Origin of the sequence: Phytobacter diazotrophicus (assembly GCF_052061655.1) — a bacterium.
GTDB lineage: Bacteria > Pseudomonadota > Gammaproteobacteria > Enterobacterales > Enterobacteriaceae > Phytobacter > Phytobacter diazotrophicus.
The window spans coordinates 2,228,265-2,342,759 of the sequence record NZ_CM125428.1 but is presented as its reverse complement, the minus strand read 5'-3'; the positions used below and the strand labels follow the sequence as shown (position 1 = coordinate 2,342,759).

Here is a 114,495-nt window from a genome sequence, read left to right as displayed (position 1 = left end):
GGTTACGTCCCGGACGTTGATTCTTATCACGCAGATCGAAATTGCCAAAGCCGGAGAGTTTTACCTGCTCACCATTTTCCAAAGCACGACGGATCTCTTCGAAAAACAGCTCTACCAGCTCTTTAGCATCTCGCTTGCTAAGCCCAAGCTTATCAAACAGATATTCGGACATTTCAGCTTTTGTAAGCGCCATAGGTTCAATCCCTCAATGATGCCTGGAATCGCTCTTTTAATGCCTCTACACATTTGGCGACGGTAGCGGCAATCTCCTCTTCTTCGAGTGTACGGCTGGTATCCTGAAGGATCAGGCTAATGGCGAGGCTTTTATACCCCTCCGCAACACCCTTACCGCGGTACACGTCAAATAAGTTTACGCCAACTACCTGATTTACGCCAACTTTCTTACATTCGGCTAAAATATCTGCCGCAGCCACGTTTTCAGCGACGACGACAGCGATGTCGCGACGGTTCGCCGGGAAGCGTGAAATCTCCTGCGCCTGAGGAACCACGCGGTCTGCGACCTTGTTCCACTCCAGTTCAAACACCAGCGTACGACCATTCAGATCGAGCTTACGTTCCAGCTCCGGATGCACGACGCCAATGAAACCAACGTATTCATCTTTCAGATAAATCGCTGCGGATTGCCCAGGATGCAGCGCCGGATTCGCCTCTGCGCGGAACTCAATCGCGGACAACTTGCCGGTCAGGTCGAGTAAAGATTCCAGATCGCCTTTCAGGTCGAAGAAATCTACGCTGCCTTTGGCCAGATCCCAGTGCTCTTCATAGCGGTTACCGCAGATAGCGCCCGCCAGCATCAGATCCTGACGAATACCTAAAGGCGCCTGGGTATCCGGTACGAAGCGCAGACCGGTTTCGAAGATACGCACACGGCTCTGCTGACGGTTCTGGTTATAGACGATAGTTCCGAGCAGGCCGGTCAGCAGTGACAGGCGCATCGCTGACATTTCGCTGGAGATCGGGCTTGGCAGAATCAGCGCTTCTTCACCCGGATGGATCAACTGCTGTACTTTCGGATCAACGAAACTGTAGGTGATCACTTCCTGATAGCCTTTGTCATTGAGCAGCGTTTTCACGCGCTTGAGCGACAGATTGGCTTCGCGGTGTGAACCCATCACCAGCCCGGCTTGTACCGGTGCGTTCGGGATATTGTTATAACCGTACAGGCGCGCAACCTCTTCCACCAGGTCTTCTTCGATTTCCATATCGAAACGCCAGCTCGGCGCAACGGCCAGCCACTCATCCTGCCCTTCGGTGACTTCGCACCCGAGGCGTTTAAGGATGTCGGTAACCTGTTCATCCGCAATGTGATGACCAATCAAACGATCCAGCTTGCTGCGGCGCAGACGGATGGTCGCCCGTTTCGGCAGCGTGGCTTCATTGGTGATATCAACAACCGGACCGGCTTCACCACCGCAGATATCAATCAGCAGACGGGTCGCACGCTCCATGGCTTTGTACTGCAACGCCGGATCAACACCACGCTCATAGCGATGGGAAGCATCCGTGTGCAGACCATGACGACGCGCGCGGCCAGTGATGGACAGCGGGCTAAAGAACGCGGATTCCAGCAGAACGTTCTGTGTTTCGCCGTTCACGCCAGAATGTTCACCACCAAAAATGCCGCCCATAGCCAGCGCTTTATTGTGGTCAGCAATCACCAGCGTGTCGGTTGCCAGTTTGGCTTCGCTACCGTCGAGCAGTACCAGCGTTTCGTTCTCTTTCGCCATACGTACGACGATACCGCCGTCGATACGATCTAAATCGAAAGCATGCATCGGCTGACCCAGTTCCAGCAGAACATAGTTGGTCACGTCCACAACCGCATCGATAGAACGCACACCGCAGCGACGCAGTTTTTCTTTCATCCACAGCGGGGTCGGCGCTTTTACGTTAATACCTTTAACCACACGCCCCAGATAACGCGGACAGGCATCAGCGGCGTCAACGGTGATTGGCAGCGTATCGTTAATGGTGGCAGCAACCGGGGCGATTTCCGGTTCAACCAGCGGTGCTTTGTTCAGTGCGGCGACATCGCGCGCGACACCAATGATCCCTAAGCAATCCGCACGGTTCGGCGTCACACTGATTTCAATGGTGTTGTCATCAAGTTTAAGGTAGTCGCGAATATCGGTACCAATCGTGGCGTCCAGCGGCAGTTCGATAATGCCGCTGTGGTCATCGGAAATACCCAGCTCAGAGAACGAACACAGCATGCCTTCTGACGGTTCGCCACGCAGTTTGGCCGCTTTAATTTTGAAGTCACCCGGCAGTACTGCGCCGATGGTGGCAACAGCCACTTTCAGCCCCTGGCGGCAGTTCGGCGCGCCACAGACAATATCCAGCAGGCGTTCACCGCCCACATTCACTTTTGTAACGCGCAGTTTGTCTGCATTCGGGTGCTGACCGCACTCCACAACTTCCCCCACAACCACGCCGTTAAATGCGCCCGCCACAGGCTCGACGCCGTCGACTTCCAGGCCAGCCATGGTGATTTGATCGGAAAGCGCTTCACTGTCGACTGCCGGGTTAACCCACTCGCGTAACCACAGTTCACTGAATTTCATTATTTGTCCTGCCCTTATTTAAACTGTTTGAGGAAACGCAAATCGTTTTCGAAGAATGCTCGCAGATCCGTCACACCGTAACGCAGCATGGTCAGGCGCTCCATCCCCATCCCAAACGCGAAGCCAGAATAGATTTCCGGGTCAATGCCGACATTGCGCAGTACGTTCGGATGCACCATGCCGCAACCCAACACTTCCAGCCATTTGCCGTTTTTACCCATCACATCCACCTCTGCAGACGGTTCAGTGAACGGGAAGTAGGACGGACGGAAACGTACCTGCAGATCTTCCTCAAAGAAATTGTTCAGAAAATCGTGCAGCGTGCCTTTCAGGTTGGTAAAGCTGATGTTGGTATCAACAATCAGACCTTCCATCTGATGGAACATGGGGGTATGCGTCTGGTCGTAGTCGTTACGATACACGCGGCCCGGCGCGATGATACGAATCGGCGGCTGCTGTTCTTTCATGGTGCGAATCTGCACGCCAGATGTCTGCGTACGCAGCAGGCGGGTGGCATCAAACCAGAAAGTGTCGTGGTCAGCGCGTGCCGGATGATGGCCTGGAATATTCAATGCATCGAAGTTGTGATAATCGTCTTCGATTTCCGGGCCCGTCGCCACGGTAAAGCCAAGCTCACCGAAGAAACTCTCAATGCGGTCGATAGTACGGGTGACCGGATGCAGGCCGCCGTTTTCGATACGGCGCCCCGGCAGGGAAACGTCGATGGTTTCAGCCGCCAGGCGCGCGTTCAGTGCAGCATTTTCCAGATCGAATTTACGCGCGTTCAGCGCCTGCTGGACCTGTTCTTTTGCTTCGTTAATCACCGCCCCGGCAGCCGGGCGCTCTTCTGGCGGCAGCTCACGCAGGGTGGTCATCTGAAGGGTCAGATGCCCTTTCTTACCCAGATATTCAACGCGTACGTTATCTAACGCGGCAACATCTGAGGCATCATTAATGGCTGCCCGTGCACTGGCAACCAGCTCTGCGAGATGTGACATAATTTTCCTCGTTATGTCCTTGTTGTTGGACTTTTTACTTAAAATTCAGACACAAAAAAAGCCTCCTGATGGAGGCTTTTGGCGTTAATTTTCCGTTTCTTCTTTCACGCGCTAGCCTCCCGGAGTCAGGTGCTAAAGTAAAAAAAGAAGCGGAAAATAGCAGCATTCATGCTTGCGTTACCTTGTGTGGTAAAAAGCGGATTACCTTATTGAAAGGGCTCACCGGAAAAAAGTCAATCTTCTGATGGTGTTATACCCTAAATAATTCGCGTTGCAAAACAGCGGCGAGAGAGTGAAACCACAGGAGCTTACTTAAGTAAGTGACCTGGCGAAGACCTCAGCCTACGCGCATGCAATGCGAGACATGATGGGTATAAACGAAAAGAGGGAGCATCGCTCCCTCTTCCACTGACTTATTAAGCCAGAGCTGCTTTCGCTTTTTCGACCAGAGCGGTAAACGCTACTTTGTCGAATACTGCGATATCAGCCAGGATCTTACGGTCGATTTCAACAGAGGCTTTTTTCAGGCCGTTGATGAATTTGCTGTAAGAAATACCGTTCTGACGTGCTGCTGCGTTGATACGCGCAATCCACAGTTGACGGAACTGACGCTTTTTCTGACGACGGTCACGATAAGCGTACTGACCTGCTTTGATAACAGCCTGGAAGGCAACGCGGTAAACGCGTGAACGCGCACCGTAGTAGCCTTTAGCTTGTTTCAAAATTTTCTTGTGACGTGCGCGTGCAATTACACCACGTTTTACGCGAGCCATATTGCTCTCCTGTATCTATATTCTGAGTGCCCTTCTCCCGTCGCATTTATCATGCAAACGGACAGGGGACATAAAAAAGTTAATAAAAAGGTTAACGACTTATGCGTACGGCAGGCACGCGATTACCAGGCCCAGATCGCCTTTGGAAACCATGGCTTTCGGACGCAGGTGACGTTTACGCTTGGTAGCTTTTTTGGTCAGAATATGACGCAGGTTAGCGTGCTTGTGCTTAAAACCACCTTTACCGGTTTTTTTGAAGCGCTTAGCAGCACCGCGTACGGTCTTGATTTTTGGCATTTTAATAACTTCCACTTCGCATTGTTAATAAACGAAACCCAGGCGAACAAAACCTGTGAAGCCCAAAGGCGCCACAGGAATTGCTACTTGAAGGCCTTACTGTTTCTTCTTAGGAGCGAGCACCATGATCATCTGACGGCCTTCGATCTTCGTAGGGAAGGATTCGACTACTGCCAGTTCACTCAGATCGTCACGGACGCGGTTAAGCACTTCCATACCGATCTGTTGGTGGGCCATCTCACGACCGCGGAAACGCAGTGTGATCTTGGCCTTATCGCCATCTTCCAGAAAGCGAACCAGGCTGCGGAGTTTTACCTGGTAGTCGCCATCATCGGTGCCAGGTCGGAATTTGATTTCCTTGACCTGAATAACTTTTTGCTTTTTCTTCTGTTCCTTAGAAGACTTACTCTTTTCATAAAGGAACTTGCCGTAGTCCATGATACGACAAACTGGCGGTTCGGCGTTAGGGCTGATCTCAACTAAATCTACTCCAGCTTCTTCAGCCTTTTCGATAGCTTCTCTCAGACTCACAATACCCAGCTGCTCACCTTCCAGACCAGTTAAGCGAACTTCCTGGGCGCGAATCTCGCCATTGATACGATTCGGACGTGCCGTTTGAACTCGTTTTCCGCCTTTAATACCTTATTCCTCCAGTTGTTGAAGACTGCGGCTGCGAATCTCTTGTTGCAGCTTCTCAATCACTTCACTTACGTCCAGGCTGCCCAGGTCTTTACCGCGGCGGGTGCGAACGGCCACTTTGCCTGCTTCCACCTCTTTATCACCACAGACCAACATATAAGGGACACGACGTAAAGTGTGCTCGCGGATTTTAAAGCCAATCTTCTCGTTTCTCAAGTCCGCTTTTACACGAATGCCCGCATTTTGCAATTTACGGGTCAATTCGTTGACATATTCAGCTTGAGAATCAGTGATATTCATCACCACAACCTGAACAGGGGCCAGCCAGGTCGGGAAGAAACCGGCAAATTCTTCGGTCAGGATGCCGATAAAGCGCTCCAGTGACCCCAGAATTGCGCGGTGAATCATCACCGGAACCTGACGCTCGTTGTTTTCGCCAACATAAGAGGCGCTTAAACGAGCCGGTAACGAGAAGTCCAGCTGGACTGTACCGCACTGCCATGCACGATCGAGGCAGTCATATAATGTAAATTCAATTTTCGGACCGTAGAATGCGCCCTCACCCAGTTGATATTCAAACGGGATGTTGTTTTCTTCCAGCGCAACTGCCAGATCCGCCTCAGCACGATCCCACATCTCATCGCTACCGATACGTTTTTCCGGGCGAGTAGACAGTTTGACAACGATTTTCTCGAAGCCAAAGGTGCTGTACATATCATAGACCAGTCGAATACAGGCGTTGACTTCATCACGCACTTGTTCTTCGGTACAGAAGATATGCGCGTCATCCTGCGTAAAGCCGCGAACACGCATCAGGCCATGCAGCGCGCCTGACGGCTCGTTACGATGACAGCTACCGAACTCTGCCATACGCAACGGCAGATCGCGGTAGGATTTCAGACCCTGGTTAAAGATCTGCACGTGGCCCGGGCAGTTCATCGGCTTGATGCAATATTCACGGTTCTCGGAAGAGGTAGTGAACATCGCATCTTTGTAGTTGTCCCAGTGGCCAGTTTTTTCCCACAGCACACGGTCCATCATAAATGGGCCTTTTACTTCCTGATACTGATACTCTTTCAGTTTAGAACGTACAAAGGTTTCCAGTTCACGGAAGATAGTCCAGCCGTCATTATGCCAGAACACCATGCCAGGCGCTTCTTCCTGCATGTGGTACAAGTCGAGTTGTTTACCGATTTTACGGTGATCGCGTTTCGCGGCCTCTTCCAGACGCTGCAGGTAGGCGTTGAGCGCTTTTTTATCTGCCCACGCAGTACCGTAAATACGCTGCAACATCTTGTTGTTGCTGTCGCCACGCCAGTAAGCGCCGGCGATTTTCATCAATTTGAAATGATGACAGAAACGCATGTTCGGCACGTGCGGACCACGGCACATATCGACATATTCTTCATGATGGTACAGGCCAGGCTTGTCATCATGAGCAATGTTTTCATCAAGAATGGAGACTTTGTAGCTCTCGCCACGCTTCACGAAGGTTTCACGCGCTTCGTGCCAGCTCACTTTTTTCTTAATGACGTCATAGTTGGTTTCGGCGAGCTCGTGCATACGTTTTTCGAGCGCGTCGATATCTTCCTGGGTCAGGGTATGGTCAAGATCAACGTCGTAATAGAAGCCGTTATCGATAACCGGGCCAATCGCCATTTTGGTGTTCGGCCACAGTTGCTTGATAGCGTGACCTAACAGGTGCGCACAGGAGTGGCGGATGATTTCCAGACCGTCTTCGTCTTTGGCGGTGATGATAGACAGCGTTGCGTCATTTTCAATCAGATCGGACGCATCAACCAGCTCACCGTTCACACGACCGGCAATGGTCGCTTTCGCAAGACCCGGACCAATGTCCAGAGCCACATCCATTGGACTCACAGCACGATCGAAATGGCGTTGACTGCCATCAGGAAGAGTAATTACAGGCATTTCATATCCTTAATTCGCAGTGGTGACCCACACGAAAGATCACATACGAAGTAAATATTTGTTGAGTCGAAATAAATTACGCCGCCATCTAACCAACAATCGCTAAATTGGCGCGTAATCTGTTACGTCAATGAAGGCCACCATGGCTCACACTTTTCATTGCGTCAGAGGATGGTAACACTAAAAAAAGGGGGAATGTACCTCTTGTTTGATATTGGTTCCTTTGACTATTTTCTGTGTCCTACTGCTGGCTCACAAAAATAGAATATCAGGAAGCCTCAAAACCCAGCGCGCGGATTACCTCCGCCATGGCCTGTTTAGTCAATTCTGTACGCGGCACACGTTGATTCGCCAGCATCGTGCGCACCATCCCGGCAATCACCACATGTTTTGGCTCCTGGCCAAGGTCTCGCATCTCAAGCACCACTTTCCCAACGACCCGGCACATTTCTTCATATAACTCGGCATCTTTTGTCCTGCCCATTCACTCCCCCATGAGGTGATCACGACTTTTCGTGGTTTGTTGTTCTTCTGTTACTCATTAATAATACTGAATATCCACAGCAAGGTGATAATCGCAATAAGGAAATGTTGATGTCATTTACCGCACAAGAACGCACCACCCTGCTCGCCTGCAAAGGTGTCGGCCCGAAAGTCATTGAACGACTGGAGCAAATGGGATTTAGCTCACTCGATCAACTCAGTGAAGCTTCCGTTGACGATATCGTCGCCCAGGGGGCGGCGCTCGTCGGATCAACGTGCTGGAAAAACAGTCCACAGGCAAAAGCTGCTATTAGCAATGCTATCGCGCTGGCAAAAACAGTATCTGAGGGAAAATAAAGGGCCGGAGAACCCGGCCCAGTGCGGTTACATCTTGTAGCCGAGGGAGACTGTGGTTCGACGATCGGTATGCTCTGGCGCCGATGATGGCGGCTGAGAGTTCCAGGTCACGTTGTATGCCACTTTCAGACCAAAGTGGTCATTAATAGCGACATTTAACGCAGTCTCAGAGTTCAGTGTCGTGTCATCTGAACCAAACACAGATACACCCTGTGTGAATTTGGCGTTGTCGGTCATCTGCCAGGTATAGGTACCAGAGGCATAGCCCAGGCCTTGCGTTTTGGTGTCCCCGTCAGTGTATTCGTCGTAACGAACACCGGGACCAAATTCAAAGCGGAAGCTGTGCACCGGACCATTGAGGAACTGACGACCGTAACCAGCGGTCAGAACATCACGTTCACGATAGCCGTTGTATCGGTCAGTCAGCCAGCTTGCCTGGCCAAACAGATAATCGTAATCCGTCATGTTGTAACGGCTACGTCCACCTACGGAATATTTCTCTGAGGAACGCTCATCATTTGATGAGGTGTTGCTCGCAGTTCCCCATAAAGACCATGCGGTAGATGTGCCATACCAGGTCAGGGTGGAGTCAGCAGTCAGAGAAGAACTTGTGGTATTGCCAGACTGGGCCAGGTAACCACCGTTAACGCTACCTTCAAATGGTTTCTTCGCGGTGGAGGGGTCATCCATAACAGTAAAAACGGTGTCATCTGCGGCAGCATTCAACGACGCAAGCACGCCTCCCGCGAGAACAATCAGCACGGGTACTGTCTTAAAAAGCTTCATTTATTAGGAGTCCGAACAACAAAAAAAGAGACCATAACGGTCCCGGAAACTTTCAGGTGGATCAACGACCGACGGTCCATTGAAAGGTAACAAATTATAAAAAGGCCCGTTTAACATAGCAATGAATTCTTATTTCATTTTTTGAATAAGACAGATCTCAAATAGACATTAAATGTATAAAAGTCTCACATCGACTTATCGAAAATTCATATTCTAAATCATCGATTTATTTACATTGCCTTCTGAGTATCAGATGCCAGAATAAATATACTCACCGTAAAAGGAGATCATTATGGTATCGGTTTATACCCTAACGCTGGCCCCTTCCCTCGATAGCGCGACGCTCACGCCGCAGATTTACCCGGAAGGGAAACTCCGCTGTAGCGCCCCCGTCTTTGAACCCGGCGGCGGCGGCATTAATGTCGCACGCGCCATCGCCCATCTGGGGGGAAAAGCCACGGCAATTTTTCCGGCAGGTGGTGCGACAGGCGAGCATTTAACGGCGCTGCTTGCCGATGAAAATGTTCCCACGCAATGTGTCGAAACGCATGACTGGACCCGGCAAAATCTGCATGTGCATGTTGAGGCCAGTGGCGAGCAATACCGTTTTGTGATGCCAGGCGCCACGCTAACCGCTGATGAGTTCCGCCGACTGGAAGAGAAAGTGCTCGCCATTGAGAGTGGCGCGATCCTTGTGATTAGCGGCAGCCTGCCGCCGGGTATTGATGTGACGAAGCTGACGCAACTGGTTAAGGCCGCGCAACAGCAAGGGATCCGCTGCATCGTCGACAGTTCGGGTGATGCCCTCTCCGCAGCACTTGATATCGGTAATATAGAACTGGTCAAACCGAATCAGAAAGAGCTCAGCGCACTGGTAGGCCGGGAATTAACGCAGCCGGATGACGTTCAGAATGCGGCAAAAGAGATTGTTCGCCAGGGCAAAGCGCGACGGGTCGTGGTTTCTCTCGGCCCGCAGGGCGCGCTGGCCGTTGATGAAAGCCAGTGTGTCCAGGTTGTGCCGCCGCCGATGAAAAGCCAGAGTACCGTGGGCGCAGGTGACAGCATGGTCGGCGCGATGACGCTGAAACTTGCCGAAGGCGCGTCGCTTGAAGACATGGTGAAATTCGGTGTTGCCGCAGGGAGTGCTGCGACCATTAATCAGGGTACGAAATTGTGTTCGCGCGCCGACACACAAAAAATCTACGAATACCTGCGCAATCTCTGAAAATACGCCCTCGTCTTACGGCGAGGGCCTTCCCTCCTCTGGCGGCAGTCGACAAATCCTCTTCGCCGACTATGCTAAAAAAATTCAGGATAACAACGAGGTGAATTATGAGCAGCGACGGTATTACCCGCTACGTGGTTACAGTGAAATTTCACGAGCAGAGCCTGGCGGAAATCAACGAGCTGAATAATCAGTTTACGCGCGCCGGATTCCTGCTCACGCTCACGGATGAAGAAGGCAAAGTGCACGACCTTGGGACAAATACCTTTGGCCTTATCAGCCCGTTGAACGAACAAGAGGTGACTGAGCTGGCCAGTGGCCTTGCTGATAGCGTCGTCAGCGCAAAGCCTGATATTAGCGTGACAACCTGGGAAGCATGGCAAAAACAGACACAATAAGTGCCATTGTCCGTCCCAGGATGCGCAGGTGTGCGTTGGTTCGTATTTTTTCATAATAGTAGTGCGCTAACCTTATGATCTGGCTGATAACATGGGAGACATATCATGTGGCAAGCAATAAGTCGTCTGTTAAGCGAACAACTAGGCGTTGGTGAGATCGAACAGCGTGACGAGTTGCCAGGTGGAGAAATCCATGCTGCATGGCACCTGCGTTATGGTGGTCAGGATTTGTTTGTAAAATGCGATGAACGGGAATTACTGCCCATCTTCACCGCAGAAGCTGACCAGCTAGAACTGCTCTCCCGTAGTAATACGGTGCGCGTACCCAAAGTCCTGGCGGTCGGCAGTGACCGCGACTACAGCTTCCTGGTGATGGAGTATCTCCCGGCACGCCCTCTCGATGCCCACAGCGCTTTTTTACTCGGCCAGCAACTGGCACGGCTGCATGAGTGGAGCGACCAACCGCAGTTCGGTCTTGATTTTGATAATGACCTGTCGACAACACCGCAGCCCAATGCCTGGCAACGTCGCTGGTCAACCTTCTTTGCCGAGCAACGTATCGGCTGGCAACTGGAGCTGGCGGCAGAAAAAGGGCTGGAGTTTGGCAATATCGATGCCATCGTCGAACATGTTCAGCAGCGCCTTGCTTCGCATCAACCTCAGGCATCTCTGCTACATGGCGATCTGTGGTCAGCTAACTGTGCGCTTGGTCCGGACGGTCCGTTTATTTACGACCCGGCATGTTACTGGGGAGACAGAGAGTGTGACCTGGCAATGCTCCCGTTACACCCGGACCAACCGCCGCAAATTTATGATGGCTACCAGTCCGTGAGTCCCTTACCGGGCGATTTCCTTGACCGTCAGCCCGTGTACCAGCTTTATACACTCTTTAACCGGGCGATTTTGTTCGGAGGGCAGCATCTGGTAACGGCGCAAAAAGCGCTGGAGCGGGTACTTGCTGCATGACGGAACGATAAGGCCACCCAGAGGTGGCCTTAGTTCAAAGGAAGCCGAGCAGAGAGAAAAAGAAGTAACCTGCGACGATACAGATAACAGGCAGGACATAGAGCGGGAAAATCTGCCGGAAGATGGAGTGATTCGGTACCACGATACGCGCTGCTATTTGTTCGCGTGACAGCCCTTCGGCCCCTTTTGCCTTTTCCAGAATCAGTTGATCTTCAAGGTTTTCACGCAGAAACCGCGTCTGACGGCTCATCCTTGCCCCGGAAGCCTGCAGCGCCAGCCCTACAAAGATCAGCGCAAAAATAATCCAGAAACCGATATTAAGCTGGTGATGGAAATCCGGCGTGGGTGAGTTGTACCAGAAAAAATTGAGGAATGGCGTGTTAAACCGCATCATCTCAATCATCACATGGGCGAAATCCAGCATAACGGCATTGATGCCCGGCTGTTTTTCACTGTGGTCGTACATAAACTTAAGTACTGAAATAATTGTCGAAATCACCGATGGGATAAAGATAACCCACCCCAGGACGCGTTTTAGTATGGCAATGCGTCCAGCTTGTTGATACGTCATGGGTTCCCCTTGTGAGACGTTCCGTTTTCCGCCTAAGTCTACCCTCTCATATTCATTTTCGCCCGATCTTTAAAGACGGTATGATGACCTCCTGACCAGAAAAAGTGTTTCTCCCTGTGTTCTAACGTAAGAAAGAGAGGTGTGAATGTCTGCCCCGCGACAAATACTCGCTGCCATTTTCGATATGGATGGATTAATTATGGACTCAGAGCCACTCTGGGATCGTGCTGAACTGGATGTCATGGCAAGCCTGGGGGTTGATATTACCCGCCGCGATGAGCTACCGGATACCCTCGGCCTGCGCATTGATATGGTTGTTGGCCTGTGGTTCGCCCGCCAGCCGTGGACCGGTCCGGACTGCGAAGAGATCACCCAACGCATCATCAGTCGCGCCATCGCCCTGGTGGAAGAAACGCGCCCGTTGCTGCCAGGCGCGCGTGAAGCGATTGCTCTGTGCAAAGCCAGCGGTCTGAAAGTGGGTCTGGCCTCGGCATCGCCGCTGCATATGCTGGAAAAAACGCTCTCTCTGTTCGGCCTGCGCGATAATTTCGATGCGCTGGCGTCCGCCGAAAAACTACCGTACAGCAAACCGCATCCGCAGGTTTATCTGGACTGTGCCGCAAAGCTTGGCGTTGACCCGCTTACCTGTGTGGCGCTGGAAGATTCTGTCAATGGCATGATCGCCAGTAAAGCCGCCCGGATGCGCTCCATTGTGGTGCCTGCCGAAGAGAACCGTGCCGATCCGCGCTACGCGTTAGCCGATGTGAAGTTAACCAGCCTTGAAGAGCTCACCCTGACACATTTGTGCGGCTAACTCCTGACACCAGAGATGGGTAACACTGTCTCTGGTTTTTTATTTTTAAAACATCGTTTCATTTTATTTGTAATTCTCCCTTTCTGCCCCTATCCTCATCTCAGGCGCGATGACAATAACCAGGACCAGGGGGAACTATGATTCTTGATGCCTTTTCACTTGCAAACAAAGTCGCCATCGTTACCGGCTGCGATACCGGCCTGGGGCAAGGGATGGCGCTGGGGCTTGCCGAAGCAGGATGCCATATCGTCGGCGTTGGCCGTAAAAAACCACAGGAGACCGCCGAGCGAGTCACCGCGCTGGGCCGCAAATTCCTCGCAATTCAGGCTGACCTCAGCAAGCAAGACAGCATTAATGACATCGTCAGCCAGGCCGTTTCACAGATGGGTCGCATTGATATTTTGCTCAATAACGCCGGGACGATTCGTCGTTGCGATGCGCTGGAATTTAGCGAGAAAGACTGGGACGATGTGATGAGCCTTAACATCAAGACGGTTTTCTTTCTGTCCCAGGCTGTCGCTCGTCAGTTTATTGCCCAGGGTGGTGGCGGAAAAATCATCAATATTGCTTCTATGCTCTCGTTTCAGGGGGGCATCCGCGTACCGTCATATACCGCGTCTAAAAGCGGTGTTCTGGGGCTGACCCGTCTGCTCGCCAATGAATGGGCATCACACAATATCAATGTTAATGCCATTGCCCCTGGCTACATGGCGACCAACAACACCCAGGCGTTACGGGAAGATGCAGAGCGTAATCAGGAGATTGTCGATCGTATTCCGGCAGGCCGCTGGGGAAAACCAGATGATCTCAAAGGCCCAGCGGTATTTCTTGCCTCTGCGGCTTCTGACTATATCAATGGCTATACTCTCGCCGTGGACGGTGGCTGGCTGGCGCGTTAAATGTCATTCTTGTGACAAAGAGTTACACCGTCACCTCTTCCGCCTACTGTATAAAAACCCTATACTGTATGCATCGGCAGTTTAGCGAGTTTTATCATGACGGCGGAAGGACACCTGCTTTTTTCCATTGCCTGCGCGGTGTTTGCCAAAAATGCCGAGTTGACGCCCGTGCTGGCACACGGGGATTGGTGGCATATTGTTCCGTCAGCCATTCTGACCTGTCTTCTGCCCGATATTGACCACCCGAAGTCGTTTCTTGGGCAGCGGTTAAAATGGATCTCAAAGCCCGTGGCCCGCATGTTCGGTCACCGGGGTTTTACTCATAGCCTGTTGGCCGTTTTTATTGGCTTAACGCTGTTCTATCTCAAAGTGCCCGATAGCTGGATTATCCCGGCAGACGCACTGCAGGGGTTGGTTCTGGGTTATTTGAGCCATATCCTTGCCGATATGATCACCCCGGCAGGCGTCCCTCTTCTCTGGCCCTGCCGCTGGCGATTCCGTCTACCTTTGCTCTCGCCGCAACGCGGTAACCAACTGGAGCGTGTGTTATGCATGGCGCTGTTCACCTGGGCGCTGTGGATGCCACAAACATTGCCCGATAACAGTGCAGTGCGCTGGTCATCGCAGATGATTAATGTGCTGCAAAACCAGTTCAATCGCTTTATTCATCACCAGACCGACCATTAAATCGCCACTTTTCGCTCTTACGGCATAATTCATTCCATTTGGATATAAGGCCTGCGGACCTCTTCTGCTAACCTTCCGCCATTGGCTGACCTTTGGATGCCAGCCTTATAATGAGATCAGGAGAACGGGGATGAACTTTCCTTTAATCGCAAACGTTGTGGTGTTTGTCGCACTGCTGCTGTTGCTGGCGCAAACGCGTCACAAACAGTGGAGTCTGGCAAAAAAAGTACTGGCCGGTTTAGGGCTGGGCGTAGTGTTTGGCCTTGCATTGCAGGCTATCTACGGCTCGGATAACCCGGTACTGAAGAATTCTATCCAGTGGTTCAACGTGGTCGGTAATGGCTACGTGCAACTGCTGCAGATGATTGTTATGCCGCTGGTTTTTGCTTCTATTCTGAGCGCCGTTGCACGCCTGCACAACGCGTCTTCGCTGGGAAAAATTAGCTTTTTAACTATCGGCACTCTGCTGTTTACGACGATGATTTCAGCGCTGGTTGGCGTCATGATGACCAACCTCTTCGGTCTGACCGCCGAAGGTCTGGTTCAGGGGACCGCCGAAACAGCCCGTTTAACGGCCATTCAAACCAACTATGTAGGCAAAGTGGCCGATCTGAGCGTACCGCAGTTGCTGCTGTCGTTTGTACCGAAGAATCCGTTTGCCGATCTGACGGGTGCAAGCCCGACCTCCATTATCAGCGTTGTGATTTTCGCTGCGTTTCTGGGTGTCGCCGCCCTGAAACTGCTCAAAGACGATGCGCCGAAAGGCGAGCGCGTTCTCATCGCCATTGATACGCTGCAAAGCTGGGTGATGAAGCTGGTGCGTCTGGTGATGCAACTGACGCCGTATGGCGTTCTGGCGCTGATGACCAAAGTGGTGGCTGGCTCGAACATCCAGGACATTATTAAGCTCGGCAGCTTTGTTATCGCCTCCTACATTGGTCTTGGCATTATGTTTGTGGTGCATGGCCTGCTGCTGGGTGTGAATGGCATCAGCCCGCTGAAATACTTCCGCAAAGTATGGCCGGTACTGACCTTTGCATTTACCAGCCGTTCCAGCGCCGCGTCTATTCCGCTGAATGTGGAAGCGCAAACTCGTCGTCTGGGCGTACCTGAGTCTATCGCCAGCTTCTCCGCCTCGTTCGGTGCGACCATCGGTCAGAACGGCTGTGCGGGTCTCTACCCGGCAATGCTGGCGGTAATGGTTGCTCCGACAGTGGGCATTAATCCGTTGGATCCGATGTGGATTGCCACCCTGGTCGGTATTGTGACGGTCAGCTCCGCAGGTGTTGCGGGTGTAGGTGGTGGTGCGACCTTCGCCGCACTGATTGTGCTGCCGGCTATGGGTTTACCCGTCACACTGGTTGCGCTGCTGATTTCGGTGGAACCGCTGATCGACATGGGGCGTACTGCGCTTAATGTCAGCGGCTCAATGACCGCAGGTACGTTGACCAGCCAGTGGCTTAAGCAGACGGACAAAACCATTCTGAACAGCGAAGAGGACGCCGAACTGGCACATCGCTAATTTAGACGTCATTCGAAACGAAAACCGCCTGACAAGTCATTGCAGGCGTTTTTTTTTACTCGTCGATTTCGCCTTCCTGACGAATCTGAGTTGCCCAGCGCTGAGCAGCTTCAGGCACGCTAAAAACAGGTGAACGCGTAAAACGCTCGCCCTGTAACACGAAGGCCACATATTTCCCGTGCAATAACCAGACGTCACGAAACCCATCAACCTTCAAAGCATGTTCAGGCGGTGCAGGTTCGATACGGGGTACATAGCTGATAACACGACGGTTTTGATGGCGCAAAGGTTTCATAAGCGAAGAGTTCACTAAAACGATTTCCACTAACACGAAAGTCCTATCATAGCCGATCGTCACCCCGCGCGTCGCCTCCGGGCTGACTTTCTGCGTATTTTTGCCGCTCTCTCAGTGCGCTGATAGCCGTTACGCCTGAGCACTGTCCTGAGTTGTTCTATAGTTAGAAGGGTTTTGCCAAAGCAACGACCATTTTTCAGCAATGAAAACAGGAGACGTGTTCAATGTCGGATAAAGAACAAAACCCTACAAATCATCAATCACCGGTGCATGATGCCAGTGAGTCAAAACCCGGTCTGGATTCTCTGGCGCCGGCAGACGGTTCCCATCGCCCTTCCCCGCATCTCTCCGCGCCCGGCGAGCAACCCACGGCCCCAGGCAGTTTAAAGGCCCCCAACACGGCCAATGAGAAACTCACCGCGCTGGAAGCCTTTCGTAAGGGCAGCGAAAATTTTCCACTGACGACAAATCAGGGCGTACGCATCGCAGACGATCAAAATTCACTGCGGGCGGGCACGCGGGGACCGACGCTGCTGGAAGACTTTATTCTGCGCGAAAAGATCACCCATTTTGACCATGAGCGCATTCCTGAACGCATCGTCCACGCACGCGGTTCTGCCGCCCACGGCTATTTCCAGCCTTACGAAAGTTTATCGGCCATCACCAAAGCAGATTTTCTCTCCGACCCGGAGAAAATCACGCCGGTATTTGTGCGTTTTTCCACGGTTCAGGGAGGAGCAGGCTCCGCCGATACCGTGCGGGATATTCGTGGATTTGCCACCAAGTTTTACACCGAAGAGGGTATCTTCGATTTGGTGGGGAACAACACGCCCGTATTTTTTATTCAGGACGCGCATAAATTCCCGGATTTCGTTCATGCGGTAAAACCCGAGCCTCACTGGGCAATTCCCCAGGGGCAGAGCGCTCATGACACCTTCTGGGATTATGTCTCGCTGCAACCGGAGACACTGCATAATGTCATCTGGGCAATGTCTGACCGCGGGATCCCACGCAGTTATCGCACCATGGAAGGCTTTGGTATTCATACTTTTCGCATGATCAATGCCGAAGGCAAAGCCACGTTTGTGCGTTTTCACTGGAAACCCGTGGCAGGAAAAGCCTCACTGGTCTGGGATGAGTCGCAGAAATTGACCGGTCGTGACCCCGATTTTCATCGTCGCGATCTCTGGGAAGCGATTGAAGCGGGTGATTACCCGGAATATGAGCTTGGATTACAGCTCATTCCTGAAGAAGATGAATTTAAATTTGATTTTGATCTCCTCGACCCGACGAAACTGATCCCGGAAGAGCTGGTGCCAGTAAAGCGAGTGGGCAAAATGGTGCTCAACCGTAATCCGGATAATTTCTTTGCCGAAAACGAGCAGGCCGCCTTCCACCCCGGTCATATTGTCCCCGGGCTCGATTTCTCTAACGATCCCCTGCTGCAGGGGCGTCTGTTCTCCTATACGGATACGCAGATTAGCCGTCTTGGTGGGCCAAACTTTCATGAGATCCCCATAAACCGCCCCACCTGCCCGTACCATAATTTGCAGCGCGACGGCATGCATCGAATGGATATTGATACTAACCCGGCAAACTATGAACCCAACTCGATTAATGACAACTGGCCGCGCGAGACACCGCCGGGCCCCAAACGGGGTGGGTTTGAGTCGTACCAGGAGCGGATTGAAGGCGGCAAAATTCGCGAACGTAGCCCCTCATTTGCCGAATATTATGCGCATCCACGCCTGTTCTGGCTCAGCCAGACGCCATTTGAGCAGCTGCATATCATCGATGCTTTCAGCTTCGAGCTGAGTAAGGTCGTGCGCGAATATATTCGTGAACGGGTGGTTGACCAACTGGCGCATATTGACGTCCATCTGGCAAATGCCGTCGCTGCGAACCTCGGCATTACGCTGAGTGAAGCACAACGCAACATCGCGCCACCGAAGGAGGTAAACGGCCTGAAAAAAGATCCGTCGCTCAGCCTGTATGCCATCCCGGATGGTGCCATCAAAGGGCGTATCGTCGCCGTGTTGCTAAATGATAAAACGCGTGCCGATGATGTGCTCACTATTCTGCAAGCACTTAAAGCACAAGGGGTGCATGCGAAACTGCTCTATTCCCGAATGGGCACTGTTGTGACCGATGATGGCTCCGTCTTACCTGTCGCGGGGACTTTTGCGGGCGCGCCGTCACTGACGGTTGATGGCGTCATTGTGCCTGGCGGTGATCTCAGCCAGTTACTGAATAATGGCGATGCGCTTTACTACCTGCTGGAAGCCTACAAACATCTAAAACCCATTACGCTGCTGGGCGATGCCCGTCAGTTCAGCGCCGCTTTACAGGTTGGCGCGCAGGGGGAAGAAGGTGTGATCCAGGCCGAGGATGCCTCAGGCAGCACCCTGGATGATTTCCTGGGGTTATTGCGCGCGCACCGTATTTGGTCACGCATGAGTAAAATCGCCAGCATTCCTGCCTGATAAGCACGCACCGCGGCCTGTGCCTCGGTGCGTGACTTACAGATCCCGAAAAGTGCCCGGTCTGAAGCCGCGTTCGGCAATGACCTGTTGCAATGAAGGCTGGGTCAGCACTTCCAGCTCTGTTAAACGTGGGTAACAGTACTGACTTGCCATAAGCTGATTATCCACAAACGCCGGATGGCTCATGATCTCCAGTGAACTGTCGCCACGTTGCGCGGCGGCATCCAGAATGGCGGTGAACAGCGATACCGTGATCTCATCGCCATAAAAGGCGCTGGAAAAACCGCTCGTGCTGGATACCCCGTTTGCGTCAATTCCCTGACGCCGGGCCTCATCGCGATCGACACGCAGCGGAATGCCTTTCTGCCGGGCAAACGCCGCAACCAGCGGGAAAATGGCGCCAATCATATGCACATGATGATGACTGTCGATGTGTGACGGCGGCTTGCCAAACAGTGCGATAAAACGCGCATACTGGCAGGCCAGCTCATCGGCAATCTCCTGGAGCGGCAGGGAACCTTGTGCAGCCAGATCCCAGATCCATTTCCCAAGTTGCCCCTCTCGCGTCAGTGATGGCGTATTTCCCACGGGTTTTCCCAACGTCAGCGTGAAATGCAGCCCCACCGCCAGTTCCGGAACCTGCTCGCACAGCGCAACCGCATGTTCAATAGCGGCACCGTTCACCAGCGCAGTCGTGGACGTTACGACGCCGTTACGGCAGGCGTCGACGATGCCGTAGTTCTGCCCACGGCTTAAGCCAAAGTCATCCGCATTGACGATTAACAGTCTTTGCATAACCCCTCACTGTTTGAAGGATGCTATTGTCGTAGCAAAACGCGGTAACCACTGCTGATTGGCCAGCAGCATATCGCGAGCCAGTTTTTCCGCGTCTTTATCAGAATGGATCAACGGATTAAGGTTGAGCGCCAGCAAAATATCATTCAGCTCACCGCTCAGTGCCGCGTTGCTGGCAGCAATCTCAAAGCCCTTAATGGTGTAAATCAGCCCAAGAACCTTGTCGTCAAAGTGTGTGATCCGTGGATGCGGCGTCGCCCCCTCGCGCCCCAGAAGACAGGTCATTTCTACTGCCCATTGCGCAGGGATATTCTCTACACAGCCCCTGTGCGGCACATTCACGTAATGCTCCGTCTGCTTATCATTAAAAATCGCATTGATCACTTCACAAGCGGCATCGGAATAATAAGCCCCGCCGCGCATCTCCAGTGCCTTCGGTTTCACATTGAGTGTCGGATCTTTGTACATCTCAAAGAGGTTCTTTTCGACCTCCTGAACCACCTGCGCACGCGTCCCCCCTTTGTAATATTCCCCCATTTCGATACCCAGCATCTCTTTGGATTTGAAATAGTATTGCAGGTAGGAACATGGCAGCAGGTTGAGCGAACGCAGTAAGCCTTCCGAGAAGGGTAAATCAAAAATATTCTTCACCGAAGATTTCGCCAGACGCCCGGAAGCGACCCCATCCATTAATTCGGCAAAGCGCGACTCGCCATTCACCAGCACATCTTTGATAAAGACCAGATGGTTCAGACCAAATAAATCGATCGATAACGTATCAGTCGTGGCGAGTTGCAGAACATCACGGACGAACATTTTCATACCGATGGGGACATTACAGACGCCAATAAAGCGACGGAAGTTGGTATGGCGATAAACCGCTTCTGTGACCATGCCAGCCGGGTTAGTGAAATTGATCACCCATGCCTGCGGGCACAGCTCTTCCACATCACGAAGAATATCGAAAATCACCGGGATAGTGCGTAGCCCTTTAAACAAACCACCGGCACCATTGGTTTCCTGACCAAGATAACCATGGCTTAGCGGAATGCGCTCGTCGAGTTCACGTGCTTTGAGCTGGCCGATACGGAATTGTGTGGTAACGAAATCAGCATCGCGCAGCGCTTCACGTCGATCAAGGGTTTTAAATATCTTTAATGGCACCCCCGCTTTGTCCACCATGCGGCAGCAAAGATCATAAATGATATCCAGCTTATGTTTCCCCTCCTCCACATCTACCAGCCATAATTCACTGACGGGTAATTCATGGTAGCGAAGAATAAATCCTTCCAGTAACTCCGGGGTATAACTGCTGCCGCCACCGATAGTGACAATTTTCAGTTTCGTCGTCATATTTTCTCCCTCAGGCCTGATGTTAAGACAAGCCGTGTCATTACCGCAGTGCGATAATTATAGAATGGTGATGTTTGTTAGCGGGGACAAACCCCGCAAATCAGGAAATATTCGTCAGTTGTTTACGGTAACTACCTGGTGTAAATGAGGTCAGTCGTTTAAATGTTTTAATAAATAAGCTGGGGCTGCTGTACCCTGCCTCCCATGCAATATCGTTGATTGAGAAATTCGAAATTTCGAGCTGCTTGCGGGCAAAATTAATCCGAATTTCATTAATAATTTGCAGCGGTGTTTTATGATAATAACGCTGCGTTGCCCTGGTTAAATATTCCTGAGATTTCCCCGACAAGGCGACCATATTTTCCAGCGCATTTTCACCAAAACGGTGTTTGTCATGCATACCCTCTACGGTCATTTTTAACCATTGCGGAATGCAATCTTCCTCCTGCTGCTCACGGTAGTGGCGCAGGCGATTGATAACATGGAAGGTGACATTTTCAATAAACTCATCGAGTTCACTATCACGAAAATTGAGCGATGCTATGACCGATTCAATGTACGCCAGAAAGTTGGCCTTGATGCGATAACTCTGCGAGGCCACGAAACAAAACGGTACCAGCGAAAGATAATGCGTATCAAAAAATTGCCGACTGATCCCCACATTAAGGATCCGCGTTGCGCCAAACTCATAAAAGCTCTGGTGGGTTGAACCGACGGGTATAAAGACAAAGTCACCTCGCTCCAGCAACACCCGTTTCCCGTTAATCACCTGATAGTAACGCCCGGTCAGGACGAGCGTAAATTCATAGTAATCATGCTGATGCAGCCCACTGATGCTCTCAACTTTATTGTAGATAAACACGTGAAAAGGCCGGCCATTAAAAAGCTGTTGCTCTCTGACTATTCTCGCGTCCGTCGCATTTATCTCTGGCTGCATCTGCGGGCTTCTCCTTTATCGTCACATTTTCTCGTGCAGTTCAATCAACTCGGTAATAAGCTCTCGCGCCAGCATGGCTGTCATCAGGTGATCCTGCGCGTGGACCAGTACCAGGCTTACCTTTATCTTACCCTGCCCCTCATCACTTTCAATGAGCTGAGTCTGTACGCGATGTGCCTCATGCAGGGCGGCATGGGATTGCGCCATCAACGTTTTTGCCGTCTCAAAATCCCCCTGCTTGGCTTGTTTTAATGCGCTGTACGCCAGGCTTCGCGCCTGACCCGCGTTGATGATAAGCCCCATGACGACCTCTTCCAGGGCGTCCGCGTCGGTGTCTGTTTCCGGCAGGTTATCTAAATCCAACATGATGACTCCTCGTCTGTAGCCGCGGCCATACACAGGCCGCGGCGAAGTTCCTTAAAATTTCAACGCCTGGGCGATATCTTCCTCGCTCTCTTCGGCTTCGATAGTGTTCTGTGCTTTATTCGATATCACGACGAACGGTAGGTAGAGCAGTGTCGCCACACCGAGGTTGAACAGCGCCAGCAACAGGGCAGCGATACTGCCGTTGGTGTTAAAGAAAGCCCCAAGCCCGGTGGGCATGGTCCAGGGTGCGATATTGGTGACAGGCGGGATGATTCCCATGTAATAAGCCGCCATGGTGATGGCTGCCAGTAACGGCTGAACCAGAATGAACGGAATAAACATCACCGGGTTCATGATAATCGGCAGGCCAAACATCATGGGTTCGTTAATCTGGAAGATCCCGGAAGGCAATGCCAGCTTCGCCACCTGGCGGTGATCGGCACGGCGGGACGCAATAAAGATGGCGATAATTAACCCCAGCGTCGCCCCGGTGCCGCCCAGGAAGATATAGGAGTCAAGAACCGGTTTCGCCCAGGCATGGAAGGTTTTCCCCGCGGCCAGCGCCGCATCGACTGAACCGTATTCGGTATACAGCGCCACGTTTTCCAGCGCCCACGGCGTCATGATGCCGCTATCCAGTGCGGCCAGAGCCAGTGAACCATGGACGCCAAAGAACCACAGCAGCGAGGTAAAGATGACATACGCCCAACCAACCACCCCGCCCATTGCCGCCAGTGGCTTAGAGATGGAGTCCATAATGATCTGGTGAAAGGTCGTTCCGGCACCGGCCAGTCCCCATGCGATAATCCCCATGACAGAGAGGATCACAAAGCCCGGAATCAGCGCCGAAAAGGAGCGAGAGACCGACGCAGGAACGCTATCAGGTAACTTAATCACCCAGTTGCGCCGGACAACAAAGGCGAACATTTCCGCGACCACCAGCCCAATCAACATACCGGAGATAATGTTCGAGCCGCCGAGCCAGTTAGCATCTACCGCATACGCCTCCCCAACGCTATAGGGGGTCACCGTCATAAACGCCGCCACGGCCAGCAATCCGGCAGCAAGGGGATCAACTTTGCGTTCCTCCGCCAGCGCCATGCCAATAAAAAAAGGCGCCATCAGCGACATAATGCCCAATGTACCGTTATAGACATTACCGCCTATGGCTTTAAGGCCGTTCAGGGAAGTAATTGTTGACGCATCCAGTCGAATACCAAGAGAGTAGAAAAAAGACCCTTCGCCAAAACTAAGAAAGACATTATTAATTAAAACAAACATGGCCCCGGCGAGCGTTAATGGCATTAATTTAATAAAGCCATTTTTAATCGCATTGACATGCGGTTGCTTGCCTATTTTTACCGCGAACGGCAACAGCACCTTCTCCAGAGAATTGATCGCTTTATTCATACAAATAAGCCCTTAAGTGCCGCAACGTTAATTGCGGCATGAATGTGTGAAATTACTCTTTGACGGGAAAAATAAAAATTTAAAGCGCTGCTTTTTTAATGGCAGCAATGGCACTTTTAAGAACTGCTAAACCATCGATTTTGCCATAGAGCAAAGAATCAATAACTTCTACTGGCTTATCGGGCAGAATGCGCTGGATTTCAGGCAACATATACGCAATTTGCGGACCTAATAAGACGACATCCGCCTGTGGACCTTTCTCTGCCGCCAGCGTTTCCGGAAAGGCATCGATAATAACCGGCACATTATACTTTTCTGCCTGCGCACGCATTTTCGACACCAGCAACGAGGTAGACATGCCCGCTGAGCAGAACAAATAGATGATTTTCTTATCCATAAAACCTCCCTTGAACAGCATTTATCATCGAAGAATCCAATGATTAAGCCGTGTGGCGAGACGCCGCGTTATCTGTTTTTTGATGTTGTATTGAGTATACGTGGGCGCGCTGCAAGGGGATAATTCGCTACAAACCATAATTGTCTCTCATTGACCTGGTATCATGATTCCCTTCACATTACGGCCAAATAATTCGCTTCGTTAAAAAAGATCCTGACGTAAAAAAACCGGCCCAGGGACCGGTTTTAGATCTGCTCAGGCAAAGAGAATCAAAGGTTACTGCTTAGGCGCTTGCGGATCGGTGTCATACTCGGCACAGGTCTGGTAGCCTGAGTTCATCACGTGACCCGTCTCATCCAGCGCGACGAAATAGGTTTCAGTTTTACCATTACGTTGACCCAGGATATAGGTCTGGCAAGTACCACGCGCGTGGATCATGGTCACTTCGGAAGAAGGACGACCGGCAACCTGCATAACCTGCTGGCGGGTCATCCCTTTTTTGACATCTTTCACTACGGGCTGGCTCACCTGATCTTTAGCGCGATCATAAGCCGTACACCCTGCCAGCATAGTCAGTACCGCCGCTGCACCCAGAATTCCTGCGATGTTCTTGTTCATATTCCATCCTCTTGTTTATCCGCTTGTGTATCAGCGTGTTATCTAAGCCTGGAATATAAAATTGCATTTTTCAACTATACGACGTGACTGGCATAACTTTCAGAAAAATCTAATAAAACGATGATAACCTGCTAAAACGGCGTAATATGCGACACTCAAATTCGTGATCCTTGTCGTTTTACCGTCAAAGGGTTAATTTGGCTGCATCACCTATTTGCTACCTGCATAGCAGGCCACATGACGGAGGGGTTAAATGACTCTGCAACAAGAGATTATTCAGGCACTGGGCGTCAAGCCGACCATCAACGCCGAAGAAGAAGTTCGCCGTAGCGTTGATTTTCTCAAATCCTATCTACAAACCTATCCCTTTTTACGCTCACTGGTACTGGGTATCAGCGGCGGTCAGGACTCAACCCTGGCCGGTAAGCTTTGCCAGACCGCCATCTCCGAATTGCGCCAGGAAACCGGCGACACCAGCTATCAGTTTATTGCGGTACGTTTACCCTACGGCGTACAGGCAGATGAGCAAGATTGCCAGGATGCCATTGAGTTTATCAAACCGGATCGCGTGCTGACGGTAAACATCAAAGGTGCAGTGCTGGCCAGCGAACAGGCGCTGCGCGAGGCAGGCATCGAGCTGAGCGATTTTATTCGCGGCAACGAAAAAGCCCGTGAGCGTATGAAAGCCCAGTACAGCATCGCCGGGATGACGAAAGGTGTCGTCGTAGGTACTGACCATGCGGCAGAAGCGGTCACCGGTTTCTTCACCAAATACGGTGATGGCGGTACAGATATCAACCCGATTTTCCGTCTTAATAAACGTCAGGGTAAACAACTGCTGGCATCCCTGGGTTGCCCGGAACACCTGTATAAGAAAGCCCCTACCGCTGACCTGGAAGACGATCGCCCTTCTCTGCCGGACGAAGCAGCACTCGGCGTTACCTACGAGAACATTGATGATTACCTGGAAGGCAAAACGCTCGACGCCGGTACAGCGCAGATCATCGAAGGCTGGTATGTGAAGACGGAACATAAACGTCGCCCGCCGATCACCGTTTTCGACGATTTCTGGAAAAAGCAATAAATCTCAGGGGCGGCGCAAGCCGCCTCTTTTTTCACCTGCCGCAGCCTGCTACACTGGATATCTAAACAGTATCAGGAGTCCGCAGTGAACAGGCGTCAATCCGCCCCGCGTCTTGAATTTGAAGCGGCGGCTATTTATGAATATCCCGAGCATTTACGTCCATGGCTGGAAGCACTACCAAAGCAGCCAGGCGTCTATTTTTTTCATGGCGAAAGCGACGCGATGCCCCTGTACATCGGCAAAAGCGTGAATATACGTAGCCGGGTACTTTCTCATTTGCGTACCCCCGACGAAGCGGCGATGCTCCGCCAGTCCCGACGCATCACCTGGATATGTACCGCAGGTGAGCTTGGAGCCCTGCTGCTTGAAGCTCGCCTGATTAAAGAGCAACAACCGCTTTTTAATAAACGTCTGCGCCGCAATCGACAGCTTTGTTCATTATCAGTCAACGGCGATAAACCACAGGTAGTCTACGCCCGTGAAGTGGATTTTTCCTCAGAGGTCGGCCTGTACGGCCTGTTCGCCAACCGCCGCGCCGCCCTGCAAACCTTGCAGTCCATCGCCGATGACGAAAAGCTCTGCTACGGCCTGCTGGGTCTGGAGTCATTAACTCGCGGTCGCGGCTGTTTTCGTTCGGCGTTGCGCCGGTGCGCAGGCGCGTGTTGCGGTAAAGAAACCGTGGCCGAGCATGATGGCCGTTTTCTGGCCGCAATGGAGCGTATGCGTCTGGTGTGTTGGCCCTGGAACGGGCCAATTAGCTTACAGGAAGTGGGTGAACAGATGACGCAATACCATATCATTCATAACTGGCTGTGGCTTGGCGCAGTAAACCATCTGGATGAGGCGGCAGAGTTACTCCGCACGCCCGCCGGGTTTGATCATGATGGTTATAAAATACTCTGCAAGCCGTTACTGTCAGGGGAGTATCTGATTAGTGAGTTCCCTCAGTGACCGGGAAGCCAGGTAATTTCGCTAAAAAGTAACTGACCTTCTGATTTTAACAAACGTAGCGTCTGGCGGCCTTCGCTCCAAAAGGCCCCCTGATCGGCGGTAAGCAGCTTATCGCCAAGTTGCCATGCCCCGCTCAGTACGAAGATCACGCCCCCACGGGTGCCAAATGTGGTAAAAGTCCGGTCCGCAATGCGTACTTTTGCACGGCAGTGATCGCGGCGAGTCATGATATTGAAATCCATCGACATCTGCCCTTCATGAAGCTGGACTTTCACCGGCTGTTCTCCGGGAAATGTAAAAGGCTGGAATTTTTTTAACGTGTGACAGAATTCATGGCCGGCATCCAGCGTAACTTCACCGCCTTCAATAAGGGTAATGACACGATCGACGCCGGGAAATTGCGGAAACTCACCGTTACTGGCCAGCGATGCGATACTTGCCCGCCAACTGAAATCTCGCGTCGCCTCCGGAAAACAACAAATTTCTCGGGTTTCCCCTGCACCATTACGCCAGAGATTTACCGGCATTTTGCGGATATCAAAGAATTCCATCATCACTCCTGAATGGCGCAGCATGGAAGCGCCGCGCCGCTGCTTCTAAAGGCAGCGTGTCATTATCATCCATCCTGCCATTAAAAGATTATCGGCAGCAAAGCAGGATGCCTTAGCGATGCTGTGGTCAGCATGTAAAAAATTAACGTAATGATACACGGAAATTTTTTGTCAAAAACGAGCAGGTTGAGAATACCGTGATACAGGCGGCAGACAAGGGGGCGGGAAAGAAAAAACCGCCAGTCCTGCCCACAACGTAAACACGTGCTATGAGCAAGACCGGCGGTCTTGATAGGAGTTGCTGAATCAATTATTCAGCAGGTTGAGGCATTCTACCTTCTGGCGCCGGACGTTCTGTCAGACGCTTCTCAAAATTGGCATTAAACTGTTTTTTCTGTTCCGGCGTCAGGACATTGTAGATTTTGTTCTGTGTTTCAAGATGTGCCAGCATGTGCGCTTTACGCTGCTCATCCATCTTCGCGATTTGCGCTTCTGCTTTCGCTTTATCGAAGGTGTCACTGGCAATAATGTTGTGCATATCGCGGCGTTCTTGCAGCATCTGCTCATACTCGCCTTTCCTGATGTCGCGGATCTGCTGTTTCTGCGCATCCGTCAGGTTCAGGCCTTTGAACATCATGTCATGATGAGGTCCGCGTGGGCCTTTATGATGCATTGTCGGGCCGCCATCAGCCGGAGCGGTCGTGGTATCGGCAGCATGCGCCAGATTAGCAGCGCCAAGAGCAAGGGTAGAGGCAACAAACAGAGCGGTGAGTTTACGCATAATATAATTCCTTACTATTCATGTTTTCTTGCGGCGTATGCCGTGTTGACGATATTCACTTTAGCGTTTTATTCGTCAAAAAATCAGAGCATCGGTAAAACAATGAAAGTGTAAAAAACATTTTTACAGCAATTGTGGAGGAAATATGGATAAACGAAGGAGAGTAGCAAACCAAATATAACGACAGACAGTTTTACAGCTAATAATGGAGATTATATAACGCTGGTAGATAATAACAAGTTAATGCAACAGGAATAATCTGCATATGGATTAAAAATATATGCAAACTGGTGAACTATGCCTGATATATCACCATCTGTAGTCGACTGATACGAATCCGCGACGCGGATCCGTTGATCACTTCCCGGCTTTAGCTGAGCAAATAAAGCCTCATATCGTTAAGATGATGAGGCCAGCTCAGATTCTTAAGCGTCCGCTGGTGTCGGGAAATAGGCTATATGCACGCTATCGCTAAAGCTAAACACGTCCATTCCAACTTTCGCAAAAAGAATTGAAAGCGACTTTTTAGTATGGATCGTTACATGACCATTTCGTGGCGCGACATACCAGCTATGGGTGCTTTCATTGGTCATAGAATCGCTTACTAATGTAGAAAAGAAAATTGCCCCTTTCTCTTCCAGGAAATTGAAAGCCTCAAAGAGAGTAGCAACTGGGGTAGGCGTATGTTCGAAAACTTCAAAAGAGGTAATTAATTCAAACTTGCCTTGTGGTAACTCAAGGTTTAAATGGAACGGATCCCAACCAACCGCTTTAACGCCCTGTTCACAGAGCAAGTTTGCAAGCTGGCCATCACCGCCGCCATAGTCGAGAACATTCCATTTCAGTATTGGTTTAAAATTAGACATTACCAATTCTGCATTATTTCTTGGGCGAACACCAAGAAAATCAGGATCGTGATTTATATAATCATCATTATAAATGTATTTTTTAAAATCATCGAAATCCCAATCATCAAATGCATGAGTATATAGCAGTCCGCAATTCTCGCAGCGATGATAATAAATCGGTATTCCCGTCAATGGTAAGACTGCATGATCAGGTAACTTACTATCACATGAAGTATTAAAGTCAACGACTCCACATAAATAGGCATCGCTTTCACAGACTTTGCATTTTGATGAATGTACAAGGCTTTTAATAATCATGCATCCTCACAAAACCAGATTTTAATCGTTCAATATCCGTGTAGTCATATGAGACATGGTATTTAGCTCAAAATTAAACCCGACCACACCCTACCTCCCAGAGCAATAGCCTAAGATAACAGTTACAGCAGCAATTGACGTCATGATAAGACACTACTTTCGTGCTCAGTTTAAAGTATAGAACTGCCTGAACGCTGACGGCTGATGTGATAAACCAGAAAATACACCTGGCTGTAGATGGCTTTAGCCCCCACGGATAAAGGATTTCCCTATCCATACACAGTGCTCAGTTCATGGCCCTTCAAGCGTAGTGGTTCATCGCAACAGTCCCGGATGAAAAATCAGGATTAAAAATCATAAAAACATTATTTTTCATATGGATAAAACGTAATCTCATGTTGAAAACGTCAGGTGCAATTGCCCTAATAAGATAGAAAAAACAGGTCTAATCCTCAGTTAGAACAAGGTCAGGCGTGTTACCCTTAAATTTTAATAAGATAGATAATAGATCAGTTAGGCTATGGATAGCTCATTGAGGAATTGAGAAGATGAAGTTCCATTTTTACATCGAAACTAGCCCATCTGCATTTAGCATGCAGGCGACCGATCTTGCCGAAAAAATTAGCGATACCAGTTCGCATACTTTTATATTACGACAAGCATTAGATTACAAGGACGAATTTAAAGAAAAAAGCAATGTCACCATTATCAATATCACTTACGCGAACTTTTCTGATGTTGTAAAAGATATCTTATATAGTATTAGTCAAAAATTAGTTCCTTCTATCTATCTTCATTTTGGCACCAGGCATGCGGAAGATATTAGTACAATCCTGAGCAAATCGCGTCACCCGAGGAATAAAACACACTTACGAATTTATGAGGATGATCCACTATCTATTATAACGCGTAATACGTTACTTGCATTGCCTGCTGCACAGCGTCAGAATGCCATCGGCACCTATGCTCAACATTTGCAAGATAAAATATTCACTAAGAAAGAGAATTTGATTTCAAGCCGAGGGTGGAACTCTGTTGTCACTTACTCTTTTGGTAAAATTTACGACACCAAATACTACTCATGCGACAAGACCCAGGTCACTGAAAATGGGTTATCCATATCTCCATTAGAAGCCAACCCAAATTTAAAAACTGTACTATTTACTTTCCCTGAAGTCGAAACGGCACGCGAATTTGTTGATAGCAATACCTTACTCATTGTCTTCAAAAATGATTATTCCGTTCGCGATTGCCAGGCAAATATAGATAACATCATCAGCGAATTCAGTGCAAACCCACTCAATAACAATATTAATAAACTCCTCGTGTGGGGTGGCAGGAAAGGCGTAACGTATCCGCACAATTTTCAGGTTTTAAATCTGCCAAATACGATTCCCCTTGTCTTTCTCGATAGATGCAATGTTCTTCCGGAGAAGATGGCGGGTGAATTATGTACTGAGATGTTTTTGATGAACGGGAATGAGGTTATTTTGACATTGCCGCGCATGGAAGAGACGCCTTTAGAACAACTTACTGGCAAATTCGCCTGTTTTGCCAATACCAAAAACCTTGAACTCGTTGACAACGATGCACTTTTATCCCCTGATAACTTGCGAATTTTTCGTTGTGCAGCCTCAATGGGCGACGTCGTTTTTGCTCTGGGTGCATTAACTGCGCTCAAAACACAGACTACAGATAAATTTGTACTTATTGCCAATAAGTTATTTGAGGATATGGCTTCCGCCTGTCCGGCAGTCGATTACTTCTGGCCAATGAATTCCGTTACAGAAGGGAAAAGCAAGCTCATTGAAAAAGTCGGTATGCGAGATAAGATTCACATTCTCGATAAATGGGATCAGATTCTGGCCCCCAAACATATGTCTTTAGCCTTTCTGGATGAATTTGGGAGTCAGTGGCGAGAAAGCGATTTACAGCCGAAGATCGATTTAAGCCATCTTGATACATCCCGCGTCGATGCATTCATAAAACAACATAACCTTGATGCGAGCAAAACCGTGCTGGTGCATCCAAACGTCGGCGCGCCAAATCGAACCTGGACCGAAGAAGGCTGGAATGCCGTAACCGATCATATGGTCGCTACAGGATGGCAGGTGGTTATTATTGGTAGCGATAAGAATAATAGTCACAAGCGCGACCTGATGACCATTACCAACCCGCACGCTATTACCGCCGTCAATGCGTTTTCAATTATGGAAACGATCTATTTTATGCGCCATTGCGCGCTATTAATCGCCTGTGATTCGGGTCCGGTTGCCCTTGCGGGCATGACCTCGATCGGCATCATTTCTATTTACTCGCAAATTGAGGCGAAAAACCGTTTACCGTTCAGAAATGGCGCACAAGGCTGGAATGCATTAGGTATTGATGTTGCCTGCCCGGCTTACGGTCCATGCGGCAGACTGGTGAGTACAGATCCCAAAGAAACAAACGGAGTGTCCTTTGCTGAGTGGTGTCCAAAAGACAAAACTTATGAGTGCATGCGTGGGCTTTCAGGAGAGACCATGATCTACTTGATTAACCACTTCCTGCAATCTGATGACTATATTCCGCAAGCAGCTAACGCCTGACGGATCATTGCAAAGCACTTCGCAATAAAAAAACGCGCCCGACGTGATGCCCGGGCGCGTTTTTCTTAATATTTACAGCACTAACTGATGCGTTCCAGCATCAACCCCGCCCGTAACCCCACGGCGACGTTAGGATTAGGAAAGAGCACATATTCCTGATCGCGCTGAACAACGTAACGCTCTCCGCGATCTTCTGCCAGAAGCGTACCCGCCGCAAATGGGGTAAAATTCAGCGTATCATCCGACATATAAAGCACGAATTCCTCACTGCGCCGGGTTAACTGCTGCACCACGCGATAGCGCAACGGTGCGGTTTCCGCTTCGGGCACCACGTCACCAGCAAGCAACGCCGCCAGCGCCCAGCGGGTACGCTCGAACTGGCTCATATCATTTTCCCCAAAGGGTAATGCTTTACCGAGCTCCAGTGTACAGGAATGAGCCTGGAACTGTTCGCAGGTGTAGTGAGTAAAGGTTCCTGCCGGTGACTGATGGAAGACCAGCGCTTCCAGCCCGGCATCGCCCAGCCATTTGAGAAAAATTTCATCCCAGGGTTCTGCACGCGCAGGCAGTACACCAAAACGTACATGATACGAACCACGGATCGCCGTGTGCAGGTCAAGGTGCCAGCGATCTTCATCGTCTTCAGCGTAAAAATGGGTGACGGCCCGTTCCAGTTGTGCGGCGCGAATCGTCTCATCACTGGCCGGAAAACCTTGCCAGCGCGCGCCAAACATGCGGTTAAGGTCGCTGCGCAAAAAACGTTTATTCTGTCCCAGCGCCTGCGGGTTACCGATAATGATCAGCAAGCGCCAGCTTAACGTCAGCGTCCCGTTCAGGAGCTGTTTTAACAGTCCATCCAGCATCTCCACTGGCGCGGTTTCATTGCCGTGAATCGCGCAGGAAAGCACCAGAGAGCGCTTTACTGGCTTTGGGGGCACTAACTCCAGAACGCCCTGTTCATGCCATAACCAGTGGATCGCACCAGCCTCCCCCACCGTCCTGCGGGGCATTTCACCTGACAGCGTCATTGCGAGAAAATTGTCCATACGGCCTCCTATCACTGCTGGAAGGGATAAACGGAACCTAATCTCAACATTTGCGTCAACGTATCCAGTGCTTCCCGGCTCTCCCGTAATAGCATCGGATCAGCCAGATCGGCCTGCGTTAACCTGTCACGATAATAACGCTCAATCCACTCATTTAGTGCGCGGAACAGCACATCATTCATCATCACTGCCGGATTTACCGCACACGCCTCTTCGTCCGTCAGGACGACACGCAGGCGCAAACAGGCCGGGCCACCGCCATTAGACATACTTTCGCGCAGATCAAACACCTTGATGTCGCTGATGGGATTGTCTTGCTCCAGCAGCGTTGTCAAATAGCGCCAGACGCCCGGATGCTCACGGGATTCCTGAGGCAATATGAGCACCATGCTACCATCTTCGCGGCTCAACAACTGACTGTTAAACAGATACGTTTGTACCGCATCGCTGACGGATACCTCAGCATCGGGCACCTCCAGCGCCATAAAACCTGGCACCCGCGCACGCAACTGGCTAAACAACGCCTGCTGATGCAAGAACGCCTGCTCATGGCAGAAAAGCACCTGTCGGTTTGATACTGCGATGACATCATTATGGAACACGCCCTGATCGATAACAGCAGGATTTTGCTGGGCAAAAATAACCTGTCGTGGGCAGACCTGATTAAGCCGCGCGACCGCCTGGCTGGCTTCCAGCGTCTGGCGGGCGGGATAGCGCCCTGGTGCGGCGTTGCTGCCCTCTTCACGGCCATAAACAAACAACTGAACACCCTGCTCGCCGTAGTCGCCCCCAAGACGATTATGGTTAGCTGCCCCTTCATCGCCAAACATGGCCACCTGCGGCAATGCGGGATGCACGGCAAACATACGCTCATCGCGGAAGATGGCTTTTAGCACCGCTTCGGTGGTCGGCGCTTCGGTGGCCCGATGAAATTTGTTATTGAGGTTAGCCACCGTCAGATGCACCCGCCCATCGAGCGCATCGGCAGAGGGGCAGACCGTTGCCGCATTCGCCACCCACATGGATGATGCAGAGCTGACGGCAGAAAGCAGATGCGGTGAATGCGCAGCAGCTCTTTCCACCACCTGCTCATCACTTCCGCTAAAACCCAACTGACGCAGGACCGGAATGTTCGGCCTCTCCTGCGGTGGGATCACGGCCTGCACAAAACCGGCATCCGCCAGCGCTTTCATCTTTAACAACCCCTGCTTTGCCGCAAGCTTCGGGTTAGAAACCTGGTGACGGTGTTTCGTCGACGCCTCATTACCGAACGACAGTCCGGCATAATGGTGCGTCAGGCCCACCAGACCATCAAAATTGACTTCCCGCGCTTTCATCGACTCTCCTCCCGGCTAAAATCAAGCCCCGGACTGAGCGATTGCGGCAACGCCAGCTCTGCCGATTCAAGGCTCGCCATAGGCCAGGCGCAGTAATCGGCGGCATACCAGGCGCTGGGGCGATGGTTGCCCGAGGCGCCCACTCCACCGAATGGCGCGGTGCTCGCGGCGCCGGTGAGCGGTTTGTTCCAGTTGACGATCCCGGCCCGCGCCTCCAGCAGCAACTGTTCGAACTGTTCACGGTCCGGCGAAATCAAACCACAGGCCAGCCCGTAACGCGTGTTGTTTGCCAGCGTGATGGCCTCGTTAAAATCGTCATACCGCCAGATACAGAGCAACGGTCCAAAGACCTCTTCATCCGGCACATTCTTCGCCTCCGACATCTCAACAATGCCAGGACTCAGCAGTGAGGTGCCGGGCTGCAGCAGACGAGGCTCAAGCAAGGTTTTACCGCCACGTTCGACGTGGCCCTGCCAGGCCTGCCAGACATGCTGTGCCGCTTGTTCCGAAATCAGCCCGCCAAAGAAGGGCTGTGGATCCGCATCCCAGGTCGCAGGTGTCAGCCGGGAGGAGACCTCCACCAGACGGCGCAAAAACGCATCCCCCGCTTCACCCCGTTTAACCAGCAGACGGCGCGCGCAGGTACAGCGCTGTCCTGCGGTGATAAACGCCGATTGGATGGTCAGATGGACGGCTGCGTCAAGATCCGCCGGGTCTTCAACAATCAGCGGATTGTTGCCGCCCATCTCAAGGGCCAGAATCTTCTCCGGCTGCCCGGCAAGCTGGCGGTGCAACTGGAAACCAGTATTGGCGCTGCCAGTAAAGAGCAGACCGTCAATGCCTTCCAGGGCACTTAGCGCCTGGCCGGTCTCCCGTCCCCCCTGCACCAGGTTCAGCACGCCCGGCGGCAGCCCCGCCTCTTCCCACAGTTTTACCACCGCCTCGCCGGTCCACGGCGTCAGCTCGCTGGGTTTGAAAATCAGGGTATTGCCCGCCAGCAGGGCCGGAATAATATGCCCGTTGGGGAGATGGCCCGGGAAATTGTAGGGGCCAAACACCGCCAGAACGCCATGTGGGCGGTGGCGCAGCGTTGCTGCACCGTCCGGCATCTCTGTGTGCTGAGTGCCGGTCCGCGCGTGATACGCTTTTACCGAAATGGCGGCTTTATTGATCATCGCCGTGATCTCCGTGGTCGCTTCCCAGCGCGGCTTCCCCGTTTCACGGGCGATAATCTCAGTTAATATGGCTTTGTTGGCTTCCAGCAACCCGGCGAATTTTTCAACAATCGCCTGACGCTGGCTAAACGCCAGTTTTGCCCAGCCCGGAAACGCGGCGCGTGCCGCCTCGCAGGCTAAACCGACCTGAGAAGCATCGGCATCATTACCCTGCCACAGCGTTTCGTTACTGACCGGGTTCGTTTTGCTACGTCGGGCACCCAGCCCGGCAATCCACTCACCGTTAATCCATTGCGTCATGATTTTTTATCCTCTGCGCACAGGCGTACCAGGCGCACTTTGTCGCCCGGGTGACATTTAAGAGCGTCGAGTTGTGCAGCGCTCAGCACCAGCCGTTCCGTCGCCGGATCGGCATAGATAAGCATGGATCTGAATTGATGATATTGCTCGTTGGCTACCATACAGGCAGGCCATTCCCCGGGCACAGGCTCTCCTTGTACCACCTCCACCAGTCGGCTTTTACGGATTGCGCGAACGCGGTCAATGTCGCACTCAAGGGTTGGCCCGCCGTCGAAAATGTCGACATAGTTGCAGTAGCGAAAACCTTCTTTCTCCAGTACCGCGCGGGCTGGCGCGGTTTGCGGGTGTACCTGACCAATCACCGCTTGCGCCTCGGGCGAGAGAAAATCGGTGTAGATGGGGTGCTTCGGCATCAATTCGGCGATAAACGCCTTCTGCCCGGTGCCGCACAGGTAATCCGCACGGGCAAATTCCATTGAAAAGAAGCGCTTGCCAAGACTCTCCCAGAACGGTGAATAACCGGTCTCGTCGATGACCCCGCGCATCTCGGCCACCACTTTTTCGTTAAAGCGATCGCGGAACGCGGCCATAAACATAAAACGCGATTTAGAAAGCAGATAACCATTGCCCTCTTTGCGCCAGGCCGGGTCGAGAAATAAGGTGCAAAGTTCGCTACTGCCCGTATGGTCATTGCTGAGGAACAGCGTGGGGAGCGCGTTATAAACGTTAAGCTCTTTTGAGGCATGGACCAGCGTGCCGACGCGGTAGTTATACCAGGGATCGTTGAGGCCCACGGCGACCTCAATGGCGCAGATCCCGGCCACTTCGCCGGTCTCTACGACTTCAAGGACAAACACATACCCCTGTTCGCTTTTCGCCAGCTCCCCGCGCCAGGTTTTCAGGGCGCGCTCGATGCGCGCAGAGAGCGTGGCCTCGTCCGCAGGCAGCGAGGTCAACCCGCCGCCTGTTTTTCCAGCCAGCGCCATCAACGCCGGAAGATCGTCGTGCTCAACAGGACGAATCACCATCATGATGGACACCCCGCAAGGAATTTATCGCAGGCGATACCAAAGCGTGCCAGCCCGCGAGAGACTTCATCTTCGCTAATATTGAGCGCAGGCGCGAAACGCAACACATTTGCCCCGGCAATCAGCACCATGACGCCCTCAGTGGCGGCCAGTTGCGAAATCTGTTTCGCTTTTCCGGCGTATTCAGCGTTGAGTTCGCAGCCAATCAATAGCCCCAGACCGCGAATTTCACGGAACAGGCCGCAGCGCGCATTAATGGCCTGCAACTGCTCGTTAAACCACTGGTGGCGCTGTTTGACGCCATCGAGCGTCTGGCGGGTGTTCACAATATCCAGTACCGCACCGGCAACCGCAGAGGCAAGCGGGTTACCGCCGTAGGTCGTACCATGGGTGCCAACGGTCATCACGCGGGCATATTTCTCACGAGCCAGCATCGCCGCTACCGGGAAACCGCCGCCCAGCGCTTTGGCGGTGGTCAGCACGTCAGGCGTTACGCCATAGTGCATATAGGCATAAAGTTCGCCGGTACGCCCGACGCCCGTTTGTACCTCATCAAAAATCAGCAGCGCATTATGGCGGTCGCACAGCTCGCGCAGCCCCTGTAAGAACGCGGTGCTGGCCGGCACCACGCCGCCCTCACCCTGCATCGGCTCGACAATCACCGCACAGGTATCGTCATTGATAAGCGCACTGGCCGCCGCCAGGTCGTTGTACGGGGCATGGGCGATATCCGGGGGTAAAGGGGCAAAATCCTGCGAGTAGGCAGGCTGACCGCCTGCACTTACGGTAAACAGCGTGCGGCCATGGAAAGCGTTTTTAAACGCCACAATGCCGGTTTTCTTGCCGCCAAAGGTGTCGTGAGCATATTTGCGCGCCAGTTTCAGCGCCGCTTCATTGGCTTCTGCCCCGGAGTTACAGAAAAAGACTTTCTCAGCAAACGTGGCGTCGATTAAGCGTTTTGCCAGACGTAATACCGGCTCATTGGTATAGCCGTTTCCGGTATGCCAGAAGCGCGAAGCCTGCTCACTCAACGCTTTGCATAACGCGGGATGGGCATGGCCCAGCGCATTAACGGCAATGCCACCTGCAAAGTCGATGTACTCTTTATCGTTCTGATCCCAAAGGCGCGAACCCTCGCCACGGACCGGAATGAAAGGCGCTGGCGCGTACACAGGCATCATCCATTCATCAAAGTTCTCACGCGTAATTGACTGTGACATAGCGACCTCACCCGGTAAATAATTGGTTGAATATATGTTAAAAAATATGAGTATTTACGCTGTAAATGTATATTGCACAGGGCGTGCCAGCCAGCTATGAAAATGCATAAACGCGGCCTGACAACGAAATATCAATAAGTTAAAACCTGTCGCTATTCACTTAAATTGCATAAAAAGTGAATAATATTAGATGAAGTCTGGATGGCGGAGGGAAAATCAGAAAGATTATGCAGCGATAAAATATAATTCTGAATCTGTGATCGTCTGCGAAATTTATCGGTAAATTCTGCGACAATTTGGGGCATCACGCACTGCCATGGGGCAGTCATCCTGTTCAACAGAACAAAAAAAGCTGGCTTCGTTGCCAGCTTTTTGAGTGCTATGACGTAACAGGTTCTTGAATCAGACTTGCTCTGCCATCGCTTCGACGCGCGCAATCGCCTGGTAGAGCGCCTGTGCGGTAACGTTATCCGGCATATTTTTCATATCCGGGGCATGCAATGACATTTGCACAATTTGCTCAAGCTCACCGGTATCAAGCGCGGCAATATCACTCAGGCGCAGCGGTACCGCGCAGGCATACGCCAGACGTACCGCCTCCAGCAATTCGTCATCGCTGCGGTTTTCCAGCGCCAGCAGGCACAGGTTGCCAAAGCCCACCAGGAGCCCATGACCAAATTCGCGGGTTTTATCACAGACCGTAAAGCCTTCATAAATTGCATGGGCGGCGGCGGCATGCGCACCGCTGCTCATCAGCGATGTCAGTCCGGCAAACATAAATATGGCATCCAGCACCTGTTCCAGCGCGGCGTTAGGTTTACCTGCCCGCACGGCGTCACAGGCGGCAGGTCCGTGGGCCTTAATAAGGTCATAACAGATACGACTATTGGCGCTGGAAGCCTGCGCAACGCCGCTGTGGTTCTGATGCCGCACGCTAATAGCACGGAATTCGTACCATTTTGCCAGCGTGTCGCCAAGGCCCGCCGCCAGCCAGCGCAGCGGTGCGATGGCCAGAATTTCGCTGTCGATAATAACCGCAGCGGGTGCCTGCGCTAAGGGGAAAAGATCGCGAAAATGACCATTGGCGTGATTACGAATGGTCAATGGCGTCACAGCCGCACAGGTCGCTGCGATGGTGGGAATGGTAACAATCGGCACATGCGCCTGTACCGCAACGGCTTTACTGGTATCAAGTGCTTTGCCACCGCCGACGCCTATCACCAGATCCGCCCCAGTCACCTCGACCTGGTGGGCCAGGCGCTGGATATTCTCTTCGCTGCATACGCCGCCAAACCATTCCAGGCCCACCAGTTCAATCGCAGAGGCCGCCAGTTGATGGCGAATCTGTGTGTCCACCGCCGCCAGCCCGGCATGCCCGCCAATGACAAGTGCGCGTTTGCCTAACGCGGCGCACACCTCGCCGAGGCGGTTGATAACGCCTGCGCCACGTACAATTTGCGCCGGGAAGATGATATTCAGTGCCTGCATAATTGACTCTCCGTGATAAACAAACCAGCCCCCTTCTCTGTCAGGATTGAGGACGCAGCAAATGTGGCCCTAAGCGGGCAATAGACGTGCATCCTAACTGTGCCAGGGTGCGGTCAACCTCCTGCAAAATCAACGCCAGCGCCTGCTTCGCCCCGGCCTCACCGTCAGCGGCCACGCCATAGAGCATTGGCCGCCCGAGTAACACCCCGTTTGCCCCCAGCGCCAGTGCTTTCACCACATCGGTACCACGGCGAAAACCGCTGTCGATAAGGATTGTGGCCTCCGTCCCGCAGCGGCGACGAATCTCGGGTAGCATCTCCATGGCGCTCACTGAACCATCCAGTTGCCGCCCGCCGTGATTAGACAACACAATGCCATCGGCGCCTGTGGCAAAAGCACGGGTTGCGTCATCCGGCGCGAGAATACCTTTCACCAGCAGCGGCCCCGACCACTGGCTGCGGATCCACGCCAGCGTCTCCCAGGTCAGGCGCGTATCCATTTGCCCGGCAAAATAACTGGCGCCCCCGGCGCCCCGCTGTTTATCCGCCGGGACATAGAGCGCTAAGTTACCAAAACCCGGTACCCCCGCAGGCCGGATGGTGCGCCACACCCAGGCAGGATGTAACGCGATATCAAACAGACTGGAGAAGGAGAGCTTCATCGGGCGGCGGTAATTGCGTTTATCTTTTTCACGATTGCCGAAATGTACCGCATCAACGGAGACCACCAGCGTGGTGCAACCAGCCGCTTTTGCACGCGCAAGTAGCCCCAGGGTGACCGTGCGGTCTTTGAGTACATAAAGCTGAAACCAGTGTTGGGGCAGATTTTCAGCGGCGATCTCCTCAATCGCTGCGGTCGAGACGGTGCTCTGGATATAGCCAATCCCGGCATCTCTGGCGACACGCGCGAGCATCGCATCGGCACCATAACGTAACATGCCGTTGTAACCGGTAGGGGCAATCAGCAGCGGCGCCGCCAGTTTCTGCCCACAGAGAGTGACCGAAAGATCGCGTTCGCTCGCATCGTTGAGTACCGGAGGAATAAAACGCCAGCGGGCAAAGACACTGCGGTTATCGCGTAACGTTTGCTCGTCATCCGCGCCCCCTTCCAGATAACTAAAAGCAAAACGCGGTAGCGCCCGTCTGGCGCGATGGCGCAGTTCTTCAATATTCAGTGCAGGCCGTTTCACGCCGCCCCCTGCGCGAGGATCGCTTTCAGGGCGTCGATAAACTGCTGATTATCCTCTTCGTTGCCAATCGACACCCGGATCCACTGCTCATAACCTGGCTCACGCCACGGCTTAATGATGACGCCATAGCGCAACAACTGCTGCGCCATCTCGCCGCTGGGCCGTCCACAATTAAAGAAGAGGAAATTGGCATGAGAGGGCGCCACGTAAAACCCCAGCCGTGTAAGCTCTGCGGCCATGCGCTCCCGCTGCACGCGCACCAGAGCAACGCTCGCTTTCACATGCGCCTGATCGCCTATCGCCGCCACCGCTGCCGCCTGCGCCGCGCGGTTAATATTAAAGGGCGTACGCACGCGGTTGAGCAGATTGACCAGTTCAGGGTGACTGGCTAAGCCATAGCCCACACGCAGCCCCGCCAGACCATAAGCCTTCGAAAAGGTCCGCAGCACGATCCACGGGCGCGACTGCGCCGCCAGCACCGCCAGACTGTCGGGATAATCCGGGTCGTCCTGGCAATATTCGAAATAGGCTTCATCAATGACCAGCACACACTCCTGTGGCGCGGCGGCAATGATGCGGGCAAAACCGTCTTTGTCGAGCATGCACCCCACGGGGTTTGACGGATTGCTGAAAATAACCATTTTCGCGGGCGTGGAGAGCGCCTGTTCCCAGGCCACAACATCAAACTGCTGACGTTGATCCACCCCGACCAGGGTTACATCTGCCCCCATCATGCGCGGGAAAATCTCGTGCAGGCCAAAGGAAGGTATCAGCGTAACAACGCGGTCGCCAGGGTTAAGAAAAGCCAGCGCCAACATATGCAGGATATCTTCTGAACCATTGCCGGTGACAATCTTGTCGGCGCTCACACCGGTATAGTTCGCCAGCGCATCACGCAATTGGGCGCTGGCGGCATCGGAATAGACCGCGCTAAAACCGGCATCCTTCTGTAAGGCAGATACCACCTGCGGGCTGGCGCCTGACGGGTTTTCATTACTGGCCAGTTTGGCAATATGCGTTACGCCATATTGCTGTCGTACCGCTTCTGCCGATAGCCCGGCGTTATACAGACCCAGGCTGCGTGCCGTAGGGCGGGCAAGGTTGTTGAGCGTCTGGTGTTGTAAAGCAAAAAGCGGGTCGGAAACTGCAACATCTGAAGCCATTACTCCCCCTTCGGGAAAAGCCGGATAACCGTGAACGGTCTGTCCGGCATTCATCATCAGATCATGGGTAAATTCAGGTGGTTACGCTGCGCGCAGGCTTTTGCCTGTTCATAGCCCGCGTCCGCGTGGCGCATAACACCGGTGGCCGGGTCATTCCACAGCACACGCGCCAGCCGCTCATCCGCCTCTTCGCTGCCATCACAGACGATGACCATCCCGGCGTGCTGAGAGAAGCCCATCCCCACACCGCCGCCATGGTGCAGGCTGACCCAGGTCGCGCCACCGGCGGTATTGAGCAGCGCATTGAGTAGCGGCCAGTCGGAAACTGCATCCGAACCGTCTTTCATCGCTTCCGTTTCACGGTTTGGCGACGCCACAGAGCCGGTATCAAGGTGGTCACGGCCAATGACAATCGGCGCTTTTAACTCACCATTGCGCACCATTTCGTTAAAGGCCAGACCAGCGAGATGGCGTTCCCCCAGGCCAAGCCAGCAGATACGTGCAGGCAGCCCCTGGAATGCAATGCGCTCGCGCGCCATATCCAGCCAGTTAATGAGATTGGCGTTATCCGGGAAGAGCTCTTTCAGTTTGGCGTCGGTCTTGTAGATATCCTCCGGGTCGCCGGAGAGCGCAACCCAACGGAAGGGGCCTTTACCCTCGCAGAAGAGCGGGCGAATATAAGCAGGAACGAATCCGGGGAAATCAAAGGCATTGGTCACCCCTTCCTCTTTGGCAACCTGGCGAATATTGTTGCCGTAATCGACGGTCGGGATCCCCATCGCGTGGAAATCGAGCATTGCCTGTACGTGTTTCGCCATGGACGCGCGGGCCGCTTTCACCACCGACTGCGGGTCGGACTGGCGCGCCTGCTGCCATTTTTCCAGGCTCCACCCCTCCGGCAGATAACCGTTGAGCGGGTCGTGCGCCGAGGTCTGATCGGTGACGATATCCGGGCGCAAACCGCCTGCTTTCGCCCGCGCCGCCAGTTGGGGCATCAGTTCGGCGGCGTTACCCAGCAGGCCAACGGAGATGGCTTTATTCTCGGCGCAGGCTTTTTCAATCATCGTAAGAGCCTCGTCGAGGCTGTTGGTTTTGTAGTCGAGATAGCGCGTACGCAGACGGAAATCGATGCGCGATTCCTGGCACTCAATCGCCAGCACGCACGCGCCCGCCAGCACCCCCGCCAGCGGCTGTGCGCCGCCCATACCGCCCAGCCCGGCGGTTAAAATCCACTTACCGCGCAGGCTGCCGTTGTAATGCTGGCGACCCGCTTCGGCGAAGGTTTCGTAGGTGCCCTGCACGATACCCTGCGCACCGATGTATATCCATGACCCGGCGGTCATCTGGCCGTACATCATCAGACCGGCTTTATCCAGTTCATGAAAATGTTCCCAGTGCGCCCAGTGGGGAACGATATTGGAGTTGGCAATCAATACGCGCGGGGCGTTGGTATGGGTACGAAAAACACCGACCGGTTTCCCCGACTGTACCAGCAGCGTTTCGTCTTCCCGCAGCTTGCGCAGGCTCTCAAGGATCGCCTCAAAGGCGGGCCAGTTGCGGGCCGCTTTGCCGATACCGCCATAAACCACCAGATCTTCCGGGCGCTCGGCGACATCCGGATCGAGGTTGTTCTGAATCATGCGGTAGGCCGCTTCGATCAGCCAGTTCTGGCAGCTCAGTTCGCTCCCCTGGGGAGCACGGACAACGCGGGCTTCGGCATTTTTGTGTGGCGTATTCATGTTCATTTCCTTCTCTAAATTTGAATTTTTTGCACAGCGTTATCAGGCGAAGCTTGGCAACAGCGCTTCGATTTCTGCGGGCCAGTGTTCGCGGGAGGCCCACAGACGCATCATCTCGACGTCCGGTGACATCAGGCGGTCCTTTTCAAGGAACGCAACGTTCTGGCGGATCGCCTGCATTTCGTTTTCCAGGGTATTTGAGCTTTGCAACGGACGATGGAAATCCACCCCTTGCGCGGCGGCCATGGCTTCAATACCAACCACAACGCTGGTGTTGAAACACATATCCCCCAGGCGACGCGCGGCGTAGGTCGCCATTGAGACATGGTCTTCCTGATTGGCTGAGGTAGGCAGGCTATCGACGCTGCCCGGATGGGCCAGCGATTTGTTTTCTGAGGCCAGCGCAGCGGCGGTGACCTGGGCAATCATAAAGCCGGAGTTCACGCCACCGTCGCGCACCAGGAACGGCGGCAAACCGGATAATCCCGTATCCAGCAACAGCGCCATACGGCGCTCCGATATCGCCCCGATCTCCGCCACTGCCAGCGCGATAATGTCAGCGGCGAAGGCAACCGGTTCGGCGTGGAAATTGCCGCCGGAAATCACGTCGCCGTTTTCCGCAAACACCAGTGGATTATCGGACGCAGCATTGGCTTCAATGCGTAATATACGGGCGGCGTGGTGTAAGTTATCAAGGCACGCCCCCATCACCTGAGGCACACAGCGGATGGAGTACGGGTCCTGCACGCGGCCACAGGCCGCATGGGAAGTCACAATCTCGCTCCCGGCAAGAATGTTGCTCAGCGCTGCCGCCACGGCAATCTGCCCTTGCTGTCCGCGGGCTTCATGGATACGCGGGTCCAGCGGTTTAACGGAACCTTTAATGGCTTCAAGCGACAGTGCGCCAGCCACCAGTCCGGCGGAAAAGACGCGTTCTGCTTCAAACAGTCCCGACAGCGCGAGGGAGGTCGACACCTGGGTACCGTTAAGCAGCGCCAGCCCCTCTTTCGGCCCGAGTTCGAACGGGCGTATCCCGGCGCTTGCCAGACCTTCCACCGCCGACAGGGTGTTGCCCTGCACCGTCACCGTGCCTTCGCCAATCAGCATCAGAGACAGATGCGCCAGCGGGGCTAAATCGCCGGAGGCGCCCACAGAGCCTTTTTCGGGAATGCAGGGATAGACCCCGGCATTGAAGAGGGTTATCAGGGCATCAATGACTTCAATGCGAATGCCGGAATGGCCGCGTGACAGGCTGAGGATTTTGGTTGCCATCACCAGGCGCACGATGTTATCCGCCAGATATTTACCCGTCCCCACGCTGTGCGACAGCACCAGATTGCGCTGTAATTCCGCCAGGCGCTCGGCCGGAATGCGGGTTTGCGCCAGCTTGCCGAACCCGGTATTGATGCCGTACACCACTTCCCCCGATGCCACAATGCGGGTGACCGTCTCCTGAGAGGCCAGTACATCGGCACGGGCCTCTTCCGCCAGCGCGAGATGAACATTGCCCTGATAAATCTGGCGCAGCATCGGCAGATCAACATGACCAGGCTGCAGGCGGCAAAGGGTGAAACCGGTGGATGAAGGAGCCATAATCTATTCCTGTATATACAAGTAGAGCTGAAAATATACCCGGTCAGGACTCGGCCCACCGGGTGCTTACGCACAACCTGACAAAAAAGTGGCAACACGACGCAAAAAATAGCGATCAATGATCCAGGGTTTGCAGCGTTTCGGTGCGGATCTCTTCCGTTATCCGCGCTTTGAGCGTCATAAACTCCGGCGATGTCTTTAAGGTGTAATCACGCGGATGCGGGAAGTTGACCGCCACTTCGGTTTTGATTCTGCCCGGCCGCGCGCTGAAAATTGCCACTTTATTGGCCATAAAAATGGCTTCATCAATATCGTGCGTCACAAACAGCACCGTCTTGCGCGATGACTCCCATATTGACAGCAGTAACTCCTGCATCATCACGCGCGTCTGGTTATCGAGCGCGCCGAAGGGTTCATCCATCAGCAAAACTTTCGGGTCATTCGCCAGCGCACGGGCAATAGCCGTACGTTGTTGCATACCACCTGACAGTTGCCGTGGGAAGTGATGCTCAAAACCGCGCAAACCGACCTTATTAATAAAGTAGTCGCTGCGCTCTTTTTGCGCCGCTTTACTCACGCCTCGCTCCTGTAAGCCGAAGCGGATATTTTGCTCAACGGTCAGCCAGGGGAAGAGCGTATAGCTCTGGAACACCATGCCGCGATCCGCACCGGGGCCATCGACCAGTTCCCCATCCAGCCAGACTTCACCGCGTGTCGGCTGATCCAGCCCGGCGACAATACGCAGCAGCGTCGATTTGCCGCAGCCGGAAGGGCCGAGAATGGTAATAAAATCGTTCTCATTGACCTGATAATCCACCGGCAACAGTGCCTGGTTTTTTTCACCTTTCGGGCCAGTGAAGACACGCTCTACCTGGCGAACGCTCAGCTTCGGATAGTTCATTACAGAGAGCTCCATACAAACAGGCGGCGGTTGACCGCTTTAAACAACAGGTCGGAGAGCAAGCCGATACAGCCAATGACGATAATGCCGAAGATCATCTGCCCGGTGTTGAGTAACGCCTGGCTGTTGACAATCATATGGCCTATCCCGCTGGATGAACCGATAAGCTCCGCCACGATGACATAGGTCCAGGCCCAGCCGAGCACCAGACGCAAAAGTTCGGCGATTTCCGGTGCCGCACCGGGAATAATCACCCGCCGCACCACGCTTTTATTGGTTGCCCCCAGCGTGTAGGCCGCTTCGACCAGATCGCGACGCGCGGCACCTACGGCGACAGCGACCATCAGGGTTATCTGGAAGAAAGAGCCAATAAAAATCACCAGGATCTTCTGCATTTCACCAATGCCGGCCCACAGGATCAAAAGAGGCACAAACGCGGAGGCTGGCAGATAGCGGCAAAACGAGACAAACGGCTCGAAGAAGGCTTCGATAAGCTTGTACGAGCCCATCCAGATGCCCAGCGGCACGGCGATAACGCAGGCCAGGACAAATCCACCCAGTACGCGCATTACCGTCATGCCGATATCGGTGGTGAAATCGAAATCGGTAAACAGTAATACCCCTTCCTGCACCATGCTGGCGGGGCTTGCGAGGAAGGTCGGCGCCACCAGGCCGGTAAAGGTCACCAGCGCCCACAAGGCGAAAAACAGCACAAAGAAGCAGAAGCCCAGAAACCAGCGATGACGGGGCGCAACGGGGCGTAATGGCACCATCATCGGGTTATGCCAGACCTTTTTGCTTGCCGGCAGGGGAGCCGGCTCGCGTAAGTCTGTCGTGGTCTTGCTGGCGTAGTCCGCGGCCTGACTGACAGGACTGTTCATATCGTGGTCCTTCATGGCTGAGTAACGTACTTCGCGTCGTACAACGTATTGATATCCGGCGTTTTACGCAGAATTTTCATCTCTGTGAGCAGCCGTGCCGCCTCATTGGTGAAGCTTACGATTTCGCCGCTAAAGAATTTTTTGTTGGCATCGCGATCCTGCCAGCGCAGATAGCTGGACTCTTCGGCAAACTGTTTGCCGGTCTCTTTCACCGCCGCGCCCATGATTTCATTGGCTTTATCCGGGTCGGCTTTGATCATGTCCAGCGCTTCGAAATAACTGTTGACCAGGGCCTGGGCCGCTTTCGGGTTTTTATCCAGCCAGGACGGCGTGCAGCCAAGGGTATCCATCACCATCGGGTAGTCGAGCGTGGTGGTCAGGATTTTGCCCTTATCCGGGCTCTGGCGGATGTTGGAGAGATACGGTTCGTAGGTTACGGCAGCGTCGTTCTGCCCGGCAATGAACGCATGCGCGGCGGCATCCGGCCCTAAGGTCGCGAGCTTGACGTCTTTCATCGTCATGCCGTTTTTATCGAGGATCCACGCCAGCAGGAAATACGATGACGTACCGGGCGCATCGACGCTGATCGTTTTGCCTTTCAGGTCCGCCACGCTATTGATACCGCTGCGTACCGCAATCCCATCCGCACCGTAGGATTTATCCAGTTGGACAATTTGCTTAACAGGCACGCCGCTGGCATTCCAGGTGAGATAGGTTTCAACCGTAGTCCCGGCGCATTGCAGCGAACCGGAGGCAATCGCCAGATGACGGGATTGCTGCGGGACCATTTTCAGGGTGACATCAAGACCATTCTTTTTGAAAATGCCCGCTTTATCGGCAAGGGTCAGCGGCGCGAAGCCGGTCCAGCCGGAAATCCCAATCGCCACCGGCGTATCCGCCGCCAGTGCTGTATTAGCCGCACCGCCTAACGCGACTGCCAGCCCTAACAGAGATAACGAACGCTTTAGTACAGTCCTGGAAATCATGTTGCTCATCTGCCACTCCTGCCAAATTACCTGTCTCGGGAATGCCTGCGCAGCAATATGCCACCGGCGAATGACGCTACTGTATATTCTTGTCTATACAATTAAGCCGAGAAAGATAAAGCAAGCTTTGTGCCAGTCCGGAAGAGCGCCCCTATCGTTGCTTTCGCCCACTGACCGTGGGCCTGACGAATCAAAGTAGTGCACCCGGCGCGCTATTTCAGTGCACTCTGCTCCGGGTTAGTCCGTGACCGCGGCCCACAAGAGCAGCCCCTGCCCGGGATGGGTTTGCGCACACGACGAAATAGCCCACTGCGCCTGCGCTTGTCTGTCGCTCGTCGACCACCAGAAACCGTCGCCCTTGCCAAAGCGGGTCCCGTCCGGCAGTTGCCACTCACCCTCAATGGCGTAGAGCACACCGCCTTTCTCTGCGGTGACTGTCCCGCTTTCACGCAGGACGACCACGCGAGGGGCGCAAACATGGCGGCGGGTCATCAGATTGAAATCCATTGTCATACCGCCCAGCAGATGCGCGCTGAGTGAGAGGTCGCCGCTGAAAGCAAACGGTGCGCCGACCGTGCTCAGACGGTGGCTAAGCTGCCCGCCATCGGACAGATGTACCCCCTCTCCGCTCAGTAAAGTTATCGAGCGATCAATACCGGGGAAGGCGGAAAACGGGCCATCGGCGGCAATAGTGGCAATGCTGGCGCGCCAGTCAAATTCCGCCGCACCCTGCGGCCAACTGATGATCTCGCGGGTTTCTCCCCCGCCATTGCGCCAGCGACTTACCGGCAACGCCCCCAGGGAAAACGGATGCCAGTTGTTCATGCGTTCTCCTGAGAAAGCTGTTGCAACAGATGCAGAAAATCAGCCGCGGCGGCCTGTTGCTGAGGATGAACCCCGTCAATAACCCGCGCCACGCCGCCAACATAGACATCGCGAATTTGCCCGGCGTGACCGGCAAACAACCAGCGGTTAAGCAGCTCGTTGTCCCTTGCCGCAGCCAGGTAAGGGTCCTGATGGTCAAGCACCAGCCAGTCGGCGCGATAACCGACCGAAAGTTGCCCCAACGGGACACCGCAGGCCTGCGCACCACCGGACAACGCCTGCGTGTAAAGCACATCCCCTACCCGCGTTTGCCCCGCAGCGACCAGCCGGTTACGCCGCTGGTCGCGCAGCCGCTGGCCATATTCCAACCAGCGCAACTCTTCCACCACGTTGAGCGAGACATGGCTGTCCGAGCCGATGCCCCAGCGTCCTTCCTGCGCCAGATAGTCAACGCCGGGGAAAATACCGTCGCCAAGGTTCGCTTCGGTGGTTGGGCACAATCCGGCCACCGCACCGCTGTGGGCCATTTTTGTCACTTCGGTGGCATCCGCATGGGTCGCGTGGATCAGGCACCAGCGGGCATCCACGTCCAGATGATCATACAGCCAACTGATCGGGCGCTGGCCGCTCCAGTTCAGGCAGTCGTTGACCTCTTTTTGCTGTTCGGCGATATGAATATGGACCGGGAGCGTCGGGTCACTGGCGCGTAACACCTGCTCCATTTGTTCAGGCGTAACCGCACGCAGGGAGTGAAAGCACAGCCCCTGGTTTTGCAGCGGTTTTCCGTTGATCTGTCGCCCAATGATCGCCTGCTGCTCCAGATAGCTGTCGACATCCTGAATAAAGCGTTTTTGCCCGTCCTGAGCGGGTTGGCCGCCAAACCCGGCATAACTGTAAAGCACCGGCAATAACGTCAGGCCAATGCCCACATCCCCGGCGGCGGCGCTCAGGTGTGCGGTCATCTCACCACGATCGGCATAGGGTTTGCCGCTGATGTCATTGTGCAGATAGTGGAATTCGGCGACCTGGGTGTAGCCGCCTTTGAGCATTTCGATATAGAGCTGGCGGGCAATCACGCCGACCTGTTGCGGGGTCAGGCGCTGCACCATGCGGTACATCAGATCCCGCCAGGTCCAGAAGCTGTCCTGCGGGTCGCCCGCCACCTCCGCAAGCCCGGCCATCACGCGCTGAAAGGCATGAGAGTGCAGGTTTGGCATCCCCGGCACCACCGGGCCGGAAAGCGGGATACTGCCATCGGAAGTAGCATCAGGCGTGATGGCGGTCAGCATGCCGACATCATCAACCTCCAGTCGGACATTGTGTGCCCAACCTGTAGCGAGCAAGACACGTGGAGCAAAATATGCAGGCATAACAACGTTCCTGAACGGGGAAAAGCAATGTCTGAGCACCGTTGCGCAGACCACTGCCAAACCTTTGACCAATTTGTCTATACATATACATATGCCTGAATTGGCTGTAAACTTGCAGCGTGTTTTTTTTACTATTTTCGTTTTTTCATCAATGTGCGCTTTTCCCCTGCACGGTGGACATGGCCGGACGTTGGGGAAACGTTCCTGATACCTGTGGATTTTTTGAGAGGTAAGAAAATGTCGGAGCCTTCACCGAACGGTGTAGCACAACACGGCGTGACCCGGCAGGCATTGTCTGAGCTTGCCGCTGCCATGAGTGATACCCCTGCCCCGATTTATCAGCGCGTGAAGCAGGCTATCATCGGCCAGATTCGCTCCGGTGCCTGGAAGCCCCATCAACGTATTCCGTCGGAAAGTGAACTGGTCAACGAGATTGGCGTGAGCCGGATGACAATTAACCGTGCGCTGCGTGAACTGACCAGCGAAGGTTTTCTTATCCGCATGCAGGGTGTCGGCACCTTCGTTGCCGAAGCGAAGGCCTACACGCCGATGCTCGAAGTGCATAATATCGCCGATGAAATCGCCCAGCGCGGCCATCGCCACGACAGCAGGATTCTGGTGTGTGAAGCCCGCGAGGCCGATGCCGATCAGGCCATGCAATTGGGTATCGCGCCCGGCGACACACTGTTTTATTCGCAGATCGTCCATTACGAAAACAATGTCCCCGTACAAATCGAAGACCGCTACGTTAACCCGGTCGCCGCACCGGATTATCTGCGTCAGGTCTTCAATAAGCAGATGCCCTACACCTATCTGATGGAAATATCGCCGCTCACAGCCGGTGAACATCGGGTTGAAGCGGTCAGCGCCAGCGACGAGCAGCGTGAATTGCTGCAACTGGAGGAGCACGAACCCTGTCTGCTGATCCACCGCCGTACCTGGAGCGGTAGCCGCATCGTCACCTCTGCCCGTCTGGTTTACCCCGGTTCGCGCTATCAGCTATTTGGCCGCTTCACCAGCCACGGCTAACCCCGCTTTACCCATAGCGGCTTTTCTGGCCGCTGTGTCTCCTGATATGTAATCTCACCAGCAATAAGAAAAAACTCTTTCTGCTCGCCTTGCCGCGTTTACGGTTATGCGTTAGGTTGACTTTAATTGTCTATACAAGATAAATCCAACCCGGAGTTTGTCATGTCGTTAGCCGAATCTTTGTCGTTTTCCGCCACGCCACCCGCCCGTTGCGATAGCGTCTGGCGTGGCGCCACGCTGGTCACGATGCAAAATGGACACTACAACCAGATAGAAAACGGTGCGATTGCTGTCACTGACGGAAAAATCGTCTGGCTCGGCCCGGCCGCCGATTGCCCTCCCTTCCCCGACGCCGAACAGCACGATTTTGCAGGCGGGATCATTACGCCTGGTTTTGTCGATTGCCATACCCATCTGGTCTTTGGCGGTAACCGCAGCGGTGAGTTCGAGCAACGGCTGAACGGGGTGAGTTATGCGCAGATTGCCGCTGCCGGCGGTGGGATCATCTCCACGGTTAACGCCACCCGTCAGGCGACAGAAGAGGAGCTGATCGAATCGGCGTTATTCCGCCTGCGCCCGCTGTTAGCAGAAGGCGTCACCAGCGTTGAGATAAAATCGGGCTATGGGCTGTCCATCGACAGCGAACTGAAAATGCTGCGGGTGATTCGCGCATTAGCGACCCGCTTGCCGGTTGACATTGTATCGACCTGCCTTGCCGCCCATGCGCTCCCACCCGAATACAAAGACCGGGCTGATGCGTATATCAGCCTTGTCTGTGACACCCTTTTACCGATTGTCGCAAGGGAAAAGCTGGCCGATGCAGTCGATGCATTTTGCGAACATCTGGCGTTCTCTCCGGCCCAGGTTGAGAAGGTATTCACCACCGCAAAAGCCCTGGGCTTGCCGGTGAAATTGCATGCAGAGCAGCTCTCCTCACTGCACGGCAGCGCACTCGCGGCCCGCCATGGCGCCCTGTCGGCCGATCACCTGGAATATGCCACCGAAGAAGATGCCATCGCCATGGCGGCCAGCGGGACCGTCGCCGTGTTGTTACCCGGCGCGTTCTATTTATTGCGCGAAAAGCAGCAGCCGCCGGTGGCCTTATTCCGCCAGCACCGGGTGCCGATGGCGCTGGCCAGCGATGCCAACCCCGGCACGTCCCCTGTGCTCTCACTGCGTCTGATGTTGAGTATGGGCTGCACGCTGTTCGGCCTGACGCCGGAAGAGGCGCTGGCCGGGATCACCTGTCACGGCGCCCGCGCGCTCGGTTTACAGGATTCTCACGGTACGCTGGCGCCAGGCAAAGTCGCCGATTTTATCCACTGGCCGCTCTCGCGACCGGCTGAGCTGGTCTACTGGCTGGGCGGTGAGCTGCCCTGCACGGTGGTCTATCGCGGAAATGTACGAGGAAAACATGACCTATGAGTCTTTCAGCTATCACCGCACCCTATGATTTCACGGCGGGCTCATCGCCGCTGCTGATCAGTATTCCCCACACCGGAACACGCCTGACGCCGGAGGTCGCCGAGGGTCTTAGCGAGGCGGCACAGCCACTGGGCGATACGGACTGGCATATCCCCCGCCTGTATGACTTTGCCCTCGCGCTCGGGGCCAGTATTTTGGTCGGCAATTATTCCCGCTTTGTTATCGACCTGAACCGACCGTCTGATGACAAACCGCTCTACACCACGGCAACGACGGGCCTCTATCCCGATACCCTGTTTGATGGTCGCGATACCTTTAAGCCCGGAATGACCCCGACCGATGCCCGGCGTCAGGATTATCTGGCGCAAATCTGGCAGCCGTATCATGAACGCCTCCAGGCTGAGCTCGCACGGATTAAGCAGCAGTTTGGCTATGCGCTGTTGTTTGATGCCCACTCCATTGCATCGGTCATCCCGCGACTGTTTGACGGCCAGTTACCCGATTTAAACCTTGGCACCAATAATGGCGCCAGTTGCTCGCCCGAATTGAGTGATGTGCTGACGGGGATTTGCCAGCAACAGTCGCAGTTCAGCCACGTGCTTAACGGGCGTTTTAAAGGGGGTTACATCACCCGTGCTTACGGGCAGCCCGCTGCCGATATCCACGCCGTGCAGCTTGAATTAGCGCAGGTGAATTATATGGATGAAACGCCGCCCTACGCCTGGTCTGAGACCCGCGCCCCTCAATTGCAGACGTTATTAAAACAGATGCTGGAAGGGATGGTGAGATGGGGGAGCGAACAGTATGGCAATAAAAGGTGAAAAGGCTGATGAACCAGTAAGTTCAGCGTAGCGATGGCATGTGGGCAATGTATGGTTTAATAAATGCTTTGCCCCATCTACAGACAGGCCGGCCCCCTGCCCATTCTCATAGGCATCCGTTGTCATTATCTGCTAACATCCCTGCCACATTCCCACAGCAATCTGGCGGCGACTATGAAATTTGTCTCTTTTAATATCAACGGCCTGCGTGCCCGTCCCCATCAACTGGAAGCGATTGTCGAGCAGCATCAGCCCGACGTGATTGGCCTGCAGGAGACGAAAGTCCACGACGACATGTTCCCGCTCGAAGAGGTGGCGAAACTCGGTTACAACGTCTTTTATCATGGGCAGAAAGGGCACTATGGCGTGGCGCTGCTGACCAAAGCGACGCCTGTCTCCATTCGTCGCGGTTTCCCGGACGACGGTGAGGAAGCCCAGCGCCGCATCATCATGGCGGAAATCCCCTCTCCGCTGGGTAATATCACGGTTATCAATGGTTATTTCCCGCAGGGGGAAAGCCGTGACCACCCGACCAAGTTCCCGGCAAAAGAGAAGTTTTACCAGGACCTGCAAAACTACATTGAAACCGAGCTGAAAAAAGAAAATCCGGTGCTGATTATGGGTGATGTCAACATCAGCCCTACCGATCTGGACATTGGCATCGGCGAAGACAACCGTAAACGCTGGCTGCGTACCGGTAAATGCTCCTTCCTGCCGGAAGAACGCGCATGGATGGATCGCCTGATTAACTGGGGCCTGGTGGATACCTGGCGTGCGGCGAATCCGGACAATAACGAGCGTTTCTCGTGGTTTGACTACCGCTCCAAAGGGTTTGATGACAACAGGGGCCTGCGTATAGACCTGCTGCTGGCAAGCTCACCGCTGGCAGAGCGCTGCATCGAAACCGGCATCGACTACGATATCCGCAGTATGGATAAACCCTCCGACCATGCTCCGGTATGGGCTACATTTAACGTCGAATAAGCGTCATTTTCCCATTATGGCGGTCATGTTTATGACCGCCCTCTTTGGACCTGCCACGCTATGGCTCAAAACATCACACTTTCCCAATTCCGCCAGAATAATGGCGTGGTTATCGATACTCGCAATAGCGCCTTGTACAACGGCTGGCCGGATGCGCTGCACGGTACATCCGGCCATGTATCCGGTGCGCGTAATCTTGCCGCTTCCTGGCTGGACGAGATGACGGACGCACAGTTTGACGCCTGGTCTGCCCTGCGCCCGTTAAGCGCCGAAACCCGCATCGCGCTCTATGGCGCGCCGGAAGACAACGCCGCGGTAGAGGCCTGGTTACGTCAGAAGGGACTCTATGCGCCATGGCGTATCAGCGACGCCTTCTCCTGCGCTTGTCCCCTCGAACGTTTGCCCGGTTTTCATCAACTCGTCCCGGCATGCTGGCTTAACGCGCTGATCGCTCATCGCCAGGTCAGCGAAAAACCCGTCGGTAAATGGACGGTGATTGAAGCGGGCTGGGGCGTGCGCGATACCTTCCGGCAAGGGCATATTCCCGGCGCGGACTACCTCGATACAGGCGAGCTGGAAAGCGAGCCCCTGTGGAACGTGGTTGCTCCTGAGGCGTTGCGTAACGTGCTGGCCGCGCACGGCATTCGCTGCGATACCACGGTCATTCTCTATAGCCGTACCCCGCTTGCCGCGGCGCGCGTGGCCCATATTCTGTTGTACGCCGGGGTGGAAGATGTGCGTTTGCTGGACGGTGGCTGGCGGGCATGGCTTTACGCCGGTTTTCCGGTTGCATCCGGCGATGCGCGACCCATCGCGTCCGCTTGTGATTTTGGCGCACCGCTCCCTGCTCAGCCTCAATTGATGCTTTCCCTGCCGCAGGCACGGGCGCTACTCAACCGTCAGGATGCTTCGATGGTGAGTGTTCGCTCGTGGGCTGAGTTTTCCGGCGCGACCAGTGGTTATGATTATATTGATGCCTGTGGCGAGATCCCCGGTGCGCGCTGGGGACGTGGCGGACGCGGAAAAGATGGTATTAAGGATTTCCTTAATCCGGATGCAACCTTACGCTGCGCGGATTACGTCACGGCCATGTGGGAAGCGTGGAATATTACCGCAGACCAGCACATCGCTTTTTACTGCGGAACCGGCTGGCGGGCCTCACTGGCGTTTATCTGCGCGCGCGCCATGGGCTGGACGAACATCGGAGTATATGATGGCGGCTGGTATGAGTGGAGTTTGCATCACAACAATGGATAACCATGCTTAAAACGATTGAGGTTGTCGCCGCGATTATTGAGCGCGATGGCCAGATTTTGCTGGCCCAGCGTCCGGAACAAGGCGATCAGGCAGGGCTGTGGGAATTTGCTGGCGGGAAGGTAGAAGCCGGAGAGAGCCAGTCAGACGCATTAATACGCGAGCTTCGCGAAGAGCTGGGCATTGAAGCCGTGCCCGCGGCGTACATCGCCAGCCACCAGCGGGAGGTCTCCGGGCGCATAATCAATTTGCATGCCTGGCATGTGCCGACTTTCACCGGCACACTGACCCGTCATCACCACGCGGCGCTCATCTGGTGCGCGCCACAGGAAGCCTTTAACTGGCCGCTTGCGCCTGCCGATATCCCTCTGCTGGAGGCGTTTATGGCTTCACGCGCCGCCAGACCAGCGGGTTTGTAGAAACGGTGCGTTCATCGCGCTGGCACTGGAGCAGCACCCCTTCGGCTTTAATAACCGCCCCTTCGGTGTAATTCTGATTCTGATAAACGCAGCACTGGTTACAGGGCTGCGAACTCTGCTGACCACCAGAGGTAAACACTTCCGGTGGAACATTCACCTGCACATCCGGCGACAGGCGTCTCTCCGCACTGGCCCCCGCTGAAACCAACATCAGTACACAACCCCATACCCACAGTGAACGCTTCATAGCATTTTCTTCCTGAATAGAACCTTTTATCACTATAACGTATCTCTATTACCGAACCGCATTTTCTTTCTTCATCGGTTTTTATTATGACAAGCCACCCATTATTAATTTGATACCGCTGGACTATTTTTGCTTGCTTTACGCCATATTCCGGATGTTATAGTCGAAAAACGCTGAATTTTTAGCTCACAACAACCAATAAAATCGGACTATCAACATAAGAGGCTCTTATATCTATGGAACAGACATGCTCTCTTGAATCGTTTCTTTCCCACGTTCAAAAGCGCGATCCGCATCAGCCTGAATTCGCTCAGGCCGTACGTGAAGTAATGACCACGCTGTGGCCTTTTCTCGAACAAAACCCTCGCTATCGTCAGCTATCCCTGCTGGAAAGACTGGTTGAACCGGAACGTGTTATTCAGTTCCGCGTGGTGTGGGTAGACGACAAAAACCAGGTGCAGGTTAACCGTGCGTGGCGTGTGCAATTCAACTCTGCCATTGGCCCGTATAAAGGCGGCATGCGTTTCCACCCGTCCGTCAACTTGTCGATCCTGAAATTCCTTGGTTTTGAGCAGACCTTCAAAAATGCCCTTACCACCCTGCCGATGGGCGGTGGTAAAGGCGGTAGCGATTTCGATCCAAAAGGGAAGAGCGATGCGGAAGTGATGCGTTTCTGCCAGTCGCTGATGACCGAGCTGTATCGCCACCTGGGGCCGGATACCGATGTCCCGGCGGGTGATATGGGTGTGGGCGCGCGAGAAGTGGGCTTTATGGCCGGGATGATGAAAAAACTCTCCAACAACACTGCCTGCGTGTTCACCGGTAAAGGTCTCTCCTTCGGCGGCAGCTTAATCCGCCCGGAAGCCACCGGCTACGGACTGGTGTATTTCACCGAAGCGATGCTCAAACGCCATGGTATGGGTCTGGAAGGTCTGCGCGTGGCCGTTTCTAGCTCCGGTAACGTGGCGCAGTATGCTATCGAAAAAGCGATGGCTTTTGGCGCCCGCGTGATAACCGCCTCTGACTCTAACGGTACCGTGGTTGATGAAGCCGGTTTCACCACCGAAAAACTGGCGCGCCTGATTGAAATTAAAGAGCAGCAGCATGGGCGCGTAGCGGATTACGCCCGTGAGTTTGGCCTGCAATACCTCGAAGGCCAACAACCCTGGTCAGTGCCGGTCGATGTCGCTCTGCCGTGTGCCACCCAGAATGAACTGGATGTCGATGCCGCGCGTACGCTTATCGCCAACGGCGTGAAAGCGGTGGCAGAGGGCGCCAATATGCCCACCACGATTGCGGCAACCGATCTGTTCCTGGAAGCAGGCGTCCTGTTTGCGCCGGGTAAAGCGGCGAATGCCGGGGGCGTGGCAACATCAGGCCTGGAAATGGCGCAGAACGCCGCACGTCTTGGCTGGAAAGCGGAAAAAGTGGATGCGCGTCTGCACCACATTATGCTGGATATTCACCAGGCCTGTGTGGAGTATGGCGGCGAAGCGAAGCAGACTCACTATGTCCGTGGCGCAAACATTGCGGGCTTCGTGAAAGTGGCGGATGCGATGATCGGTCAGGGGCTTATCTAAGTCATTTTGCCGGGCGGCGCTGCGTCGACCCGGCTTGCATGTTCCATGCCCGGTAAGCGCAAAGCCGCCGGGCAATCTCATCAGGCGTTCAGTTAACCACCAGCGATGAGACAATTTCCCTGTGACGTTTAAGAATGATCGCGATTTGCTCATCCGCGGTAAGCTCGTTGAACATTTTTTCATTGCGATCGGAATGCGCGTTGCGCACAGTGGCGGGGATACGTACTTCGCTTTTTTCTATTGCTTTTTGCTCGCTCATTTTCCAGTCCTGCTACTCAATGGTCTGTGTTCGCGCGCATAATAATCCCGTTTAGCTGTGACAGGAAGACGACACCATCACGTCTTTTTACGAATTGTGCAAGTTAACGTCATCTTTGGGCAAAATCACGGTGATTCTACCGTGACTGCCCCTCTTCTTATGCATTTGCTGATGTCTTACCGCTAAACGAGCCTCAGGCAGCAGGCTGTGGAGGTGTCGGGTCGTCTTTACGTGGCTTGCGCGTTGTGCGTTTACCCGCTGTTTTTTTCTTCTCACCTGCCGGAGCGCTGATTCCCCGAAACCGCTGCACTGGCGTATTGCGCGCCTGATGAATCAACTCATGCAAGGTGCCAACCAGCGGCTGCATAAAGTCCTGGTAACGACACTGCTTCTCGCTGATTTGCGTCAGCACAGACTCCCAGTGCGCGGTCATATCCGGCCTGGCAGCCATCTCCGGCAGAGAATGGATCAACGCGCGTCCGGCGTCGGTCGAGAGGATATAACGCCCTTTCTTACTGAGAAAACCACGCTTAAACAGCAGTTCGATAATCCCGGCGCGGGTGGCTTCGGTGCCCAGACCGTCCGTCGCACGCAGGATCTTTTTCAGATCTTTATCCTGCACAAAGCGGGCAATACCGGTCATCGCCGACAGCAATGTCGCATCGGTGAAATGGCGCGGCGGTTGCGTCTGACGCTCCACAACCTCACCTTTTTCACACAGGAGTTCGTCGCCTTTCGCCACGACCGGTAGCGGCGTGCCGTCGTTTTCTTCGTCGCGCTCTTTGGCACCCAGCAACGTGCGCCAGCCCGCTTCGGCAAGGAAACGCGCTTTGGCGATAAATTTGCCGTTGGCAATATCCAGGTCGATCTGGCATTTACGGAACACCGCATCGGGGCAAAACTGCATCAGGTACTGACGCGCAATCAGATTGTAGACGTTGGCTTCACCTTCGCTCAGGTTCACCTTTGTGCTGCGCGCGGTAGGAATAATGGCGTGGTGGGCATCCACCTTTTTGTCATCCCAGCAGCGGTTACGCAAATCGGCATTCACCACGGGTTGCGGCAGAAGATCCGGTGCATGGGCACCAATTGCGTTCATCACCGCATGACGCCCGGCATAATGTTCTTCCGGCAAATAGCGGCAGTCCGAGCGCGGATAGGTAATCAGCTTGTGGGTTTCATAGAGCTTCTGGCAGATGTCGAGTACGTTCTGCGCGCTCAGGCCATAGCGTTTCGCGGCTTCAATTTGCAGTGCCGAAAGCGAAAAAGGTAACGGCGCCGGCTCCGATTCCCGCTTATCGTTATACGCGGTAACATTCGCCGGTTGCCCGGTAATACGGGCGACCACATGCTCGGCCAGCGGGCGGTGCAGCAAGCGCCCTTCTTCATCCTGATAAGGCTCACAGGCATCGCTCGGCTGCCACAGGGCGGTAAACCGCTCCCCGGCCGGGGTGACAATATGCGCCTTCACTTCGAAGAAATCTTTTGCCACGAAGTTCTCGATCTCTTCGTCGCGGCGCACCACCAGCCCAAGGACCGGCGTCTGTACGCGTCCAACGGAAAGTACCCCCTGATACCCGGCATTACGTCCAAGCAACGTATAGGCGCGAGTCATATTGATGCCGTACAGCCAGTCGGCGCGTGCACGGGCCAGTGCCGAGACGCACAGAGGAATAAACTCACTGTTGGCGCGCAGGCGAGAGATCGCCCGCTCCACCGCCTGGGGGTTAAGATCGTTAATCAGGCAGCGCTGGACCTGCTGACGCTTTTGCGGTGACAGTTCGAGGTAATCAAGCACCTCATCAACCAGCAACTGCCCTTCTCTGTCCGGGTCACCCGCGTGCACGACTTCCGTCGCTTCGGCGAGCAGCCGCTTGATCACATTAATCTGTTTGGTAACTGAGGGACGCGGTTGCAGCCGCCATTTTTCGGGCACGATCGGCAGATCCGCCAGATTCCAGCGCGCATACCGGCTGTCGTAGACATCCGGCTGTGCCTGCTCCAGCAGGTGACCGATACACCAGGTCACCACCTGCCCGTTGCCACATTCAATATAGCCGTCGCCTTTGCGATGTGGCTTGGGTAGCACATCCGCAATGGCGCGGCCCAGACTGGGTTTTTCGGCAATAAACAACCGCATTGGCTTAACGGATCTCAATCATCGGACGCCCTGCGCGTGCGCTAACCAGCTCACCCACCGCCGCAAGGGTAATACCATATTCTGCCGCCGTGGCGTAAACGTCGCCTTCGGCTTCGGGGCTCACTGCCAGTAACAGACCGCCAGAAGTCTGCGGGTCGCAGAGCAAATCGCGCACCGCATCCGGCATCTCGCCCATCAAATGACCGTAGCTGGCGAAATTACGCTGGGTGCCGCCCGGTACTGCGCCAAGCGCAATATACTCTTCAACACTGGGTAATTTCGGCACATCCTGATACCAGATTTGCGCCTGCACGCCGGCACCCTGGCACATTTCACTCAAGTGCCCCAGCAGACCAAAACCGGTAACATCGGTCATCGCCTTCACGCCACTGATGCCCGCAAACGCGGCACCGGCCAGGTTCATCTGGCACATCACGTCCGTTGCCAGCCCAATGTGCTCGGGTTTTAACAGCGATTTTTTCTCGGCGGTCGTCAGCACACCAATGCCCAGTGGTTTGGTCAGGAAGAGACGGCAGCCCGCCTGCGCGGTACTGTTTTTCTTGATGCGATCGGTTGGCACAACGCCCGTCACCGCCAGCCCGAAAATGGGTTCCGGTGCATCAATAGAGTGCCCGCCCGCCAGAGCAATACCCGCCAGGCGGCAGGCATGGCGACCACCCTCAACCACTTCCCGGGCAATCTCCGGCGCCAGTTTGTTGACAGGCCAGCCTAAAATTGCAATCGCCATGATCGGTTTGCCGCCCATGGCGAAAATATCGCTAATCGCGTTAGTGGCAGCGATACGACCAAAGTCGAAAGGATTGTCGACAATCGGCATAAAAAAGTCGGTTGTGCTGATAACGCTTGTGCCGTTGCCGAGATCGTAGACCGCCGCGTCATCGCGGGTTTCGTTCCCCACAAGCAGGTTCGGGTCGATAAACTTCGCTTGCTCGCTATGCAGGATAGTATCGAGCACTTTAGGGGAAATTTTACAACCACAACCCGCTCCGTGGCTGTATTGCGTCAGACGAATACCTTGTTCGTTCATGGACAACTCCTGTCAGGACAATCCGGCTATGGTAACGCCCAAAACGTTGCATGATAAGCGTGACTGTCCGAATTGCGGCAGTTCGCTCACAATCCAGACAGTTTTACCGGCAAGTATCAGAAATAACGGACGAAAGGCGTGGTATCCGGTGTGCTAATGGTCGTAGAGGCTTTGAGTTGCGGGGTGCCAAGGTATAAGAAACCGACGATCTTATCCTGTGCGCGGCAGTTCAGCGCGTCGCGGACCACCGGACTGTCGGTCAATGGACCGGTACGCCAGATCCCGTTGAAACCCTGTGCCAGCGCCGCCATCTGCATCGCCATTACGGCGCAGCCTGCCGAGAGCAGTTGCTCCCACTGCGGCACTTTCGGATTCTCTTCACATTTCGCCACCACGGCGATAATCATCGGCGCGCGCGACGGTGAAGTCCGGGCTTTTTCTACCGCTTTTTCGTCCAGCCCGGCGCTGACAGCACCCTGCTCCAGCGTCTTGCCAAAGCGGGCCAGACCTTCGCCTTCAATAATGAAAAATTGCCACGGCTGCAGCGTGCCGTGGTCCGGTGCGCGCATCCCCGCACGGATAATATTGTCCAGTTGTTCGCCTGTCGGTGCCGGTTCAGCCAACCGGGAAGCGCTACGGCGGTTGACGAGCAGTTCAAGTGCATCCATTAGTTAAACTCCTGTATTGAAATTTGTTCCTAAAATTAACACGTGCGTAGATTTTGTTACAGCACCGGCAGCGATTCCTGCTGACAACAGGAGCCAGGCTAATTAGGATAACCACACTTGCTGCTCAGGGCAGCGGCAAACGTTACTAACCAGGGAGAATACATGCGAACCCTTTGGCGCTTTATTGCCGTTTTTTTTAAGTGGACATGGCGATTGCTGAACTTTATCCGCAATCTGGTGCTCAATTTGTTCTTTATTTTATTGGTACTGGTCGGCGTGGGCCTGTGGATGCAGTTTAGCGACAGCAAAGCAGAACATGCCAGCCGGGGTGCGTTGTTGATGGATATTACCGGCGTGGTCGTGGACAAACCCTCCGCCAGTAACCGACTCGGCGCGCTGGGTCGCCAGTTCTTTGGCGCAAGCTCCGACCGCCTGCAGGAAAACTCGTTGTTCGACATCGTCGACACCATTCGTCAGGCGCAATCAGACCGAAATATCACCGGGATTGTGCTCGATTTGAAAAACTTTGCCGGGGCGGATCAACCGTCAATGCAGTATATCGGTAAGGCACTTCGCGAGTTCCGCGACAGTGGTAAACCGGTTTATGCGGTAGGCGATAACTACAGCCAGGGGCAGTATTACCTCGCGAGCTTCGCCAATAAAATTTGGCTCTCGCCGCAAGGGGTGGTTGATCTGCATGGCTTCGCCACCAACGGCCTGTATTACAAATCCCTGCTCGACAAGCTGAAAGTCAGTACCCATGTGTTCCGCGTCGGCACCTATAAATCCGCCGTTGAACCGTTTATCCGCGACGACATGTCTCCGGCCGCACGCGATGCAGATAGCCGCTGGGTGGGCGAACTTTGGCAAAATTATCTCAACACCATTGCCGCAAACCGTCAGGTTACCGCGCAACAGATTTTCCCTGGCGCACAAGGCGTGCTGGACGGTCTGCGTAAAGTAGATGGCGATACAGCGAAATACGCGCTGGATAACAAACTGGTGGACGAGCTGGGTTCCAGCGCCGATGCGGAAAAAGCGCTGACCAAACAGTTTGGCTGGGATGACAAAGACAAGAATTTCCGCGCCATCAGCTATTACGATTATCAGCTGAAAAAACCGAGCGATATGGGCGACGCCGTAGCTGTGGTCTTTGCGAACGGCGCGATCATGGACGGTAACGAAACCCCGGGGAATGTGGGGGGGGATACCACTGCGTCGCAGATCCGCGACGCGCGTCTGGATCCGAAAGTGAAAGCCATTGTGTTGCGTGTTAACAGCCCTGGCGGCAGCGTCAGCGCCTCGGAAGTGATTCGTTCTGAACTGGCCGCGGCCCGTGCGGCAGGCAAACCGGTCGTGGTCTCGATGGGCGGTATGGCGGCATCCGGTGGTTACTGGATCTCAACGCCTGCGAATTACATCGTGGCAAATGCCAGCACTCTGACCGGATCGATTGGTATTTTCGGCGTCATCAATACGCTGGAAAACAGCCTCGACAGCATTGGCGTGCATACCGACGGCGTGGCAACGTCTCCGCTGGCGGATGTCAGCGTGACCAAAGCGCTGCCGCCGGAAGTTCAGCAGATGATGCAGATCAGCATTGAGAACGGCTATAAACGCTTTATCACGCTGGTCGCTCAGTCGCGTAACAGCACGCCGGAGCAGATTGATAAAATCGCGCAGGGCCATGTCTGGACTGGCCAGGATGCGAAAGCCAACGGGCTGGTCGACGGGCTGGGTGATTTCGACGATGCGCTAAACAAAGCGGCTGAGCTGGCGAAACTCAAACAGTGGCATGTGGACTGGTATCAGGATGAACCCTCATTCTTTGATCGCGTGATGGACAGCATGTCAGGTTCCGTACGCGCCATGTTGCCACAGGCATTGCAGGCGTATCTGCCTGCGCCGCTGGCCAATGCGGCAGTTCAGGTCAAAGCTGAAACAGATAAACTGGCGGCGTTTAACGATCCGCAAAACCGTTACGCGTTTTGCCTGACCTGCGCCAACATTCGCTAACGAACTGAACGTTTTGTATTCAGGCGGAGATCGGCATCACGCTGGCTCCGCCTTTTCTTTGCGCTTTCGCTGTATCATTCATTCACTGCGTATATAATCCCCCCACTCTGTAACAACACATTTTCAATCATGCAAAAAAAATCGATTTATGTTGCCTACACTGGCGGTACCATCGGTATGCAACGTTCCGAACACGGCTACGTTCCCGTCTCCGGTCACCTGCAGCGTCAACTGGCGTTGATGCCTGAATTCCATCGCCCTGAAATGCCTGATTTCACCATCCACGAATATGATCCGTTGATGGACTCCTCCGATATGACGCCGGAAGACTGGCAGCATATTGCTGACGATATCAAAGCCCACTACGACGATTATGATGGCTTTGTGATCCTGCACGGCACCGACACCATGGCATACACCGCCTCGGCGTTGTCGTTCATGCTGGAAAATTTGAGTAAGCCGGTTATCGTCACAGGCTCGCAAATCCCGCTGGCAGAACTGCGTTCCGACGGACAGATTAATTTGCTCAATTCGCTGTACGTGGCAGCCAACTTCCCGATTAACGAAGTGACGCTGTTCTTTAACAACCGCCTCTATCGCGGCAATCGCACCACTAAAGCACATGCGGACGGCTTTGACGCCTTTGCCTCGCCGAACCTGTCGCCGCTGCTGGAAGCGGGAATACATATTCGCCGCCTTAATACCCCGTCTGCGCCACACGGTAACGGCGAGCTGGTTGTTCATCCGATCACCCCGCAACCGATTGGCGTGGTGACGATCTATCCGGGTATCTCGGCAGACGTGGTAAGAAACTTTCTGCGCCAGCCCGTGAAAGCGCTGATTTTGCGCTCTTATGGCGTGGGTAATGCACCACAAAACGGGGAGTTTCTCAAAGAGTTACAGGAAGCCAGCGCTCGCGGCATTGTGGTGGTCAACCTGACGCAGTGTATGTCGGGTAAGGTCAATATGGGCGGCTACGCCACCGGTAACGCGCTGGCGCATGCGGGCGTGATTGGCGGGGCGGATATGACAGTAGAAGCCACGCTGACTAAACTGCATTATCTGTTGAGTCAGGAACTGGACGCCGCGGCGATTCGCAGCGCCATGACGCAGAACCTGCGCGGTGAGCTCACCGCAGACGAATAAGGAAAAGCCGATGAAACAACGCGCTTTGCTTCTGGTCGACCTGCAAAATGATTTCTGTGCAGGCGGCGCGCTGGCTGTGGCGGAAGGCGACAGCACTGTCGATGTGGCGAACACGCTGATCGACTGGTGCCAGGCACGCGGCGAACCTGTGCTGGCGACCCAGGACTGGCATCCGGCTCACCACGGCAGTTTCGCCAGTCAGCACCAGGTTGCGCCATTTTCACAAGGTATGCTTGATGGCCTGGCGCAAACCTTCTGGCCGGACCATTGCGTACAGCACAGCGAAGGCGCGGCGTTGCATCCCCTGTTGAAAGCCTCAGCCATCGACGCCGTGTTTCACAAGGGGCAAAGCCCGGCTATCGACAGCTACAGCGCTTTTTTTGATAACGGGCATCGGCAGAAAACCGAACTTGATGACTGGTTACGTCAGCACGACATTGCTGAGTTAACCATCGTGGGGCTTGCCACCGACTATTGCGTGAAATTCACTGTCCTGGATGCGCTGAAACTGGGCTATCGCGTCAACGTCATTACCGACGGTTGTCGTGGGGTGAACATCAATGCGCAAGACAGCGCCCACGCCTTTATGGAGATGGCCGCTGAAGGCGCAACACTCTATACGCTGGTCGACTGGCAGGAAACCCAGGCCTGATGCTGTCGTCCGGTCCACAAGCCGGACGACATATTTACGACAGATCCGAAATCTCTTCCAGCGATACCATCCGCGTTTCAATCCCAAACAGAAACAGAATCAACGAGCAGCAAAACAGCATAACGCCTAATACCGAAAAGACCGCGCAGGTGCCGTAGTGGGTCAATAATGCAGCCACGCCGTATGGGGTGAAGACGGCGACAATACGCCCTACCGCATTCACAAAACCGGAACCTCGCAGGCGCAAATGCGTCGGCCATAATTCGGGGACGTATACCGCCGAGGCGAAACAGACATACATGTAGAGGAAGAAAATAAGCACCAGACCGAGGGGTAAAATGGCCCACTCCTCTTTTTGCAGCGAATAGTAATAACCCAGCACCGCCACAATCAGCAGCAGAATAGAACCAAACCAGCGACGCGGAAATTTATCGATAATCAGCGCGGCAATGAAGATCCCTACGGGGGCACCAATCATAATAATAGCGGTCATAAAGATCGATTTGGTGACATCAATCCCCGAGTTAACGAATATCGTGGGGATCCACACAGTGATGGTATAGAGCGAGATATTCATTGCCACCAGCACCGTTATTGCCACCAGCGTTCTGCGCAGCATATCGCCGTGGAACAACTGCCAGAAACTGCCTTCTTCCGCCCCGGCAGATTGATGCACGACGGGTTTCATCTCCGCCAGGACGATGTTTTTCTCCCGGCTAACCTGCTGCTCAATCTCGCATACCACCTTCTGTGCAACATCGCCTTTGCCCTTCCCCGCCAGCCAGCGCGGTGACTCAATAAAATAACGCCCCGACAGCCACCAGGCGACCAGCATCGATACCCCGCCCAGTAAAAACATGACCCGCCAACTCAAATAACCGATCACCACCACACCGATAGCGGCCGAGAGCATCGGTGACCAGTTGCCGACAAACGACAGGCGTGCGGACCATTTGCCACGGATAGCCGCAGGAATAAATTCGGTGAAAGAAGCGTACCCCACCATAATCAGCGCCCCCATCCCGGTGCCCATCAGGCAGCGCAGGAAAATGAGCCAGTACATGTCCGGGGAAAGGGTGGCGGCGGTGGCGGCAAAACCAACGAGCAGCAAATTGATGCGAAAGGCCTTGCGTCGCCCCAGATAATCACCAACAAACCCACCCATCAGCGAGCCAATGAAATAGCCAAGCATCAGGGCGGAAGTGAACGCCGCATTAAGGTAATTATTTGACCAACCATTACTGACCAGTTTTGCCAGCACGACATTTCCCGAGTAACTGAGAAAACCGGTAATTAATAAACTCAGTCCGATGATGCCGAATATCCGGTAATGAAAAGATGAAAGTGGCAAACGATCCATGCGGATGCCAATATGGTCATATTGTTCCATTATCTATGCCTCAAAAAAGCCTGGTGGAGATGAAGCATCGTCGCAACCAGAATAACGAATATGCTTTCATTCAGACCGTCGAATAATTTTATACCAGGCATCATTAACCGCATGTGAGGGATAATGACCAGCAGACTGCCTCACTCATCCGAGTGGTATTCAGCCCACCGGGAAATTTAATAAATCAGTTGAATGTTGTTTTTCTGACAAAATGTTATCCACTGATCGCCTGGTTTTTTATCCGTAATAATATAATTAATATGAGTAAAATCGACGAGTTGAACAAAAGCCTTACGGTCAAATTTTGAATGATCCACCAGTAAAGCGACCTCTGTCGCCTGGCTAATCATCACTTTTTTTATTTCTGCTTCTGCTTCGTTGGAATCAAGCGCACCGCTGTTGATGTCCAGACCTTTACAGCTCATCACCATAATATCGACATGGTATTTACCAATAATTTCTTTGGTAATGCGCCCCTGAAAAGAAAGCGTATTCTTATTAAATTCCCCACCAGTCGATACAATGTTAATGTCCGACTGCGCCAGTTCGCGAAAGGCTTCGGTTGAGTTAGTCAACAACGTCAGGTCTTTGCGATCTTTTAATAATTTCAGCAGTTCCATTGCTGTGGTGCTGGAATCTGCAGACATCGTGGTCTTATTATTAATAAACGGCAGCGCATTTAGCGCAATAACCTGCTTCTCTTCAAAAAAGGATTTCGCGCGTTTATAAAAATGAACGTTATCCGTGATACTGGCGCTGTTGAGCACCGCGCCGCCATAGGTACGGGTAATGATCCCTTCGGCTTCCAGTTTTTCTAAATCGCGACGAATAGTCTCTTCGGTAACCTGAAAGAGCTGACTCAGCTGAGTCACCAGCACTTTCTTTTCGTTGGTTACCATCTGTTTAATGGTTTGCAATCTGTCCTTTGCAGCCACGGTATGCCTCTGCTTCGCTTAATAACATGATATCCAGGCAGTATGTCACACGCCATGTTTACTTTCAAAAGAATATGTTTGAATCACAGATTTATTCATGTATTTTCGAGTAACAAAGACACACCGTCATTCCCATTACTTATTAATAAGAGTGTCAGCCATCTCTTTCATTAATAATGCATCGGCATCGCTGAGATGAATTGCCGTTGCCCGCACATTTTCCCGTACCTGCTGCGGTGAGGTCGCGCCGCTTAAAATAGAAATCAGACTACTTTGTTTCAATATCCACGCCAGCGCTAGTGTGGGTACGGTGCAATCATACTTTTTACACAGTGGCTGCCATTTCTCCAGCATATCAATAACCTGTAGCATATTATCACGCTGAAACCACACTTTGTTTGCCTGCGCTCCCACCGGAACAAAGTCGCGCGTTACCGTACCGGTCAGCAGCCCCTGCTCTAGCGGCGAATAGACTTGCAGGACGATGCCGCGCTTCTGGCAAAGCGGGAGTATGTCGCGCTCAATTTGCCGGTCGAGGAGGCTGTATTTTGCCTGCACAATATCCAGTTCACCGTGGCGCAGGTACTCTTCGATATGTCCGATGTCCACATTTGCCGCGCCGATAGACTTGATCTTGCCCTCTGTCTTCAATGCGTTCAGCACTGCAACGGTTTCAGCAATGGGGGTAAAAAACGGCGGCACTGACTGCCAATGGGTCATATAGATATCGATGCAGTCAATCTGCAAACGCTGCAGGCTTGCTTCCACCTCTTCGCGGATAGATTCCGGCGTGAGGTTTTTATATAGCTGGCGGTCACCCACTTTGTTAAACAGGCTCCCCTCACGTTCCCACACGATGCCGCACTTCGTTTCGACAACCACCTCGCCGCGCGGTAAGTCAGTCAATGCCTGGCCAACAATGCGTTCGCTATTGCCAAAGTTGTACCCCGGCGCGGTATCAATCAAATTGATGCCGCAGCGGTGCGCTTCCACGATCGTATCGATACAGACCTGAGTGTCCAGGTCGCCATTCCAGGCGGGGCCGCCGCCGATGGCCCAGGTCCCCAGTCCTAATTGCGAAACAGAAAGCTGGGTTTTTCCCAACGGTATCATTTTCATGCTTTATTTATCCTTCATACTCATCAAGCAGTTGTTCGACAAGCTGTCTGTTTTTCACACCCGTAGTCGCACCGACGCTAAGCACCGAGATAGCTGCCGTGGCATTGGCAAACAGCGCGCAGTCACGCAGCGATTTATCTTCCAGCAGACCGCAGATAAACCCGGAGGCAAAGTTATCCCCGGCCCCAATGGTGTCAATGGCGGTAATCCCTTTCACAGCGGGCACTTCAAGGCATGTCTCACCGTTCTTAATAAAACAGCCCTTCTTGCCCGTCTTGATCACCACCGTTTTGACGCCGCAAGCGAGAAAGCTGTCGGCAATACCGTCCAGCGACGTCTCACCGGTGAGCAGCTTCGCCTCTTCATAGTTGGGGAAGAGGAAATCTACGTAACTTAAGGCCTCGCGGATATCGTCCAGCGTCTCGCCCAGCCGCGGTTTGATCATGTCGGCACAGATAAGCAACTGGTGTGCTTTGGCGCGGATGAAAATCTCTTTTAGCGCTTTGCCATTCAGCAGCGGACTGTTAAAGATACTCGCCAGCGACAGTAATTTCGCCTCGGCAAAGCGGTTGAAATCCACATGCTCCAGCGCCAGCTTCCACAAACTGCCGTTGCGATTCGTCACAAAGGTCCGTTCACCATCGCTGGTCACCAGTCCAACGTTGATCGAGGTATCCACCCCCTCGTCCATGCGCAGACTGTGAATATCGATGTTCTCCTGACGGCAGCGTTCGAGGATGAAATGCCCTGCCGCATCATTACCGATGCGGCTATTAAGGGCGGTTTTATGCCCGAGGCGAGAAATGATCATCGCCTCGTTGATGGCATCGCCGCCGGTGGTCATCGCAATGCGCTCCAGCGGATAAGAATCAACATCGAAAATGTTCTTACTCACCGGTTGCAATGGGATGTCGACAATCGCGGCCCCCACGCAGATCACATCTATTTTGCCCATGTTGCTACTCCGCCTTACCGTCCGAACCAAACAGACGGATTTTCTCCAGCGCACGTTCTTTAACGGCTTTACGCACTTCGCGCTCCAGATGCAGGAACGGCTCATGCTGGTATTCTTTTACCGCCACCATCGCCGCCTGGCACAGCTCGGTATGGATATTGATTTTGGCGATGCCGAGCGCGATGGCTTTTTTAATGTCGGTATCGCTGATCCCGGACGCGCCATGTAAAACCAGCGGGACCGATACGGCTTCACGGACGCGACGGATAACCTCAAAGTTAAGCTGCGGCGCGGATGTATAGACGCCGTGCTGATTGCCAATCGCTACTGCCAGCGAGTCACACCCGGTGCGCGCAACAAACTCCGCAGCCTGGTCCGGGTCGGTATAGTGATAATCCGCCAGCGCCTCTTCGTAGACCGTTTCGTTGCCGACATGCCCCAGTTCCGCCTCAACCGGAATACCCAGAGGATGGAAGAAATCCACGGCCTCTTTAGTCAGACGGATATTCTCTTCAAAGTCGAATGCCGATGCATCGCGCATTAAAGAATTCATTCCGTGCTGCCAGGCATTGTGAATAATCTCCATGCTGCGGCCATGGTCCCAGTGGGTAATAACCGGAACCGTGGCTTGTTTCGCCATGGAGACCATCATATGAGAGAAATCTTCAAACGATGTATTGCCTACAAAACCTGTACCAAAAGAAATAATGACTGGAGATTTTGTCTCCTCCGCTGCATCAATAACGCCCATCAACATTTCCGCATTCCAGACATTAAAATGCGCAATTGCATAATGATTTTCTTGCGCATGATTTTCCCAGAATCTGATATCTGCCAGCATGAATAACACCTCATTAATGAATTAAGCTAAGACTTTAATAACGCCTTTAATAATTTCGCGTTTGTTATTTACGGATTCGTCGAATGCACGCTGCACATCGTCATAATCGTAAATATGGGTGACCATCGATTTCACATCGAATTTCCCGGAGGAGATGGCCTCAATAGTTAATGGATAGCGGTTGGCATAACGGAATACCGTTTGAATACTGACCTCGCGATTAATTTTAAGGAAATTAATCGCAGAGTCGCCCGGAACGGTACCGACAATCATAATTTTGCCACCACGCATCACCAGATAAGGTGCCTGTTTTACGGTGATCGCAGACCCGGCCGTTTCAAAAACGATATCCGCGCCCATCTCACCAATACGTTCGGCACAGCAGACCACCGTGTCCTCTTTCGCGCCGTTAATCACCGCGCTGGCGCCCAGTTTTTCCGCCATCGCCAGTCGTTTTTCCAGCACGTCAACCACCACAATTTGCGTGGCGCCCAGATAGCGACAAGCCTGCAAGGTCATTAAGCCGATACAGCCCGCGCCGAGAATGACAATCTTTTTGCCGGGCTTCACGTCAGCCAGCATCGCGGCATGAATGCCCACCGCGGCAGGCTCGACCAGCGCACCTTCTATGGTGTCCATATTTTCCGGCAGCTTGTAGGTAAAGCTTTCAGGGTGACAGAGGTAATATGTCAGTGCACCGCGATAATTTGGCTGGGTCGCCATAAAGTCGACATCAGGACAAATGTTATATTTGCCTTCCAGGCAGTAGCGACATTTTCCGCAGGGTACTCCGGGCTCAATATTCACTTTATCGCCCGGTTTGAATTTTTTAACATTACGGCCAATGGCCACTACGGTTCCCGCGCACTCATGGCCAAGGCCAATTTCCTGATTCGGATCTTTCGGTGGAATAAAAGGGCCAGACTCAAAACCGTGAACATCTGAACCACAAATACCGACATATTCCACTTTAATTAATACTTCATCATCCTCTGGCACCGGCATATTCGCTGGCAGAATTGTCATTGTGCCAGGTGTTTTTAAAATTGCCTTAGAGTTTTGCATACACATTCCTTTCGAAGACGCATTATTTGGTGGTAACGGCATCCATCCCAATACTTTCGACAGATGCTCCTTTTGTTTCGATACCAATGGTCGCAATAGCTGCCGCAACGATAATGGCCACGACACTCAGCAGAATAAAGACACCGGTGACGCCATAATTACTGAGCAGAACAGCCACGGCATAAGGTGCAGCAATACCGCTGATGCGACCGACCGCATTCGCCAGGCCCGAGCCGCGTAATTTCGCTTCGGTTGGCCATATTTCGGGCACGTAGACTGCAGAGGCATAGCAAACATACATATAAACAAAAGTAATCAGGAAAAAGCCGCAAACGGTAATCATCAGCATATTGGTCTGCAGCGAATAGAAATAACCCAGCGCAGCAATAAACAGCAGTAACCCAACACCCATTGTTTTGCGTGGAATTTTATCCATCACCATCATGGCGATAAAGATGCCAAAGGGTGCGCCAAACATACTCATGGTATTCAGCACGATGGAATCTTTAAGGTTAATCCCCTGCGACATAAAGATGGTCGGCAGCCAGTTAATTAGCGTGTACTGCACCACGTTCATGGCGATTAAGACAAAGGATCCCAGAACCACTCGTTTAAGCAACACTCCTTTCAGCAGCGATGAATAAGGCACCACGGGAGGCAGGCTTTTACTCTCAGTAGGTGTCACCACGCTCAGTGCCTTGCCGGTTTGCAGACTGACTTTACGTTCGATCTCCGACATGATGGCTTCGGCTTCCGCATAGCGTCCACGCGACTCCAGCCAGCGCGGAGACTCCGGGAAATAACGCCAGGCAAGCCAGGTGGCAATAAGCGAGAGCACGCTCGGAATAATCAGCTGTACTCGCCAGTTCCACTCTGCGCTGACCAGCGTCGTCAGCCCCATCGCTATTAATGAACACAGTGGATATGACCAGTTGCCAATAAAGGAGACGCGACTCGACCAGGTTCCACGGCTGCGCCCCGGCATATACTCGGTGTATCCAGCAAACAGCGTCACCAGCAGTGCACCCAGACCAAATCCCATCACCAGACGGCAGGCAATCAGGAATGTCATATCCGGAGAGAGCGCACCGGCAACCATTGATACAATATGAATAATTTCATAAAGGATAATGGCTTTCTTACGACCAATTTTATCGCCAATGATGCCGCCAATTAATGCCCCGGCAAACATACCCGCCGTGGTAATAGCAGAAAAGGTTGCGGTCGTTGAATTATCCGTCCATCCCAGATCTTTTAACTGTGCCAGGATTAATCCACCAACGGCGTTACTCCAACAAACCAATAATCCGAAAGCCACCATTCCAAACATAGTATAATGCCAGTGGCAATCCGGAAGGCGGTCGAGTCTTGCCCCACAATTGGGTTTTTCAATTGTGTTTCCCATAAGATATTCCTCACGAAATAAAGCATTAATTTTTGTATTCGTGTATTCCGTCCGCGATGTCCTGTTTTATTATTTCCTTCAATATTTAAAGTAAATGACAAGATCGCATTGGCGGTGCTAATAACAAGGCGCGGTCCTTATCAATCAAAGTCGTAGGTCATGATGACTTTGATTGCCGTTTTATCGACCATCGCGTCAAAGCCTTTTTCCCACTCTGACAGTCCAATACGGTGAGTGATCATCGGTTTTACCTGAATAGCGCCGGAGGCCAGCAGGCGAATGGCATTACGCCAGGAGGTGGAGTCATAGGCCATGTGTCCGATAATGCTTTTGTTCCACGCCGTGATGTCGTTTATCGAAAAATCGAGCGGTTTGAAACCCATACCAACGCGCACCACTTCCCCATTCGGGCGCAGCATTTCGATGGACTGTTTCAGCGCGATATTGGCTCCTGAGCACTCAATCACCAGCCCGAGGTTATCTTTGCCGCAGATCTCCTGACAACGGGCAACAACGTCTTCTTTCGAACCATTGACCACCGCCGTTGCGCCGAGCTCTCTGGCAACCGGGAAACGGACTTCAACATCTTCATCCAGCCCGACGACCACAATGTTGACCGCCCCCATAATGCGCGCCATCTGGACAGAAAAGAGGCCCAGTGGTCCGGTACCGATGACCACCACGTCCTGGCCTGGTAAGAATTTGGATTGTTGGGCGATAGATTTGTAGGCATTACAGATAGGATCGAGAACTGCCGCTTCTTCGTAGTCGACGCCTTCCGGGATCTCCCACAGTGCGCGACGATGGATTTTCAGGATCTCACCGGGCACCAGACAATATTTCGAAAAACCGCCGCCCCAGGTGTTGTTATCAAGGCCAAGGTTTACTTTTTCTGTACAACACAGAAAATCACCTTGTTCACAGGCCGGGCACACGCCACAGACGTGACCGCTGTTATCGGACACCACGCGCTGGCCGACTTTCCAGTCCTTCACATTCGCCCCGGTTTTACAAATGCGTCCGGCAAATTCATGTCCGCGGACTGAGTTAAAAACATCAGAGCCGCTATCGACTTTATAATGCTTCATATCCGCACCGCAAATAGCTGCGGCCTTGATTTCAATCACAACATCATCCGGACCGCACTCAGGTTCAGGTACGTCAATCATCTTGTAACCGCCAAATGCCTTGCCGAAACGCGCTAATGCTTTCATCGCTTGCTCCTCAGTGATTTCATTTGTTTCAGTGAGGCTATTATTCGCGCCATCCATTTTTGAAGTCAACTCAATATCTGCCAAACACAGATTTTATTCTGTATTTCACAACGAAGATCACAAATGAGAACACGCATAATCGACAAAATCATTTAAAATCAAAAACTTAATAAAAAGAGGTTACTTTGTGGGAAAAACAGATTTTTGCAATCAGGCCATCAAGAGGAAGTAAAGCATGAAAAGGAGAGTAAAACGGGAAGGAGAGAAAACTGGGCGAAGCGCTGTGGCCTCGCCGCTCATCGGGGAAGTTATTGCATTTTCAGCGTTGCAATTGGCATAGGCGTAGGCGTAATGCCAAAGTCTTCTTTCAGTTGCTGCTTGCTTTTCATCACCATCTGTCCTTGCGTGTCGATGGTCATGTGCTGCGCGTCGGTGTTATGACGGGCCTGCCATAACATAACCAGTTGCAGGCTGTTCTCTTTTTGTTCTGCCGTCAGCGCAACGCCATCCGGCCACTTACCCAACTCAACAGCGGTAACCAGACGCTGATAGATGTCCGGCGTCATGCTGTTAATGACTTGTTCGAAATCCATGATAAATTAACTCCAGTGGAATAATAGCTGAATCGATTCCTCACCCCAGAGTCCGATCGCCGTTTTCATCGTCGGTAAAACTCAACGAGGCAGAGTTCACACAATAACGTTCACCGGTCGGTTGTGGACCATCCGGGAAAACATGTCCCAGATGCGCGTCACAATTACCGCAACGAATTTCAACGCGCTGCATACCGTGCGAGTAATCGTTTATATAGCGAATGGACTCTTCACTTACTGGCTCAAAAAAGCTCGGCCAGCCGCAGCCTGAATCATACTTGGTCTGCGAATGAAACAAGGGAGCGTCGCAAACCAGACAGTGATACACGCCTTCACGTTTGTTGTGTAAAAGACGGCCTGTGAAAGGCGGCTCGGTACCGTGATCCTGTGTCACGTAGAACTGCATCTCCGTCAGATTTTTTTTCAGGTCATCCTGAGAGGATTTCGTCGTCATAAGCTCACATCTCGCGGTAAGAATTCGTACAACTTCACTTCGATTCTAACAAAACATTAACAATGAAGTGATAACTTTTGATCTAAACTTAGTTGCTGCGGATCCCCGGGCGGGTAATTGTGATCACTCTCACATTTTTATCCTGCATGACCTTTAAAATTCGGGGCGGCGTCCCCATATGGGGAGCATGCTCATAGGAAGAGTGAGACGAGTCAGTCGAACAAAGGTTATGCGGAGGATTGATTTGTCGCAATGATTGACACGATTCCGCTTGACGCTGCGTAAGGTTTTTGTAATTTTACAGCCAACCTTTTATTCACTAACAAATAGCTGGTGGAATATATGACTATCAAAGTAGGTATCAACGGTTTTGGCCGTATCGGTCGCATTGTTTTCCGTGCTGCTCAGGAACGTTCTGACATCGAAATCGTTGGTATCAACGATCTGTTAGACGCAGAATACATGGCTTACATGCTGAAATATGACTCTACTCACGGCCGTTTCAACGGTACCGTAGAAGTCAAAGACGGCCATCTGGTTGTTAACGGCAAAACCATCCGTGTTACTGCTGAAAAAGATCCGGCTAACCTGAAATGGAACGAAATCGGTGTTGACGTTGTAGCAGAAGCTACCGGTATCTTCCTGACCGACGAAACCGCGCGTAAACACATCACTGCTGGCGCGAAAAAAGTTGTTCTGACTGGTCCTTCCAAAGACAATACCCCGATGTTTGTTAAAGGCGCTAACTTTGACAAATACGAAGGCCAGGACATCGTTTCTAACGCATCCTGCACCACCAACTGCCTGGCGCCGCTGGCAAAAGTTATCAACGACAACTTCGGCATCATCGAAGGTCTGATGACCACTGTTCACGCGACTACTGCAACTCAGAAAACCGTTGATGGCCCGTCTCATAAAGACTGGCGCGGCGGTCGTGGCGCATCCCAGAACATCATCCCGTCCTCTACCGGTGCAGCTAAAGCTGTAGGTAAAGTACTGCCAGAACTGAATGGCAAACTGACTGGTATGGCGTTCCGCGTTCCGACTCCGAACGTATCTGTTGTTGACCTGACCGTTCGTCTGGAAAAAGCAGCGTCTTACGAAGAAATCAAGAAAGCAATCAAAGCGGCTTCTGAAGGCGCAATGAAAGGCGTTCTGGGTTACACCGAAGACGACGTTGTATCTACCGATTTCAACGGTGAAGTTTGCACTTCTGTGTTCGATGCTAAAGCAGGTATCGCACTGAACGACAACTTCGTGAAACTGGTATCCTGGTACGACAACGAAACCGGTTACTCTAACAAAGTTCTGGACCTGATCGCTCACATCTCCAAATAAGTTGAGATGAAACATTGATCTATAAAGGCGACTTCGGTCGCCTTTTTTTATGTTTCGCGTCATCCTGAAAGCTGCTTCCTCACTGACGCTGCTCGCGGGTGCTGGCCACAGAATTCTCTGTGCTCCCTGCTCTCCTCAGACTTGCCGTCCCGATGCAGCTTTCATGATTTTGTGTCTCGCTAAACGAAGGATTGCACCATGATAAACAAAATTTTTGCTCTCCCGGTTGTTGAACAAATTTCCTCCGCCCTCTCTCGCCGCCTGATGGACGAACTGGACGTTATCGTTATCGATCACCCACAAGTTAAAGCCTCTTTTGCTCTGCAGGGCGCACATCTGCTCTCCTGGAAACCGCAGGGTGAAGACGAAGCGCTGTGGTTGAGCGGCAACACGCCGTTTAAAAACGGCGTGGCGCTGCGCGGCGGCGTACCGATCTGCTGGCCATGGTTTGGCCCGGCTGCACAGCAGGGTCTGCCTGCTCACGGTTTCGCCCGTAACCTGGTATGGACACTGAAAGCGCATAATGAAGATGATAAGGGTGTTGTGCTGACATTTGAGCTGCACAGCAGCGAAGCGTCCCGCCAATACTGGCCGCATGATTTCACGCTGTTTGCCCGCTACAAATTGGGTAAAACCTGCGAAATCGAACTGGAAGCGCACGGCGATTTCGAAACCACCTCAGCTCTGCATACCTATTTCAACGTCGGCGATATCCATGCGGTGAAAGTCAGCGGTTTGGGCGATCGTTTCATTGATAAAGTGAACAACGCGCAAGAAGATGCACTGACCGATGGCGTACAGACATTCCCGGATCGTACCGATCGCGTCTATCTGAATCCGGAAGCCTGCAGTGTGATCCATGACAGTGCGCTGAACCGCACCATTGAAGTGATCCATCACCATCATACTAACGTTGTCGCATGGAACCCGGGTCCGGCGCTCTCCGCCAGCATGACCGACATGCCGGATGATGGTTATAAAACATTTGTTTGTGTTGAATCAGCCTGCGCGACCGCGCCACAAAAAACCACCGAAGAAAAACCGTCTCGCCTGGCGCAGACGATCCGCGTGGTTAAACGCTGATTGTGATAGCCCGGGTAAGCCGTGTTCCCGGGCTCTCCCCGACTTATCCGGGTGACAGAATCCGCAACTTATACGCTTATGCGCGACGTGCTACACCACATCCAGGGGTGTTTTGCGCCCCGGAGCCGGAAACGCGTTATCCAGCCGAGCCAGATCCTCTGCACTCAGCGTGATATTCAACGCTGCGGCATTTTCCTGGGCATGCGCCACAGTGCCCGCTTTTGGAATAGCCATCACTCCCTCGTGACTAATAACCCAGGCCAGCAGAATTTGTGCCGCGGTCGCGTTATGGGCCTGAGCAATATCCGTCACTACGCTGTTATTCAGCAATCCGTCCCGCAGACGCCCGGCCTGCGCCAGTGGGCAGTAGGCCATCACCGGCATCTGTTGTTGCTGGCACCAGGGCAGCAGGTCATATTCGATACCGCGCGACCCCAGATGATAGAGCACCTGATCGGTCACGCAGGCTTTACCACCCTGCACCTGCAAGAGTTCCTGCATATCGGCATAATCGAGATTCGACACACCCCAGCGGCGAATTTTCCCCTGCGCAATGAGGGTCTCCATCACCTCCACCGTTTCAGCCAGCGAAAAATTTCCCCGCCAGTGCAGCAGATAGAGATCGAGAGAGTCGGTTTTCAGACGGCGCAGACTCGCCTCACAAGCCGCAATCGCTTTTTTACCACCGGCATTCCACGGATACACTTTCGAAACCAGATAGACTTTGTCGCGTAATCCACCCTGCAGTGCATCGCCGACCACCTCTTCTGCCCCACCATCTGCATACATTTCTGCCGTATCGATAAGCGTAAGCCCGGCATCAATGCCCGCCCGTAGTGCATCCACCTCTTTACTGCGCTGGCGGTCATTCTCCCCCATATACCAGGTACCCTGACCAATAGCAGGCAGCGTCACCTCGCCCGCGAAGACCACATTTCTCTCTGCCATATCATCCTCCTGCGCTAAATGCACCACCGTAAAGCAAAACAGGGCCAATGGCCCTGTTTTAATGCACAGATTGCACTATAAAAAAGCACAATCAGAAACGATACGTTACCCCTGCCGATAACAATCCGGCCCAGGATTTATCCACCATCGGACTGTCTTTAATTTCATCAGACAGGTGGGTGTATCGGCCCGTGCCATAAACGCTCCAGTTGTCGTTCAGACGATAGCTGGCGGTAAGTTCCAGGTAAGGGCTCCAGCCATTGTCCGGATCGTAGCTATTAAGGCCGCTGCGACGTGACTCTTCACGCGACACACCATAATAGTATTCGTTTTGATTATCGCTGTTCCATTCAACCCCGATACCCGGCGTCAGCGTCAGGCCACCATTGGTATAGCGATACAGCCAGGCCAGATCCCATGTCACACCATTACTGTTGTCCAGCACATCACCGGCCAGTGACGTGCGCAGGAAACCGTATTCGGTGTTATGAATATAAGAAAGCCCCGCTACTGCGGTTGACTTACGTTTATTCAACTGACGAAGTTGATTATTGTCACTGTCACCCGGCTTAAAGCTCCACGGCGAGTATGCAGCAAAGATGGAGAGTTGGTCGGCCTGATCATTCCACAGGTAGTAGCCACCGCCTAAACCACGGAACCAGAAGTCATCGCTTTCATAAGTGATAACCGGAATCGGATAGGTTTTATTGTCGTACTGTTTATACGGAGTCTCTACAACACCCACGCCCGCACCCAGGGAGAAGTTGCTTTCGGCATTGGCAGTAAAAGTAGAAGAAGCGATCAGCACGCCCAGTGCCAGGAGTTTGAGTTTCATCACAGTCCATTTATTCCTGTAGTCAATAATCGGCGAAATGAAGTTTAACCGTCCAGAACAGTCTACCCAAATTTTTTTACTTAACCATTACAAAACTAAACCCTATAGCCTGTGGTCTGTATATGACAGGGGGCTTACGGTTTTATGAAGCCGCTGTGATTTGAGAGTGGAAGGCTTATCACAAAAGAAAGCATTTATGGATGAGTTATTGATATGTCATTGAAATTAGTTTTAGGCGGCATGCAAGTTTTGCAAATGCCATCTACGCTTAAATTAAGAAGACGATTTAACGAACCCGCATATTGTTAATAACATGCAACCTGGCATGAGGGTTGCTGTATGACTCTTAGCGTCGTTCAGTTAACGCTTCCGGGAGCCTCTACTATTCATATGAACGGCTCTTTACCTGTGCTAAAAAACGAAAGGACGGCATGCCATGAATATATTCGATCACTACCGCCAGCGCTATGAAGCTGCCAAGGACGAAGAGTTCACACTGCAGGAATTTCTTACCATCTGTCGGCAAGACCGCAGTGCCTATGCTAACGCGGCAGAAAGGCTACTGATGGCCATTGGTGAGCCAGTGATGGTGGATACTGCCCAGGAGCCACGGCTTTCCCGTCTCTTTTCGAACCGGGTTATCGGACGCTACCCGGCGTTTGAAGAGTTCTATGGCATGGAAGAAGCAATCGAGCAAATCGTGTCTTATCTCAAGCACGCCGCTCAGGGTCTGGAAGAGAAGAAACAGATCCTTTATCTGCTCGGTCCGGTCGGTGGCGGTAAATCCTCGCTTGCCGAACGCCTTAAATCCTTAATGCAGCGGGTACCGATTTACGTGCTGAGCGCCAATGGTGAACGCAGCCCGGTAAACGACCATCCACTGTGTTTGTTCAATCCGCAGGAAGACGCGCAGATTCTGGAAAAGGAATATAACGTTCCGCGCCGTTACCTCGGTACCATCATGTCGCCGTGGGCGGCGAAACGCCTGCATGATTTCGGCGGTGACATCAGCAAATTCCGCGTGGTCAAAGTCTGGCCATCCGTACTAGAACAAATCGCCATCGCTAAAACAGAACCGGGCGATGAGAACAACCAGGACATCTCTGCTCTGGTGGGTAAAGTGGACATCCGTAAACTGGAAAACCACGCACAAAACGATCCCGATGCCTATGGCTACTCCGGTGCACTGTGCCGCGCGAACCAGGGCATCATGGAATTCGTTGAGATGTTCAAAGCGCCTATTAAAGTGCTGCACCCTTTGCTGACCGCTACCCAGGAAGGCAACTACAACGGGACCGAAGGGATTTCCGCCCTGCCTTTTAACGGCATCATTCTTGCGCACTCAAACGAATCAGAGTGGGTCACTTTCCGTAATAACAAAAACAATGAGGCGTTCCTTGACCGTGTCTATATCGTCAAAGTGCCTTATTGCTTGCGGATCTCCGAAGAGATCAAAATTTACGAAAAACTGCTTAACCACAGCGAGTTGACCCATGCGCCATGTGCCCCGGGTACGCTGGAAACGCTGGCCCGTTTCTCGATTTTGTCGCGCCTGAAAGAGCCGGAAAACTCCAGCATCTACTCAAAAATGCGTGTCTACGACGGTGAAAGCCTGAAAGATACGGACCCGAAAGCGAAGTCCTATCAGGAGTATCGCGATTACGCCGGGGTGGATGAAGGGATGAACGGTCTGTCGACGCGTTTTGCCTTTAAAATCCTCTCTCGTGTGTTTAACTTCGATCATGCCGAAGTCGCCGCTAACCCGGTACATCTCTTTTATGTACTGGAACAGCAGATTGAACGTGAGCAGTTCCCGCAAGAACTGGCAGAGCGTTATCTGGAATTCCTCAAAGGCTACCTGATCCCGAAATATGCCGAGTTTATTGGCAAAGAGATCCAGACGGCCTACCTGGAATCCTACTCTGAATACGGACAGAATATTTTCGATCGTTATGTCACGTATGCAGACTTCTGGATTCAGGATCAGGAATATCGCGATCCGGATACCGGTCAGTTGTTTGACCGTGAATCGCTGAATGCAGAACTGGAAAAAATTGAAAAACCGGCCGGGATCAGCAACCCGAAAGATTTTCGTAACGAGATTGTCAACTTCGTGCTGCGTGCCCGTGCTAACAATAGCGGCCGTAACCCGAACTGGACCAGCTACGAAAAACTGCGCACGGTTATTGAGAAAAAAATGTTCTCGAATACCGAAGAGTTGCTGCCTGTTATTTCGTTTAACGCCAAAACCTCAACCGACGAACAGAAAAAACACGATGACTTCGTTGATCGTATGATGGAGAAAGGATACACCCGCAAACAGGTTCGCCTGCTGTGTGAATGGTATCTGCGTGTACGTAAATCATCATAATGCCAAAATGGCCCGGCAGCGCAGTGCTGACCGGGCCTGAACAGTCTGTGCGTATCCTCGTTTTTCGCGACGCAGGAAGGTGGCAAGCGGGCGGCTCGTGACATACTGACAGGGTCAGCACGTTGTGGAGCGAAAGCAGCCAATACCGGCGGCACGAATTACAATGGATAGAGTTGGCAAATGCAGTACGGGAGGGACTTATGACCTGGTTCATAGACCGGCGTCTTAACGGTAAAAACAAGAGCACGGTTAACCGCCAGCGATTTTTACGCCGTTATAAAGCGCAAATAAAACAGTCGATCTCCGAGGCCATCAACAAACGCTCGGTCACCGACGTGGAGAATGGTGAGTCCGTCTCCATCCCGAACGAGGACATCAGCGAACCGATGTTTCATCAGGGACGCGGCGGTCTGCGCCATCGCGTCCACCCGGGTAACGACCATTTTGTGCAAAACGACCGCATCGAGCGTCCTCAGGGGGGCGGTGGCGGCGGTGGCAGCGGTCAGGGCGAAGCCAGCGCTGACGGCGAAGGCCAGGATGAGTTCGTTTTCCAGATTTCAAAAGATGAATATCTCGATCTGCTGTTCGAGGATTTGGCGTTGCCAAACCTGAAAAAGAACCAGCAGCGTCAGCTCAATGAATTTAAGACTCACCGAGCCGGCTACACGGCAAACGGTGTTCCCGCCAATATTAGCGTCGTGCGTTCACTACAAAACTCACTGGCGCGCCGTACCGCGATGACAGCAGGCAAGCGTCGTCAGCTACGTGAACTCGAGAGTGACCTGGACATTGTCGCCAAAAGCGAACCGGCCCAGTTGCTGGAAGAGGAGCGTCTGCGTAAGGAAATTGCCGAGCTGCGCGCGAAAATCGAACGTGTCCCCTTTATCGACACCTTCGATTTACGCTACAAAAATTATGAAAAACGCCCGGAGCCTTCAAGCCAGGCGGTAATGTTTTGTCTGATGGACGTATCCGGTTCAATGGATCAGTCGACAAAAGACATGGCGAAGCGCTTTTATATCCTGCTCTATCTGTTCCTGAGCAGAACCTATAAAAACGTAGAAGTGGTCTATATCCGTCACCACACCCAGGCGAAAGAGGTTGATGAGCATGAGTTTTTCTACTCGCAGGAGACCGGCGGTACCATTGTCTCCAGTGCGCTGAAATTGATGGATGAAGTGGTCAAAGAGCGTTATGACCCGGCGCAGTGGAACATCTATGCGGCACAGGCATCGGATGGCGATAACTGGGCCGATGACTCACCGCTATGCCATGAAATTCTGGCGAAGAAAATTCTGCCCGTGGTGCGTTACTACAGCTATATCGAGATAACACGCCGCGCGCACCAGACGCTGTGGCGCGAATATGAACATCTGCAGACGATGTTTGATAATTTCGCAATCCAGCATATCCGCGACCAGGAAGATATCTACCCGGTGTTCCGCGAGCTTTTCCACAAACAAAACGCCAGCTCCAACTAAACATAGAGAAAGCCAGTGCTTTGCGCGCTGGCTTTTTCTCTTCGCCGCAAACGCGCAAATTACGGTACAAAAATGCAGCTATTTGCCCCCTTGCATCGTGGCAAATATGGCATATTACTTCCCAGACAAACTCGATTCTTACTTCGTTCCTTGCGAACGTCGTTTTTTAACAGTACACATAAAAGCGTTTGTAAAGTGCTAGTACTTTTAAGCCGCCAATTTTGAGGCGGCTTTTTTATTTTCATCTTCGGGTAACTGAATTACTCTTGGTTTTTATTACGTTTATCCAGGAGTGATGATGTCAGAGATTGCCAGCCAAAATATCCATCAGCATCTTATTGAAACCCTCGAAAATTCTCAGGCGCGCTACCGTATCGTCGAGCATGAAGCATCTGGTAAATGTGAAGCCGTGAGTGAAATTCGTGGTACAGCGCTGGGCCAGGGAGCGAAAGCGCTGGTGTGCAAAATCAAAGGCAATGGCGTGAAAATGCATGTGCTGGCGATCCTTGCCGCTGACCTGCAGGCCGATTTAGCTCGGCTGGCCTCTTTTTTTGGTGGTAGTAAAGCCTCGCTGGCAAGCCCCGCCGAAGTCGAAACATTAACGGCTTGCGTATTTGGTGCGATCCCGCCGTTCAGCTTCCATCCCGAACTTAAACTGGTTGCCGACCCGCTACTTTTTTCGCGTTATGACGATATTGCCTTCAACGCCGGACTGCTGGAAAAGTCGATAATTCTCAATACGAAAGATTATTTGCGTATTGCTCGTCCTGAACTAGTGAGTTTTCACCGCGAGGGTTAACTGTCATGCGGGCTCCCTGCCTGTATGCTTAGGGCCAGCCCGCTTTTTCCAGCGCAAGAACAGAAATCACCAACACCACCATGATGGCGATAAATGACGACGCGATGATAACGCCATCTGACAGCATAAAATCATTCATTTTCAACCTGCCTCTTTTTAGCCCGGTTTCCTTATTCATAATGTTACCGGGTGACAATTCGATGACAGTTTTGGGTTATTCAAATGAATTTCCTGATGCTGAAACGATTCCTACCTTCTGCTTACCAATACGTTATAAACGTAGCGCCAAATAACGTTTTTCATTGCATGCCCACCAAATTGTTACCGGTATCACGAAAAGCAGTTTACATAATTCCGATGACAAATCTCGCAATTGTTATAAATACAATCTTGCAACACCCTTATTCTGTAGCGTACTTCTGAAATAACCTTACAAACCCAGGTGAATACAATGAATTTAACGATCACCCGTAAAGAGAAAATCAGTTATGGACTCGGTGATATGGCCAGCCATGTCGGGTTGGATAATGTCATTATATTTCTGACGTTTTATTATACCGACGTTGTTGGATTACCCGCCGCGTTTGTTGGCACAATGTTTCTGCTTGCCCGTACCGCCGATGCCATTATTGACCCGGCAATGGGTTATCTTGCCGACCGGACAAATTCACGCTGGGGTAAATTCCGCCCGTGGATGCTGTGGCTGGCCTTGCCCTTTGGCATCAGTTGCCTGCTAACCTACGCCGTGCCTGAATCATTAACCCTGACCGGTAAAATGGTGTTCGCAACGATTACCTATACTTTTATGATGTTGATGTATACGGCGATTAATATTCCTTACTGTTCAATGGGTGCGGTCATTACTCCCAATAACGAAGATCGTATTTCACTGCAATCGTATCGCTTCTTTTTAGCCACCCTTGGCGGTGCAATGTCGACATTCTTTATGATGCCGCTGGCGCAATATCTCGGTGGTGACGATAAATTATCCGGCTATCGCTGGGCAATGGCGATAATGGCCAGTGCCGCTGTCGTCATGTTCTGGATCTGCTTTGCTAATACCCGCGAACGAATTAAAGCGCCTGCAACCCACAATAATTATCTCGGTGAATTACGCGATTTATTACGAAACGATCAGTGGCGCGTGGTCTCTGTGCTGGTTATTACCAACATCGGTTTTGGGGTTATTCGCCTTGGCGCGATGATGTACTTCGTCACCTATTATTTGGGCAGCGCCAGCTATTTTATGTGGATGCTGGGCGCACATATTCTGGGTAAAGCAGCAGGCAGCGCGCTGGCAAAACGCCTGACCCGCAACTTTAGTAAAGTACAAATGTTCGGTTACTGTGCTGTCCTCGCCGGTGTACTGAGCATCGCCCTCTTCTTCGCGCCGAAATCAATATACGTGCTGGTGCCATTGACTTTCGTGGTATCTACCCTCTACCAGGCCACCACCACGCTGATGTGGGTCATGATGGCGGATGTCGCCGACTACGGGGAATGGTTGCAGGGTAAACGCATGGACGGCGTGATTTTCTCAACCTTTCTCGCCGTGCTCAAACTCGGCATGGCCATCAGCGGCGCCATTGTCGGCTGGACGTTAGGGCTGAGCGGCTATGTCGCCAATGCGCCAGAACAGACATCGGTTGCAATGTACTGCATTGTTGCCCTCTTCACCGTGGTGCCGGGGTTGCTGTCGCTGGCCGCTTTTGCCACCCTGCGCTGGTACAAACTCGATGATAACACTATGAAATCTATCAATCTTGCCCGTCATAGTCTTTCGTAAAAAGGACCTGTTATTCATGAGCGAACTTATCCAACACCCGGACAGTATTGAATGGCGCTTTGAGCGTCAGATCCTGCGCGTTGAAGCCTGGGGAGAGCACAGCCTGCGCGTGCGTGCCACCTGCGCCCCGGCCTTTAGCGACAATCTGCACGCCCTGTTGCCACCGCAGACCTGTCAGCCACAGATAACCGCGGGCGCGGAACAGCTAACGCTGCGCAACGGTAACATCACCGCGGTGCTTAATCTGAAAGGCCAACTGGCGTTTTACAACCAGCGTGGCGAATTATTGCTTGAGGAGATGTGGCGGCAACGTTCAACCGTCGGTATTGGTGCCAGTGAAAAAAGCCAGGACAAATATATCAGCGCCCTGAAACTCGATGGCCGTGAATTTAAACCGCTGCCCGGCGGCAAGTATCAGTTGACCGTCCGTTTTGAATCGCGCCCGGATGAACGTGTTTACGGCATGGGGCAATATCAGCAGCCATGGCTGGATCTGAAAGGCTGTGCGCTGGAGCTGGCGCAGCGCAATTCACAGGCCAGCGTCCCTTTTATGCAGTCGAGCCTCGGCTATGGTCTGTTATGGAACAACCCGGCGATTGGTGAAGCCAACTTCGCTAAAAACCAGACCACCTGGCTTGCTCGCGTCACTCAGGAGATGGATTACTGGATCACCGCCGCAGACAGTATCCAGCAGCTTACCCGTCAGTACGCCAAAGCCACCGGAACGCCGCCGCCTGCCCCGGCATTCACCAGCGGCTTATGGCAATGCAAACTGCGCTATCGCACCCAGCAGGAGGTACTGGAGGTCGCCCGTGAGTACCGCCGTCGTCATCTGCCGCTCTCGGTGATGGTCATCGATTTCTTCCACTGGCCGAATCAGGGCACCTGGTGTTTTGATCCCATCGACTGGCCAGATCCGAAGGCGATGGTCGACGAGCTGAAATCGATGGGCATTGAGCTGATGGTTTCCGTCTGGCCAACGGTGGAAGCGCGCAGCCCACTCTTTCCGGTGATGAAAGCCAAAGGTTTACTGGTCACCAGCGATCGCGGCGTGCAGGTTAATCTCGATTTTATGGGCAACACCACCTTTTTTGACGCCACCCACCCCCAGGCGCGTGAATTTGTCTGGGAGACAGTGAAGAAAAACTATTACGATTTGGGCATTAAGTTGTTCTGGCTGGATGAAGCCGAACCGGAGTATCGCGCCTACGATTTTGACAACTACCGCTACCACGCCGGGCCTGTACTGGAGGTGGGGAATCAATATCCGCGCGATTTCGCCCAGGGTTTTTATGAGGGTCTGCAAGCCTGCGGTGAGCGCGATATCGTTAACCTTGTACGCTGCTCCTGGGCGGGTAGCCAGCGTTTTGGTGTGCTGGCCTGGTCCGGCGATGTGCATTCATCGTTCCATGCATTTCGTAACCAGCTCGCCGCCGGATTAAATATGGGGCTGGCGGGCATCCCCTGGTGGACGACCGATATTGGCGGTTTCCAGGGCGGAAATGTTAACGACCCGGCTTTCCACGAACTGTTGATCCGATGGTTCCAGTGGGCGGTTTTTTGCCCGGTCCTGCGTATGCACGGCTACCGTGAACCGCAAATCCAGCCGCCGGAAAGCTACCGTAACGGCATCCCGCAATGCAACAGTGGTTCGCCTAATGAGCTGTGGAGCTACGGCGAAGAGAACTATGCCATCATGCAGCGCTGGCTGTCCGTGCGTGAAAAACTGCGCCCCTATGTGGATTCGCTGTTCGCTAATGCCCACCAGTATGGCGATCCGCTGATGCGCCCGTTGTTCTGGCACTACCCGGATGAGCCACAAAGCTGGCAGGTGGAAGACCAGTATCTGTTTGGCGAGGATATTCTGGTGGCGCCTGTTCTGCACGCGGGGCAACGCCAACGTGAAGTCTGGTTGCCTGGCCATCATGGCTGGGTGGATCTGAATGGCGAGCGCTATCAGGGCCAGCAGCGAATTACCGTCAATGCCGGGCTGGAGACGATCCCGGTCTTTATGCGTGAAGGGAGCAACGCGGCCGTTATTTTGTCCGCTGTTTAAAGCAAACGCCTGAAAACGTGTGTTTCGTTATAAAAAGCCTGCTTAACAATGCGCATCCGCGTAAGGTAATGTAAGCAGGCTTATTTTTTCATTGGCAAGGAACGAAACACTCTCCATGTTTGATACCACTCTCTTTATCCTTATTGGCCTTGTGGCACTGAGCTTTTTTAGCCACAACACCACCGTCGCCGTTGCCGTTATGGTGTTGATCATTATTCGTATCACGCCGCTCAATGCTTACTTTCCTTGGGTCGAAAAGCAGGGGTTGACGCTCGGTATTGTCATTCTGACCATTGGCGTTATGGCGCCCATCGCTAGCGGATCATTGCCACCATCAACGCTGATTAGCTCTTTTCTGAACTGGAAATCGCTGATAGCCATCGCTGTAGGGGTTTTTGTCTCCTGGCTGGGAGGCCGTGGGGTGACACTGATGAGCGCGCAGCCCTCGCTGGTCGCCGGCCTTCTGGTGGGCACCGTACTGGGTGTGGCCCTGTTCCGGGGCGTGCCGGTAGGGCCACTGATTGCGGCAGGTCTGGTTTCGCTGTTAATTGGTCGGCAGTAAATGCCGCCTCTGCCAGCGTTTAACCCCAAGCTCCAGTAAAGTACACAGCAGGTAATAGACCAGACCGGTGAAGATAAACAGGGCCGCCGGGTAAACCTGTACCCGGTTATTCACCTGCCCGGCCACCGTGGTCAGCTCCGGCACATTGACGATAAAGGCCAGAGAGGTGTCTTTCAGCAGAGCAATAAGCAACCCCATGTAAGACGGAATGGCATTACGTAACGCCTGTGGCAGCAGCACCAGGCGCAGAATGTCCAGGCTGCCAAACCCACCGCTTATCGCCGCCTCATATTGCCCCTTCGGTAATGCGTTAAGCGCCGCCAGCGTCGAGTACATGACCGACGCCGAGGTAAACCACGCCAGCGCCAGGGTGACGGTAACCGCCCCCGGCAAGTCAGCGCCAGTGAGCCACGGCAGCAAAAACCACAGCCAGAAGATGACAAAAATCAGCGGGATCCCACGAATCAACTCTGCCCACAGAAAGAGCAGTTTGCGCGGCCAGCCTGCAAAACGCCACGCGCAGCAGGCGAGCAACACGCCGCCGGGGAATGCCAGCACCGCCGCCCCCAGGGTCATCAGTACCGATAACAGCACGCCGCCCGGTTCACCCTGTGCGGCGCGTCCCAGCAACAGATAACCGAGGTTATCGGTAATCACGGTAAGATTATCGATCACGGTGTGCCTCCTTGCGGACCATTTCCCGCCATCCGCGCGGCAGGTTAAACAGCAGGCTCATGACCAGCCCCAGCGCCAGATACAGCACACTTCCCACCGTAAAGGCTTCCAACGCGTGGGCGTTAAAGCTTTCAATCTGCCGGGTCTGATAGGTGAGCTCCGCAAAACCGATGCCGGTCGCCAGCGATGAGAGTTTCATCAGGTTCAGATACTGCCCCACCACCGGCTGCCAGGCGTTCTCCAGCCCCTGCGGCAGAAGCACCCAGCGAAACAGCGCCAGATCGCTAAAGCCCTGCGATTTTGCCGCTTCAATTTGCCCACGCGGCACGGCATGCAGCCCGGCCTGAATCTCTTCAACCAGAAATGCCGCCGTGAATAACCCAAGCGCCCACGCCGAAGAGAGAAATTCCGGGGTAAACCACCAGACATCTCCCGGCAAAATACTAAAGGCGTGGTCATCGTTGACGTACTGACGAAATGCCAGCGGCAACACGTTCCAGGCAGCGAAATACCAGAACAGCAGTTGCACCAGTAACGGCGTATTGCGAAACAGCGAAACCCATCCCGCCACTACCGCTCGCCCCACCTTACCGCCTGCCAGACGCAGGGCCAGCAGAAACACCGTCATGGCGGTCGCAAGGATAATCCCCACCACCGTGACCCAGATGGTTGTCAGAAAGCCAGACGTGAGCCATTGCGCGGGTTGGCCGGTAAAGACGCCCGCCCAGTCGAGATGAATCCCCATTACAGCTCCTTGCCGTCAGCATGGAGCGGATTGAGCACTTTTTGCAGGAAGCGCCGGGCGCGCGGATGCTGCGGCGCGGTGAAAAACGCCTCCGGTGCGGCCTGTTCGAGGATTGCCCCGCCGTCGATAAATATCACCCGGTCAGCAATTTCGCGGGCAAATTGCATCTCGTGGGTCACCACGATCAAGGTGATCCCGCTGTGGGCCAGCGATTTCATCACCTGCAAAACTTCGCCAATCATCTCCGGGTCGAGCGCCGATGTCGGTTCATCAAACAGGATGATATGCGGCCCTGCCGCCAGGGTGCGGGCGATGGCCACCCGCTGTTGCTGGCCGCCGGAAAGTTGCGCCGGGTAGTGGCTGGCTTTGTCGCTCAACCCAACACGTTCCAGGAGATCCAGAGCGATTTTTTTCGCGTCTGCTGCCGACTTGCCATGAATGCGGGTTAACGCCAGGGTGATATTTTCCAGCGCGTTCAGATGCGCATAGAGGTTAAATTGCTGGAACACGAAACCGACCTGACGGCGCAGGTTGCGCAATTCGCGCCCCTTAAGCTGGCTGGTGGGTTTGCCGTCCACCAGAATCTCGCCGCTGGTCAGGGTTTCCAGTTGATTGATAAGACGGATCAGCGTCGATTTGCCAGAACCGGAAGGGCCGCATACGGCAATGACTTCCCCTGCCGCAACCTGCAAATCAATCGCGTTCAACACGCGGTGGTCGCCATAGCTTTTGCTGGCCTGGCGAAACTCCACCGTTCCTTTTTGCACGGGAAAAGCCTCCGGGGCTTGCGCCACGGAGGTAGAAAAGAGACCTGCCAACATATTACTTCGCTTCTATTTTAAAACTGCGTGGAGCCGGGGCTTTGGTTTGCGGACCAAACCAGACGTCGTAGATTTTTGCGGCTTCACCGCTCTGCTCCAGTTTCACCAGTTCATCATTCACCGCTTTGAGCAGCGCGGCTTCGCCTTTGGTCACACCCACGCCAATCTCCTCTTTAGAAAGCAAGTCTGGCAGGATTTTGAATTTGGCTTTATCCGGCGCTTCCGCCAGCAGGCCCGCCAGGATGGTGCTGTCCTGCGTGATCGCCTGCACGTTGCCGTTACGCAGCGCGGTCAGCGCCAGTGGGATATCGTCATAGGCCAGCACGCGGGACTGAGGGAAACGCTGATGCAGCGCCTGCTCGCCAGTGGTGCCTTTTACCGCACCGATACGCGCTTTGCTGTAACTATCCAGTTTGTCGGACGCGCTGGCAGGTACCAGGAACTGCTGGCCGGTCACGAAATACGGCGTGGAGAAATCAATAACCTGTGCACGTTCCGGGGTAATGGTGATATCAGCAACAATCAGATCCACTTTACCGGACTGCAGCAACGGAATACGGTTTGCCGGGTTGGTAGCTACCAGCTCCAGCTTCACGCCGAGGCTTTTCGCGAGCGCTTTGGCGAAATCCACGTCATAGCCGACAATTTCGTGGCTCTGCGGGTCGATGGCGCCAAACGGCGGGTTCGCGTCAAAGGTCGCCACTTTGACCACACCTGCGGCTTTAATATCGGCCAGTTTGTCTGCGTGAGCGGCAAATGAGAAAGTTGAAAGCAATGCCAGTGCGGTAAGCGCACCGATTTTTTTAGAAGATGTGGTTGCCATGCTAATCCTTACGCCCTGTTATTAGTAAAATTTCAGGGCTAAAGTCACATAACCGTAATCATCAGACAAATATCAAAAAGTGCATTTATTATCTAAAAAAGTTATTAAAAACAGCAGCGCCATATGAATCACTTATCACAAGCCAGCCAACCATGAAAACAGCCATAAACCACACATCATAAAGGGAATTGGCAGCAGAAAATAATTATGTATTGCCAAGCGACGCAAGATAACGTCCGGGAGTTTGCCCTAACCCTTTTTTAAACATCGTAATAAATGCGGTGGTGGAATCATAACCCAGCGCCTGGGCGACATTTTGTACCGACTCGCCGCTTATCAACAAGCGCAGGGAAAGAATCAACAACATCTGATGCCGCCAGCGGCGAAAACTCAATCCCGTCTCCTTCACCACCAGCCGTGCCAGGTTGCGCTCGCTCATGGCAAACTCCTGCGCCCATTGCGCCAGCGTCTGCCAGCGGGCCGGTGCCTGCTCCATGGTTTCGACCATTTGGCGAATTTTACTGTGCGGGGAAACGGGAAGTTGCAGTTGCATTTGCGGCTGACGGGGCAGTTCATCAAACAAAACCTGCACCAGACGCTGAGTTGCCGGTTGCTGGCGTTCGCGATGGCTTCGCGCAGAAAGTGTCAGGATCAGTTCGCGCACCAGTGGGGAGATTTTCAGCGTGCAGCACTGCGCTGGCATATCGACCCGCTCAGGTTCAATAAACAAAAAGCACAGCTTCGCCCCCGGCGTCGCGAGATTACTGTGAGCAATAAGCCCCGGTATCCACACAGCGTGATGAGGCGGCACCATCCAGCGGGCGTTTTCCACCTCACTGGTGATCGCCCCACTCAGGGCCAGAATGAGCTGCCCTTTACGGTGACGATGCTGCGGGATCCGTTGTTCATCGGCCTCGACGGTAATACTAAACGCCAGGGCCGCCTCTTGCTGACTGTCAGGATTAAAACCATCCAGGCCAAGACCGTGCTGCATCATATTGTCCGAATTTAGCGATAAATTGTCATTTTAGCTTGATTATATCAGCGTGAAAAACAGGTATGGTAGGGTTCTGCTATTTATCCTGAGAATACAATGACCACGACGATTTCCTCACGGGGCAAACAAGGGGCACTGCTTATGGCGGGGATCCTGATGATTGCTACCACTCTGCGTGTCACCTTTACCGGGGCCGCACCACTGCTTGATTTCATTCGTAATGATTATGGCTTAACCACCGCGCAGACCGGGATGCTCACCACCCTGCCGCTGCTGGCCTTTGCGCTTGTTTCTCCCCTGGCGGCAGGCATTGCCCGGCGCCTGGGTATGGAGCGTAGCCTTTTTGCCGCCATGCTGCTGATATGTGCAGGCATCGCCATACGTTCTCTGCCCGCACCGGCGCTGCTTTTTATTGGCACCACCATTATCGGTAGCGGCATCGCGATGGGGAATGTGCTGCTACCGGGGATCATTAAACGGGATTATGCAGGCCAGATCGCCAAACTGACCGGCGCGTATTCGCTGACCATGGGCGCTGCGGCGGCACTCGGTTCTGCACTGGTTGTCCCGATTGCGCTGATAGGCGCAGGCTGGCACGGCGCGTTGCTGATGCTTATGGTCTTCCCGCTCATTGCAATGCTGCTGTGGCTACCACAGTTGCGTTTCGCAAAGCCCGCCAGCTTATCAGGCAGCCCGCTGGCGCAAAGTCGGGGGATCTGGCGTTCAGCGCTGGCCTGGCAGGTAACACTCTTTTTAGGGATTAACTCGCTGATTTATTACGTGGTGATTGGCTGGTTACCCGCAATTCTGATCAGCCATGGCTATAGCGAGTCCGGTGCGGGTTCTCTGCACGGCCTGCTCCAGCTCGCCACGGCGGCGCCGGGTATTCTGGTTCCGCTCATTCTGCACCGCTTGCGCGACCAGCGTGCGCTGGCCGTACTCTTTGCCCTGCTGTGCGCAGTGAGTGCCGCCGGTTTTTGGCTCTGGTCAGGTCAGGCCGTTGTCTGGACGCTAGTGTTTGGCTTTGGATCGGGTGGCACTATGATCCTTGGGCTGACCTTTATTGGCCTGCGTGCCCGCTCCGCGCATCAGGCCGCTGCGCTATCAGGAATGGCACAGTCGGTAGGTTATCTGCTGGCGGCTTGCGGCCCCCCGCTGATGGGGAAAATCCACGATGCCAGCGGTTCCTGGCAAATCCCGCTTATCGCCTGCGCGATATTGTCCGTGATGATGGCACTGTTTGGGGCCTGTGCCGGCCGCGATCGCGAAATGGCGACATAATAAAACAGGCCTGTGCGGCCTGTTTTCATTGACTCAATCTTTCGCGGCTTTCAGCATCGCCTGCACCAGCGGAACCGGGCGTCCGGCAAGGGCATTACGCTCATGCTGGAAAAGGGTGGCGACAAAGAATGGATGGCTGGTCAGCTCAACCGCACGAATTTCGCCATCTTCATCCCAGGCAGTGACCCGCATATCGCTTTTCTCCAGCTCGGCAGCAAAATCAGGCGAGATACCGTAGTTACAGTGATAGCCTTCACTGATTTTCTCCCGCCCATAAGCACGGGCAATCAGCGTATTCGGGCGCAATTCAACTTCCGCCACCTGCTCAACCAACGAGCAGCTCAGCGGAACAATCACCATCCTGCCAGCGCTGTCGGTTTCCTGATGGGCGGCATCACCCACACCCATTACGTTGCGGGCATATTCAATAATGGCATGCTGGAAACCGCCGCAGGTGCCAAGAAACGGTATCGCGTTTTCCCGCGCATACTGAATGGCAATAAAGGCCCCTTCGGGATTTTTATACGGACTTGCCGGCACGACCCAGATTGCATCATAGCCAACGAGGTCATCGCGACTTTTAATCTCGGAGGTCGCCAGCCAGTCGTAATCTGCGGTAATCTCAAGAACGGCGGCGGCATCGTCGATCGCCAGCGGAATGGCCTGGTGTGCGACAACGTCGTGATTGTAATCACCAACGAGGGCAATTCGCAGGGTATCTTTAACGGGAATATGGGTCATGAAGGGGTCCCTATGTCAGAGCAATTAACGAATAACATAAGGAACCTCACATTAGCGATCTTTCGTCTACATCACAACACATTAAAAATGGCAGGGCACATTTTGCCGTATTCCGACAAAAACAGCGTTTAAGGCAACAGATGCGTCGAAGCTGGAGAAAAAATGCGCAGTAAAATTTTGGTCAGCGCCTGCCTGATGGGGTTCAACGTTCGCTATAACGGCACTAAAAAAGGGTCATTGCAGCAAACGCTGGCCTACTTACAGCAGGAACAGCGTCTGGTGATCCATTGCCCGGAGCTGGCGGCAGGGCTCCCGGTTCCACGTTCACCCGCAGAAATACGCGCTGGCAACGGCCGGGATGTGATGGGCGGCGCAGCACAGATTGTTGAAGATAGCGGCCAGGATGTCACCGCGCACTATCAGCTCGCCGCCTGGCTGGCCCTAAAAACCGCACAGTCAGAAGGCTGTTGCGCGGCTCTACTGACCGACGGCAGCCCCACTTGTGGTAGCCAGCAGATTTACGACGGGACCTTTAGCGGCGTTCAACGTCCAGGAATGGGTGTCGCTGCCGCGCTGCTGGAGGCACACGGCATTCGCGTGTTTTCCCACCAGCAGATCGCGGAACTCGTCGCCTTTATCGAAGAGAGGGAACGGACAGATGATTCAATGTAAACGCGTCTATGATCGAGCCTCCGGACAGGATGGCTATCGGGTTCTGGTCGATCGGCTGTGGCCGCGCGGCGTTAAAAAAACCGACCTGAACTATGACGAGTGGTGTAAGGATTTGGCCCCATCGGGCGACTTACGTAAAGCCTTTCACGCCGATGTACTGGATTTCGCCGCGTTTCGGGAAGCGTACCTTGCGGAACTTGCGGATAAGCGAGAGGCCGGACAAACGCTTAATGCGAAGCGTCAAAGCGGTGTTCTCACCCTGCTCTATGCTGCCAAAGACACCAGGCAAAATCATGCGCTGGTGCTGGCAGAATGGCTGGAATCGCTATAGATCAGGAAATCACCTGCTCGCGATGGTGTTCAGGCAGGCTGTCCGGGTCGAGAGGCATCAGGTGTTCGGCACGAACAAAGGCGAAACCTTGTTGCCCATCGAAAGACCGCACATCACCCGTCACCAGCCACAACGCACGATTCGCGCTTTGCGGCATGCGCGTCATCACGCCATTGACCGGGTTCAGAAACATCTCGCCTGGCTGGCAAAGACCAAATAACTCTACAGATTTACCAATATTACAACGCCCGGCAGGCGTTTGCGCGCCAATGACCATCGCCAGGCTACCCGGTCGTAACTGAAACATAATTCTCTCGCGTACACATGCATCATGGAAAATAAGATTATTCTTAACCAAGTTTACCCTGATGCAGGTAGCGTGTCACGAGCGAGATTGAGGGTGATCGCGTCGCCACAGTTCCCATTCATCGATCACTTCACCGCCTGGCAATTTGCATTCTGTACGCACCCCCTGGGGGCTTTGCACAGGCACGCGTTGCCCACCTACCTGCAGACAATGCACCGCCGCCGGATTGGCTTTTCCTGCTACGGGTTGACGAGTCGTACCCGGTGGCGTGGAGCATGCCGTTAATGCACAAATGAAAAAGAAGAAAATATTACGCATCAAATTATCCATATTGAAATAATAAGCCAGAAATTTAGCTTAATGCGTTACGCCTGACATCTCCATGATTTCTCCATCCTTATGCCACTTTTTGCAGATATATTTGCCTCGTTCTCACCCATGACCAGAGAACATCATTCCGTAATCAATGAGTTTTTGCCCCGTCTCATCAACGGGGCTTTTTTTTACGCAACCTCCTGAACCGCCCGTTTGACGCTGCCGATATATAAAACTTATTTAAGCCATGCTTTAATATGGTGAGTCTATATTTCCAGCATCACGTGCATACAACGCGCAGTGCACAGGAGTTAATGAGCGTAATGTCCGATTTCATTTTGGCCCGAGTTTCCGAAACACTCCATAAAAATCAATCCCTTGAAAGCCTGGTACGACAGCTCCTTGAAATGCTGGAAATGGTCACTGAAATGGAATCGACGTACCTTACCAAAATTGACGATGATGGTGGTTTTCAGCATATCCAGTATGCGCGAAACAGCAAACAGCTTGATCTTCCAGAAGGTTTTTCTCTGCCGTGGGGTGACAGCCTGTGCAAGCGCGCGCTGGATGAGGGTTGTTTTTTTAGCGATGACGTGGCAACGCAGTGGGCAGATTGCGAAGCGGCACAAAAAATTGGGATCACCAGTTATTTAAGCATGCCTGTGCATCTGGCGGATGGTTCGCTTTATGGAACGCTATGTGCCGCCAGTACGGACACGCGTAAGTTGAGCGTTCGCGGTGAACACGTTTTACGTCTTTTCGCCGGGCTGATAGCGCGTTCCATCGAAAAAGACCACCTGGTGGAACAACTGCGAGAAGCGAACGCGGCACTCATCGCCCACTCTTATACCGATCCGCTGACCGGCCTGCCTAATCGTCGGGCGATCTTTGATAATCTGACAACGCTATTTTCTCTTGCCAGGAACCTTGATATTCAGATTATTATTGCGTTTATTGATCTCGATAACTTTAAAAAAATTAATGATGAGCTTGGCCATGAATCAGGCGATCAATTCCTTATTCAGATTGGGCGTCGTCTTCTGGATGGTTGCGATAAAGATGATGTTGTAGGGCGGCTTGGCGGTGATGAATTTTTAATTGCCTGCCCAGGCGGTCCACGCGAGCAAACACAGATTGAAAGATTATCCTCCCTTAAGCAAAATTTGCACAAATGTCTCACTGGAGAATATCGACTGGGTTCCGTCAATATATTTTATCCCGGAGCCAGTATCGGTGTGGTCGAAATTAATCCTGATACTATGGATGCTGACAGCGCATTGCGCTTCGCCGATCGCGCTATGTATCAGGATAAAAACGGAAAAAACAAACAGCCGTTTTTACGGCTCAATTAATTCACTTTAGGGCGTTTTTTTGCTTGAGAATTATCTTATTTTCTTCTATTTAATTATTATCTGCATCGCTGGCAAAGGCTGCCAGCTCAGGAGCTAGTTCGTGAGAAAGTCAACAATCATTATGCTCATTGTGGCTGTTGTTGCCGTCGCTGGTACTCAACTCGGCTGGTGGTAGACGGTGGGCTAAATTTAACAGTCATAAGAGATGTCATCCTGGCCAGTGATGTTGTCGACAGAGCATAACCTAACAGCCTCATTTATCTGAGCAGGAGCTCGCAATGTTCACGGGACTTAAAAGAAGCGAAAGCAAACGGCTGGCGGCGCTGGAATTATTGCGTAAAGAGGATAAAACCCGCGACGCAGCCCTGACAGAGTATGCCTGCCTTGCTTGCGAGGTGATGAATGTCGAAGGCTGCTTTATTACCGTATTTGATGACGATTACCAATATATCAAATATGTTAAAAATGTACCGCTAGAACATTTTAAAGTCCCGATAGAAAAAACAATGTGCCAGTATTCGCGCGACAGCGGGCAGACTGTTGTCTGCCCTGATGCCCGGCTGGATTCCCGTTTTTCCCATCAACCACTGGTGCAAAACGGCGATATTCTGTTTTATGCTTCTGCGCCGATGATGACGCAAGAAGGGATGGTTCTTGGCACGCTTTGTGTCAGTAGTTCCAGTATTTTCACCCCGACGCAGCAACAAATAGACAGTTTTAACCGCATCGCAGAGCTTTCCGCAGTCTACCTCGAAGCACGCTATTCTATTGGTCGAGTCGACACGCTCACGGGGCTTCCCAATCGCCAGTTTTTGCTGCGCGAAATGGAACAAAAAACGCTGGAAAAAGACCCCAAAACCTATGGTCTGGTGATATTTGACTGTATTGATGGCTTTGTTGAATAAATCAGATTTCGGGTAAGTCTCCCCCGTAGCGGGTTGTGTTTTCAGGCAATACGCACGCTTTCAGGCATACCTGCTTTCGTCATTTTGTTCAGCGCTCGTACCAGGGCCATAGCCTCCGCAACCTGACCATCGTAGTCACGCAGCGTCAGTGACCCCCCGAACAGCTGTTTTACCCGGTACATTGCCGTTTCCGCTATCGAGCGACGGTTGTAATCTGTTGTCCATTTCCACCGCGCATTACTCCCGGTCATTCGCTGATTAGCCACTGCACGGTTACGGTCTGCATATTCACCGGGCCAGTAACCCGCACCTTTTCGGGGAGGGATAAGCGCGCTGATTTTCTTACGCCGCAGTTCATCGTGACAGAGCCGGGTGTCGTAAGCGCCGTCTGCCGATGCTGCCCTGATTTTTCTGTGAGTCTGCCGGATAAGACCCGGGAAGGCTTCTGAGTCCGTCACATTGTTCAGCGACAGGTCTGCACAGATGATTTCATGTGTGTTGCTGTCAACGGCTAGATGCAACTTTCGCCATATACGACGGCGTTCTTTGCCGTGTTTTTTGACTTTCCATTCGCCTTCACCAAAGACCTTCAGCCCGGTGGAATCAATCACCAGATGCGCGATTTCACCCCGGGTGAACGTTTTGAAACTGACATTAACCGACTTTGCGCGCTTGCTGACACTGGTGTAATCCGGGCAGCGCAACGGAACATTCATCAGTGTAAAAATGGAATCAATAAAACCCTGTGCAGCCCGCAGGGTCAACCTGAACACGCGTTTAATGACCAGCACAGTCGTGATGGCAAGGTCAGAATAGCGCTGAGGTCTGCCTCGTGAAGAAGGTGTTGCTGACTCATACCAGGCCTGAATAGCTTCATCATCCAGCCAGAAAGTTATGGAGCCACGGTTGATGAGGGCTTTATTGTAGGTGGGCCAGTTGGTGATTTTGAACTTTTGCTTTGCCACGGAACGGTCTGCGTTGTCGGGAAGATGCGTGATCTGATCCTTCAACTCAGCAAAAGTTCGATTTATTCAACAAAGCCTGTATTGATATGCCGCGTGCCTACGAGCTAATCCGCTATCTGGGATTGCATGCTGTGGATAATATGCTGCGCAGCTTTATCCCGCTGTTGCGTCTGCGTCTGCGGTTAAAAGAGAATGTTCTTTTATACTCTTTCGCCCCCGCCCGTTTTGCGGTATTGGTTGAGATTGAACAAGCCTTAACGCTCGTTAAACGCGCAGAAACGCTGCCAGGGACGCGGGCGCAAATGGCGCAAAACATTGATATTACGCTCACTATCCATACCGGCTACGTCAAGTTCTCGCCACGGGAAGATGATGCCCATGAAATTGTGCGTCAGGCGATCAGCGCCCTGCACGAATCAATCCGCCAGAATATTCCGGTCCTGCAATTTAATCCCATCCTTGATCACAAAAGAAATAAAGACTTCAAACTCTTGTATGACTTAAGTGAGGCGATTAAATCAACCAGTCAGCTTTATCTGGTTTTTCAACCGAAGGTATCGTTGCGCTCTGGCAAAACAGAAGGGGTGGAAGCGCTGCTGCGCTGGCGACATCCACAGCTTGGCAATATTTCTCCGGCAACCATTGTTTCGCTGGCAGAAAAAACCAGCCTGATGTCGGAAATTACCCAATGGGTCATCAAAACCGTCATCGCGCAACTGAAATCCTGGCGTAGCCAGGGTATTACCCTCCCTGTTTCGATTAACGTGACAGTGAGTGATTTTTCTCGTCCCGGCTTCGCGGATGAACTGGAAAATAATGTTCTCAATGCGGGCTTGTATCCGGCTGATATTCGCATTGAGTGTCTGGAGACAGAAAAAGTTCTGGAGAGTGAAGCCGCGCTTGAAGAACTTGATCGTCTGAAATTGCTCGGCTTCCAGATCCTGCTTGACGATTTTGGTGCCGGTTACAGTAATATCAGTTACCTGCGTCGTATTCCCATTGATGTAATCAAACTGGATCGCTCGCTGGTCAGTCAGATAACAACTGACACCGGCAGCCGTATTATTGCTCGTAACGTCATTATGATGCTTAAAGAACTCCATTACGTGGTACTGGCTGAGGGGGTTGAAGATCATGAGACGGCGCAAATGCTAACCGAGTTTGGCTGTGATGAGGCACAAGGTTATTATTTTTCAAGACCGATCCCGCCAGAAGAGATTAAAGCCTGGCTTGCGGACTGTAAGCCCTATCGCGTGTTAGGACGGATTAACAACGATCAACATCAGTATGGTTCGTAATTTATGCTTAAGCGCCCTCTCCTGCTGAGGGCGTTTAAGCTTTAACCAATAAAGCCCGACATTAATAACCCGATCATCAATTTTCTCAATCCACAACGAGAAAAAAATGTGTTGGTAAATTTCGCTTAGGAAAGTTATAAAGTACTCATGTGAAGGAAATACGATTAAACATTCTTTACCGCATTCCAGGACAGTTTTGATGTCGAAACTGTCCTTTTTCTTTAGTTGAAAATAATGCCCCGGCCATATAATTATATTTTAAATAATCATTAGCAGGCTTCGTATCATCAAATACTCTTCTCTTCGTCGATAAATTATTTCCTGAAAGCACTCGCTAACGCCAGATGTTCACTTTATGGATTCGTTAAAATGCGGTCGGATTTATTGACAGGACGCCAGTAATCACAACACTTGCGCTGTGACCAGGCCCATCGACGGGGGTCTTATTTACATCATTCATTGTAAATATCCAGAATGGCTGACGCGACAGCCCTGCATGGCAAAATGCGTCGCTATCCCGTCAGCCAAATGTTTTCTGACAAGTCGCCACCCGGATCACACGATAACGCGTAACTCAGTGGGCTTTTTGAATCATCTGGATTGTTGCATCTTCGGATAATCCATGCCCCTGAATATGAACATCCAGCGAGACATCCTGGGTTTCGTTATGAAAGGTTTGGTCGCCTTCACCATGCAGGAAACCAACAATGATATCACCTCTTTCGATATCGCTTCCTGTTAGCAGTTTTACGACGGTGTGATTACCGAATTCATCGCGAATGATGACATAACCAATCCGGTGTTCATGATGAAGGACGACTCCGCGCTGACTCATCTGAATGCTCCTTTGGACTATTTGATAGAGAAAGAATAGCCGAAAGTGGCAGGCTTTTACGTGAGGCAGCGCATTTTCGTGATACACGAGATGCGCCTGAGGTTAAAAGGTGTAAAGCGTCGTTTCGGGTGGGCTTTAGCGCCCATTAACCATATTGCATATCAGCTTGCGCTCCTGTCTTGTCGCAGACCACGACGACCTGTCTTATTACTTTTTGGCGTTGATGATTTGTTGAAAATGTATACATCGCATTGAGATAAGATGGTAGAGATATTAGCCTGCCAACAAAGGTGGACGCGTTGAATAAAAATCATATTCGCTGGATAAGTATAGGATTTATGTCACTCTTTCTGGTCAATGGGATGATGGATCTCTTTTCGCACCACAGAAGGTTTATTGCGATTGTTATGGTTGTCGGTAGTATCATCGCAATTGCATCAACATTGAGGCTTATTTTTAATCAAAAATAAGGTATCCGGACAGGCGCAATCTCGCAAAGAGCAACTGCCAATTGTCCATCATATTGCTCCTATTTGTAGTTTATCCAATGATGGCGTCATTGGATCCCTGCTTATCAGATATCCGGGCGCGCCGAAAGATAACGGTGCGTCCTTAAAGGATATTTATCGTCTGCCCCTCTATCCAGACCGGCTGCATCGTGAAGCGCGACAACACCTACCGACGTCGTTGCGACGGTAAAAGCCTGTGCTTCCACGTCAACTTACACAGGCCCCTTTCTGCTGTTGCACTGACATATTTTTAAAGAACTGATGCCATCCCAGCCAGGCCAACAAAAAGCAGGCTGTCAGAATAATCTTTTAATTCCTTAAGGTATTCATCATTATTTTGTTTCATCATCGCGATAGCATCCTTAGCGCTGTCAGCGTCGACCTCAAAATGATGTTTTTTGTAACCCTTTCGTTTGAGAAGCGATTTTGCCTCCTCATTCACACTATCTTTAGTAAAGACTCTTGCACCCGATTCGTTGTAATAAAAAACATATACACTCACAGTAAACCTCCATGGATAGTACGGTGATTTCCGTTACTAAATTAGCATCTCCGCTTAGGCTAAGATACGTATATCCTTAAATAAAATAATGACTTTCCTGCTGCCTGCTCAGTGTCTTACGTCAGTCAGCAACGCGCCTTGTCAATGCGTCAATCTCAATCATTAGCGTCAGGATCGCTTCATGATGCCCGTCTGTTGTCTGTGTATGATCTCATGGGTCACTAAACATCAAAACGTTGCCGGGATGGGCATAAAAGACACAGTACTGGCATTAATTTCTTTTGCGGAACTTTTTCAGCGTAGGCTATTAGAATGGCCGTATTCAAGCGTTGGTATTATGGAACTCACCTGAATATCACGTATATCGAGCTATGGAGCCATGGAGTTTATCCACTTGTGCAGGGAATATAATTTGGTGAAAACACCTGCATCTTTAAATGACATCACACCGGGTGAATTTATCGGAAGTCTTCAAAAATGACTTTCTCCCTGACAACAGTGCCAATCCATGGCCCAGTATAAATAATACTTACCACAACTTATTCTTGGGCTGCTTTTTCTGCTGCTACTTTGATCCCGTTACAAAACTTTTCGTTTTATCCAGGGCAAAAACGCGACGCCTGATTCTGGATTTTACCCAGATCTTTGGTATCAAGCATTGAGTCGATGTGTCTAAGAACATATTTTTAGGTTTCCATTGCCATCCACTAGAGTGATTTGGTGTATAGAACCATTAAACAATAATTTTGCCATATCCACCTGACCTACCAGGGAAAAGCGTCATGATGTTTGCCCTAACCTTACCGGTAGGTATAGGTGAAACAGACTGAACAATATCATGATGACCGAGGTAAAGACTGGATTGTCGTCGGCTAAGGTATCGTTTTCAGAGGGGGTTTTGGGGAAGATTTCCTGAGTCGCATAAAAAACGGGAACCATCAGGCTCCCGTTCTTCGTTAACCCAGAAACTGGATTACATGTTCGCGATGATCGCGTCGCCAAACTCTGAACATTTCAGCAGCTTAGCACCTTCCATCAGACGTTCGAAATCGTAGGTCACGGTTTTGGCAGCGATAGCGCCTTCCATGCCTTTCACGATCAGGTCTGCGGCTTCGAACCACTGCATGTGACGCAGCATCATCTCAGCGGAGAGGATAACGGAGCCCGGGTTCACTTTGTCCTGGCCCGCATATTTCGGCGCAGTACCGTGAGTGGCTTCGAACAGCGCACATTCGTCACCGATGTTAGCGCCCGGTGCGATACCGATACCGCCTACCTGGGCTGCCAGGGCGTCGGAGATATAGTCACCGTTCAGGTTCATACAGGCGATAACGTCGTATTCAGCCGGACGCAGCAGGATCTGTTGCAGGAACGCATCGGCGATCACATCTTTAATGATGATCTCTTTGCCGGTGTTCGGGTTTTTGATCTTCTGCCACGGGCCGCCGTCGATCAGCTCACCACCGAACTCTTCGCGAATCAGCTGGTAGCCCCAGTCTTTGAACGCGCCTTCGGTGAACTTCATGATGTTGCCTTTGTGTACCAGGGTCAGTGAATCGCGATCGTTGGTGATAGCGTATTCAATAGCCGCACGTACCAGACGTTTGGTGCCTTCTTCGGAACACGGTTTGATACCGATACCGCAATGTTCCGGGAAGCGAATTTTCTTCACGCCCATCTCTTCACGCAGGAATTTAATCACTTTCTCTGCGTCAGCAGAGTCCGCTTTCCATTCGATACCGGCGTAAATGTCTTCGGAGTTTTCGCGGAAGATGACCATGTCGGTCAGTTCCGGGTGTTTAACCGGGCTTGGCGTGCCCTGGTAGTAACGTACCGGGCGCAGACACACATACAGGTCCAGCTCCTGACGCAGGGCAACGTTCAGAGAGCGGATACCGCCACCAACCGGCGTGGTCAGCGGGCCTTTGATGGCAACGCGGTATTCACGAATCAGATCGAGAGTTTCAGCGGGCAGCCAGACGTCCTGGCCGTAAATTTGGGTAGACTTCTCACCGGTGTAAATTTCCATCCAGGAAATTTTACGCTCGCCTTTATAGGCTTTCTCCACAGCGGCATCGACCACTTTCAGCATCGCAGGGGTAACGTCGACACCGATACCGTCACCTTCAATGAACGGGATAATCGGGTTATTCGGAACGTTCAGCTTGCCGTTTTGCAGGGTGATCTTCTTACCTTCCGCCGGAACAACTACTTTGCTTTCCATTCACCTCTCCTTCGAGCGCTTCTGGTTGTTACTGATTTTTGTTAATGAATTGTAATTAGCCTGTCAATACTACCTGATAGTTGGGTTCCATGAAAGGCAATCATGTTTCAGTTATAATGCGGCAATTGATAACCACTGAAAATACCATGAAGAAAACTTCTTTTAGAAATCACCACCTTGAGCGATTCAGCTCACGACAAGCTACTAAGCCGCGACGCGAAAACCAGCCAAAGCGGGTGATTTTGTTTAATAAACCCTATGATGTTTTGCCGCAGTTCACCGATGAGGCAGGACGCAGTACGCTTAAAGAGTATATACCTGTTCAAAATGTATACGCGGCGGGGCGTCTGGATCGTGACAGTGAAGGTTTACTGGTGTTAACGAACGACGGTGAATTGCAGGCAAAACTGACGCAGCCGGGGAAACGTACCGGGAAAATCTATTTTGTTCAGGTTGAAGGAGAGCCGGGTGAAGAGGCGCTGGCAGCGTTGCGCGACGGCGTCACCCTGAATGATGGCCCTACCCTGCCCGCCGGCATTGAACGAGTTAGTGAGCCAGAGTGGCTGTGGCCGCGTAATCCCCCGATTCGCGAGCGGAAATCCATTCCCACCAGTTGGCTTAAAATCACGCTTTACGAAGGCCGTAATCGCCAGGTTCGACGAATGACTGCGCACGTTGGTTTTCCCACTCTCCGCCTCATCCGTTATGCGCTGGGTGAATATACCCTCGATGGGCTGCCCAATGGCCAGTGGCGAGAAGTGAAATAAACGCGTTGTTTATACTGAATAATTCCGCAAACTAATCATTAACTGAAATTTGTCATGGATGAGGAGAAAGTATGTTGTTACGGGTTGCGACTTTTTTGCTGCTCTGCGCTGTTTCGTCATCATGTTTTGCTAATGAAACTTGCGAGACCATCGGCGGGAGGGCCGCTGGCGAAGCAGATTATCTCTTCGAGGTTGCAAAAGTGACCAGCCCTGACCGGTTACATTTTTATTCTGCTCCCGGCTCGGAATGCCAGCTCCCCGCGTTTTTAGTCAACGGCGATACCGTTGAAGTCCTGCGAAGCTCGGTCTTATATGGGAAATCAGGCGGGGTCTCCCCCACTCATCCCTTTCGCTATGTACGCTACCGGGATGCCAACGGCGCATTTGTCACCGGCTGGGTGACGGCCGATGAGTTGACCACCCAGCCCCCCTCGTTGCCGGTCAGCCATGAATGCCAGGCTTGGGCAGATGACGCCTTGCGTACACGTGTGCGCGAAGCCCCTTCGGCCAATAACCGATACCGCGTGCAAGGTCAGGCGCGAGCATGGTTTTACGCTATGCCCAATGAAAAGTGCCGTAGCTCGTCGGTCTTCCTGGTGCCGGGCGACAGTGTTTCCGCTCAGGAGCAGTCCGAGGATGATTTTCTTGAGGTGAACTGGTACGGTCCCGATCACCGCATCATTCGCGGCTGGCTTAAAAAATCACAGCTTGCGCCCATTGACGAAGGCGATCGCTATCGCGACGACATTAATCCGCTTTCTGTCGATAAAGCTACGCGTATCGCCACGCTTTCCCTGCGCACCGATTATCACTGTGTGTTTTATGAAAGCTGGAACGCGCAAAAAGAGATTCAGATTATCGTTCGCGAAGATCACCAGTCGGCGCTGTGCCGTGGCAGTGCGGATAGCGAGACGTCTCCACCGGTAGCCTATATTAGTATCAATAAGCAGAGTGGCGAGATCAGTTGGCCGGATATGGCCGATGGCTTTGATGAATAACTTTGATAAACAAAGAGGAAAGTATGTTTAAACCTCATGTCACCGTCGCCTGCGTCGTCCATGCGCAGGGCAAGTTTTTAGTCGTTGAAGAGACAGTCAGCGGCAAGGCACTGTGGAATCAGCCTGCTGGTCACCTGGAAGCCAATGAAACGCTGGTGCAGGCTGCAAAACGCGAGCTGTGGGAAGAGACGGGTATTCACGCAACGCCCGATGCCTTTATTCGTATGCATCAGTGGATAGCGCCGGACAAAACACCTTTCCTGCGTTTTCTGTTTGCCGTCGATCTCGAAGATATCTGCGCCACCGAGCCGCACGACAGTGATATTGACCGCTGCCTGTGGGTCAGCGCTGATGAGATCCTGACCGCGAAAAACCTGCGCTCCCCGCTGGTCGCAGAAAGTATTCGTAGCTGGCAAACCGGTACGCGTTATCCGTTATCGGTGATTGGCGAATTTAACTGGCCTTTTAAATAAGCGTCAGGTTTTGACAACAGCCGCGCCTGCGCGGTTGTTGTGTTTTCCCTGTTGTGCCCGTCAACGCCACCTGCTGAATTAATACCAAAGCGAAATATTTAACCGCAACTTAACCCACCAGAAGTAATGCTACACTCGTTATATTCCTTCACGTTCCACTCACGTCAGCGATCACTCCTGCTACACATCCCCTTTTTTGTGCATTTTTACGCCAATGCGGCTGCATTTGTAACAATTAAAGATCAAAAAACATACGCCGATAGACATCAAGGAAGGCAGTCCCGATTTGCGGGATTGTAATGGCGCTATACATTGAGATCAGAGGTACGGTGATGGCAAGACAGTATGTTCAAAAAAAGATGAGTACCCGTGCGCAAATGTTGCTCACTGGCGCGTTAACCATCACTCTCGGCTTTGTTGCGACCATTGGCGTGCTGAGCTGGCAGTCCAGCAACGAGCAAAAATCATTAGCAGAAAAATACTTACACCAGATTGCGCAGAGTGAAGCCCTGAAAATTCAGCAAGACCTTAACTATGCGCGCGATGTAGCGCATAATCTCGGCCACAGTCTGATTGCCTTACCGGCAGCCGGGATAACGGATCGTCAAGTCGCCGATAAAATGATGGAATCCGCTCTGCGTGATAATCCTGATTACCTTTCCATCTCGGTGATTTTTGAAGAAAACGCCTTTGACGGAAAAGATGCGGATTTTGCAGATAAGCCCGATCAGGCACCGAAGGGGCGATATGCCTTCTTCGTTGATCGCGATCAGTCTGGCAATTTCAAGATGCACCCCCTGCTCTCTTATTTGACGCCAGGCCAGGGAGATTATTACCTGGTGCCGCAAAAATCCCAGAAAGACACACTGATTGAACCCTATAGCTACGCTTACAACGGCGTACCAACGCTGTTGACATCCGTCGCCGCCCCGGTGGTCAGTCAGGGCAAACTGCATGCTGTCATCACCTCAGATATCTCACTTGCCTCATTGCAGGAAAAAGTAAATCAAATTAAACCCTGGGAAGGTGGCGGCTACGCCGTGCTGTTGTCCACCGCAGGCAAAGTTATCTCTTATCCTGATAAGAAAATGACCAGTAAACCCTTTCCGGGCAACACCAATAACTTCTCTTCACAGGTTGTGGAACAGCCTGATGCTATCCTCGGTGAGGATGCTTTAGTGACCTGGCAGCCGGTGTCTATCGGCAACAGTACCGACAAATGGTATCTGGGTGTCGTCGCACCGGTCAGCCAGGTAATGGCAGCGGCCAACCGTCAGTTGATGAACGCTATCATTCTGATGGTACTTAGCATTCTGCTGGTTAGCGCCTTACTGGGTATCGTCTTTAGCCGCAAAGTATTGAAACCGATTGGCGGCGAACCGCTGGAAGCGGCAACCATAGCGCTGGCCGTCGCAGATGGCAAACTGGATAACGAGATTAACGTCAAATCTGGCGATCGCCATAGCCTGTTCTTCGCGCTGCAGACCATGCAGGCACAACTGCGTCAAATCGTCGGGCAGATCAAAGACGCCAGTGATTCTGTACGTCAGGGTGCGGGGGAGATTGTCAGCGGCAACATTAACCTCTCTTCGCGTACAGAGCAGCAAGCCGCAGCGCTGGAGCAAACTGCCGCCAGCATGGAACAGTTCAGCGCAACGGTGAAACATAACGCCACCAACGCACATCAGGCCACGGCCCTGACGGCAAATGCAACGCAGATTGCCAGCCGGGGTGAAGCACTGGTCGGCCAGGTGGTTAAAACCATGTCGCAGATTGATGACAGCTCGAAAAAAATCAGCGACATCACCACCATGATCAACAGTATCGCCTTTCAGACCAATATTCTGGCGCTTAACGCCGCCGTCGAAGCGGCGCGCGCTGGCGAACAGGGGCGCGGTTTTGCCGTGGTAGCCTCTGAAGTGCGTAACCTTGCACAGCGCAGCGCCAACGCGGTAAAAGAGATTGCCGCATTGATTGAAGAGTCGAGTCAGCGTGTTGAGAACGGCGTTCAACTGGTTAATGATGCCGGGAAGACAATGCAGGAAATGACCCAGGCGGTGAATTCCGTCCAAACCATCATTAATGAGATTGTTGTCGCCTCTGATGAGCAGGCCAAAGGCATTAGCCAGGTGACGATTGCGGTTAACGAGATGGATGGCGTCACCCAGCAGAACGCCTCGCTGGTGCAAGAGATGGCAGCAGCGGCAAGTTCCCTCGAAGAACAGGCACAGCAGCTTGCCCAGAGTGTCGAGCAGTTCAGCATCGACGAGCAACGGGCCGCCTGATACAACGCGTCAAAACGCATGAGTTAACATAAACCCCGGCCTCGCTGGGGTTTATCGTTCTGTGCCTCGTTCCAGAAGAACAATCACGCCATAAGCGCTCACGGCAAGCCAGGTTAGCGGTAATTTCCGCCCGACTTGTTGCGGATTGGTAATATGCAGGGGTGCCTGCGCGGCGAGTGCGTGATAGAATACGCCGCCTTGAAGTTCAATGTCGTGAGTATTCTATGTCTGATAGCCCAAAAAAAGTGATCGTCGGCATGTCCGGCGGTGTCGATTCTTCCGTATCTGCCTGGCTGTTACTGCAACAGGGTTATAAGGTGGAAGGCCTGTTCATGAAGAACTGGGAAGAGGACGACGGCGAGGAATACTGTACCGCGGCGGCCGATCTGGCCGATGCGCAGGCCGTGTGCGACAAACTCGGTATTGAACTCCACACCGTAAACTTTGCCGCAGAATACTGGGATAACGTGTTTGAACACTTCCTGGCGGAATATAAAGCCGGGCGCACGCCTAACCCGGATATTCTGTGCAACAAAGAGATCAAATTTAAAGCCTTCCTCGAATTTGCCGCCGAAGACCTGGGCGCCGATTATATTGCGACCGGTCACTATGTCCGCCGGGCTGATGTCGACGGTAAAAGCCGTTTGCTTCGCGGTCTGGATGGCAACAAAGATCAGAGTTATTTCCTCTATACGCTTGGCCATGAGCAGATTGCGCAAAGCCTGTTCCCGGTCGGTGAACTGGAAAAACCCGAAGTGCGCAAAATCGCCGAAGAGTTGGGGCTGGTCACTGCGAAGAAAAAAGACTCAACCGGTATCTGCTTTATCGGCGAGCGCAAATTCCGCGAATTTTTAGGCCGCTACTTGCCTGCCCAGCCGGGCAAAATCCTCACCGTTGACGGTGAAGAGATTGGCGAGCATCAGGGGCTGATGTACCACACGCTGGGCCAACGCAAAGGGTTGGGGATTGGCGGAACCAAAGAAGGTACCGAAGATCCGTGGTACGTGGTCGATAAAGATGTGGAAAACAATATTCTGGTGGTCGCGCAGGGGCACGATCACCCACGTCTGATGTCCGTTGGGCTGATTGCCCAGCAATTGCACTGGGTTAATCGCGAACCGCTGGTCGGTACGCTGCGCTGCACCGTGAAAACCCGTTACCGCCAGACCGATATTCCATGCACCCTTACCGCCCTGGATGATGACCGCATTGAGGTTCGTTTTGACGAGCCGGTTGCTGCGGTGACGCCAGGCCAGTCTGCCGTTTTCTATAGCGGCGAAGTGTGCCTTGGCGGCGGTATTATCGAACAACGTATCGCGCTGCCGGTTTAATCGACGAGACTGAGATAGCGAATCAAGGAGCGAGTGTGGCTAAGAATTACTACGACATCACCCTGGCGCTGGCAGGCATTTGCCAGTCCGCCCGTCTGGTGCAGCAACTGGCGCATCAGGGACATTGCGACGCCGACGCGCTCCATGTCTCTCTCAATAGCGTCATCGATCTTAACCCGGACTCAACCCTGAGCGTTTTTGGTGGCAGCGAAGCGAACCTGCGCACCGGTCTGGAAACGCTACTCGGCGTACTTAATGCCAGCAGCCGTCAGGGGCTGAATGCCGAATTGACCCGCTATACTCTTAGCCTGATGGTGCTGGAGCGCAAGCTGGCGGGCCACAAAGACGCCATGAATACGCTCGGTGACCGTATCGCTGGTTTGCAGCGCCAGCTTGAGCATTTTGATCTCCAGTCGGAGACGCTGCTTAGCGCCATGGCCGGTATTTATGTTGATGTGATTAGCCCGCTCGGGCCGCGCATTCAGGTGACCGGTTCGCCAGCGGTGCTGCAAAGCCCGCAGGTCCAGGCGAAAGTTCGCGCCACACTGCTTGCAGGAATTCGTGCCGCGGTGCTGTGGCATCAGGTTGGCGGTGGCCGCCTGCAATTAATGTTTTCTCGTAATCGCCTGACCACTCAGGCCAAACAAATTCTCGCTCATTGTTAACCTCCCGGAGTTCTGAACTATGGAATTATCCTCACTGACCGCCGTTTCCCCTGTCGATGGACGCTACGGCGATAAAGTCAGCGCGCTGCGCGGGATTTTCAGCGAATTCGGTTTGCTGAAATTTCGTGTACAAGTCGAAGTACGCTGGTTACAAAAGCTGGCGTCACATGCAGCGATCAAGGAAGTTCCTGCTTTTGCTGACGACGCAAACGGTTTCCTCGATAAAATCGTCGCCGACTTCAATGAAGAAGACGCGGCGCGTATCAAAACTATCGAGCGCACCACTAACCATGACGTGAAAGCGGTCGAATATTTTCTGAAAGAAAAAGTGGCGGATATCGCGCAATTACACGCGGTCTCCGAATTTATCCACTTCGCCTGCACCTCAGAAGATATCAATAACCTCTCCCACGCCCTGATGCTGAAAACTGCGCGTGATGAGGTCATCCTGCCTTACTGGCGTCAGGTGATTGATGCGGTGAAAAACCTCGCCGTGCAGTATCGCGATATTCCTCTGCTTTCTCGTACTCACGGACAGCCGGCCACGCCGTCTACCATGGGGAAAGAGATGGCTAACGTGGCATACCGTATGGAACGCCAGTATCGCCAGCTAAATCAGGTGGAAATCCTCGGCAAAATCAACGGTGCGGTGGGGAACTACAACGCCCACATCGCCGCCTATCCAGAAGTGGACTGGCACCAGTTCAGCGAAGAGTTTGTGACCTCTCTGGGTATCCAGTGGAACCCGTACACCACGCAGATCGAGCCGCATGACTATATTGCGGAGCTGTTTGACTGCATGGCGCGCTTTAACACCATCCTGATCGACTTCGATCGCGATGTGTGGGGTTATATCGCCCTGAACCACTTCAAACAGAAAACCATCGCCGGCGAAATTGGTTCTTCCACCATGCCGCACAAGGTGAACCCGATTGACTTCGAAAACTCCGAAGGCAACCTCGGCCTGTCGAATGCGGTGTTGCAGCACCTGGCCAGCAAACTGCCGGTATCCCGCTGGCAGCGCGACCTGACCGACTCCACCGTACTGCGTAACCTGGGCGTTGGCGTGGGCTACGCGCTGATTGCCTATCAGGCAACCCTGAAAGGCGTGAGCAAACTGGAAGTGAACCGCGACCGTCTGCTGGACGAGCTGGATCATAACTGGGAAGTACTGGCAGAGCCGATTCAGACCGTTATGCGCCGCTACGGTATCGAAAAACCATATGAGAAGCTCAAAGAGCTGACCCGCGGTAAACGTGTGGATGCCGAAGGCATGAAACAGTTTATTGATAGCCTTGCGCTGCCGGAAGACGAGAAAGTTCGCCTGAAAGCGATGACCCCGGCAAATTACATTGGCCGTGCCATCACCATGGTCGATGAACTGAAATAACTCCTTCCTGCCGACTTTCGCCCTCTTTTCATCAGGAAAGAGGGCTTCCTTCCTCTCGGTTTAACAAATGTTTATCCCTGCCGCCCGAGAATCAGCGTTAAACTATTCGTATTGAAAATATAAGGAGAGTTAAGACGATGCGCGTACTCGTTGTGGAGGACAATGCCCTGTTGCGTCACCACTTAAAAGTTCAGCTTCAGGAACTGGGACATCAGGTCGATGCTGCGGAAGATGCAAAGGAAGCGGACTATTTTCTTAATGAACACGTGCCTGATATCGCCATTGTCGATCTCGGCCTGCCCGATGAAGACGGCTTATCGCTGATCCGCCGCTGGCGCAGCCATGAGGTCTCTCTGCCTGTTTTGGTCCTGACCGCGCGCGAAGGCTGGCAGGACAAAGTCGAAGTACTGAGCGCGGGTGCCGATGATTACGTCACCAAACCTTTCCATATAGAAGAAGTTGTGGCGCGCATTCAGGCCCTGATGCGCCGTAACAGCGGTCTGGCCTCACAGGTTATCTCTATGCCGCCGTTTCAGGTGGACCTCTCGCGTCGCGAAATGTCGATCAGCAGTGAAGTGGTTAAACTGACCGCGTTTGAATACACCATTATGGAAACCCTGATTCGTAACAGCGGCAAAGTGGTCAGCAAAGATTCGCTGATGCTCCAGCTCTATCCCGATGCCGAACTGCGCGAAAGTCACACCATTGATGTCCTTATGGGACGCTTGCGTAAGAAAATCCAGGCACTCTATCCCGCAGAGGTGATCACCACAGTACGTGGCCAGGGTTATCTCTTCGAACTGCCCAAATGAGACGTTTAACGCGGCATTTTCTGCCGCTCTCGCTACGGGTTCGTTTCCTTCTGGCGACCGCCGCCGTCGTGCTGGTGCTCTCCCTCGCCTATGGCATGGTTGCCCTGATAGGCTATAGCGTCAGTTTCGATAAGACCACGTTTCGCCTGCTGCGCGGTGAAAGTAACCTGTTCTATACCCTCGCCCGCTGGGAAAACAACAGCCTGACTGTCGACCTGCCCAACAGCCTCAATTTACAAAGCCCGACTATCACGCTGATTTATGACAAAGACGGCAAACTTATCTGGGCGCAACGTGATATCCCGTGGCTGGCAAAACGTGTTGACCCCGCCTGGCTTCAGGCCGATGGATTCCATGAAATCGAAGCGGATGTGGACGACTCCAGCACGCTGGTCGATAACGATGAGTCGGTGGTGGAGCAGTTCAACGCGATTCGGGAAGATGACAACACCTCGGAGATGACCCACTCGGTGGCGGTCAATCTCTATCCGGCCACGGCGAGAATGCCGCAGCTCACCATTGTCGTTATCGATACCGTGCCCATCGAACTCAAACGCTCCTGGATGGTATGGAGTTGGTTTATCTATGTCCTGGCGGCAAACCTGTTGCT

General features: G+C 52.8%; 113 protein-coding genes and 1 other annotated feature (2 of these 114 running past the window's edge). Of the genes, 46 read left to right on the top strand and 67 right to left on the bottom strand.

What is annotated here, in order from left to right; genetic code table 11:
- The 9 genes from ihfA to fumD form a co-directional block, all read right to left on the bottom strand.
- Nucleotides 1–193, bottom strand: partial view of an integration host factor subunit alpha gene (ihfA, locus tag ACS0RQ_RS11465; RefSeq protein ID WP_006820203.1) — the 5' portion only. It extends 107 nt beyond the left edge of the window; only the first 193 of its 300 coding nucleotides appear in the window; it begins with the start codon at nt 191–193; its stop codon lies beyond the left edge, outside the window.
- Nucleotides 194–197: 4 nt separating this feature from the next.
- Nucleotides 198–2,585: a phenylalanine--tRNA ligase subunit beta gene (pheT, locus tag ACS0RQ_RS11460; protein ID WP_271848979.1), complete on the bottom strand. Its 2,388-nt coding sequence runs from the start codon at nt 2,583–2,585 to the stop codon at nt 198–200.
- A gap of 14 nt (nt 2,586–2,599) precedes the next feature.
- Nucleotides 2,600–3,583 carry a phenylalanine--tRNA ligase subunit alpha gene (gene pheS, locus ACS0RQ_RS11455; RefSeq protein ID WP_271848980.1) on the bottom strand — a complete coding sequence of 328 codons (984 nt, stop codon included), beginning with the start codon at nt 3,581–3,583 and terminating at the stop codon, nt 2,600–2,602.
- A 51-nt stretch (nt 3,584–3,634) separates the two neighbouring features.
- Nucleotides 3,635–3,758 (bottom strand) — a sequence feature (Phe leader region).
- Nucleotides 3,709–3,753 (bottom strand): pheST operon leader peptide PheM, encoded by a 45-nt coding sequence (gene pheM / locus ACS0RQ_RS11450; RefSeq protein WP_001386830.1) that lies wholly within the window; start codon nt 3,751–3,753, stop codon nt 3,709–3,711. It overlaps the preceding feature by 45 nt.
- A gap of 241 nt (nt 3,759–3,999) precedes the next feature.
- Complete coding sequence (rplT, locus tag ACS0RQ_RS11445; protein WP_013366084.1) at nt 4,000–4,356, bottom strand: 50S ribosomal protein L20; 357 nt, start codon at nt 4,354–4,356, stop codon at nt 4,000–4,002.
- A 99-nt stretch (nt 4,357–4,455) separates the two neighbouring features.
- Entirely contained in the window at nt 4,456–4,653 is a 198-nt protein-coding gene (gene rpmI, locus ACS0RQ_RS11440) for a 50S ribosomal protein L35 (protein WP_001124225.1), read from the bottom strand.
- Nucleotides 4,654–4,749: 96 nt separating this feature from the next.
- The gene (gene infC, locus ACS0RQ_RS11435) at nt 4,750–5,292 is read right to left on the bottom strand and encodes a translation initiation factor IF-3 (protein ID WP_071845866.1); all 543 of its coding nucleotides are present in this window, start codon (nt 5,290–5,292) and stop codon (nt 4,750–4,752) included.
- A 3-nt stretch (nt 5,293–5,295) separates the two neighbouring features.
- On the bottom strand, nt 5,296–7,224 hold the full coding sequence (gene thrS / locus ACS0RQ_RS11430; protein WP_041851605.1) for a threonine--tRNA ligase: 1,929 nt from the start codon (nt 7,222–7,224) through the stop codon (nt 5,296–5,298).
- A gap of 268 nt (nt 7,225–7,492) precedes the next feature.
- Complete coding sequence (fumD, locus tag ACS0RQ_RS11425; protein ID WP_041851606.1) at nt 7,493–7,708, bottom strand: fumarate hydratase FumD; 216 nt, start codon at nt 7,706–7,708, stop codon at nt 7,493–7,495.
- A 110-nt stretch (nt 7,709–7,818) separates the two neighbouring features.
- Between fumD and ACS0RQ_RS11420 the strand changes: the two genes are divergently transcribed.
- Nucleotides 7,819–8,064, top strand: a complete 246-nt coding sequence (locus ACS0RQ_RS11420) for a nucleotidyltransferase family protein (protein WP_271848981.1) — start codon at nt 7,819–7,821, stop codon at nt 8,062–8,064.
- A gap of 27 nt (nt 8,065–8,091) precedes the next feature.
- Here the strand turns inward: ACS0RQ_RS11420 and ACS0RQ_RS11415 are convergent, their stop codons facing one another.
- Nucleotides 8,092–8,850 (bottom strand): DUF481 domain-containing protein, encoded by a 759-nt coding sequence (locus ACS0RQ_RS11415; RefSeq protein ID WP_041851608.1) that lies wholly within the window; start codon nt 8,848–8,850, stop codon nt 8,092–8,094.
- Between the two features lie 292 nt (nt 8,851–9,142).
- Between ACS0RQ_RS11415 and pfkB the strand changes: the two genes are divergently transcribed.
- The 3 genes from pfkB (at nt 9,143) to ACS0RQ_RS11400 (ending at nt 11,439) form a co-directional block, all read left to right on the top strand.
- The gene (gene pfkB / locus ACS0RQ_RS11410; RefSeq protein WP_271848982.1) at nt 9,143–10,075 is read left to right on the top strand and encodes a 6-phosphofructokinase II; all 933 of its coding nucleotides are present in this window, start codon (nt 9,143–9,145) and stop codon (nt 10,073–10,075) included.
- Nucleotides 10,076–10,182: 107 nt separating this feature from the next.
- Nucleotides 10,183–10,473 (top strand): type V toxin-antitoxin system endoribonuclease antitoxin GhoS, encoded by a 291-nt coding sequence (gene ghoS, locus ACS0RQ_RS11405; protein ID WP_041851610.1) that lies wholly within the window; start codon nt 10,183–10,185, stop codon nt 10,471–10,473.
- Between the two features lie 105 nt (nt 10,474–10,578).
- Nucleotides 10,579–11,439, top strand: a complete 861-nt coding sequence (locus ACS0RQ_RS11400) for a fructosamine kinase family protein (protein WP_041851611.1) — start codon at nt 10,579–10,581, stop codon at nt 11,437–11,439.
- Nucleotides 11,440–11,473: 34 nt separating this feature from the next.
- On the opposite strand, the gene ACS0RQ_RS11395 is transcribed toward ACS0RQ_RS11400, so the two are convergent.
- Entirely contained in the window at nt 11,474–12,010 is a 537-nt protein-coding gene (locus ACS0RQ_RS11395) for a YniB family protein (RefSeq protein WP_041851612.1), read from the bottom strand.
- Nucleotides 12,011–12,155: 145 nt separating this feature from the next.
- Between ACS0RQ_RS11395 and hxpB the strand changes: the two genes are divergently transcribed.
- From hxpB to ACS0RQ_RS11375, 4 genes are all read left to right on the top strand, one after another.
- Nucleotides 12,156–12,824 carry a hexitol phosphatase HxpB gene (gene hxpB, locus ACS0RQ_RS11390; RefSeq protein WP_271848983.1) on the top strand — a complete coding sequence of 223 codons (669 nt, stop codon included), beginning with the start codon at nt 12,156–12,158 and terminating at the stop codon, nt 12,822–12,824.
- Nucleotides 12,825–12,961: 137 nt separating this feature from the next.
- Nucleotides 12,962–13,723 (top strand): 2-dehydro-3-deoxy-D-gluconate 5-dehydrogenase KduD, encoded by a 762-nt coding sequence (gene kduD, locus ACS0RQ_RS11385; protein ID WP_271848984.1) that lies wholly within the window; start codon nt 12,962–12,964, stop codon nt 13,721–13,723.
- Nucleotides 13,724–13,819: 96 nt separating this feature from the next.
- A complete protein-coding gene (locus tag ACS0RQ_RS11380; protein ID WP_041851615.1) occupies nt 13,820–14,410 on the top strand; it encodes a metal-dependent hydrolase in 591 nt (196 codons plus the stop codon).
- 130 nt (nt 14,411–14,540) lie between these two features.
- Entirely contained in the window at nt 14,541–15,932 is a 1,392-nt protein-coding gene (locus tag ACS0RQ_RS11375) for an L-cystine transporter (RefSeq protein WP_041851616.1), read from the top strand.
- Between the two features lie 55 nt (nt 15,933–15,987).
- Here ACS0RQ_RS11375 and cedA read toward each other — a convergent pair whose 3' ends face one another.
- Complete coding sequence (gene cedA, locus ACS0RQ_RS11370; RefSeq protein WP_499079325.1) at nt 15,988–16,227, bottom strand: cell division activator CedA; 240 nt, start codon at nt 16,225–16,227, stop codon at nt 15,988–15,990.
- A gap of 224 nt (nt 16,228–16,451) precedes the next feature.
- Here cedA and katE point away from each other — a divergent pair, with 224 nt between their 5' ends.
- Entirely contained in the window at nt 16,452–18,710 is a 2,259-nt protein-coding gene (gene katE, locus ACS0RQ_RS11365) for a catalase HPII (protein WP_271848985.1), read from the top strand.
- A gap of 36 nt (nt 18,711–18,746) precedes the next feature.
- Here the strand turns inward: katE and chbG are convergent, their stop codons facing one another.
- The 7 genes from chbG to osmE all read right to left on the bottom strand — a co-directional run bounded on the left by chbG (nt 18,747) and on the right by osmE (nt 24,586).
- Complete coding sequence (chbG, locus tag ACS0RQ_RS11360) at nt 18,747–19,505, bottom strand: chitin disaccharide deacetylase (protein ID WP_271848986.1); 759 nt, start codon at nt 19,503–19,505, stop codon at nt 18,747–18,749.
- Between the two features lie 6 nt (nt 19,506–19,511).
- Nucleotides 19,512–20,858 carry a 6-phospho-beta-glucosidase gene (locus ACS0RQ_RS11355; protein WP_271848987.1) on the bottom strand — a complete coding sequence of 449 codons (1,347 nt, stop codon included), beginning with the start codon at nt 20,856–20,858 and terminating at the stop codon, nt 19,512–19,514.
- A gap of 100 nt (nt 20,859–20,958) precedes the next feature.
- Nucleotides 20,959–21,795, bottom strand: a complete 837-nt coding sequence (gene chbR, locus ACS0RQ_RS11350; RefSeq protein ID WP_271848988.1) for a transcriptional regulator ChbR — start codon at nt 21,793–21,795, stop codon at nt 20,959–20,961.
- A 21-nt stretch (nt 21,796–21,816) separates the two neighbouring features.
- Nucleotides 21,817–22,161 carry a PTS N,N'-diacetylchitobiose transporter subunit IIA gene (gene chbA, locus ACS0RQ_RS11345; RefSeq protein WP_165158427.1) on the bottom strand — a complete coding sequence of 115 codons (345 nt, stop codon included), beginning with the start codon at nt 22,159–22,161 and terminating at the stop codon, nt 21,817–21,819.
- Nucleotides 22,162–22,212: 51 nt separating this feature from the next.
- Entirely contained in the window at nt 22,213–23,571 is a 1,359-nt protein-coding gene (chbC, locus tag ACS0RQ_RS11340; protein WP_334633062.1) for a PTS N,N'-diacetylchitobiose transporter subunit IIC, read from the bottom strand.
- A 79-nt stretch (nt 23,572–23,650) separates the two neighbouring features.
- The gene (locus tag ACS0RQ_RS11335) at nt 23,651–23,968 is read right to left on the bottom strand and encodes a PTS sugar transporter subunit IIB (protein ID WP_041851624.1); all 318 of its coding nucleotides are present in this window, start codon (nt 23,966–23,968) and stop codon (nt 23,651–23,653) included.
- Nucleotides 23,969–24,244: 276 nt separating this feature from the next.
- A complete protein-coding gene (osmE, locus tag ACS0RQ_RS11330) occupies nt 24,245–24,586 on the bottom strand; it encodes an osmotically-inducible lipoprotein OsmE (protein ID WP_041851625.1) in 342 nt (113 codons plus the stop codon).
- Nucleotides 24,587–24,839: 253 nt separating this feature from the next.
- Here osmE and nadE point away from each other — a divergent pair, with 253 nt between their 5' ends.
- A complete protein-coding gene (gene nadE / locus ACS0RQ_RS11325; RefSeq protein ID WP_271848990.1) occupies nt 24,840–25,670 on the top strand; it encodes an NAD(+) synthase in 831 nt (276 codons plus the stop codon).
- A gap of 84 nt (nt 25,671–25,754) precedes the next feature.
- A complete protein-coding gene (gene cho, locus ACS0RQ_RS11320; protein WP_041851627.1) occupies nt 25,755–26,621 on the top strand; it encodes an excinuclease Cho in 867 nt (288 codons plus the stop codon).
- On the opposite strand, the gene ves is transcribed toward cho, so the two are convergent.
- From ves to ACS0RQ_RS11305, 3 genes are all read right to left on the bottom strand, one after another.
- Complete coding sequence (gene ves / locus ACS0RQ_RS11315; protein WP_271849135.1) at nt 26,615–27,172, bottom strand: environmental stress-induced protein Ves; 558 nt, start codon at nt 27,170–27,172, stop codon at nt 26,615–26,617. The genes cho and ves overlap by 7 nt on opposite strands.
- 310 nt (nt 27,173–27,482) lie before the next feature.
- Nucleotides 27,483–27,953, bottom strand: a complete 471-nt coding sequence (gene spy / locus ACS0RQ_RS11310; protein ID WP_271848991.1) for an ATP-independent periplasmic protein-refolding chaperone Spy — start codon at nt 27,951–27,953, stop codon at nt 27,483–27,485.
- A 425-nt stretch (nt 27,954–28,378) separates the two neighbouring features.
- Nucleotides 28,379–29,119, bottom strand: coding sequence for a class I SAM-dependent methyltransferase (locus ACS0RQ_RS11305; protein WP_334633065.1), 741 nt, complete (start codon nt 29,117–29,119; stop codon nt 28,379–28,381).
- 1,436 nt (nt 29,120–30,555) lie between these two features.
- Between ACS0RQ_RS11305 and ACS0RQ_RS11300 the strand changes: the two genes are divergently transcribed.
- On the top strand, nt 30,556–31,707 hold the full coding sequence (locus ACS0RQ_RS11300; RefSeq protein ID WP_423809641.1) for a glycosyltransferase family 9 protein: 1,152 nt from the start codon (nt 30,556–30,558) through the stop codon (nt 31,705–31,707).
- Nucleotides 31,708–31,787: 80 nt separating this feature from the next.
- Here ACS0RQ_RS11300 and astE read toward each other — a convergent pair whose 3' ends face one another.
- The 15 genes from astE to ACS0RQ_RS11225 form a co-directional block, all read right to left on the bottom strand.
- Nucleotides 31,788–32,753 (bottom strand): succinylglutamate desuccinylase, encoded by a 966-nt coding sequence (gene astE / locus ACS0RQ_RS11295; RefSeq protein ID WP_271848994.1) that lies wholly within the window; start codon nt 32,751–32,753, stop codon nt 31,788–31,790.
- A gap of 11 nt (nt 32,754–32,764) precedes the next feature.
- Nucleotides 32,765–34,090, bottom strand: a complete 1,326-nt coding sequence (gene astB / locus ACS0RQ_RS11290) for an N-succinylarginine dihydrolase (RefSeq protein WP_271848995.1) — start codon at nt 34,088–34,090, stop codon at nt 32,765–32,767.
- On the bottom strand, nt 34,087–35,565 hold the full coding sequence (gene astD / locus ACS0RQ_RS11285; protein WP_271848996.1) for a succinylglutamate-semialdehyde dehydrogenase: 1,479 nt from the start codon (nt 35,563–35,565) through the stop codon (nt 34,087–34,089). The genes astB and astD overlap by 4 nt, the downstream gene beginning before the upstream one ends.
- Nucleotides 35,562–36,596 (bottom strand): arginine N-succinyltransferase, encoded by a 1,035-nt coding sequence (gene astA / locus ACS0RQ_RS11280; protein WP_108701108.1) that lies wholly within the window; start codon nt 36,594–36,596, stop codon nt 35,562–35,564. Before astA ends, astD begins: the two co-directional genes overlap by 4 nt.
- Complete coding sequence (astC, locus tag ACS0RQ_RS11275; RefSeq protein ID WP_271848997.1) at nt 36,593–37,813, bottom strand: succinylornithine/acetylornithine transaminase; 1,221 nt, start codon at nt 37,811–37,813, stop codon at nt 36,593–36,595. The genes astA and astC overlap by 4 nt, the downstream gene beginning before the upstream one ends.
- Nucleotides 37,814–38,215: 402 nt before the next feature.
- Nucleotides 38,216–39,301: an iron-containing alcohol dehydrogenase family protein gene (locus tag ACS0RQ_RS11270; protein ID WP_334633069.1), complete on the bottom strand. Its 1,086-nt coding sequence runs from the start codon at nt 39,299–39,301 to the stop codon at nt 38,216–38,218.
- A gap of 40 nt (nt 39,302–39,341) precedes the next feature.
- Nucleotides 39,342–40,490: an alpha-hydroxy acid oxidase gene (locus tag ACS0RQ_RS11265; RefSeq protein WP_271848999.1), complete on the bottom strand. Its 1,149-nt coding sequence runs from the start codon at nt 40,488–40,490 to the stop codon at nt 39,342–39,344.
- Nucleotides 40,487–41,653, bottom strand: coding sequence for a histidinol-phosphate transaminase (gene hisC / locus ACS0RQ_RS11260; RefSeq protein WP_271849000.1), 1,167 nt, complete (start codon nt 41,651–41,653; stop codon nt 40,487–40,489). Before hisC ends, ACS0RQ_RS11265 begins: the two co-directional genes overlap by 4 nt.
- Nucleotides 41,654–41,709: 56 nt before the next feature.
- On the bottom strand, nt 41,710–43,392 hold the full coding sequence (hutU, locus tag ACS0RQ_RS11255; RefSeq protein ID WP_271849001.1) for a urocanate hydratase: 1,683 nt from the start codon (nt 43,390–43,392) through the stop codon (nt 41,710–41,712).
- Nucleotides 43,393–43,434: 42 nt separating this feature from the next.
- Nucleotides 43,435–44,985: a histidine ammonia-lyase gene (gene hutH / locus ACS0RQ_RS11250; RefSeq protein ID WP_169039201.1), complete on the bottom strand. Its 1,551-nt coding sequence runs from the start codon at nt 44,983–44,985 to the stop codon at nt 43,435–43,437.
- Nucleotides 44,986–45,100: 115 nt separating this feature from the next.
- Entirely contained in the window at nt 45,101–45,886 is a 786-nt protein-coding gene (locus tag ACS0RQ_RS11245; protein ID WP_165158420.1) for an ABC transporter ATP-binding protein, read from the bottom strand.
- Nucleotides 45,886–46,767: an ABC transporter permease gene (locus tag ACS0RQ_RS11240; RefSeq protein WP_041851641.1), complete on the bottom strand. Its 882-nt coding sequence runs from the start codon at nt 46,765–46,767 to the stop codon at nt 45,886–45,888. Before ACS0RQ_RS11240 ends, ACS0RQ_RS11245 begins: the two co-directional genes overlap by 1 nt.
- A gap of 11 nt (nt 46,768–46,778) precedes the next feature.
- On the bottom strand, nt 46,779–47,762 hold the full coding sequence (locus ACS0RQ_RS11235) for an ABC transporter substrate-binding protein (protein WP_041851642.1): 984 nt from the start codon (nt 47,760–47,762) through the stop codon (nt 46,779–46,781).
- Between the two features lie 228 nt (nt 47,763–47,990).
- Nucleotides 47,991–48,578, bottom strand: a complete 588-nt coding sequence (locus tag ACS0RQ_RS11230) for a HutD/Ves family protein (RefSeq protein ID WP_271849002.1) — start codon at nt 48,576–48,578, stop codon at nt 47,991–47,993.
- A complete protein-coding gene (locus ACS0RQ_RS11225) occupies nt 48,575–49,948 on the bottom strand; it encodes a formimidoylglutamate deiminase (protein WP_271849003.1) in 1,374 nt (457 codons plus the stop codon). The genes ACS0RQ_RS11230 and ACS0RQ_RS11225 overlap by 4 nt, the downstream gene beginning before the upstream one ends.
- Nucleotides 49,949–50,185: 237 nt before the next feature.
- On the opposite strand from ACS0RQ_RS11225, the gene hutC reads away from it, so the two are divergent.
- The 6 genes from hutC (at nt 50,186) to ACS0RQ_RS11195 (ending at nt 55,880) form a co-directional block, all read left to right on the top strand.
- Nucleotides 50,186–50,977: a histidine utilization transcriptional repressor HutC gene (hutC, locus tag ACS0RQ_RS11220; protein ID WP_271849004.1), complete on the top strand. Its 792-nt coding sequence runs from the start codon at nt 50,186–50,188 to the stop codon at nt 50,975–50,977.
- Nucleotides 50,978–51,139: 162 nt separating this feature from the next.
- Nucleotides 51,140–52,402 (top strand): imidazolonepropionase, encoded by a 1,263-nt coding sequence (gene hutI, locus ACS0RQ_RS11215; protein WP_271849005.1) that lies wholly within the window; start codon nt 51,140–51,142, stop codon nt 52,400–52,402.
- Nucleotides 52,399–53,223 (top strand): N-formylglutamate deformylase, encoded by an 825-nt coding sequence (gene hutG, locus ACS0RQ_RS11210; RefSeq protein WP_271849006.1) that lies wholly within the window; start codon nt 52,399–52,401, stop codon nt 53,221–53,223. Before hutI ends, hutG begins: the two co-directional genes overlap by 4 nt.
- Before the next feature lie 174 nt (nt 53,224–53,397).
- Nucleotides 53,398–54,207 (top strand): exodeoxyribonuclease III, encoded by an 810-nt coding sequence (gene xthA, locus ACS0RQ_RS11205; RefSeq protein WP_271849007.1) that lies wholly within the window; start codon nt 53,398–53,400, stop codon nt 54,205–54,207.
- A 60-nt stretch (nt 54,208–54,267) separates the two neighbouring features.
- Nucleotides 54,268–55,464 carry a rhodanese-like domain-containing protein gene (locus ACS0RQ_RS11200; RefSeq protein WP_271849008.1) on the top strand — a complete coding sequence of 399 codons (1,197 nt, stop codon included), beginning with the start codon at nt 54,268–54,270 and terminating at the stop codon, nt 55,462–55,464.
- A 2-nt stretch (nt 55,465–55,466) separates the two neighbouring features.
- The gene (locus tag ACS0RQ_RS11195) at nt 55,467–55,880 is read left to right on the top strand and encodes a pyrimidine (deoxy)nucleoside triphosphate diphosphatase (RefSeq protein WP_103245549.1); all 414 of its coding nucleotides are present in this window, start codon (nt 55,467–55,469) and stop codon (nt 55,878–55,880) included.
- On the opposite strand, the gene ACS0RQ_RS11190 is transcribed toward ACS0RQ_RS11195, so the two are convergent.
- Complete coding sequence (locus ACS0RQ_RS11190) at nt 55,843–56,127, bottom strand: YnjH family protein (protein WP_041851651.1); 285 nt, start codon at nt 56,125–56,127, stop codon at nt 55,843–55,845. The genes ACS0RQ_RS11195 and ACS0RQ_RS11190 overlap by 38 nt on opposite strands.
- Nucleotides 56,128–56,363: 236 nt before the next feature.
- On the opposite strand from ACS0RQ_RS11190, the gene gdhA reads away from it, so the two are divergent.
- A complete protein-coding gene (gdhA, locus tag ACS0RQ_RS11185; RefSeq protein WP_334633076.1) occupies nt 56,364–57,707 on the top strand; it encodes an NADP-specific glutamate dehydrogenase in 1,344 nt (447 codons plus the stop codon).
- Nucleotides 57,708–57,795: 88 nt separating this feature from the next.
- On the opposite strand, the gene ACS0RQ_RS11180 is transcribed toward gdhA, so the two are convergent.
- The 4 genes from ACS0RQ_RS11180 to ACS0RQ_RS11165 form a co-directional block, all read right to left on the bottom strand.
- The gene (locus tag ACS0RQ_RS11180) at nt 57,796–57,966 is read right to left on the bottom strand and encodes a hypothetical protein (protein WP_158276515.1); all 171 of its coding nucleotides are present in this window, start codon (nt 57,964–57,966) and stop codon (nt 57,796–57,798) included.
- A 193-nt stretch (nt 57,967–58,159) separates the two neighbouring features.
- A complete protein-coding gene (locus ACS0RQ_RS11175; protein WP_271849136.1) occupies nt 58,160–60,106 on the bottom strand; it encodes a DNA topoisomerase III in 1,947 nt (648 codons plus the stop codon).
- A gap of 4 nt (nt 60,107–60,110) precedes the next feature.
- Complete coding sequence (selD, locus tag ACS0RQ_RS11170) at nt 60,111–61,154, bottom strand: selenide, water dikinase SelD (RefSeq protein ID WP_271849009.1); 1,044 nt, start codon at nt 61,152–61,154, stop codon at nt 60,111–60,113.
- A 116-nt stretch (nt 61,155–61,270) separates the two neighbouring features.
- Nucleotides 61,271–61,822: an NAD(P)H nitroreductase gene (locus ACS0RQ_RS11165; protein ID WP_271849010.1), complete on the bottom strand. Its 552-nt coding sequence runs from the start codon at nt 61,820–61,822 to the stop codon at nt 61,271–61,273.
- A 162-nt stretch (nt 61,823–61,984) separates the two neighbouring features.
- Between ACS0RQ_RS11165 and sppA the strand changes: the two genes are divergently transcribed.
- The 3 genes from sppA (at nt 61,985) to pncA (ending at nt 65,636) form a co-directional block, all read left to right on the top strand.
- Nucleotides 61,985–63,838, top strand: a complete 1,854-nt coding sequence (sppA, locus tag ACS0RQ_RS11160; RefSeq protein WP_071195397.1) for a signal peptide peptidase SppA — start codon at nt 61,985–61,987, stop codon at nt 63,836–63,838.
- 129 nt (nt 63,839–63,967) lie between these two features.
- Nucleotides 63,968–64,984 carry an asparaginase gene (ansA, locus tag ACS0RQ_RS11155; RefSeq protein ID WP_271849011.1) on the top strand — a complete coding sequence of 339 codons (1,017 nt, stop codon included), beginning with the start codon at nt 63,968–63,970 and terminating at the stop codon, nt 64,982–64,984.
- A gap of 10 nt (nt 64,985–64,994) precedes the next feature.
- Nucleotides 64,995–65,636 (top strand): bifunctional nicotinamidase/pyrazinamidase, encoded by a 642-nt coding sequence (pncA, locus tag ACS0RQ_RS11150; protein ID WP_271849012.1) that lies wholly within the window; start codon nt 64,995–64,997, stop codon nt 65,634–65,636.
- Between the two features lie 34 nt (nt 65,637–65,670).
- Here pncA and ACS0RQ_RS11145 read toward each other — a convergent pair whose 3' ends face one another.
- From ACS0RQ_RS11145 to msrB, 10 genes are all read right to left on the bottom strand, one after another.
- Nucleotides 65,671–67,026, bottom strand: coding sequence for an MFS transporter (locus tag ACS0RQ_RS11145; protein ID WP_271849013.1), 1,356 nt, complete (start codon nt 67,024–67,026; stop codon nt 65,671–65,673).
- Nucleotides 67,027–67,202: 176 nt separating this feature from the next.
- A complete protein-coding gene (locus tag ACS0RQ_RS11140) occupies nt 67,203–67,961 on the bottom strand; it encodes a DeoR/GlpR family DNA-binding transcription regulator (RefSeq protein WP_271849014.1) in 759 nt (252 codons plus the stop codon).
- A gap of 135 nt (nt 67,962–68,096) precedes the next feature.
- On the bottom strand, nt 68,097–69,080 hold the full coding sequence (gene ydjG, locus ACS0RQ_RS11135) for an NADH-dependent methylglyoxal reductase (RefSeq protein ID WP_271849015.1): 984 nt from the start codon (nt 69,078–69,080) through the stop codon (nt 68,097–68,099).
- Nucleotides 69,081–69,087: 7 nt separating this feature from the next.
- Nucleotides 69,088–70,035: a carbohydrate kinase family protein gene (locus tag ACS0RQ_RS11130; protein WP_271849016.1), complete on the bottom strand. Its 948-nt coding sequence runs from the start codon at nt 70,033–70,035 to the stop codon at nt 69,088–69,090.
- Nucleotides 70,036–70,039: 4 nt separating this feature from the next.
- A complete protein-coding gene (locus ACS0RQ_RS11125; RefSeq protein WP_271849017.1) occupies nt 70,040–70,876 on the bottom strand; it encodes a ketose-bisphosphate aldolase in 837 nt (278 codons plus the stop codon).
- A gap of 21 nt (nt 70,877–70,897) precedes the next feature.
- Nucleotides 70,898–71,941 carry an NAD(P)-dependent alcohol dehydrogenase gene (locus ACS0RQ_RS11120; protein ID WP_271849018.1) on the bottom strand — a complete coding sequence of 348 codons (1,044 nt, stop codon included), beginning with the start codon at nt 71,939–71,941 and terminating at the stop codon, nt 70,898–70,900.
- A gap of 22 nt (nt 71,942–71,963) precedes the next feature.
- Nucleotides 71,964–73,346 (bottom strand): MFS transporter, encoded by a 1,383-nt coding sequence (locus ACS0RQ_RS11115; RefSeq protein WP_271849019.1) that lies wholly within the window; start codon nt 73,344–73,346, stop codon nt 71,964–71,966.
- A 140-nt stretch (nt 73,347–73,486) separates the two neighbouring features.
- Nucleotides 73,487–74,560 carry a zinc-binding dehydrogenase gene (locus tag ACS0RQ_RS11110; RefSeq protein WP_222556765.1) on the bottom strand — a complete coding sequence of 358 codons (1,074 nt, stop codon included), beginning with the start codon at nt 74,558–74,560 and terminating at the stop codon, nt 73,487–73,489.
- Between the two features lie 308 nt (nt 74,561–74,868).
- Complete coding sequence (locus ACS0RQ_RS11105; RefSeq protein WP_271849020.1) at nt 74,869–75,153, bottom strand: YeaC family protein; 285 nt, start codon at nt 75,151–75,153, stop codon at nt 74,869–74,871.
- Between the two features lie 40 nt (nt 75,154–75,193).
- The gene (gene msrB, locus ACS0RQ_RS11100) at nt 75,194–75,607 is read right to left on the bottom strand and encodes a peptide-methionine (R)-S-oxide reductase MsrB (RefSeq protein ID WP_041851660.1); all 414 of its coding nucleotides are present in this window, start codon (nt 75,605–75,607) and stop codon (nt 75,194–75,196) included.
- A 342-nt stretch (nt 75,608–75,949) separates the two neighbouring features.
- Here msrB and gapA point away from each other — a divergent pair, with 342 nt between their 5' ends.
- The gene (gene gapA / locus ACS0RQ_RS11095) at nt 75,950–76,945 is read left to right on the top strand and encodes a glyceraldehyde-3-phosphate dehydrogenase (RefSeq protein WP_041851661.1); all 996 of its coding nucleotides are present in this window, start codon (nt 75,950–75,952) and stop codon (nt 76,943–76,945) included.
- 198 nt (nt 76,946–77,143) lie between these two features.
- Nucleotides 77,144–78,028 carry a D-hexose-6-phosphate mutarotase gene (locus ACS0RQ_RS11090; protein WP_271849021.1) on the top strand — a complete coding sequence of 295 codons (885 nt, stop codon included), beginning with the start codon at nt 77,144–77,146 and terminating at the stop codon, nt 78,026–78,028.
- A gap of 90 nt (nt 78,029–78,118) precedes the next feature.
- Here ACS0RQ_RS11090 and ACS0RQ_RS11085 read toward each other — a convergent pair whose 3' ends face one another.
- Together ACS0RQ_RS11085 and ACS0RQ_RS11080 are read right to left on the bottom strand one after the other, a co-directional pair.
- On the bottom strand, nt 78,119–78,976 hold the full coding sequence (locus ACS0RQ_RS11085; protein WP_271849022.1) for an aldo/keto reductase: 858 nt from the start codon (nt 78,974–78,976) through the stop codon (nt 78,119–78,121).
- Between the two features lie 91 nt (nt 78,977–79,067).
- Nucleotides 79,068–79,814, bottom strand: coding sequence for a MipA/OmpV family protein (locus tag ACS0RQ_RS11080; protein ID WP_041851664.1), 747 nt, complete (start codon nt 79,812–79,814; stop codon nt 79,068–79,070).
- A gap of 433 nt (nt 79,815–80,247) precedes the next feature.
- On the opposite strand from ACS0RQ_RS11080, the gene yeaG reads away from it, so the two are divergent.
- The 3 genes from yeaG to ACS0RQ_RS11065 all read left to right on the top strand — a co-directional run bounded on the left by yeaG (nt 80,248) and on the right by ACS0RQ_RS11065 (nt 84,462).
- Complete coding sequence (yeaG, locus tag ACS0RQ_RS11075) at nt 80,248–82,182, top strand: protein kinase YeaG (RefSeq protein ID WP_041851665.1); 1,935 nt, start codon at nt 80,248–80,250, stop codon at nt 82,180–82,182.
- A gap of 200 nt (nt 82,183–82,382) precedes the next feature.
- Nucleotides 82,383–83,663: a YeaH/YhbH family protein gene (locus ACS0RQ_RS11070; protein WP_041851666.1), complete on the top strand. Its 1,281-nt coding sequence runs from the start codon at nt 82,383–82,385 to the stop codon at nt 83,661–83,663.
- 298 nt (nt 83,664–83,961) lie between these two features.
- The gene (locus ACS0RQ_RS11065) at nt 83,962–84,462 is read left to right on the top strand and encodes a YbaK/prolyl-tRNA synthetase associated domain-containing protein (RefSeq protein WP_271849137.1); all 501 of its coding nucleotides are present in this window, start codon (nt 83,962–83,964) and stop codon (nt 84,460–84,462) included.
- 28 nt (nt 84,463–84,490) lie between these two features.
- Here ACS0RQ_RS11065 and yoaI read toward each other — a convergent pair whose 3' ends face one another.
- Nucleotides 84,491–84,601: a small membrane protein YoaI gene (yoaI, locus tag ACS0RQ_RS11060; protein ID WP_271849023.1), complete on the bottom strand. Its 111-nt coding sequence runs from the start codon at nt 84,599–84,601 to the stop codon at nt 84,491–84,493.
- A 312-nt stretch (nt 84,602–84,913) separates the two neighbouring features.
- Here yoaI and ACS0RQ_RS11055 point away from each other — a divergent pair, with 312 nt between their 5' ends.
- The 3 genes from ACS0RQ_RS11055 to ACS0RQ_RS11045 all read left to right on the top strand — a co-directional run bounded on the left by ACS0RQ_RS11055 (nt 84,914) and on the right by ACS0RQ_RS11045 (nt 88,866).
- Complete coding sequence (locus tag ACS0RQ_RS11055) at nt 84,914–86,248, top strand: glycoside-pentoside-hexuronide (GPH):cation symporter (protein WP_071195411.1); 1,335 nt, start codon at nt 84,914–84,916, stop codon at nt 86,246–86,248.
- Between the two features lie 16 nt (nt 86,249–86,264).
- Nucleotides 86,265–88,304 carry a glycoside hydrolase family 31 protein gene (locus ACS0RQ_RS11050; RefSeq protein WP_271849024.1) on the top strand — a complete coding sequence of 680 codons (2,040 nt, stop codon included), beginning with the start codon at nt 86,265–86,267 and terminating at the stop codon, nt 88,302–88,304.
- A gap of 115 nt (nt 88,305–88,419) precedes the next feature.
- Entirely contained in the window at nt 88,420–88,866 is a 447-nt protein-coding gene (locus ACS0RQ_RS11045; RefSeq protein WP_041851670.1) for a DUF441 domain-containing protein, read from the top strand.
- Here the strand turns inward: ACS0RQ_RS11045 and ACS0RQ_RS11040 are convergent.
- The 5 genes from ACS0RQ_RS11040 to ACS0RQ_RS11020 form a co-directional block, all read right to left on the bottom strand.
- A complete protein-coding gene (locus ACS0RQ_RS11040; protein ID WP_271849025.1) occupies nt 88,849–89,541 on the bottom strand; it encodes an amino acid ABC transporter permease in 693 nt (230 codons plus the stop codon). The genes ACS0RQ_RS11045 and ACS0RQ_RS11040 overlap by 18 nt on opposite strands.
- Nucleotides 89,531–90,286: an amino acid ABC transporter permease gene (locus ACS0RQ_RS11035; protein ID WP_271849026.1), complete on the bottom strand. Its 756-nt coding sequence runs from the start codon at nt 90,284–90,286 to the stop codon at nt 89,531–89,533. The genes ACS0RQ_RS11040 and ACS0RQ_RS11035 overlap by 11 nt, the downstream gene beginning before the upstream one ends.
- Nucleotides 90,286–91,107, bottom strand: a complete 822-nt coding sequence (locus ACS0RQ_RS11030; RefSeq protein WP_271849027.1) for an amino acid ABC transporter ATP-binding protein — start codon at nt 91,105–91,107, stop codon at nt 90,286–90,288. Before ACS0RQ_RS11030 ends, ACS0RQ_RS11035 begins: the two co-directional genes overlap by 1 nt.
- A gap of 1 nt (nt 91,108) precedes the next feature.
- Nucleotides 91,109–91,930, bottom strand: a complete 822-nt coding sequence (locus ACS0RQ_RS11025; RefSeq protein ID WP_271849028.1) for an ABC transporter substrate-binding protein — start codon at nt 91,928–91,930, stop codon at nt 91,109–91,111.
- A 205-nt stretch (nt 91,931–92,135) separates the two neighbouring features.
- Complete coding sequence (locus ACS0RQ_RS11020; protein ID WP_271849138.1) at nt 92,136–92,924, bottom strand: AraC family transcriptional regulator; 789 nt, start codon at nt 92,922–92,924, stop codon at nt 92,136–92,138.
- A 99-nt stretch (nt 92,925–93,023) separates the two neighbouring features.
- Here ACS0RQ_RS11020 and ACS0RQ_RS11015 point away from each other — a divergent pair, with 99 nt between their 5' ends.
- On the top strand, nt 93,024–94,208 hold the full coding sequence (locus ACS0RQ_RS11015) for a CynX/NimT family MFS transporter (protein ID WP_271849029.1): 1,185 nt from the start codon (nt 93,024–93,026) through the stop codon (nt 94,206–94,208).
- 33 nt (nt 94,209–94,241) lie between these two features.
- Here ACS0RQ_RS11015 and ACS0RQ_RS11010 read toward each other — a convergent pair whose 3' ends face one another.
- The gene (locus ACS0RQ_RS11010; protein ID WP_271849030.1) at nt 94,242–94,949 is read right to left on the bottom strand and encodes a CTP synthase C-terminal region-related (seleno)protein; all 708 of its coding nucleotides are present in this window, start codon (nt 94,947–94,949) and stop codon (nt 94,242–94,244) included.
- A 162-nt stretch (nt 94,950–95,111) separates the two neighbouring features.
- Here ACS0RQ_RS11010 and ACS0RQ_RS11005 point away from each other — a divergent pair, with 162 nt between their 5' ends.
- Nucleotides 95,112–95,621, top strand: coding sequence for a 2-thiouracil desulfurase family protein (locus ACS0RQ_RS11005; RefSeq protein WP_334633087.1), 510 nt, complete (start codon nt 95,112–95,114; stop codon nt 95,619–95,621).
- Nucleotides 95,608–95,952 carry a DUF488 domain-containing protein gene (locus tag ACS0RQ_RS11000; protein WP_271849032.1) on the top strand — a complete coding sequence of 115 codons (345 nt, stop codon included), beginning with the start codon at nt 95,608–95,610 and terminating at the stop codon, nt 95,950–95,952. The genes ACS0RQ_RS11005 and ACS0RQ_RS11000 overlap by 14 nt, the downstream gene beginning before the upstream one ends.
- 1 nt (nt 95,953) lies before the next feature.
- Here the strand turns inward: ACS0RQ_RS11000 and ACS0RQ_RS10995 are convergent, their stop codons facing one another.
- A complete protein-coding gene (locus ACS0RQ_RS10995) occupies nt 95,954–96,259 on the bottom strand; it encodes a hypothetical protein (RefSeq protein WP_041851679.1) in 306 nt (101 codons plus the stop codon).
- Nucleotides 96,260–96,334: 75 nt separating this feature from the next.
- Nucleotides 96,335–96,577 (bottom strand): putative hemolysin, encoded by a 243-nt coding sequence (locus tag ACS0RQ_RS10990; protein WP_271849033.1) that lies wholly within the window; start codon nt 96,575–96,577, stop codon nt 96,335–96,337.
- Between the two features lie 320 nt (nt 96,578–96,897).
- On the opposite strand from ACS0RQ_RS10990, the gene ACS0RQ_RS10985 reads away from it, so the two are divergent.
- From ACS0RQ_RS10985 to ACS0RQ_RS10975, 3 genes are all read left to right on the top strand, one after another.
- Nucleotides 96,898–97,926 (top strand): sensor domain-containing diguanylate cyclase, encoded by a 1,029-nt coding sequence (locus tag ACS0RQ_RS10985; RefSeq protein ID WP_271849034.1) that lies wholly within the window; start codon nt 96,898–96,900, stop codon nt 97,924–97,926.
- A gap of 121 nt (nt 97,927–98,047) precedes the next feature.
- Entirely contained in the window at nt 98,048–98,101 is a 54-nt protein-coding gene (locus ACS0RQ_RS10980; RefSeq protein WP_071845982.1) for a hypothetical protein, read from the top strand.
- 103 nt (nt 98,102–98,204) lie between these two features.
- Nucleotides 98,205–98,831 carry a sensor domain-containing diguanylate cyclase gene (locus tag ACS0RQ_RS10975; RefSeq protein ID WP_334633090.1) on the top strand — a complete coding sequence of 209 codons (627 nt, stop codon included), beginning with the start codon at nt 98,205–98,207 and terminating at the stop codon, nt 98,829–98,831.
- Between the two features lie 41 nt (nt 98,832–98,872).
- On the opposite strand, the gene ACS0RQ_RS10970 is transcribed toward ACS0RQ_RS10975, so the two are convergent.
- The gene (locus tag ACS0RQ_RS10970) at nt 98,873–99,841 is read right to left on the bottom strand and encodes an IS5 family transposase (protein WP_023279773.1); all 969 of its coding nucleotides are present in this window, start codon (nt 99,839–99,841) and stop codon (nt 98,873–98,875) included.
- Nucleotides 99,842–99,882: 41 nt separating this feature from the next.
- Here ACS0RQ_RS10970 and ACS0RQ_RS10965 point away from each other — a divergent pair, with 41 nt between their 5' ends.
- A complete protein-coding gene (locus tag ACS0RQ_RS10965) occupies nt 99,883–101,094 on the top strand; it encodes an EAL domain-containing protein (RefSeq protein ID WP_334633839.1) in 1,212 nt (403 codons plus the stop codon).
- Nucleotides 101,095–101,668: 574 nt separating this feature from the next.
- Here the strand turns inward: ACS0RQ_RS10965 and ACS0RQ_RS10960 are convergent.
- The 3 genes from ACS0RQ_RS10960 to icd all read right to left on the bottom strand — a co-directional run bounded on the left by ACS0RQ_RS10960 (nt 101,669) and on the right by icd (nt 105,164).
- Nucleotides 101,669–101,929, bottom strand: a complete 261-nt coding sequence (locus tag ACS0RQ_RS10960; RefSeq protein WP_271849036.1) for a hypothetical protein — start codon at nt 101,927–101,929, stop codon at nt 101,669–101,671.
- Between the two features lie 759 nt (nt 101,930–102,688).
- Nucleotides 102,689–102,940: a hypothetical protein gene (locus tag ACS0RQ_RS10955; protein ID WP_271849037.1), complete on the bottom strand. Its 252-nt coding sequence runs from the start codon at nt 102,938–102,940 to the stop codon at nt 102,689–102,691.
- Nucleotides 102,941–103,913: 973 nt separating this feature from the next.
- Nucleotides 103,914–105,164, bottom strand: a complete 1,251-nt coding sequence (icd, locus tag ACS0RQ_RS10950) for an NADP-dependent isocitrate dehydrogenase (RefSeq protein ID WP_041851685.1) — start codon at nt 105,162–105,164, stop codon at nt 103,914–103,916.
- 116 nt (nt 105,165–105,280) lie between these two features.
- Here icd and rluE point away from each other — a divergent pair, with 116 nt between their 5' ends.
- From rluE to phoQ, 9 genes are all read left to right on the top strand, one after another.
- On the top strand, nt 105,281–105,931 hold the full coding sequence (gene rluE / locus ACS0RQ_RS10945; RefSeq protein ID WP_071195420.1) for a 23S rRNA pseudouridine(2457) synthase RluE: 651 nt from the start codon (nt 105,281–105,283) through the stop codon (nt 105,929–105,931).
- A 71-nt stretch (nt 105,932–106,002) separates the two neighbouring features.
- Nucleotides 106,003–106,929, top strand: a complete 927-nt coding sequence (locus tag ACS0RQ_RS10940) for an SH3 domain-containing protein (protein WP_271849038.1) — start codon at nt 106,003–106,005, stop codon at nt 106,927–106,929.
- A 23-nt stretch (nt 106,930–106,952) separates the two neighbouring features.
- Entirely contained in the window at nt 106,953–107,402 is a 450-nt protein-coding gene (locus ACS0RQ_RS10935) for an NUDIX hydrolase (protein WP_271849039.1), read from the top strand.
- A 332-nt stretch (nt 107,403–107,734) separates the two neighbouring features.
- On the top strand, nt 107,735–109,687 hold the full coding sequence (locus tag ACS0RQ_RS10930; RefSeq protein WP_271849040.1) for a methyl-accepting chemotaxis protein: 1,953 nt from the start codon (nt 107,735–107,737) through the stop codon (nt 109,685–109,687).
- A gap of 224 nt (nt 109,688–109,911) precedes the next feature.
- Complete coding sequence (gene mnmA, locus ACS0RQ_RS10925; protein WP_499079310.1) at nt 109,912–111,018, top strand: MnmA/TRMU family protein; 1,107 nt, start codon at nt 109,912–109,914, stop codon at nt 111,016–111,018.
- Between the two features lie 35 nt (nt 111,019–111,053).
- Complete coding sequence (gene hflD / locus ACS0RQ_RS10920; RefSeq protein ID WP_041851690.1) at nt 111,054–111,683, top strand: high frequency lysogenization protein HflD; 630 nt, start codon at nt 111,054–111,056, stop codon at nt 111,681–111,683.
- A 19-nt stretch (nt 111,684–111,702) separates the two neighbouring features.
- Nucleotides 111,703–113,073 carry an adenylosuccinate lyase gene (gene purB, locus ACS0RQ_RS10915; protein ID WP_271849041.1) on the top strand — a complete coding sequence of 457 codons (1,371 nt, stop codon included), beginning with the start codon at nt 111,703–111,705 and terminating at the stop codon, nt 113,071–113,073.
- A gap of 137 nt (nt 113,074–113,210) precedes the next feature.
- On the top strand, nt 113,211–113,885 hold the full coding sequence (phoP, locus tag ACS0RQ_RS10910) for a two-component system response regulator PhoP (protein WP_041851692.1): 675 nt from the start codon (nt 113,211–113,213) through the stop codon (nt 113,883–113,885).
- Nucleotides 113,882–114,495, top strand: the start of a protein-coding gene (gene phoQ / locus ACS0RQ_RS10905) for a two-component system sensor histidine kinase PhoQ (protein WP_271849042.1). It continues 850 nt past the right edge of the window; 614 of the gene's 1,464 nt are visible here — the first part of the coding sequence; its start codon is at nt 113,882–113,884; its stop codon lies off the right edge, out of view. The genes phoP and phoQ overlap by 4 nt, the downstream gene beginning before the upstream one ends.

Bases quoted from the DNA above. Each gene is read 5' to 3' on its own strand.
- ACS0RQ_RS11195 (WP_103245549.1), top strand. From the start codon at position 55,467: ATGCTTAAAACGATTGAGGTTGTCGCCGCGATTATTGAGCGCGATGGC.
- ACS0RQ_RS10930 (WP_271849040.1), top strand. From the start codon at position 107,735: ATGGCAAGACAGTATGTTCAAAAAAAGATGAGTACCCGTGCGCAAATG.
- hutU (WP_271849001.1), bottom strand. From the start codon at position 43,392: ATGAATACGCCACACAAAAATGCCGAAGCCCGCGTTGTCCGTGCTCCC.
- ACS0RQ_RS11070 (WP_041851666.1), top strand. From the start codon at position 82,383: ATGACCTGGTTCATAGACCGGCGTCTTAACGGTAAAAACAAGAGCACG.
- ACS0RQ_RS11395 (WP_041851612.1), bottom strand. From the start codon at position 12,010: ATGACGTATCAACAAGCTGGACGCATTGCCATACTAAAACGCGTCCTG.
- hutH (WP_169039201.1), bottom strand. From the start codon at position 44,985: ATGGCTCCTTCATCCACCGGTTTCACCCTTTGCCGCCTGCAGCCTGGT.
- ACS0RQ_RS11085 (WP_271849022.1), bottom strand. From the start codon at position 78,976: ATGGCAGAGAGAAATGTGGTCTTCGCGGGCGAGGTGACGCTGCCTGCT.
- hisC (WP_271849000.1), bottom strand. From the start codon at position 41,653: ATGGCTTCAGATGTTGCAGTTTCCGACCCGCTTTTTGCTTTACAACAC.
- ansA (WP_271849011.1), top strand. From the start codon at position 63,968: ATGCAAAAAAAATCGATTTATGTTGCCTACACTGGCGGTACCATCGGT.
- ACS0RQ_RS11005 (WP_334633087.1), top strand. From the start codon at position 95,112: ATGCGCAGTAAAATTTTGGTCAGCGCCTGCCTGATGGGGTTCAACGTT.
- astC (WP_271848997.1), bottom strand. From the start codon at position 37,813: ATGTCACAGTCAATTACGCGTGAGAACTTTGATGAATGGATGATGCCT.
- thrS (WP_041851605.1), bottom strand. From the start codon at position 7,224: ATGCCTGTAATTACTCTTCCTGATGGCAGTCAACGCCATTTCGATCGT.
- sppA (WP_071195397.1), top strand. From the start codon at position 61,985: ATGCGAACCCTTTGGCGCTTTATTGCCGTTTTTTTTAAGTGGACATGG.
- ACS0RQ_RS11245 (WP_165158420.1), bottom strand. From the start codon at position 45,886: ATGAACTATCCGAAGCTGAGCGTTCGCCAGGTAGAGCGTGTCTTCACT.
- ACS0RQ_RS10965 (WP_334633839.1), top strand. From the start codon at position 99,883: ATGCCGCGTGCCTACGAGCTAATCCGCTATCTGGGATTGCATGCTGTG.
- ACS0RQ_RS11145 (WP_271849013.1), bottom strand. From the start codon at position 67,026: ATGGAACAATATGACCATATTGGCATCCGCATGGATCGTTTGCCACTT.
- ACS0RQ_RS11105 (WP_271849020.1), bottom strand. From the start codon at position 75,153: ATGGATTTCGAACAAGTCATTAACAGCATGACGCCGGACATCTATCAG.
- ACS0RQ_RS11065 (WP_271849137.1), top strand. From the start codon at position 83,962: ATGTCAGAGATTGCCAGCCAAAATATCCATCAGCATCTTATTGAAACC.
- ACS0RQ_RS11270 (WP_334633069.1), bottom strand. From the start codon at position 39,301: ATGCAGGCACTGAATATCATCTTCCCGGCGCAAATTGTACGTGGCGCA.
- ves (WP_271849135.1), bottom strand. From the start codon at position 27,172: ATGGAATTCTTTGATATCCGCAAAATGCCGGTAAATCTCTGGCGTAAT.
- ACS0RQ_RS11305 (WP_334633065.1), bottom strand. From the start codon at position 29,119: ATGATTATTAAAAGCCTTGTACATTCATCAAAATGCAAAGTCTGTGAA.
- ACS0RQ_RS11200 (WP_271849008.1), top strand. From the start codon at position 54,268: ATGGCTCAAAACATCACACTTTCCCAATTCCGCCAGAATAATGGCGTG.
- ACS0RQ_RS11125 (WP_271849017.1), bottom strand. From the start codon at position 70,876: ATGCTGGCAGATATCAGATTCTGGGAAAATCATGCGCAAGAAAATCAT.
- xthA (WP_271849007.1), top strand. From the start codon at position 53,398: ATGAAATTTGTCTCTTTTAATATCAACGGCCTGCGTGCCCGTCCCCAT.
- cedA (WP_499079325.1), bottom strand. From the start codon at position 16,227: ATGAAACCTTTGCGCCATCAAAACCGTCGTGTTATCAGCTATGTACCC.
- kduD (WP_271848984.1), top strand. From the start codon at position 12,962: ATGATTCTTGATGCCTTTTCACTTGCAAACAAAGTCGCCATCGTTACC.
- ACS0RQ_RS10990 (WP_271849033.1), bottom strand. From the start codon at position 96,577: ATGCGTAATATTTTCTTCTTTTTCATTTGTGCATTAACGGCATGCTCC.
- ACS0RQ_RS10940 (WP_271849038.1), top strand. From the start codon at position 106,003: ATGTTGTTACGGGTTGCGACTTTTTTGCTGCTCTGCGCTGTTTCGTCA.
- chbC (WP_334633062.1), bottom strand. From the start codon at position 23,571: ATGAATAAAGCGATCAATTCTCTGGAGAAGGTGCTGTTGCCGTTCGCG.
- ACS0RQ_RS11175 (WP_271849136.1), bottom strand. From the start codon at position 60,106: ATGCGGTTGTTTATTGCCGAAAAACCCAGTCTGGGCCGCGCCATTGCG.
- msrB (WP_041851660.1), bottom strand. From the start codon at position 75,607: ATGACGACGAAATCCTCTCAGGATGACCTGAAAAAAAATCTGACGGAG.
- ACS0RQ_RS11010 (WP_271849030.1), bottom strand. From the start codon at position 94,949: ATGACCCATATTCCCGTTAAAGATACCCTGCGAATTGCCCTCGTTGGT.
- pheT (WP_271848979.1), bottom strand. From the start codon at position 2,585: ATGAAATTCAGTGAACTGTGGTTACGCGAGTGGGTTAACCCGGCAGTC.
- ACS0RQ_RS11035 (WP_271849026.1), bottom strand. From the start codon at position 90,286: ATGGGGATTCATCTCGACTGGGCGGGCGTCTTTACCGGCCAACCCGCG.
- selD (WP_271849009.1), bottom strand. From the start codon at position 61,154: ATGAACGAACAAGGTATTCGTCTGACGCAATACAGCCACGGAGCGGGT.
- ACS0RQ_RS11375 (WP_041851616.1), top strand. From the start codon at position 14,541: ATGAACTTTCCTTTAATCGCAAACGTTGTGGTGTTTGTCGCACTGCTG.
- ACS0RQ_RS11015 (WP_271849029.1), top strand. From the start codon at position 93,024: ATGACCACGACGATTTCCTCACGGGGCAAACAAGGGGCACTGCTTATG.
- gdhA (WP_334633076.1), top strand. From the start codon at position 56,364: ATGGAACAGACATGCTCTCTTGAATCGTTTCTTTCCCACGTTCAAAAG.
- ACS0RQ_RS11235 (WP_041851642.1), bottom strand. From the start codon at position 47,762: ATGAGCAACATGATTTCCAGGACTGTACTAAAGCGTTCGTTATCTCTG.
- pfkB (WP_271848982.1), top strand. From the start codon at position 9,143: ATGGTATCGGTTTATACCCTAACGCTGGCCCCTTCCCTCGATAGCGCG.
- ACS0RQ_RS11030 (WP_271849027.1), bottom strand. From the start codon at position 91,107: ATGTTGGCAGGTCTCTTTTCTACCTCCGTGGCGCAAGCCCCGGAGGCT.
- ACS0RQ_RS11240 (WP_041851641.1), bottom strand. From the start codon at position 46,767: ATGAACAGTCCTGTCAGTCAGGCCGCGGACTACGCCAGCAAGACCACG.
- astB (WP_271848995.1), bottom strand. From the start codon at position 34,090: ATGAAAGCGCGGGAAGTCAATTTTGATGGTCTGGTGGGCCTGACGCAC.
- ACS0RQ_RS11045 (WP_041851670.1), top strand. From the start codon at position 88,420: ATGTTTGATACCACTCTCTTTATCCTTATTGGCCTTGTGGCACTGAGC.
- rplT (WP_013366084.1), bottom strand. From the start codon at position 4,356: ATGGCTCGCGTAAAACGTGGTGTAATTGCACGCGCACGTCACAAGAAA.
- ACS0RQ_RS11225 (WP_271849003.1), bottom strand. From the start codon at position 49,948: ATGCCTGCATATTTTGCTCCACGTGTCTTGCTCGCTACAGGTTGGGCA.
- hutC (WP_271849004.1), top strand. From the start codon at position 50,186: ATGTCGGAGCCTTCACCGAACGGTGTAGCACAACACGGCGTGACCCGG.
- pheS (WP_271848980.1), bottom strand. From the start codon at position 3,583: ATGTCACATCTCGCAGAGCTGGTTGCCAGTGCACGGGCAGCCATTAAT.
- ydjG (WP_271849015.1), bottom strand. From the start codon at position 69,080: ATGAAAATGATACCGTTGGGAAAAACCCAGCTTTCTGTTTCGCAATTA.
- hutI (WP_271849005.1), top strand. From the start codon at position 51,140: ATGTCGTTAGCCGAATCTTTGTCGTTTTCCGCCACGCCACCCGCCCGT.
- icd (WP_041851685.1), bottom strand. From the start codon at position 105,164: ATGGAAAGCAAAGTAGTTGTTCCGGCGGAAGGTAAGAAGATCACCCTG.
- chbG (WP_271848986.1), bottom strand. From the start codon at position 19,505: ATGCAAAGACTGTTAATCGTCAATGCGGATGACTTTGGCTTAAGCCGT.
- ACS0RQ_RS11355 (WP_271848987.1), bottom strand. From the start codon at position 20,858: ATGACGACGAAACTGAAAATTGTCACTATCGGTGGCGGCAGCAGTTAT.
- ACS0RQ_RS11000 (WP_271849032.1), top strand. From the start codon at position 95,608: ATGATTCAATGTAAACGCGTCTATGATCGAGCCTCCGGACAGGATGGC.
- ACS0RQ_RS11055 (WP_071195411.1), top strand. From the start codon at position 84,914: ATGAATTTAACGATCACCCGTAAAGAGAAAATCAGTTATGGACTCGGT.
- osmE (WP_041851625.1), bottom strand. From the start codon at position 24,586: ATGAACAAGAACATCGCAGGAATTCTGGGTGCAGCGGCGGTACTGACT.
- hxpB (WP_271848983.1), top strand. From the start codon at position 12,156: ATGTCTGCCCCGCGACAAATACTCGCTGCCATTTTCGATATGGATGGA.
- yoaI (WP_271849023.1), bottom strand. From the start codon at position 84,601: ATGAATGATTTTATGCTGTCAGATGGCGTTATCATCGCGTCGTCATTT.
- chbA (WP_165158427.1), bottom strand. From the start codon at position 22,161: ATGTTGGATTTAGATAACCTGCCGGAAACAGACACCGACGCGGACGCC.
- yeaG (WP_041851665.1), top strand. From the start codon at position 80,248: ATGAATATATTCGATCACTACCGCCAGCGCTATGAAGCTGCCAAGGAC.
- ACS0RQ_RS11130 (WP_271849016.1), bottom strand. From the start codon at position 70,035: ATGGGCAAAATAGATGTGATCTGCGTGGGGGCCGCGATTGTCGACATC.
- phoP (WP_041851692.1), top strand. From the start codon at position 113,211: ATGCGCGTACTCGTTGTGGAGGACAATGCCCTGTTGCGTCACCACTTA.
- ACS0RQ_RS11020 (WP_271849138.1), bottom strand. From the start codon at position 92,924: ATGCAGCACGGTCTTGGCCTGGATGGTTTTAATCCTGACAGTCAGCAA.
- astE (WP_271848994.1), bottom strand. From the start codon at position 32,753: ATGGACAATTTTCTCGCAATGACGCTGTCAGGTGAAATGCCCCGCAGG.
- ACS0RQ_RS11115 (WP_271849019.1), bottom strand. From the start codon at position 73,346: ATGGGAAACACAATTGAAAAACCCAATTGTGGGGCAAGACTCGACCGC.
- ACS0RQ_RS11415 (WP_041851608.1), bottom strand. From the start codon at position 8,850: ATGAAGCTTTTTAAGACAGTACCCGTGCTGATTGTTCTCGCGGGAGGC.
- ACS0RQ_RS10995 (WP_041851679.1), bottom strand. From the start codon at position 96,259: ATGTTTCAGTTACGACCGGGTAGCCTGGCGATGGTCATTGGCGCGCAA.
- nadE (WP_271848990.1), top strand. From the start codon at position 24,840: ATGACTCTGCAACAAGAGATTATTCAGGCACTGGGCGTCAAGCCGACC.
- katE (WP_271848985.1), top strand. From the start codon at position 16,452: ATGTCGGATAAAGAACAAAACCCTACAAATCATCAATCACCGGTGCAT.
- ACS0RQ_RS11335 (WP_041851624.1), bottom strand. From the start codon at position 23,968: ATGGATAAGAAAATCATCTATTTGTTCTGCTCAGCGGGCATGTCTACC.
- pncA (WP_271849012.1), top strand. From the start codon at position 64,995: ATGAAACAACGCGCTTTGCTTCTGGTCGACCTGCAAAATGATTTCTGT.
- ACS0RQ_RS10975 (WP_334633090.1), top strand. From the start codon at position 98,205: ATGTTCACGGGACTTAAAAGAAGCGAAAGCAAACGGCTGGCGGCGCTG.
- chbR (WP_271848988.1), bottom strand. From the start codon at position 21,795: ATGCAGCCAGAGATAAATGCGACGGACGCGAGAATAGTCAGAGAGCAA.
- ACS0RQ_RS11380 (WP_041851615.1), top strand. From the start codon at position 13,820: ATGACGGCGGAAGGACACCTGCTTTTTTCCATTGCCTGCGCGGTGTTT.
- ACS0RQ_RS11110 (WP_222556765.1), bottom strand. From the start codon at position 74,560: ATGAAAGCATTAGCGCGTTTCGGCAAGGCATTTGGCGGTTACAAGATG.
- ACS0RQ_RS10935 (WP_271849039.1), top strand. From the start codon at position 106,953: ATGTTTAAACCTCATGTCACCGTCGCCTGCGTCGTCCATGCGCAGGGC.
- ACS0RQ_RS11165 (WP_271849010.1), bottom strand. From the start codon at position 61,822: ATGGATGCACTTGAACTGCTCGTCAACCGCCGTAGCGCTTCCCGGTTG.
- rluE (WP_071195420.1), top strand. From the start codon at position 105,281: ATGCGGCAATTGATAACCACTGAAAATACCATGAAGAAAACTTCTTTT.
- gapA (WP_041851661.1), top strand. From the start codon at position 75,950: ATGACTATCAAAGTAGGTATCAACGGTTTTGGCCGTATCGGTCGCATT.
- fumD (WP_041851606.1), bottom strand. From the start codon at position 7,708: ATGGGCAGGACAAAAGATGCCGAGTTATATGAAGAAATGTGCCGGGTC.
- hutG (WP_271849006.1), top strand. From the start codon at position 52,399: ATGAGTCTTTCAGCTATCACCGCACCCTATGATTTCACGGCGGGCTCA.
- mnmA (WP_499079310.1), top strand. From the start codon at position 109,912: ATGTCTGATAGCCCAAAAAAAGTGATCGTCGGCATGTCCGGCGGTGTC.
- ACS0RQ_RS11420 (WP_271848981.1), top strand. From the start codon at position 7,819: ATGTCATTTACCGCACAAGAACGCACCACCCTGCTCGCCTGCAAAGGT.
- ACS0RQ_RS11400 (WP_041851611.1), top strand. From the start codon at position 10,579: ATGTGGCAAGCAATAAGTCGTCTGTTAAGCGAACAACTAGGCGTTGGT.
- purB (WP_271849041.1), top strand. From the start codon at position 111,703: ATGGAATTATCCTCACTGACCGCCGTTTCCCCTGTCGATGGACGCTAC.
- ACS0RQ_RS11050 (WP_271849024.1), top strand. From the start codon at position 86,265: ATGAGCGAACTTATCCAACACCCGGACAGTATTGAATGGCGCTTTGAG.
- ACS0RQ_RS11120 (WP_271849018.1), bottom strand. From the start codon at position 71,941: ATGCAAAACTCTAAGGCAATTTTAAAAACACCTGGCACAATGACAATT.
- astA (WP_108701108.1), bottom strand. From the start codon at position 36,596: ATGATGGTGATTCGTCCTGTTGAGCACGACGATCTTCCGGCGTTGATG.
- ACS0RQ_RS11180 (WP_158276515.1), bottom strand. From the start codon at position 57,966: ATGAGCGAGCAAAAAGCAATAGAAAAAAGCGAAGTACGTATCCCCGCC.
- rpmI (WP_001124225.1), bottom strand. From the start codon at position 4,653: ATGCCAAAAATCAAGACCGTACGCGGTGCTGCTAAGCGCTTCAAAAAA.
- ghoS (WP_041851610.1), top strand. From the start codon at position 10,183: ATGAGCAGCGACGGTATTACCCGCTACGTGGTTACAGTGAAATTTCAC.
- ACS0RQ_RS10985 (WP_271849034.1), top strand. From the start codon at position 96,898: ATGTCCGATTTCATTTTGGCCCGAGTTTCCGAAACACTCCATAAAAAT.
- ACS0RQ_RS11025 (WP_271849028.1), bottom strand. From the start codon at position 91,930: ATGGCAACCACATCTTCTAAAAAAATCGGTGCGCTTACCGCACTGGCA.
- ACS0RQ_RS11230 (WP_271849002.1), bottom strand. From the start codon at position 48,578: ATGAACAACTGGCATCCGTTTTCCCTGGGGGCGTTGCCGGTAAGTCGC.
- ACS0RQ_RS11190 (WP_041851651.1), bottom strand. From the start codon at position 56,127: ATGAAGCGTTCACTGTGGGTATGGGGTTGTGTACTGATGTTGGTTTCA.
- spy (WP_271848991.1), bottom strand. From the start codon at position 27,953: ATGCGTAAACTCACCGCTCTGTTTGTTGCCTCTACCCTTGCTCTTGGC.
- astD (WP_271848996.1), bottom strand. From the start codon at position 35,565: ATGACGCAATGGATTAACGGTGAGTGGATTGCCGGGCTGGGTGCCCGA.
- ACS0RQ_RS11090 (WP_271849021.1), top strand. From the start codon at position 77,144: ATGATAAACAAAATTTTTGCTCTCCCGGTTGTTGAACAAATTTCCTCC.
- ACS0RQ_RS10960 (WP_271849036.1), bottom strand. From the start codon at position 101,929: ATGAGTCAGCGCGGAGTCGTCCTTCATCATGAACACCGGATTGGTTAT.
- ACS0RQ_RS11300 (WP_423809641.1), top strand. From the start codon at position 30,556: ATGGCGGGTGAATTATGTACTGAGATGTTTTTGATGAACGGGAATGAG.